General features: G+C 71.4%; 102 protein-coding genes (1 of these 102 running past the window's edge). 50 read left to right on the top strand and 52 right to left on the bottom strand.

What is annotated here, in order from left to right; translation table 11 throughout:
• Nucleotides 1–216, top strand: the 3' portion of a protein-coding gene (locus ABCS02_RS01045) for a thiamine pyrophosphate-requiring protein (protein WP_345833755.1). The gene continues 1,623 nt to the left of window position 1, outside the view; 216 of the gene's 1,839 nt are visible here — the last part of the coding sequence; its start codon lies beyond the left edge, outside the window; the stop codon is at nt 214–216.
• Nucleotides 206–1,330: an enolase C-terminal domain-like protein gene (locus tag ABCS02_RS01040; protein ID WP_345833754.1), complete on the top strand. Its 1,125-nt coding sequence runs from the start codon at nt 206–208 to the stop codon at nt 1,328–1,330. The genes ABCS02_RS01045 and ABCS02_RS01040 overlap by 11 nt, the downstream gene beginning before the upstream one ends.
• A gap of 8 nt (nt 1,331–1,338) precedes the next feature.
• Here the strand turns inward: ABCS02_RS01040 and ABCS02_RS01035 are convergent, their stop codons facing one another.
• The 11 genes from ABCS02_RS01035 to ABCS02_RS00985 form a co-directional block, all read right to left on the bottom strand.
• A complete protein-coding gene (locus ABCS02_RS01035; protein ID WP_345833753.1) occupies nt 1,339–5,775 on the bottom strand; it encodes a hypothetical protein in 4,437 nt (1,478 codons plus the stop codon).
• A gap of 8 nt (nt 5,776–5,783) precedes the next feature.
• A complete protein-coding gene (locus tag ABCS02_RS01030) occupies nt 5,784–7,610 on the bottom strand; it encodes a hypothetical protein (protein ID WP_345833752.1) in 1,827 nt (608 codons plus the stop codon).
• 38 nt (nt 7,611–7,648) lie between these two features.
• Entirely contained in the window at nt 7,649–9,358 is a 1,710-nt protein-coding gene (gene sulP, locus ABCS02_RS01025; RefSeq protein ID WP_345833751.1) for a sulfate permease, read from the bottom strand.
• 68 nt (nt 9,359–9,426) lie between these two features.
• Nucleotides 9,427–9,789 (bottom strand): hypothetical protein, encoded by a 363-nt coding sequence (locus tag ABCS02_RS01020; RefSeq protein ID WP_345833750.1) that lies wholly within the window; start codon nt 9,787–9,789, stop codon nt 9,427–9,429.
• Between the two features lie 90 nt (nt 9,790–9,879).
• Entirely contained in the window at nt 9,880–10,821 is a 942-nt protein-coding gene (locus tag ABCS02_RS01015; protein WP_345833749.1) for an AraC family transcriptional regulator, read from the bottom strand.
• Nucleotides 10,822–10,887: 66 nt separating this feature from the next.
• Complete coding sequence (locus ABCS02_RS01010; protein WP_345833748.1) at nt 10,888–11,835, bottom strand: helix-turn-helix domain-containing protein; 948 nt, start codon at nt 11,833–11,835, stop codon at nt 10,888–10,890.
• A gap of 100 nt (nt 11,836–11,935) precedes the next feature.
• A complete protein-coding gene (locus ABCS02_RS01005; RefSeq protein WP_345833747.1) occupies nt 11,936–12,211 on the bottom strand; it encodes a hypothetical protein in 276 nt (91 codons plus the stop codon).
• Nucleotides 12,212–12,242: 31 nt separating this feature from the next.
• Nucleotides 12,243–12,377 carry a hypothetical protein gene (locus ABCS02_RS01000; protein WP_345833746.1) on the bottom strand — a complete coding sequence of 45 codons (135 nt, stop codon included), beginning with the start codon at nt 12,375–12,377 and terminating at the stop codon, nt 12,243–12,245.
• A 63-nt stretch (nt 12,378–12,440) separates the two neighbouring features.
• The gene (locus ABCS02_RS00995) at nt 12,441–13,055 is read right to left on the bottom strand and encodes a signal peptidase I (protein WP_345833745.1); all 615 of its coding nucleotides are present in this window, start codon (nt 13,053–13,055) and stop codon (nt 12,441–12,443) included.
• A complete protein-coding gene (locus ABCS02_RS00990) occupies nt 13,052–14,659 on the bottom strand; it encodes an Ig-like domain-containing protein (protein WP_345833744.1) in 1,608 nt (535 codons plus the stop codon). The genes ABCS02_RS00995 and ABCS02_RS00990 overlap by 4 nt, the downstream gene beginning before the upstream one ends.
• A gap of 48 nt (nt 14,660–14,707) precedes the next feature.
• A complete protein-coding gene (locus ABCS02_RS00985; protein ID WP_345833743.1) occupies nt 14,708–15,289 on the bottom strand; it encodes an alternate-type signal peptide domain-containing protein in 582 nt (193 codons plus the stop codon).
• A 308-nt stretch (nt 15,290–15,597) separates the two neighbouring features.
• Between ABCS02_RS00985 and ABCS02_RS00980 the strand changes: the two genes are divergently transcribed.
• Entirely contained in the window at nt 15,598–16,128 is a 531-nt protein-coding gene (locus tag ABCS02_RS00980) for a DUF2127 domain-containing protein (RefSeq protein WP_345833742.1), read from the top strand.
• Here the strand turns inward: ABCS02_RS00980 and ABCS02_RS00975 are convergent.
• The gene (locus ABCS02_RS00975; protein ID WP_345833741.1) at nt 16,094–16,615 is read right to left on the bottom strand and encodes a gluconokinase; all 522 of its coding nucleotides are present in this window, start codon (nt 16,613–16,615) and stop codon (nt 16,094–16,096) included. The two genes, ABCS02_RS00980 and ABCS02_RS00975, sit on opposite strands and share 35 nt — an antisense overlap.
• Nucleotide 16,616: 1 nt before the next feature.
• Nucleotides 16,617–18,053: a gluconate:H+ symporter gene (locus ABCS02_RS00970; protein ID WP_345833740.1), complete on the bottom strand. Its 1,437-nt coding sequence runs from the start codon at nt 18,051–18,053 to the stop codon at nt 16,617–16,619.
• A 143-nt stretch (nt 18,054–18,196) separates the two neighbouring features.
• Between ABCS02_RS00970 and ABCS02_RS00965 the strand changes: the two genes are divergently transcribed.
• Entirely contained in the window at nt 18,197–18,898 is a 702-nt protein-coding gene (locus ABCS02_RS00965) for a FadR/GntR family transcriptional regulator (RefSeq protein WP_345833739.1), read from the top strand.
• On the opposite strand, the gene ABCS02_RS00960 is transcribed toward ABCS02_RS00965, so the two are convergent.
• The 5 genes from ABCS02_RS00960 to ABCS02_RS00940 form a co-directional block, all read right to left on the bottom strand.
• Complete coding sequence (locus tag ABCS02_RS00960) at nt 18,899–19,414, bottom strand: hypothetical protein (RefSeq protein WP_345833738.1); 516 nt, start codon at nt 19,412–19,414, stop codon at nt 18,899–18,901. It lies immediately after the preceding gene.
• Complete coding sequence (locus tag ABCS02_RS00955; RefSeq protein WP_345833737.1) at nt 19,411–20,919, bottom strand: alpha/beta hydrolase; 1,509 nt, start codon at nt 20,917–20,919, stop codon at nt 19,411–19,413. Before ABCS02_RS00955 ends, ABCS02_RS00960 begins: the two co-directional genes overlap by 4 nt.
• Nucleotides 20,920–21,077: 158 nt before the next feature.
• Nucleotides 21,078–21,395: a hypothetical protein gene (locus ABCS02_RS00950; RefSeq protein WP_345833736.1), complete on the bottom strand. Its 318-nt coding sequence runs from the start codon at nt 21,393–21,395 to the stop codon at nt 21,078–21,080.
• 60 nt (nt 21,396–21,455) lie between these two features.
• On the bottom strand, nt 21,456–22,673 hold the full coding sequence (locus tag ABCS02_RS00945; RefSeq protein WP_345833735.1) for a serine/threonine-protein kinase: 1,218 nt from the start codon (nt 22,671–22,673) through the stop codon (nt 21,456–21,458).
• Nucleotides 22,670–23,086, bottom strand: a complete 417-nt coding sequence (locus ABCS02_RS00940; RefSeq protein ID WP_345833734.1) for a hypothetical protein — start codon at nt 23,084–23,086, stop codon at nt 22,670–22,672. The genes ABCS02_RS00945 and ABCS02_RS00940 overlap by 4 nt, the downstream gene beginning before the upstream one ends.
• Before the next feature lie 127 nt (nt 23,087–23,213).
• On the opposite strand from ABCS02_RS00940, the gene ABCS02_RS00935 reads away from it, so the two are divergent.
• A complete protein-coding gene (locus ABCS02_RS00935) occupies nt 23,214–23,882 on the top strand; it encodes a hypothetical protein (RefSeq protein WP_345833733.1) in 669 nt (222 codons plus the stop codon).
• 9 nt (nt 23,883–23,891) lie between these two features.
• Here ABCS02_RS00935 and ABCS02_RS00930 read toward each other — a convergent pair whose 3' ends face one another.
• Nucleotides 23,892–24,695, bottom strand: a complete 804-nt coding sequence (locus ABCS02_RS00930; protein ID WP_345833732.1) for an alpha/beta hydrolase — start codon at nt 24,693–24,695, stop codon at nt 23,892–23,894.
• Nucleotides 24,696–24,721: 26 nt separating this feature from the next.
• Entirely contained in the window at nt 24,722–26,116 is a 1,395-nt protein-coding gene (locus ABCS02_RS00925) for an FAD-linked oxidase C-terminal domain-containing protein (RefSeq protein WP_345833731.1), read from the bottom strand.
• 75 nt (nt 26,117–26,191) lie between these two features.
• Here ABCS02_RS00925 and ABCS02_RS00920 point away from each other — a divergent pair, with 75 nt between their 5' ends.
• On the top strand, nt 26,192–26,350 hold the full coding sequence (locus ABCS02_RS00920) for a hypothetical protein (protein WP_185276142.1): 159 nt from the start codon (nt 26,192–26,194) through the stop codon (nt 26,348–26,350).
• 5 nt (nt 26,351–26,355) lie between these two features.
• Here ABCS02_RS00920 and ABCS02_RS00915 read toward each other — a convergent pair whose 3' ends face one another.
• A complete protein-coding gene (locus tag ABCS02_RS00915; protein ID WP_345833730.1) occupies nt 26,356–26,685 on the bottom strand; it encodes a hypothetical protein in 330 nt (109 codons plus the stop codon).
• Nucleotides 26,686–26,810: 125 nt separating this feature from the next.
• Here ABCS02_RS00915 and mgrA point away from each other — a divergent pair, with 125 nt between their 5' ends.
• From mgrA to ABCS02_RS00900, 3 genes are all read left to right on the top strand, one after another.
• Nucleotides 26,811–27,848, top strand: coding sequence for an L-glyceraldehyde 3-phosphate reductase (gene mgrA / locus ABCS02_RS00910; RefSeq protein WP_345833729.1), 1,038 nt, complete (start codon nt 26,811–26,813; stop codon nt 27,846–27,848).
• A gap of 285 nt (nt 27,849–28,133) precedes the next feature.
• On the top strand, nt 28,134–29,729 hold the full coding sequence (locus tag ABCS02_RS00905) for a hypothetical protein (RefSeq protein WP_345833728.1): 1,596 nt from the start codon (nt 28,134–28,136) through the stop codon (nt 29,727–29,729).
• A 43-nt stretch (nt 29,730–29,772) separates the two neighbouring features.
• A complete protein-coding gene (locus ABCS02_RS00900) occupies nt 29,773–30,894 on the top strand; it encodes a hypothetical protein (protein ID WP_345833727.1) in 1,122 nt (373 codons plus the stop codon).
• Here ABCS02_RS00900 and ABCS02_RS00895 read toward each other — a convergent pair.
• Nucleotides 30,872–31,585: an SOS response-associated peptidase gene (locus tag ABCS02_RS00895; RefSeq protein WP_345833726.1), complete on the bottom strand. Its 714-nt coding sequence runs from the start codon at nt 31,583–31,585 to the stop codon at nt 30,872–30,874. The genes ABCS02_RS00900 and ABCS02_RS00895 overlap by 23 nt on opposite strands.
• 423 nt (nt 31,586–32,008) lie before the next feature.
• Here ABCS02_RS00895 and ABCS02_RS00890 point away from each other — a divergent pair, with 423 nt between their 5' ends.
• The 3 genes from ABCS02_RS00890 (at nt 32,009) to ABCS02_RS00880 (ending at nt 37,480) form a co-directional block, all read left to right on the top strand.
• The gene (locus ABCS02_RS00890) at nt 32,009–33,532 is read left to right on the top strand and encodes a sugar transferase (protein ID WP_345833725.1); all 1,524 of its coding nucleotides are present in this window, start codon (nt 32,009–32,011) and stop codon (nt 33,530–33,532) included.
• Nucleotides 33,532–34,737 (top strand): DUF1972 domain-containing protein, encoded by a 1,206-nt coding sequence (locus ABCS02_RS00885; RefSeq protein ID WP_345833724.1) that lies wholly within the window; start codon nt 33,532–33,534, stop codon nt 34,735–34,737. Before ABCS02_RS00890 ends, ABCS02_RS00885 begins: the two co-directional genes overlap by 1 nt.
• A gap of 247 nt (nt 34,738–34,984) precedes the next feature.
• Nucleotides 34,985–37,480, top strand: a complete 2,496-nt coding sequence (locus tag ABCS02_RS00880) for a right-handed parallel beta-helix repeat-containing protein (protein WP_345833723.1) — start codon at nt 34,985–34,987, stop codon at nt 37,478–37,480.
• 73 nt (nt 37,481–37,553) lie between these two features.
• Here the strand turns inward: ABCS02_RS00880 and ABCS02_RS00875 are convergent, their stop codons facing one another.
• Nucleotides 37,554–38,180, bottom strand: a complete 627-nt coding sequence (locus ABCS02_RS00875) for a hypothetical protein (protein ID WP_345833722.1) — start codon at nt 38,178–38,180, stop codon at nt 37,554–37,556.
• Between the two features lie 115 nt (nt 38,181–38,295).
• Between ABCS02_RS00875 and ABCS02_RS00870 the strand changes: the two genes are divergently transcribed.
• The 6 genes from ABCS02_RS00870 (at nt 38,296) to ABCS02_RS00845 (ending at nt 45,982) form a co-directional block, all read left to right on the top strand.
• Complete coding sequence (locus ABCS02_RS00870; protein ID WP_345833721.1) at nt 38,296–39,462, top strand: glycosyltransferase family 4 protein; 1,167 nt, start codon at nt 38,296–38,298, stop codon at nt 39,460–39,462.
• A gap of 62 nt (nt 39,463–39,524) precedes the next feature.
• On the top strand, nt 39,525–41,120 hold the full coding sequence (locus ABCS02_RS00865; RefSeq protein WP_345833720.1) for a polysaccharide biosynthesis tyrosine autokinase: 1,596 nt from the start codon (nt 39,525–39,527) through the stop codon (nt 41,118–41,120).
• Between the two features lie 2 nt (nt 41,121–41,122).
• Nucleotides 41,123–42,208 carry a glycosyltransferase family 4 protein gene (locus tag ABCS02_RS00860; protein WP_345833719.1) on the top strand — a complete coding sequence of 362 codons (1,086 nt, stop codon included), beginning with the start codon at nt 41,123–41,125 and terminating at the stop codon, nt 42,206–42,208.
• A complete protein-coding gene (locus ABCS02_RS00855; RefSeq protein WP_345833718.1) occupies nt 42,205–43,575 on the top strand; it encodes an oligosaccharide flippase family protein in 1,371 nt (456 codons plus the stop codon). Before ABCS02_RS00860 ends, ABCS02_RS00855 begins: the two co-directional genes overlap by 4 nt.
• A 56-nt stretch (nt 43,576–43,631) precedes the next feature.
• Nucleotides 43,632–44,930, top strand: a complete 1,299-nt coding sequence (locus ABCS02_RS00850; RefSeq protein WP_345833717.1) for a hypothetical protein — start codon at nt 43,632–43,634, stop codon at nt 44,928–44,930.
• Nucleotides 44,927–45,982 (top strand): glycosyl transferase, encoded by a 1,056-nt coding sequence (locus tag ABCS02_RS00845; RefSeq protein ID WP_345833716.1) that lies wholly within the window; start codon nt 44,927–44,929, stop codon nt 45,980–45,982. Before ABCS02_RS00850 ends, ABCS02_RS00845 begins: the two co-directional genes overlap by 4 nt.
• Here ABCS02_RS00845 and ABCS02_RS00840 read toward each other — a convergent pair.
• A complete protein-coding gene (locus tag ABCS02_RS00840; RefSeq protein WP_345833715.1) occupies nt 45,958–46,902 on the bottom strand; it encodes a glycosyltransferase family 2 protein in 945 nt (314 codons plus the stop codon). The genes ABCS02_RS00845 and ABCS02_RS00840 overlap by 25 nt on opposite strands.
• A 1-nt stretch (nt 46,903) precedes the next feature.
• Here ABCS02_RS00840 and ABCS02_RS00835 point away from each other — a divergent pair, with 1 nt between their 5' ends.
• Entirely contained in the window at nt 46,904–47,872 is a 969-nt protein-coding gene (locus tag ABCS02_RS00835; protein ID WP_345833714.1) for a glycosyltransferase family 2 protein, read from the top strand.
• On the opposite strand, the gene ABCS02_RS00830 is transcribed toward ABCS02_RS00835, so the two are convergent.
• From ABCS02_RS00830 to ABCS02_RS00820, 3 genes are all read right to left on the bottom strand, one after another.
• Nucleotides 47,850–52,604: a PKD domain-containing protein gene (locus ABCS02_RS00830; RefSeq protein WP_345833713.1), complete on the bottom strand. Its 4,755-nt coding sequence runs from the start codon at nt 52,602–52,604 to the stop codon at nt 47,850–47,852. The genes ABCS02_RS00835 and ABCS02_RS00830 overlap by 23 nt on opposite strands.
• Before the next feature lie 146 nt (nt 52,605–52,750).
• Entirely contained in the window at nt 52,751–53,479 is a 729-nt protein-coding gene (locus ABCS02_RS00825) for a hypothetical protein (RefSeq protein ID WP_345833712.1), read from the bottom strand.
• On the bottom strand, nt 53,476–54,222 hold the full coding sequence (locus tag ABCS02_RS00820) for a CDP-alcohol phosphatidyltransferase family protein (RefSeq protein ID WP_345833711.1): 747 nt from the start codon (nt 54,220–54,222) through the stop codon (nt 53,476–53,478). The genes ABCS02_RS00825 and ABCS02_RS00820 overlap by 4 nt, the downstream gene beginning before the upstream one ends.
• A 244-nt stretch (nt 54,223–54,466) precedes the next feature.
• On the opposite strand from ABCS02_RS00820, the gene ABCS02_RS00815 reads away from it, so the two are divergent.
• Nucleotides 54,467–54,889 (top strand): adenylyltransferase/cytidyltransferase family protein, encoded by a 423-nt coding sequence (locus tag ABCS02_RS00815; RefSeq protein WP_345833710.1) that lies wholly within the window; start codon nt 54,467–54,469, stop codon nt 54,887–54,889.
• A 7-nt stretch (nt 54,890–54,896) separates the two neighbouring features.
• On the opposite strand, the gene pip is transcribed toward ABCS02_RS00815, so the two are convergent.
• The gene (pip, locus tag ABCS02_RS00810; protein WP_345833709.1) at nt 54,897–55,937 is read right to left on the bottom strand and encodes a prolyl aminopeptidase; all 1,041 of its coding nucleotides are present in this window, start codon (nt 55,935–55,937) and stop codon (nt 54,897–54,899) included.
• 182 nt (nt 55,938–56,119) lie between these two features.
• Here pip and ABCS02_RS00805 point away from each other — a divergent pair, with 182 nt between their 5' ends.
• Nucleotides 56,120–57,100: a malate dehydrogenase gene (locus ABCS02_RS00805; RefSeq protein WP_345833708.1), complete on the top strand. Its 981-nt coding sequence runs from the start codon at nt 56,120–56,122 to the stop codon at nt 57,098–57,100.
• 68 nt (nt 57,101–57,168) lie between these two features.
• On the opposite strand, the gene ABCS02_RS00800 is transcribed toward ABCS02_RS00805, so the two are convergent.
• The 3 genes from ABCS02_RS00800 to ABCS02_RS00790 form a co-directional block, all read right to left on the bottom strand.
• Nucleotides 57,169–59,292 carry an acyl-CoA dehydrogenase gene (locus tag ABCS02_RS00800; RefSeq protein ID WP_345833707.1) on the bottom strand — a complete coding sequence of 708 codons (2,124 nt, stop codon included), beginning with the start codon at nt 59,290–59,292 and terminating at the stop codon, nt 57,169–57,171.
• Nucleotides 59,293–59,474: 182 nt separating this feature from the next.
• A complete protein-coding gene (locus tag ABCS02_RS00795) occupies nt 59,475–59,927 on the bottom strand; it encodes a DapH/DapD/GlmU-related protein (protein ID WP_345833706.1) in 453 nt (150 codons plus the stop codon).
• 160 nt (nt 59,928–60,087) lie between these two features.
• Nucleotides 60,088–61,893 carry a glycoside hydrolase family 3 N-terminal domain-containing protein gene (locus tag ABCS02_RS00790; protein WP_345833705.1) on the bottom strand — a complete coding sequence of 602 codons (1,806 nt, stop codon included), beginning with the start codon at nt 61,891–61,893 and terminating at the stop codon, nt 60,088–60,090.
• 144 nt (nt 61,894–62,037) lie between these two features.
• Here ABCS02_RS00790 and ABCS02_RS00785 point away from each other — a divergent pair, with 144 nt between their 5' ends.
• On the top strand, nt 62,038–62,613 hold the full coding sequence (locus ABCS02_RS00785; protein ID WP_345833704.1) for a dihydrofolate reductase family protein: 576 nt from the start codon (nt 62,038–62,040) through the stop codon (nt 62,611–62,613).
• Between the two features lie 56 nt (nt 62,614–62,669).
• Nucleotides 62,670–63,215: a hypothetical protein gene (locus ABCS02_RS00780; protein ID WP_345833703.1), complete on the top strand. Its 546-nt coding sequence runs from the start codon at nt 62,670–62,672 to the stop codon at nt 63,213–63,215.
• Between the two features lie 39 nt (nt 63,216–63,254).
• Here ABCS02_RS00780 and ABCS02_RS00775 read toward each other — a convergent pair whose 3' ends face one another.
• Nucleotides 63,255–63,785, bottom strand: coding sequence for a hypothetical protein (locus ABCS02_RS00775; RefSeq protein ID WP_345833702.1), 531 nt, complete (start codon nt 63,783–63,785; stop codon nt 63,255–63,257).
• A gap of 171 nt (nt 63,786–63,956) precedes the next feature.
• Complete coding sequence (recQ, locus tag ABCS02_RS00770; protein ID WP_345833701.1) at nt 63,957–65,972, bottom strand: DNA helicase RecQ; 2,016 nt, start codon at nt 65,970–65,972, stop codon at nt 63,957–63,959.
• A 185-nt stretch (nt 65,973–66,157) separates the two neighbouring features.
• On the opposite strand from recQ, the gene ABCS02_RS00765 reads away from it, so the two are divergent.
• Nucleotides 66,158–67,003, top strand: coding sequence for an EamA family transporter (locus ABCS02_RS00765; protein WP_345833700.1), 846 nt, complete (start codon nt 66,158–66,160; stop codon nt 67,001–67,003).
• 136 nt (nt 67,004–67,139) lie between these two features.
• Entirely contained in the window at nt 67,140–68,693 is a 1,554-nt protein-coding gene (locus ABCS02_RS00760; RefSeq protein ID WP_345833699.1) for an amino acid permease, read from the top strand.
• 113 nt (nt 68,694–68,806) lie between these two features.
• On the opposite strand, the gene ABCS02_RS00755 is transcribed toward ABCS02_RS00760, so the two are convergent.
• Complete coding sequence (locus tag ABCS02_RS00755; RefSeq protein WP_345833698.1) at nt 68,807–69,265, bottom strand: MarR family transcriptional regulator; 459 nt, start codon at nt 69,263–69,265, stop codon at nt 68,807–68,809.
• On the bottom strand, nt 69,249–70,991 hold the full coding sequence (locus tag ABCS02_RS00750; protein WP_345833697.1) for an MFS transporter: 1,743 nt from the start codon (nt 70,989–70,991) through the stop codon (nt 69,249–69,251). Before ABCS02_RS00750 ends, ABCS02_RS00755 begins: the two co-directional genes overlap by 17 nt.
• Nucleotides 70,992–71,331: 340 nt before the next feature.
• On the opposite strand from ABCS02_RS00750, the gene ABCS02_RS00745 reads away from it, so the two are divergent.
• Both ABCS02_RS00745 and ABCS02_RS00740 read left to right on the top strand, forming a co-directional pair.
• Entirely contained in the window at nt 71,332–71,955 is a 624-nt protein-coding gene (locus tag ABCS02_RS00745; protein ID WP_345833696.1) for a hypothetical protein, read from the top strand.
• Complete coding sequence (locus ABCS02_RS00740) at nt 71,952–72,707, top strand: PspA/IM30 family protein (protein WP_345833695.1); 756 nt, start codon at nt 71,952–71,954, stop codon at nt 72,705–72,707. Before ABCS02_RS00745 ends, ABCS02_RS00740 begins: the two co-directional genes overlap by 4 nt.
• Here the strand turns inward: ABCS02_RS00740 and ABCS02_RS00735 are convergent.
• Nucleotides 72,704–73,318, bottom strand: a complete 615-nt coding sequence (locus ABCS02_RS00735; protein ID WP_345833694.1) for a hypothetical protein — start codon at nt 73,316–73,318, stop codon at nt 72,704–72,706. The two genes, ABCS02_RS00740 and ABCS02_RS00735, sit on opposite strands and share 4 nt — an antisense overlap.
• A 5-nt stretch (nt 73,319–73,323) precedes the next feature.
• Nucleotides 73,324–73,902, bottom strand: a complete 579-nt coding sequence (locus tag ABCS02_RS00730) for a helix-turn-helix domain-containing protein (protein WP_345833693.1) — start codon at nt 73,900–73,902, stop codon at nt 73,324–73,326.
• Nucleotides 73,903–74,050: 148 nt separating this feature from the next.
• On the opposite strand from ABCS02_RS00730, the gene speB reads away from it, so the two are divergent.
• Genes speB through ABCS02_RS00695 form a run of 7 tightly spaced genes read left to right on the top strand, consistent with a single transcriptional unit; the run spans nt 74,051 to nt 81,436 of the window.
• Nucleotides 74,051–75,019, top strand: a complete 969-nt coding sequence (speB, locus tag ABCS02_RS00725) for an agmatinase (RefSeq protein ID WP_345833692.1) — start codon at nt 74,051–74,053, stop codon at nt 75,017–75,019.
• A complete protein-coding gene (locus ABCS02_RS00720; protein WP_345833691.1) occupies nt 75,016–76,647 on the top strand; it encodes a thiamine pyrophosphate-binding protein in 1,632 nt (543 codons plus the stop codon). Before speB ends, ABCS02_RS00720 begins: the two co-directional genes overlap by 4 nt.
• A 34-nt stretch (nt 76,648–76,681) precedes the next feature.
• Complete coding sequence (locus tag ABCS02_RS00715; RefSeq protein ID WP_345833690.1) at nt 76,682–78,187, top strand: sodium:solute symporter; 1,506 nt, start codon at nt 76,682–76,684, stop codon at nt 78,185–78,187.
• A gap of 29 nt (nt 78,188–78,216) precedes the next feature.
• Nucleotides 78,217–79,812, top strand: coding sequence for a cytosine permease (locus ABCS02_RS00710; RefSeq protein WP_345833689.1), 1,596 nt, complete (start codon nt 78,217–78,219; stop codon nt 79,810–79,812).
• The gene (locus tag ABCS02_RS00705) at nt 79,809–80,195 is read left to right on the top strand and encodes a nuclear transport factor 2 family protein (protein ID WP_345833688.1); all 387 of its coding nucleotides are present in this window, start codon (nt 79,809–79,811) and stop codon (nt 80,193–80,195) included. The genes ABCS02_RS00710 and ABCS02_RS00705 overlap by 4 nt, the downstream gene beginning before the upstream one ends.
• 6 nt (nt 80,196–80,201) lie before the next feature.
• Nucleotides 80,202–80,846 carry a cyclase family protein gene (locus tag ABCS02_RS00700; protein ID WP_345833687.1) on the top strand — a complete coding sequence of 215 codons (645 nt, stop codon included), beginning with the start codon at nt 80,202–80,204 and terminating at the stop codon, nt 80,844–80,846.
• 29 nt (nt 80,847–80,875) lie between these two features.
• The gene (locus tag ABCS02_RS00695) at nt 80,876–81,436 is read left to right on the top strand and encodes a Chromate resistance protein ChrB (RefSeq protein ID WP_345833686.1); all 561 of its coding nucleotides are present in this window, start codon (nt 80,876–80,878) and stop codon (nt 81,434–81,436) included.
• A 24-nt stretch (nt 81,437–81,460) separates the two neighbouring features.
• Here the strand turns inward: ABCS02_RS00695 and ABCS02_RS00690 are convergent, their stop codons facing one another.
• From ABCS02_RS00690 to ABCS02_RS00670, 5 genes are all read right to left on the bottom strand, one after another.
• The gene (locus ABCS02_RS00690; RefSeq protein ID WP_345835155.1) at nt 81,461–82,561 is read right to left on the bottom strand and encodes a hypothetical protein; all 1,101 of its coding nucleotides are present in this window, start codon (nt 82,559–82,561) and stop codon (nt 81,461–81,463) included.
• 65 nt (nt 82,562–82,626) lie between these two features.
• The gene (locus tag ABCS02_RS00685; RefSeq protein ID WP_345833685.1) at nt 82,627–83,295 is read right to left on the bottom strand and encodes a phosphatase PAP2 family protein; all 669 of its coding nucleotides are present in this window, start codon (nt 83,293–83,295) and stop codon (nt 82,627–82,629) included.
• A gap of 91 nt (nt 83,296–83,386) precedes the next feature.
• A complete protein-coding gene (locus ABCS02_RS00680; protein ID WP_345833684.1) occupies nt 83,387–83,875 on the bottom strand; it encodes a hypothetical protein in 489 nt (162 codons plus the stop codon).
• Between the two features lie 103 nt (nt 83,876–83,978).
• The gene (locus ABCS02_RS00675; RefSeq protein ID WP_345833683.1) at nt 83,979–84,452 is read right to left on the bottom strand and encodes a hypothetical protein; all 474 of its coding nucleotides are present in this window, start codon (nt 84,450–84,452) and stop codon (nt 83,979–83,981) included.
• Between the two features lie 162 nt (nt 84,453–84,614).
• Nucleotides 84,615–85,592, bottom strand: a complete 978-nt coding sequence (locus tag ABCS02_RS00670; protein ID WP_345833682.1) for a zinc-binding dehydrogenase — start codon at nt 85,590–85,592, stop codon at nt 84,615–84,617.
• A gap of 115 nt (nt 85,593–85,707) precedes the next feature.
• Between ABCS02_RS00670 and ABCS02_RS00665 the strand changes: the two genes are divergently transcribed.
• On the top strand, nt 85,708–86,448 hold the full coding sequence (locus tag ABCS02_RS00665; RefSeq protein WP_345833681.1) for an MgtC/SapB family protein: 741 nt from the start codon (nt 85,708–85,710) through the stop codon (nt 86,446–86,448).
• 5 nt (nt 86,449–86,453) lie between these two features.
• On the opposite strand, the gene ABCS02_RS00660 is transcribed toward ABCS02_RS00665, so the two are convergent.
• Together ABCS02_RS00660 and ABCS02_RS00655 are read right to left on the bottom strand one after the other, a co-directional pair.
• The gene (locus ABCS02_RS00660; RefSeq protein ID WP_345833680.1) at nt 86,454–87,461 is read right to left on the bottom strand and encodes a LacI family DNA-binding transcriptional regulator; all 1,008 of its coding nucleotides are present in this window, start codon (nt 87,459–87,461) and stop codon (nt 86,454–86,456) included.
• 43 nt (nt 87,462–87,504) lie between these two features.
• Nucleotides 87,505–88,581, bottom strand: coding sequence for a glycerophosphodiester phosphodiesterase family protein (locus ABCS02_RS00655; RefSeq protein ID WP_345833679.1), 1,077 nt, complete (start codon nt 88,579–88,581; stop codon nt 87,505–87,507).
• A gap of 193 nt (nt 88,582–88,774) precedes the next feature.
• On the opposite strand from ABCS02_RS00655, the gene ABCS02_RS00650 reads away from it, so the two are divergent.
• The 3 genes from ABCS02_RS00650 to ABCS02_RS00640 are packed head-to-tail and all read left to right on the top strand — an operon-like array spanning nt 88,775 to nt 91,990.
• On the top strand, nt 88,775–89,683 hold the full coding sequence (locus ABCS02_RS00650; RefSeq protein ID WP_345833678.1) for a sugar ABC transporter permease: 909 nt from the start codon (nt 88,775–88,777) through the stop codon (nt 89,681–89,683).
• Nucleotides 89,680–90,573 (top strand): carbohydrate ABC transporter permease, encoded by an 894-nt coding sequence (locus ABCS02_RS00645; protein ID WP_345833677.1) that lies wholly within the window; start codon nt 89,680–89,682, stop codon nt 90,571–90,573. Before ABCS02_RS00650 ends, ABCS02_RS00645 begins: the two co-directional genes overlap by 4 nt.
• A gap of 37 nt (nt 90,574–90,610) precedes the next feature.
• Entirely contained in the window at nt 90,611–91,990 is a 1,380-nt protein-coding gene (locus ABCS02_RS00640; RefSeq protein ID WP_345833676.1) for an ABC transporter substrate-binding protein, read from the top strand.
• A gap of 54 nt (nt 91,991–92,044) precedes the next feature.
• Here ABCS02_RS00640 and ABCS02_RS00635 read toward each other — a convergent pair whose 3' ends face one another.
• Entirely contained in the window at nt 92,045–92,431 is a 387-nt protein-coding gene (locus ABCS02_RS00635; RefSeq protein ID WP_345833675.1) for a MarR family transcriptional regulator, read from the bottom strand.
• An 89-nt stretch (nt 92,432–92,520) separates the two neighbouring features.
• Between ABCS02_RS00635 and ABCS02_RS00630 the strand changes: the two genes are divergently transcribed.
• Complete coding sequence (locus ABCS02_RS00630; protein WP_345833674.1) at nt 92,521–93,981, top strand: MFS transporter; 1,461 nt, start codon at nt 92,521–92,523, stop codon at nt 93,979–93,981.
• A gap of 100 nt (nt 93,982–94,081) precedes the next feature.
• Here the strand turns inward: ABCS02_RS00630 and ABCS02_RS00625 are convergent, their stop codons facing one another.
• Both ABCS02_RS00625 and ABCS02_RS00620 read right to left on the bottom strand, forming a co-directional pair.
• The gene (locus tag ABCS02_RS00625; RefSeq protein WP_345833673.1) at nt 94,082–95,473 is read right to left on the bottom strand and encodes an APC family permease; all 1,392 of its coding nucleotides are present in this window, start codon (nt 95,471–95,473) and stop codon (nt 94,082–94,084) included.
• 56 nt (nt 95,474–95,529) lie between these two features.
• Entirely contained in the window at nt 95,530–97,215 is a 1,686-nt protein-coding gene (locus tag ABCS02_RS00620) for an amidohydrolase (RefSeq protein WP_345833672.1), read from the bottom strand.
• Between the two features lie 123 nt (nt 97,216–97,338).
• Between ABCS02_RS00620 and ABCS02_RS00615 the strand changes: the two genes are divergently transcribed.
• Nucleotides 97,339–97,959 carry a TetR family transcriptional regulator gene (locus ABCS02_RS00615; RefSeq protein ID WP_345833671.1) on the top strand — a complete coding sequence of 207 codons (621 nt, stop codon included), beginning with the start codon at nt 97,339–97,341 and terminating at the stop codon, nt 97,957–97,959.
• 6 nt (nt 97,960–97,965) lie between these two features.
• Here the strand turns inward: ABCS02_RS00615 and ABCS02_RS00610 are convergent, their stop codons facing one another.
• Together ABCS02_RS00610 and ABCS02_RS00605 are read right to left on the bottom strand one after the other, a co-directional pair.
• Entirely contained in the window at nt 97,966–98,874 is a 909-nt protein-coding gene (locus ABCS02_RS00610; protein WP_345833670.1) for a hypothetical protein, read from the bottom strand.
• A gap of 125 nt (nt 98,875–98,999) precedes the next feature.
• Nucleotides 99,000–99,998, bottom strand: coding sequence for a LacI family DNA-binding transcriptional regulator (locus ABCS02_RS00605; RefSeq protein WP_345833669.1), 999 nt, complete (start codon nt 99,996–99,998; stop codon nt 99,000–99,002).
• Between the two features lie 235 nt (nt 99,999–100,233).
• Here ABCS02_RS00605 and ABCS02_RS00600 point away from each other — a divergent pair, with 235 nt between their 5' ends.
• The 8 genes from ABCS02_RS00600 (at nt 100,234) to ABCS02_RS00565 (ending at nt 109,197) form a co-directional block, all read left to right on the top strand.
• Entirely contained in the window at nt 100,234–101,526 is a 1,293-nt protein-coding gene (locus tag ABCS02_RS00600) for an extracellular solute-binding protein (protein WP_345833668.1), read from the top strand.
• Nucleotides 101,527–101,537: 11 nt separating this feature from the next.
• Nucleotides 101,538–102,608 (top strand): sugar ABC transporter permease, encoded by a 1,071-nt coding sequence (locus tag ABCS02_RS00595; protein ID WP_345833667.1) that lies wholly within the window; start codon nt 101,538–101,540, stop codon nt 102,606–102,608.
• Nucleotides 102,608–103,477 (top strand): carbohydrate ABC transporter permease, encoded by an 870-nt coding sequence (locus tag ABCS02_RS00590; RefSeq protein WP_345833666.1) that lies wholly within the window; start codon nt 102,608–102,610, stop codon nt 103,475–103,477. The genes ABCS02_RS00595 and ABCS02_RS00590 overlap by 1 nt, the downstream gene beginning before the upstream one ends.
• 44 nt (nt 103,478–103,521) lie before the next feature.
• Nucleotides 103,522–105,837, top strand: coding sequence for a glycoside hydrolase family 3 N-terminal domain-containing protein (locus tag ABCS02_RS00585; RefSeq protein WP_345833665.1), 2,316 nt, complete (start codon nt 103,522–103,524; stop codon nt 105,835–105,837).
• Between the two features lie 120 nt (nt 105,838–105,957).
• A complete protein-coding gene (locus tag ABCS02_RS00580; protein ID WP_345833664.1) occupies nt 105,958–106,395 on the top strand; it encodes a VOC family protein in 438 nt (145 codons plus the stop codon).
• Nucleotides 106,396–106,481: 86 nt separating this feature from the next.
• Nucleotides 106,482–107,228 (top strand): 3-hydroxybutyrate dehydrogenase, encoded by a 747-nt coding sequence (locus ABCS02_RS00575; RefSeq protein ID WP_345833663.1) that lies wholly within the window; start codon nt 106,482–106,484, stop codon nt 107,226–107,228.
• On the top strand, nt 107,225–108,136 hold the full coding sequence (locus ABCS02_RS00570; protein ID WP_345833662.1) for an alpha/beta fold hydrolase: 912 nt from the start codon (nt 107,225–107,227) through the stop codon (nt 108,134–108,136). The genes ABCS02_RS00575 and ABCS02_RS00570 overlap by 4 nt, the downstream gene beginning before the upstream one ends.
• Nucleotides 108,133–109,197 carry an alpha/beta hydrolase gene (locus ABCS02_RS00565; protein ID WP_345833661.1) on the top strand — a complete coding sequence of 355 codons (1,065 nt, stop codon included), beginning with the start codon at nt 108,133–108,135 and terminating at the stop codon, nt 109,195–109,197. Before ABCS02_RS00570 ends, ABCS02_RS00565 begins: the two co-directional genes overlap by 4 nt.
• On the opposite strand, the gene ABCS02_RS00560 is transcribed toward ABCS02_RS00565, so the two are convergent.
• From ABCS02_RS00560 to ABCS02_RS00550, 3 genes are read right to left on the bottom strand one after another with little or no spacing between them, the layout of a single operon-like run.
• The gene (locus ABCS02_RS00560; protein WP_345833660.1) at nt 109,190–109,702 is read right to left on the bottom strand and encodes a GNAT family N-acetyltransferase; all 513 of its coding nucleotides are present in this window, start codon (nt 109,700–109,702) and stop codon (nt 109,190–109,192) included. The two genes, ABCS02_RS00565 and ABCS02_RS00560, sit on opposite strands and share 8 nt — an antisense overlap.
• Before the next feature lie 6 nt (nt 109,703–109,708).
• Nucleotides 109,709–109,978, bottom strand: a complete 270-nt coding sequence (locus ABCS02_RS00555; protein ID WP_345833659.1) for a DUF1778 domain-containing protein — start codon at nt 109,976–109,978, stop codon at nt 109,709–109,711.
• Between the two features lie 38 nt (nt 109,979–110,016).
• Nucleotides 110,017–110,625: a TetR family transcriptional regulator C-terminal domain-containing protein gene (locus ABCS02_RS00550; RefSeq protein WP_345833658.1), complete on the bottom strand. Its 609-nt coding sequence runs from the start codon at nt 110,623–110,625 to the stop codon at nt 110,017–110,019.
• A 58-nt stretch (nt 110,626–110,683) separates the two neighbouring features.
• Between ABCS02_RS00550 and ABCS02_RS00545 the strand changes: the two genes are divergently transcribed.
• Both ABCS02_RS00545 and ABCS02_RS00540 read left to right on the top strand, forming a co-directional pair.
• Entirely contained in the window at nt 110,684–111,733 is a 1,050-nt protein-coding gene (locus ABCS02_RS00545; RefSeq protein ID WP_345833657.1) for an agmatine deiminase family protein, read from the top strand.
• The gene (locus ABCS02_RS00540) at nt 111,730–113,433 is read left to right on the top strand and encodes an amidase (RefSeq protein ID WP_345833656.1); all 1,704 of its coding nucleotides are present in this window, start codon (nt 111,730–111,732) and stop codon (nt 113,431–113,433) included. Before ABCS02_RS00545 ends, ABCS02_RS00540 begins: the two co-directional genes overlap by 4 nt.
• Nucleotides 113,434–113,500 lie beyond the last annotated feature (67 nt).

Genomic DNA, 113,500 nt, shown 5'->3' with positions numbered 1-113,500 from the left:
ACGCTCATCGACGCGCACACCAGCAAGAACGTGCCGCCGCTGCCGCCGCACATCACGCTGGAGTTCGCGAAGAACACCGGCCTCGCGCTGCTGAAGGGCGACCCGGACGGGCTCGCAGCGATCAAGGACTCGGCGACCTCGCTCCTCACGGAGGGTGTGGCGCGGGTCAAGGGCGCGCTGCACCGCGACAACGACAGCGACGGCGATGCCCGCTAGCGTACGGTCGCTCCACGCCGACGCGTACACGGTGCCGACGGCGACCGAGGACCGCGAACGGCCCGAGAGAGACGGGACGATCCGCTGGGACAGCACCGGCATCCTGGTGGTGACGGTGGAGGCGGGCGGCGCCACCGGGCTCGGCTACGCGTACACGGCGCCCGCGAGCTGCCGGATCGTCCAGGACGTGCTCTGGGCGGTCATCGACGGCGCCGACCCGTTCGACACCGAGCGCCTGTACTGGGAGATGGCCGCGGCCACCCGCAACATCGGCTGGCCCGGGGTGAGCGCCGGCGCCATCGCCGCGGTGGACATCGCGCTCCACGACCTGAAGGCCCGTCTGAGCGGCATGTCGTTGACGCAGCTGGTGGGTGGCGCGCACGAGGGCGTCGCGGCGTACGGGAGCGGAGGATTCACCGACTACACCGACGACGAGCTGGCGACCCAGCTGGGCTCGTGGACCTCCCGCGGCTTCCGCGCGGTGAAGATGAAGGTCGGCTCCCACCCGGACGACGACCTCCGTCGCGTGGCGCTGGCCCGCGAGGCGATCGGGTCGGAGGTCGAGCTCTTCGTCGACGCCAACGGAGCCTACGAACGCAAGCAGGCCCTCCGGCTGGCCGAGTCGTTCACGGAGCAGGGCGTGACGTGGTTCGAGGAGCCGGTGTCCAGCCAGGACCGGCACGGGCTCCGGTTGCTGCGCGACCGGATGCCGGCGCCGATCCGCGTCGCAGCGGGCGAGTACGGGTACACGCCCGCGGACTTCCGCGACCTGCTCGCCGACGGGTGCGTCGACGTCCTCCAGGCCGACGCCACCCGCTGCGGCATCACGGGCTTCGGGATCGCGGCCTCGCTGGCGACGGCCCACGGCGTGCCGCTCTCCGCGCACACGGCCCCCGCACTGCACGCCTCCGTCGCGGCCGCGCACCGGCCGGCGATCAACGTCGAGTACTTCCACGACCACGCCCGCATCGAGGAGCAATTCTTCGACGGGCTGCCCGCGGTGCGCGACGGCCGGCTCGTCCCGGACCGCTCCGCGCCCGGCCACGGGCTGACGCTGCGCGCACCGGACATCGAGGCGCACCGCGTGCAGAGCTTCGCGGCGCAGTCGGAGTAGCCGGCCCGTCAGCGATCGTCGGAAGGACGTCCACGCCGCCGGCGGACTCCGAGAACCACCACCCCGGCGGCGCTCAGCGCGAGTGCGATCGCCAACGGGCCCAGGACGTCGCTGCCCGTGGAGGCGATCGCCCCCGCACCCGACTCCGGCGGAGAGGGGGCCGGCGGCGGCCCCGCGACGATGTCGACCTGCGCACCGGCCGTGTTGTTCGCCGTCACGGTGTCGGGCTCGCTCGGGGTGGCGCTGAAGGTGAACGGGAGGACGTCGCCCGGGGAGCCGGTCGCCGTCCCGACGATCTGGTAGACCACCTGCTGTCCCGGAGCGAGCGTGCCGACGGCGAACGTCAGCCCGCCCACGCTGGTGAACCCGGGAGGAGCGACCAGCGTGGCGACGACGCCGGTCGCCTGGCTCGGCCCGTTGTTGCGCACGGTCGCGGTGAGCTGGACCTGACCGCCGGACACGGTGGTCTGCGTCGGCGGCGAGAGCGTGACGGCGATGTCGACCGAGGCCGTCGCGTTGCCGCAGGCCGTCGCCTGGTTGTCCGAGACGTCCGGGTCGAGCGAGCCGGAGCCGACGAGGGCCGTGTTGCAGAGGTCCGCTCCGGCCGTGTCGGCGTTGACACCGAAGGTGACCAGGACGGAGGCGGACGCGCCGACCGCGAGCGTCCCGAGCGGGCACCGCACGATGGTGGCCGTGTCTCCCGCGGGGAGGTCGTTCGTCGTCGGCGGCGGGCAGTCGGCTCCGCCCTCGATCGTCGCCGACACATACGTCATCCCGGCCGGGACGTTGTCGGACGCGACGACGTTGTCGGCGATCGACGGGCCGGCGTTGTGCACCGTCAGCCTCCAGGTCGCGGGCTGCCCGGCGACCAGCGGGTTCGGTTCGACCAGCGTCTTCGTGATGCTCGTGTCGGAGACGCGCTGGACGAGCACTGTCTGCGAGGTCGTGTTGTCGGCGAGCGTCGTCTCCGGGGTGTCGTTGCGGACGACCGCGGTGGTCGTGTACGCCCCGGCGGGTGTGTCACCGGGGATGTGCATCACGACCACGTCGGTGGCCGACGAGCCAGGCGGGGAGATCGCGAACTGCGGGAGGACCGTGCAGGTGAGCACGTACTGAAAGTTCTGCCACGGCACGCTCGCAGGGTCGGCTGGCGGCGCCTGGTTCCAGGAGCAGCTGCTCTGCGGGACGTCGAAGCTCACCGGGACGAAGCCGGGCGGGAAGGTCGTCTCGCCGTTGACGTTGACGGCCGTCGACGGGCCGTTGTTGACGAGGTACCCGGTGTAGGTGACCTCCTGCCCGGCGGCCGGCGTGTTGGTGCTGACCGACGAGGAGATGGCCACGTTGGTGAGCCGCTGCACCGCGACCGTCGCCGTCGCCGTGTTGTTCGTGAGGTCGACGTCGTCGGCCAGGGAGCCGACGACCGCCGTGTTGGTGGCGTCGCCGGCGGCGAGGCCGGGGTCGGTGTCCGTGACGATGTGGATGGACACGGTCTGCCCGGCGCCGACCACGCCGACCCGGCAGGCGATCACGTCGGCGGCAGCCGGCAGCCGCGGCTGCACCAGGTTCTCATCGAAGTCGGCGCCGACGAGCGGCGGTGCGCAGTCCGACTGTGCGGTGTCCAGCGTGAAGCCGGCGGGGAGCCGATCGGTCACGACGGCGTGGGCGACCCCCGAGGGACCGGCGTTGACGACCGTCAGCGTGTAGCCGATCGAGCCTCCGGCGTTCACGGTGGCCGCGTCGGGCGTCTTGAAGAGCTTGAGGTCCGCCACGGTGACGATGTCGACCTTCGCTGTCCCGCTGACCGAGGTCTGGCCGCCGGTCAGCGGTGTCGAGGTCGTCGCCGTCGCGGTGTTCGGCACCTGCTCGGCGAACTGGTCGCCGCCGTTGATCGTCGCGGCGTCGTCCGAGAGGACTCCGTTGATCGTGACGATGACCGCGGGAGGGGCCATCGTCCCCTGCCATCCGGGGACCGTGCCGAGCTCGCACTCCACGGCGCTCACCACTCCGACGCCGATCCGGATCTCCGGCGTGATCGTGCACAGCCCGCTCCCGGTGGAGGAGACGGCCGTCGCCGTGAAGCCCGGCGGAAGCACATCGCTGAGGATCGTGTTCTCGGCGTCGGAGAACCCGGTCGACGGCACGCTCACGGCGAGCTGGTAGCTGAAGGTGCTGCCGGCCACGAAGGACGGGTGCGGCAGCGTCGGATCGGCGGGGCTCGGCGCTTCGCTCGGGTTCGGGATGGTGCCGAGCGGCGTCTTCGTCACCGTCAGGGCCGTCACCGCAGGCCCGACCACGATCGGCCGGACGAGCTGGTTGTTGGCGAGGGTGGTCTCCGGGGTCGTCGTCGCGACCTGGACGGTGTCCGGATACGATCCGGGCGCAGCGCTCGGGGAGACCTGGATGTCGTAGTCGATGGTCACGCTCTGACCGGGCGGCAGGCTGGAGCCGAACGCGCCGTTCTCGATCGTGCAGGAGGCCTCCCGGCCGGTGTTGACGCAGTTCGACGGCTGGGTCCCGGTGTTCGTGACGAAGGCGTCGACGGTGCGGGTGGCGAGGTAGGTGACGTCCGTCGCGGTCGACGGGCCGTTGTTGGTCAGCACGACGTGGACGTGCCGCAGGGTGCCGGGCCCGGTCGCGGCGGGGTCGACGGGATCGACCGTGAAGTCGGTCACGGCGACGTCGGCGAGCGGCTGGACGACGCTGGTGGCGGTCGAGGTGTTGTTCGAGGGGTTGTTGTCCGGGTTGGTGACGGGGTCGCCGCTCTGGACCGTGGCCGTGTTCGTCAGGCTCGATCCCGCAGCGAGGCCCGGATCGAGCGAGACGAGGACCTGGACGGTGACCGACTGACCCGCGTCGAGGTTCGGCGAGACGGCGCCGGCTCCGGTGAGCTGGCAGCGCAACTCCTGGCCCGCCGTGGTGCAGCCGACGCCCTGGCCCTGGCCCGCGGTCACGCTCGCGCTGACGAAGGTCGCACCCGCCGGGAGCGTGTCGAGGATCACCGGGGCGATCGCAGCCAGGTTCTCGGCGACGTTCGCCGGGTCGTTGTTGTTCGTGATGACGAAGGTGTACGGCACAGGCGGGACGGGTGCGCCCGCCGGGACGCCGGTCCCGGCGCCGGGGGTCACCGTGGCCGGCGCGCTCTTCGCGAGGGAGAGGTCGACGAACGGGAGCCCGCTGAGCGTCCAGCTCGCGGTGTTGTCGCCGGGGTCGGTGTCGCCCGCCGCGCTGATGGTCACCGTCTCCACCACATCCGGACCCCCGGCGAGCACCTGCTGCGCCGTCATGCTCACCGTGATCACCGCGGTGCCGCCGGGCAGGATCGGGCCGGGGACGATGCAGCTGAACCCGGTCGCCGTCGTGGTCGCCGCGCATCCTGCGATCGAGTCGAGCGTGAGCTGGGGCGGCAGCGCGTCGTCGACGGCGATGTCGGTCGCGGCCGACGGCCCGGCGTTGCTGATCGTGATGGTGTAGATCACGGGCCGCGGCGCCTGACCGGGCAGGGTCGTGCGGTTCGCGGTCTTGGCGACCGAGAGGTCGTAGGAGGCGGTGACCGTCGTGGAGGCGGTCGACGTGTTGTTGGACGCGTCGGGGTCGGGCGTCGAGCCGTCCGCCGTGGCGGTGTTCGCCAGTGTGCCGGTGGTCAGCGCCGACACGGTGCCGGTCAGCGTGATCGTCGCTCCGGCCCCGGCCTGCAGGGAGCCGTCGTCGGCGACTCCGGCGGAGAGGAGCGTGCCGAGGTCGCAACTCAGGCTCGACGCGGTCACGGTGCAGGTGCCGCGGGTCGTGGAGGCCGAGGTCAGGGTGACGCCGGCCGGCGCGGTGTCCGCGACCGTGACCGCCGCCGCGTCGGACGGACCCCAATTGGTGGCGTTCAGCGTCCAGGTGATGGTCTGGCCTGCGACGACCTGCGCCGGCGCCGTCTTCGCCATCCGGACGTCGGCCGCCGGCGCGCTCGTGGTGACCGTCGCGTGGACGGTGTTGTTCGAGGTCACCGGGTCCGGCGTGCTGGAGGCGACGGTGGCGGTGTTGCCGACGACGGTCCCCTGGGCGAGCCCGGTGGCCAGCACGGTGTCGAGCGGGATCGTGACGGTGGCCCCGGCCGCCAGCGTGGGGATCGTGCAGCGTGCGGAGCCGCTGAGCTGCACGACGCAGCTCGTCCCGCCCTCCGCGCCGGTGATCGTCGCCTGCGTCGGGTCGTCGAGGACGTCGTCGACGGTGACGTTCTGCGCGTCGGACGGTCCCTGGTTCGTGACCGACAGCGTCCAGACCACCCGCGTGCCCGGCACGGCCGGCGACGGGCTGGGCGACTTCGTGATGGCGAGGTCGGCCTGGCGCGCGAGCGAGACCGTGTCGCCCGACACGTTGTTCCCCGGGACGGGGTCGAAGGAGGTCGTGCTCACCGAGGCGACATTGCTGAGGCTCGTCGCCGTCGACGCCGAGTCCACCGTTCCGGTCAGGGTGATCGCAGGACCGTCCCGTTCGGGAGGTCGCCGAGCGAGCAGGTGACGGTCACGCCCGCGGTGGCACACGACCCCTGCGGGGTGGTCGCCGTGACCCCGTTCCAGCCGGCGGGGATCGGATCGGTCACCGTGACCGCGGCAGCGGTGTTCGGGCCGTTGTTGCGGACCGTCAGCGTCGCCGTCACGGTCGAGCCGGCGAGGGCGGGATCCGGCGACAGCGTCTTCGTGATCCCGACGTCGGCCTGCTGGAGGACGGCGATGCTCGCGACGTTGGAGGTGTAGGTCGCCGCCGTGCCGGTGGTCTCGGTGCGGTAGTCGAGGGTGGCGAGGTTCGTCACCGTCGTGCCTCCCGCCGCGCCGTCGAGGGTGACCTGGAAGGTGTACGACTGCCGGGAGGTGCCGTCGTCGGTGCATCCCGTGCCCGAGCACGCCATCCTCCCGCCGGTGGTCGCGTTCGCGCCGGCGCCGAGGCGCACCGTGACCGTGCGCCCGGCCAGCTCGCCGCGGTCGTCGCCCGGGGAGTCCGTGAGCGGTGTCGTCGCGCCCGTGACCGGGTTCACCAGGGCCAGCGACCCCGGCACATACGTGGTGTTCGCCGGGAGGGTGTCGTGCGAGACCGCGCCGAGGGCCGCATCCTGGCCGGTGTTGGCGTAGTTGACCGTGTACTGGAGCGTGTCGCCCGGGCGCGCGGGATTGTTGCCGTCGACGTCCACGACGGATTTGGCCGATGCGGTGAAGTCGGGCGCGTACAGGTTGATGGCGAGCCCGACGACGCCCGGATAGTAGACGTCGCCGTTGGACGAGAAGGTGAAGGTCGCACTCGTGGCGCTGTTCGGGATCGCACCGGAGGCCCCGAGGTTCTTGATGTCGTACCCGAGCATGTTCTGATACGCGGGGGTCCGGGTGGTGACGGACGAGCCGTTGAGGTCGTTGGTGGAGTTGAAGAAGTTGGAGCCGGGCGAGAGCGGCGTCGCGAGCTGGGTGCTGTTGAGCAGCGTGTAGTCGCCGGTCAGCGACAGGTCGCCCTCGTACGCCACCATCGTGAGCTGGGCGTCCACCGTCCCCGACTTCGGCGCGAGGAACCCGGACACCGTCACGGACTGCGGATTGCCCTGCCCGACCACGTTGAACCCGTCGAACACCGTCAGGTTGCGCAGCGGCAGTCCCGGCGCGGAGTAGACGACCGTCAGCGCCCACCCGGCGTACCGGTCCTGACCCGTCGCCGCGGTGACGTTCGCCCCCCAGTACACGCCGTTGCCCGTCGACCGCACGATCGACGTCACGTCCGCGAAGCGCTGGTAGGCGTTGTAACTCGAGCTGTTCGGGCCGAACTGGTCACGTGCCGACGTGGAGGCCGTCACCGTGCGGTAGGCGGCGTCGCCGGGGGCGCGGAACGACATCGTGCCGATGTTCGCCGCATTTCCCGCGCTCCCGTTCGTACCGGCATCGAGGCGCGCACCCCAGTAGAGCCCCGCCCACAGCACGCTCGCCCCGGCCGGCAGCGCGAGTTGCGAGGACGAGGAGTTGACTGTGCCCGCGACGTTGTCCGCATCGAGGTTGACCATGCTGAAGTTGTTGTTGTCCTGCGCGGCCCCGTTCTGCGCGCTGGTGCACGCACTCGACGCGGGACAGGTGAGCAGTCCGTTGCCGATCGAGATCATCGCCCCGTTGGCGTTGACCGAGAACTTCGACGTGAACGGGACCGTGGCGGCGGCCTGCGCCGGCCCGTCGGGGAGCACGGCGACCACCGCGAGGGCGGTGGTCGCGAGCACGATGGCGCACAGCGAAGCAACCCATCGCCGGCGGGATCCGTGTCGCATGTCTCCCCCTTGTACGGGGGCATGCTAGGCCTGGGGGGCTAGTGGCGGGAACCACCGGCGTCGTTGCGCTCCGCTTCCACCGCCCGATGGATGTTGCCGTGGATGTGGTCCGCCCCGATGAGCTCGATCACCCCTTCGCGCTCGAGCACGGCGCGGGGACCCGGCTTCAGCCGGGTGAGGCGGAGGCGGACGCCCGCGTCCGCGGCGAGGGTCACGACGTCCGCCAGCGTCGCGGCGCCCTGGGCGTCGATGAAGTTGATCCCGCCGCAGTCGAGGACGATCCCGGTCAGCTCCGGGTTGGCCTGGATGACGCTGCGCAGGTGGTCCTCCAGCGCGTCCGCCGTCGCGAAGAACAGGCCGCCGTCGAACCGCACCACCGCGACGTCGGGCAGGACCTCGTCGCCCGGGTTCGTGTCCACCTCGCGGAAGACCTGGGTGCCCCGTTCGCGGCCGAGCGTCGGCATCTCCGGCTGGGTCGCCACGGCCACCAGCCACACCAGGGAGAGCCCGATGCCGATGATCACCCCGGCGAGCACGCCGAAGACCAGGGTCGCGAGGAGTGCGACGACGGCGATCCAGAAGTCCACCTTCTTCACTCGGAACAGCCGCCGCATCTCGGGGACGTCCATCATGCCGCTGACGACGGCCTCGATGATCAGCGCTCCGAGGACCGCCTTGGGGAGGATGGAGAACAGCGGCGCGAGGACGAGGAGCGTCAGCAGCACCGTGACGCCGGAGGTGAGCGAGGCCAGGCCGGTCCTCGCCCCCGAGCGGTCGTTCAGCGAGCTCGCCGACAGGCTCGTCGAGACCGGCATCCCCTGGAACAGGCCGGCGCCGATGTTCGCCGCGGACTGGGCGACCGACTCCTGGTTGATGTCGATCTGATAGCGATGCCTGGCCGCGAACGTGCGCGCGTCGCCGGCGGTCTGGGAGAAGCCGATCATGACCAGCGCCACGGCGGCGAGGGCGACCGTGCCCGCGTGGTCCCACAGCTGCTGACCGTTCGGGAGCTGCGGCACGGGCAGGCCGCGCGGCACATCCCCCACCAACGCAACGCCCTTGGCTCCGAGGCCGAGCAGCGCCGAGGCCAGCAGCCCGCCCACGACGAGCACCAGGGCGCCGGGAACCCGCGGAGCGACGGCGCGGAGTCCGAAGACGACGACGAGGGAGACGATCCCGACGAGCACGGTCGTCCCGTGCGCGTCGTTCAGCGTCCCGAACCACGACCACAGCTCCTGGATCGGGTTGGCGCCGCTGGTCTCGGTCCCGGTGAGCTTCGGGAGCTCCCCGATCACGACGTCGATCGCCGCGCCGAAGAGGAAGCCGGTGACCACGGCCCGGGAGAGGAACTGGGCGATCCAGCCCATCCGGAAGACGGCGAGCAGGAGGAACAGGATGCCGGACGCGAGCGTGATGCCGGCGACGAACGAGGCGACGTCCTGCTCGCCGGTGATGTCCGCCGCGAGCACGGCGCTGGCGGCCACCGCCGCGAGACCGGAGCTCGGTCCCATCGAGATCTGCCGGCTCGTCCCGAAGACCGCGTAGAGGATCGCGCCGGCCGCGGCCGCGTAGAGGCCGTTCTGCAAGGGGATGCCGGCGATGCCTGCGTACCCCAGATTCTTGGGGACGATGAGGGCGGCGACGGTGACCCCGGCGATCACGTCGCCGCGCAGCCACGCGCGTCGATAGGAGCGGAGCTGGCCGACGATCGGGACCAGGTCCCGGCGCTGTCCGCGTGTCCTGGGCATGCGCTCGTCTTACCGCCGAGTCCCCCTGCGCGACAAGGGTGGACGGCGGCCGGCGTTCACCCCCGCGATCAGTTTCCCCCGCGCGAGAGCACCGGATCGGAGGAAGCCTGCCCCTCCTCGTCCTCCTCGTCGTCCTCCTCCTCGTCGGCGGCGATCGGCGGCGCGTCGCTGATGAGCAAGTGCTCGACCGCCGCGTCGAGCGTCTGCACGATGATCATCGGCCCCGGCCTGGCCCATCCCGAGACGATGAACCCGAGTCCCGACCGGATGATCGAGCCGACGCACACCGCGCCGCCGGGGTGCTCCCGGAACAGCAGCCAGCGCTCCCCTTCGTAGAGGCTGTACCGTCTGCCGTCCACCTCGAACCGCTCCGCTAGAGCGAGCACCATCCCGATCACCCCGTCCCCACCTGGCCGAAGGCGCGCATACAACAGCCACATGGTAATCAGACCGCGCCCGCTCGCGAAACGTTCGATCGCGAAACTCCGCGCAGAGGGGATCACCGCCGCGCGATCCGGCTCTCAGCCGCGAAGCGTCTCCCCCGGGTTCTCGCCGAACGCCTCCCGGTAGGCCGCCGCGAAGCGCGGGACGTGGGCGAAGCCCCAGCGGTGCGCGATCGTCGCGACCGAGTCGTCGGGCCTCGCCGCGCGGAGGTCGGTGCGGGCCGCCTCCAGCCGGAGGCCGCGCAGGTAGCGGGTGGGGCTGGTCCCGAGGATGCGGACGAACGCGTCCTGCAGCCCGCGCGGGGACAGCCGGGCCGCCCGGGCGATGTCCTCCAGCCGGAGCGGTTCGCTGAGGTTCTCCTCCATGAAGGCGATCGCGCGGCGGACGGCGGCAGGCGTCGCGCGCATGCCGTCGCGGCCGGGCGTGAGGTCGAGCGTGTTGTTGGGGAAGGTGACGAGCAGGCAGGAGATCAGGACCTCGAAGGCGCGGTCGCGGATCAGGCGGTTGCTGAGCAGTTCGTCCTCCGCGACGACGCTGTCGCGCACGAACGCGGTGGTCGCCTCCCACGATCGCTGAAGCGACAGCGAGACGGGAGCGCTACCCGTGAACGCGACGCGGAGGCCGGGGGTGGCGAAGTGCTCGGCGGCGAAGGCGTCGATCTCGCGCGCGTCGAGCTGCGTGCCGTTGACGGTGAAGGAGTCCTGCCACGAGGCCAGCGCCGGCCCGGGCGGGAACAGGCTCGGCCGGGAGGTGTCGACCGGTGTGCGGCCGATGCTGCAGTCCCAGGCGCCGTCCGTCACCTCGACCACGATGACGATCGGCTGCGGCTCCATCTGGAAGCGGCCGCTCGACGTCCACTCCTCGTGGAGGATGGCGAAGCGGTCGTCGCCCACGGCGGAGAGGTCGAGGGCGAACTTCTCCGGGTGCGGGTCCATCTCCACGCCGGAGTACATGTCGTTGAGGAAAGCCATCGCGTAGTCGGAGTCCGTGGTCGAGACAGCTGTCCGGAACGTGCCCATCTGAGCCTCCTCACGACGAGGGCGAGTTCCTTCCAGTGTCCGCTCTCCCCGTGCTCGCGGCTAGCGTCAGTCCTCGCGGTTGAGGATCCATTCCGGGTTCACGCCGTACCTGTCGAGGAAGAGCGACGCGAACTGCCGCGCTGAGCCGAACCCCCAGCGATGGGCGACCTGCGCGACGGTCATGCCGGTCGCCGGGTCACCGGCCCGGAGGTCCGCGAACGCCGCGCCGAGCCGCACGCCCCGCAGATAGGCGGTCGGGGAGCTCTGATCGGGGTGCAGCGCGTGGAACGCCTCCACCAGCTCGGTCACGGAGGCGCCCGCGGCCTCGGCAGCATCCTCGATCGTGATCGGCAGCGAGGCGTATTCGCGGAAGAACTCGACCGCGGAACGGTAGATCCGCTGCCGGCGCTCCGCCGACGCGCGCAGCGCCGCACGGTCCCCGTCGAGGCGGAAGACCTCCAGCGCCGAGACCGACAGCAGCCGGAACGCGCTCGACCGGATCAGCTCGTTGGCCAGCGCGCCCGTGTCCCGGTACGCCAGAACGAGGCCGAGGACCCGCAGCCAGGTGGCGCCCGCCCGCGGTGTCGCGGGGTGCGGGCCGTCGAAGACCACCGCCAGGTCGTCGCGCCCGTACAGCAGGCGGGCCGTCCGCTCCAGGGCGGCGACCTCCAGGTTGACCGATCGTCGTTCGGTGTTCACGGTGTAGGACGTGAACGGCGCGCCCGGGCGGAACAGCACCGGCTGCACGCACATGTCCCCGCAGTCGCGGCCCTCCTCCCAGCCGCTGCGGGAGGTGGCGGTGGCCACCACGAAAGCGTCCGTCTCCGCGGCGGCCGTGTGCTCCCCGTCGAAGCGCACCGACGCGAGCTGGAACCGCTCATCGCCGACGAGCCGCATGCCGATGCGGTCGAGCCTGCCCTTCAGCGCGACCTTTCCGTAGCGCTCCGAGAGGAACTGCTCGGTCTCCCCCGCGTCGGCGGAGGTGTACTCGAACTGGTAGAACGACGATCCCATCAGGCGCCACGCCTCCCTGAGTCCGCGCCGGAGGACTACTGATCCAAGCATCCGCGCAGACCGGGTCGCCGTCAACGGCGTCAGTCGACCCACACCGCGTTCACGAACAGCGCCGTGTTGAGCGCGAGGAGCGCCAGCCCCGCCGCCAGCACGGTGCGGAGGATCCAGCGCCGGAGGGCGCGGCGCACGGCGGGACGACGATCGACTCGACGGTGTCCCGCAGGGCGATCCACGGCAGCGTGAACGCGCGGTGCCAGCCCGTGTGCTGCGCCGTGAACCACGCGGCCGGGTCGCCCGTCCACGCCCAGAGCGCGACGCGGGTCGCCGCGGTCAGGCGGGGGAGGCCCTCCGGCGGGTGCTGGAGGTCGCCGTCCATGACGACGACCCGGCGGTGGACGGCTCGACGATCAGGATCTCCCGCTCACCTCTGCGTCGGGCACCGCCGCGAGCCTTCGCACGAGCTCCGCGACGCTGCCCGACTCGGTGAAGGTCGGTACGACGACCGAGACGCCCTCCGCCGACATCTCGCTGTGCTTCTCCATCTCCGACCTCGCTCTCCCTTCTATTCCACGCCATCGCCTCCAAGGTTCGGCACAGAATTCCGCTCAGCGGCGGCCGGATCGGGCGAGAGGACGCACAGAGTGCGGGGCTTCCTCGCCGTCCGCGGCGCGCGAGGTCCGCCGCCGCACCGACGACGCCGTGCCGCGCAGGAACATCCATGCCGCGTAGAGGATCAGCAGCACACCCACCGCCGGCAGCACCCACGAGCGCTGACTCTGGTCGAGCGCGCTGTTGACGTAGCCGATCAGCGGGACGCTGTACCAGACCACGCCCCGCACCTGCGCGGGCACCACCGGAGGGTCGGCCTCCGCGTTGTTGTCGCCCTTCGTCGTGAAGGTCATGCCGTTCGTGGTGGAGGTCGTGATCGCGATCACCCGGTGCGAGATGACGGCCGGGTCGCCCGACCGGATCTGGTAGGTCATCACGTCGCCGACACGGATGTCGTGGACGGCCTTCGGCTTCACCACGACGAGCGTCCCTGGCGGGAGGGTCGGCTCCATCGAGGAGGTCAGCACGGTCACCGGGGTCGCGCCCGCGGCCCGCGGGATGACGATGACCACCGCCGCGACGAACAGCACCAGGCCGAGCAGGCCGACGCTGAGCCCGGTGGCGAGGTACTGCAGCAGCGACTTCGCCGGTCGCGGTTCGGATTCGCTCATGGTGTCACCTGCCTGAGGAAGAAGGACTGGGTCGACGCGCCCGCCGTGCACGTGGTCGTCGTGAGCTGGCCGCCGCCGGCCGCCGCCGCGGTGGCGCACAGGGTCGTCGTGTTGCCGAAGCCGTTGCCGTTCCCGTTGCCGTTGTCGCCGGTGATGGTGTTGGCGATGCTGAAGGACCCGTCGGCCTGCACCGTGAACGTCCAGAGCGTCGACCCGTTGGTGGCGGTCCGCGAGGAGGTCACGCTCACGGGCGCCGTCCGGGAGCCGGCCCACAGATACTGGCCGCTCACCAGCGACGGGAGGGCGGAGGTGACGGTCGCCGTGGTCCCCGACGAGGTCGTGAGCAGCCACTCCTGGCCGCCGCTCGCCGGGCTGGCGCACGCCGACTGGGTCAGCACGCTCCCGTTCGCGATCGCCGAGGGGACGGTCACGCACTGGCCACTGGCCACGTTCACGAGCTGATACCAGGAGCCCGAGCTGTAGGAGCCGGTGGCCGAGACCGGCGCGGAGGGCCCGGAGACGTTCCCGGCCGCGTCGGAGGCCGTCACGGTGTAGCGGTGCACTCCCGTGGTCAGTCCGGTGTCGGTGTAGGTCGTGGTCGCGCCGCCCACGGTGGCGATCGCCGTGCCGTCCCGGTAGACGGTGTACGCGCTCACGCCGACGTCGTCGGTCGCCGAGAAGGACAGCGTGGCGGTCGATCCCGTCGTGCCGGTCAGGCTCAGCGTCGGCGTGCCGGGCGCGGTCCGGTCGGCGAGCACGGTCGCGGCCGGGGAGGTGAGCCCGACGGCGTCGCGCGCGACGACGGAGTACGTGTAGGAGGTGTTCGCCGCGGCTCCTGTGTCGGTGAAGGACGTGGAGGCGGTCGAGCCGATCGGCGCGGTGGTCCCCGAGCGATAGACGTCGTAGGCGACGACGCCGACGTTGTCGGTCGCCGCCGTCCAGGAGAGCGCGACGGAGGCGGAAGTCCCGGAGCGGACGGTCAGCCCGGTCGGAGCGGACGGCGCGATGTCGTCGACGAAGGTCTGCGCGAGGTCGGCGGAGGCGGTGCTCGTCCACACCGTCCCTGCGGTCACCGTGGCGGTGAAGAGGGGGTTCACGACCGACCCGCTGGCGATGCCGTGCGCCGAGGTCACGTCCATCGCCTCCCGGACGCAGAAGACGTAGGAGGCGCCGGCGGCGAGCGTCCCGGTGGTCGGCGCGGCGGCCGCGAGCGTCGCGAGCGTCCCGGTGGCGGCCCCTGCGGGGACCGAGGCGGCGGCGGTGCACGCGGAGGCCGCGGTGACCGGCCAGACGCTCACCGGGACGGCGGCGGCCAGCGCGGGCGACGTCCCGGCCGCCAGCCCGAGCGACGAGCGGAAGGCGGTGTCGACGTTGCCGGTGTTGGTGACCACCACGCCTCCGGTCGTGGAGGTGTGTCCGGTCCTGAAGACGGTGTCGAACGGCTGCGGGATGGTCACGCCCACCGAGACGGTGGCGGCGGTGATCGCCCCCGCCTTCGCGGCGGCGACGCCGTTCCACAGCGCGTAGGTGCCGGCTCCCGGCATCAGGAGGAAGGTGGCCAGCGCGGTGCCGGCGGCGGCCAGGGGGAGGGCGAAGCGCTTCATGTCTCTCCGCACCTCCCCCGGATCCGCTCGTCCGCCGGCCCGCGTGGGTTACTGCTGGGCCAGCTTGAACCCGAGCGCGCTCAGGTCCACGGTGCCGCCCTGCGCGACCGTGCCGGTCGTCGTGGAGTCGAACGGCAGCGTCACGGAGACGGTCAGCACCTTGGTGCCGGTGGTCCCGCTGACGGTGTAGGTGTTGGCGGCGGACCCCGCGGTGACGCCGGTCGGCAGCGGCGCACCGACAGTGACGGTCATCCCGCTCGTGAGCGCGGTGACGAGCGCGGCGCTGGCCGGCGAGCTGTCACCGGCCTTGATCGACGTGGGGTCGATGCTGAGGATGGCGGAGAGGTTGTCGCCGGTGGCGGTGACGTCCACCTTCTGCGTGAAGGTCAGGACGTCGCCGGGGACGGCGCGGAAGCTCGCGATGCTCGGGATCGCGGTGGCCGGGCCGGAGCCGTGGGTGACGCTCCACGTGCCGGCGGCGGCGTCGGCCGCGATGGTCATCGTTCCGGACTGGACGGAGCCGGCCGCGGCGCTGGCCGAGCCGTTCCACAGCGCGAAGGTGCCCGCGCCGCTGAGGAGAAGGAGGATACCGGCTGCGCCGGCGATCGCGCCCTTGGCGAACCTGTTCATGGGGACGTGCTCACAATCTGTTCGGGACGTCGTCCCGCGCGCAGGGGTGAGCACACGTGCGACGACGCACGTGTGTTGCGGCCCCGACGTCGCTAGGTCGACGTTCGAGCTGAAGCCCCGCCGGTCTCCCGGAGGGTGGTGCACGAGGGGAGGGTCGGGTTCCACTCGGTGGGCCACCCGCGAACAGATTTTCGGGTAGGTCGCGTCGGCCCACTTCGGACAATAGTGGTCCTCATATTGGAGGACAAGAATGTCCGCGCACCCAGATCAGGGGTCACGCCCGGTAGCATGCGGCGCGGGAGGTCGCGATGCGGGAACGGGTGCTCGACCTGGTGTTCCTCGTCGGCGTGCTGTTCAAGGGGCTCGACGGCCTGGTGGAGCTGGCGGGCGGCGTCCTGCTGTTGTTCGCCACGCCGGCCGCGCTGCTCAGCGCCGCGAACCGGGTGACGGCGGAGGAGCTGTCGGAGGACCCGCACGACCTCATCGCCAACCTGATCGTCCACGGCGCGGCGCACGTCCACGCCGGCGGCGTGCTGTTCGTCGCCGCCTACCTGCTGCTGCACGGCGTGGTGAAGGTGGCGATTGTGGTCGCGCTGCTGGTCGGGTCGCGCCGGGTCTACCCGTGGGCGATGGCGGCGCTGGGCGTGTTCCTGATCTTCCAGCTCTACGAACTGGTGACGAAGCCCTCCGTCGGGGTGGCGGTCCTGACCGTCTTCGACGCCGTCATCATCTGGCTGACCTGGCGGGAGTGGCGGCGCGGGCGCGAGTTGCGGACGACGTGGCGCGGGACGGTCGACTGGGTGTTCAGGCGGCGGCCGCCACCATACCCAGCTCGCTGAGGATCCCGGCGACGATCGCCTCCGGCTCCGCGGCGACGTCCACCGTCACGGCCGCCTCGTCCGGCTGCGGCGGTTCGAGCGTGCGGAGCTGGGAGTCCAGCATCCCCGGCTTCATGAAGTGGCCGCTGCGCGCGGCGATGCGGCTCTCGAGCAGTTCGCGCGTGCCGGCCAGGTGGGCGAAGACCACGCCCTTCCCGCGGAGGACGTCGCGGTAGCGCCGGGCGAGCGCGGAGCAGGCGACCACCAGCGGCCTCCCGGCCGCGGCGCCGTCGCGGACGCGGTCCGCGATCGCCGCGAGCCAGGGAGCACGGTCGGCGTCGTCGAGCGGGACGCCGGCGCTCATGCGCTCGACGTTGCGGGCGGGGTGGAGGCTGTCGCCCTCCAGCAGCTCCCAGCCCAGCCGGTCGGCGAGGAGGGCGGCGACAGTCGACTTGCCGCAGCCCGCCACACCCATGACGACGATCGTGCTCACCTGACTCGCGGTCATGTCAGCCTCCGATGACCAGGGCGATCACCAGCGTCCCGGCGAGGCCGACGACCGAGGCGATGCACTCCAGGACGGTCCAGCTCCGCAGCGTCTGCGGGACGCTGAGGCCCAGGTACTCCTTGACCAGCCAGAACCCGGCGTCGTTGACGTGCGACAGGAACAGCGAGCCGGAGCCGATGGCCAGCACCAGCAGCGACACCATCGGGGTCGACAGGTGCGCGGCGAGCGGAACCATGATGCCGGCCGCGGTGACCGTGGCGACCGTCGCCGAGCCGGTGGCGACGCGGATGAGCGCCGCGATGAACCAGGCGAGCAGCAGGATGCCGATGCCGGTGCTGCCGTGCGCGAAGGACGCGATGACCTGGCCGATGCCGGTGTCGATGAGCACCTGCTTGAAGCCGCCGCCTGCGCCGACGATGAGCAGGATGCCGGCGATCGGAGGCAGGGACGAGGTGAGGCTGTCCTGCAGCGACTTGCGGTTCATTCCGGCCGGGAGGCCGAGCAGGAAGAAGCCGGCGAGCACGGCGATCGTCAGCGCGATGGCGGGCGTTCCGAGGAAGTCGAGGATCATCTTCCACTCGGCGGTGGACTTCGAGGCGGTGATGTCGGCGAGCGCCTTGCCGAGCATGAGCACGACGGGCAGCAGGATGCTGATGAGGGCGAGCGCGAACGACGGGCGCTTGCGCTCGGCGGCTGCGGCGGTGTCGCCCTCGTCGCCCTCGGTGCCGAGGAACAGGCCGGGGACGTCCACGGGCACCCACTTGGCGGCGAAGCGGCTGAACACCGGGCCGGCGAGGATGATGACCGGGATGGCGACGAGCACGCCGAAGGCGAGGGTGACGCCGAGGTTCGCGCCGAGCGCCCCGATGGCCACGAGCGGGCCCGGGTGCGGCGGGACGAGGCCGTGCATGGCCGAGAGGCCGGCGATGGCCGGGAGCGCGACGCGCATCAGCGGCAGCTTCGACCGGCGCGTGACCAGGATGATGACCGGCATGAGCAGCACGAGGCCGATCTCGAAGAACATCGGGAGGCCGATGATCGCGCCGACGAGGCCCATGACCCAGGGCAGGGCGCGGACGCTCGTGCGGGACACAAGCGTGTCGACGATGCGGTCGGCGCCGCCGGAGTCGGCGAGCAGCTTGCCGTACATCGCGCCGAGCGCGATCAGGATGCCGACGCTGCCCGAGGTCGCGCCGAAGCCGTTGATGAAGCTCGTGGTCGCGGCGTCGGCGGGCATCCCGGCGACCAGGCCCGTGACGAGCGAGCCGAGGAGCAGCGAGAGGAACGGGTGGATCCGCAGCCACGTGATGAGGACCACGATGACGGCGACGCCGACGACGGCGGCGAGGATCAGCTGCGGCTCGGAGGAGGCCGGGTGAGGAGGCGGCGGTGCGGCGGCGGTGGCGACGCGGAGCGCGCTGGACAGGAAGGTGATCATGAGCATCCTTGGTCAGTGATGGAAGTGTGCGCGGCCACTTTACAGATAAATCAGATAAATAAGAAGTTGCCATCGTTTTCGTACGCATTAATTCGATGATTTTCAGGTTTGATCGCACGTAAGGAATCCTCGATAATGAGGGGATGTCTCCCTCGGACTCCCTCCACGAGCTGGCCATCGAGTCCGTCGGCAGCCGCATCGTCACGGGCGAGATCGCGCCCGGCTCGCTCCTCACGCCCGAGAACCTCGGCATCTCGCGCACCGTCCTCCGCGAGTGCATCCGGGTGCTGGAGGCGCTCGGCCTCGTGCAGGCCAGGCGCCGCCGCGGAACGGTCGTCCAGCCCGAGACCGAGTGGCGCGTGCTCGACCCGCGCGTGATCGCCTGGCGCCTCGCCGGGCCCGACCGCCTCGCCGCCCTCGGCAATCTGAGCGAGCTGCGCCTGGCGATCGAGCCCGTCGCCGCCCGCCTCGCCAGCACGCGGGCGACCCCGGAGCAGTGCGGCGCCCTGACCGAGGCCATCGTCGGCATGGCCTCCACCCAGCGCGCGGCCGACCACGGCGAGTACCTCGCCTACGACCAGGCCTTCCACCGCATCCTGCTGGAGGCCTCCGGCAACCCGGGCTTCCGCGCGCTCAGCAAGGCCGTGGTCGAGGCGCTGTCCGGGCGGACGGCGCACGCGCTGATGCCGCACACGGCCAACCCGGAGGCGATCCGGCTGCACGAGGAGGTCGCGGGAGCGGTGCGCGCGGGGGACGGGGCGCGCGCGGAGGCGGCGATGCGGGCGATCGTGGAGGAGGCGGACGCTGCGGTGCAGGGGATGGCGCGGGACGGGGCCGGCGGGTAGTCAGTCCATGAGGGCGTGGGTCAGCTCGTCGGCGTCGCCGGGGATGCAGCCGCCGGACATGTGGATCGTCGCGGAGAAGTCCGTGACACTGACGTGCAGGTACAGCCGCTTGGCATCCATCGGATAAGTGACGTTGTAACCGACGCCATCGGGATAAAGCTCGACCGTCACTCCCGCGTGCCCGCGGGATTCCCACAACTCCGCGATCTGCTTCGACACCGTCACGGAGTCGATCGTCGCCGCGAGAAGACCATCCTGGCGAGTGAAATTGGCCCCTGCGCTGCCATCGGGCAGAGTGCAGGTTCCATACCCATCGCCGTCGATCTCCCAGTCGGTTCCACCGATCAACTCCCGCGTGGCCTCGAACAACTCCAGAGTGCTCGCTCGTGATTCGTCCGGGGTCGAATACGGAGATGTCATCGAAGGAACTTCCTTTCCAGTTGGGGGAGCCGCGCAGGCGCTGAGCGCCATGGCAGCCGAAACGAGGACGATCCTCGCCTGCATGCTCTTGCTCATTTCGCCACCCCCTCCGGGTGGCCCATCGTGTGGGCGGCCATGTTGTGGAGCGAGGTCGTGCCCTCGTCGTAGTACCCGTATTTGGCGGGGTCGCTGGCATGGACCGTCGCCGCGTGGTCGGTGGTCCCCGCGGTCGTCTTCCCGTCAGGCCTCCGGGCATTGTCGGTGCTGAACGGCACGGCTCCGTGTTGTGAGGGATCGGACCGCCCACTCGAAAACCTTCCCAGCGTTGCGACGGAGTCGCTGCTGGCTTGCCCCGAGGCGACCCGACCGTCGGGAACGTTCAGCGGAGCTCGATACGGAGTCCGTCCGGCCACATCCGTCGGGATGCCCGCAGACCCGACCGATACGAATGCCCCGGCCGACGCCCGCTTCAATGCCTCACCTGCAACGGCCGACCCGTAGGAGAACCCGACGACGGAGACGTGATCTGACTGCGCCGGCCATCCCTGTGCGGCGAGGATCCCTTCCAACGCCCCCGCCAACGCTTTTCCGCCCGACCGAGCCGCCGAACTGTTGTTCACCTCGAAGAAGTCCTGCGGGGCGTCATAACCGATCCACGCAACCACCGCGACACGCTCAGACGCCCCGTGCTTTCGGGCAAGTTTCTGCTGCTCGTAGAACAGGTTCGTACTCGCGTTGGTCCACCCACCGATATCCTTCGCAACCGTCGTCCCCATCCCCGGCACATTGAACGTCACATGGTCCGCCGTATCGAGATCCCCCACCGCGATCGCCGCCTTCGGGTTCGCCCCCGACAGATCGAGCAGCAGCAACTGCAGCGGTGGCTTCAGCTTCTCGGGGTTTTTGCCGAGCTTCTTCCGGATCGCCTCGATCGCCCGCAGTTTCACCTGCGCAGCCTCATATCCGGGGTCGCCTTTCCCCACCTTCCTCACCTCCGCCCGCACCCGTTCGAGCTCCGCCCGGTTCGCCGCCGAGCGCGACGCCGCGTCCACCCCGTCGAGGCCTCCGATCACCCCGGGGAGCCTCTCCAGGTACGTGCGCCGCTCGGCCGGCGACAGCGACGCCCACCACGCCGCCACCTGCGCGGGAGTCATCGCCGTCAGCTTCGCCGCCGACAGGGTCGAGGTCGAGGTGGAGGCGGAGGCCGTCACCACCGCCGCGCGCTGAGCGCTCCGCTCCCGCGCGGTCACGTGGAGCGCCCGGAGGGAGCGCTCGAACTCGGCTGCGAACTCCTCGGCAGCCCGGTTGAACGCGGCGACCTCCCTGCGCGCGCTCTCCTCGCGGTCGAGCGCCGCCGGGACCTCGTCGACCTCCGGGTAGCGCAGCGCCCCCGTCGCGGCCATCCACTCCTCCAGGAGGGGCGGGATCTCCCACGCGTACATCCGCTGCACAGCGTCGAGCAGGTCGTCCCGCCGGCGGACCAGCTCGCGATGCGCGTGGTACGCGGCCTCGGTCACGTGGCAGAGGTCCACCGTGGTGGCGTGGACCTGCTCCAGCGCCGCGCGGTCCGGAGCCACGAACCGGGCGACGGTGTCCGGCATCCTCCGCGACCGGAAGCTCTCGGCGAATCGGCTCTGCGCGAGCTCCGCCTCGCGCGCGTTCCCGACCAGGCGAGCGGCCGTGTCCCGATAGAACACCGCGGCCTCCGCGGCGCGGGTGGGGTCTACTTCCGCCAGGTCGAGCAGGTCGCTCTCGCGGATCACGTGGCCACCCCCTGCGCCGGGATGGCGGTGAACATCCGCGCGCCGTCGAGGTCCACAGCGACCTTGCCGTCCACGGCGTCGGCGCCGGTGCGGGCCAGCGTGCGGAACCGGTCGGCCACCTCGCCGGGGACCGGTGCCAGACCCTGCACCAGCTCGGTCAGCGCCCACCGGATGGGGGCGTGCGGCACGGAGGAGGCCAGCTCCTCGCCGGTCGACCGGAAGACGGCCGCGTCGTGGTCCATCGCCTCCGCGACCGCCGCGAGCTTCGCCGTCGCAGCACGCGCGTCATCGGGTCGTACTTCGATCTCCGCCATAGCGGAGGAATATCACACGAAACCGGCTAGGCGTCAGGCGTCACGCCCGGCCCCTCAGAGTCACGGCCCGGAGTTCGAGACGTCGTGCTCCAGCTGCTTCAGATGGTCGCCGAGCGTGCCCCCGACCGCCGGGTACGACTTCACCGGGTCCGGCGCGGGCTGCCCTCCCCCGATCATGGCGCCGAGGGCGATCCCGATGACTACGACGATGAGGGCGGCGCTGGCGAGGACGATGCCGACGATCCCGCGACGGACGCCGCGCAGCGGGCGGGGCATCCGGGAGGTCGCGGCGGTCGTCCGCGGCGCGGCCGGCTCCGGGCGGGTGCCGGGGAGGACGGAGGTCGCGGCGGTGGGCTCGTGCGCTTCAGGCGACTCCGCGGGCGACGGCAGCAGCAGCGTGCGTTCCAGCCCCTCGCCGGCCGTCGCCGGCGTCGCGTCGCGCGCGAGCAGCCCGGCCAGCTCCTCCGCCACCGTCGCCGCGGTCGGCCGGTGGTCCGGCTCGCGGGCCACCATCGAGCGGATCACTCGGCGCCACTCGGGGTCGAGCGTGTCCGGCACGTCCGGGTCGCGGGACAGGCGCGCGACGGCCGCCTCCACCCCGCTGCCCGGGAACGCCCGCGCGCCGGTCAGGCACTCCAGCAGCACGAGGCCCAGCGAGTACACGTCGCTCGGCGGGCCCACCGGCCGGCCGGCCGCCTGCTCGGGGCTGAGGTAGCTCGCCGTGCCGATCACGAAGCCGGTGGAGGTGATGCGCGCGTCGTCGATGAGGCGGGCGATGCCGAGGTCGGTGAGCTTCGCGTGGACGCCGGAGGACGTCGCGCTGGGGAGCAGGATGTTGGCCGGCGCGATGTCGCGGTGGACCACTCCCTTGCCATGGATGTAGGCGAGCGCCCGGGCGACATCCACGGCGAGTGCGGCCACGGCGGGGGCGGGCAGCGGCCCCTCCTTCAGGCGCGCGCCCGCGTCGGTGCCGTCGACGAACTCCAGCACCAGGACGCCGCGGCCCTCGTCGTCCGACGTCGTGTCGAACAGGGTGACCAGTGCGGGGTGCGACAGGTTCGCGAGGAGCCGGACCTCGCCCTTCTGCCGGCGCAGGTCGTCGGCGGACGCGAACTCCCGGCGGAAGACCTTGAGGGCCACGTCGCGGCCGAGGAGCTCGTCGTGGGCGCGGAAGACCTCCGCCATGCCGCCGGAGCCGATGCGCTGCAGGAGCCGGTAGCGGTCGGCGATCCGGCCGGCGTCGGGCGCCGCGGCCGGTGTGCGCCCGGTCGCGCTCATCCGCCGTCACCCCCATCGCCGCCGCCCTTCTTGTCCTTGCCCTTGTTGTCCTGCTGCTTCTGCTGTTGTTGTTGCTGCTGGAGCTGTTGGAGCTGCTGCTGCAACTGCGCGCGGTCGGCGGCGTCCTTGAGCTGGGTGAGGTCGGCTTTGACGGCCGCGAGGGACGCCGCGATGGCGTCGTGCCGGTCGGGGGCGATGGCGCCGGACTTGAGGGCGGCGTCGTTGCGCTGCTGGAGGGCGGCCAGCTGCGTCAGCGCACCGGCGTAGTCCTTCCCGCTCGCGGCGGTGGCCACGCTCAGCACGCCGTGCTGCAGGGTGCTCGCCGTGTCCGCCGAGTACGTCCCGCCCCCGGCGCAGCCGGTCAGGCCGAGCGCGAGGGCGACGCCGGCGGCCGCGATGGGTAGTCGTCTCATAGCCCAGAGCACAGTAGCCGCTGAACCGCCGGATGTCGACCCGGGCGGCGTCGCACCGGGTGAACTGCGGGTGGTTTCCCTGGAATCCGGTATCCCCGATACGTCCGCCAGGAGCACACTCGCGGTCATGCGCACTCGAACCCTCGTCCCCGCCGTCCTGGGCCTCACCGCACTCGCGGCGGTCGCCCTCGGCACCGGGCCTGCCTACCGCGCCCTCAACGACGGCGCGGACTTCGTGATCGGCGCCGAGGCAGCAGATTCCACCGCCATCGGCGCCCTGGACCTGGTCACCATCGACCCGCGCGGCGTCGTCTCGACGGGAGTCGCGAGCGCGCCCGACTTCGTCCCGATCCCCGGCGACGGCGAGGCCCCCGGGCACACGGTCCGGCTGGACGTCGGCGTCGCGGACAACGATCCGGACACAGCCGCGGGCGTGGCGGTGGCCGTGCTGCCGCTCGGGGACGACGGCACTGGACGGGTCGGCACGGCTCCGAATCTCACGCCGCTGCTCCGGGTGACCGTCGTGGACACCACGACCGGGCGCCTCCTGATCGGCGGCAGCGCCACGGACCCGAGCCGCGGCGTCCCGGTCGCGGACGCGTCCGCGATGCTCGACCGCCTGGCGCCCCGCGAGGCCGACCCGCTCCCCGACGGCGCGGACTGGACGCCGGGCGCGGCGGGCAGCCGTCACGACCTCGCCGTCGAGGTGTACTGCCCGGACACGCCCGCGGTCCGGGCGCTCAGCGGGCCGGAGTCCGACCTCTCGCTGATGCTCTCCGGGGCCGCCGTGCCCTGACCTGCCGGGTCAGCGCGCGGCGAGCCACGCCAGGACGGCCCGGTTGAACGCCTTCGGCTGCTCCATGTTCGCGGCGTGGCCGTCGTCGTCGAGCACGACCGCCGTCCCGTCCGCGGCGAGCGCCGCCGACGCCGCCGCGTGCCCGCTGGGCCAGTACTCGCTCTCCGCCCCCGCGACGAACAGCAGCGGGATGCCGGCCGCGACGATCGCGGGACGCCAGTCGGCGACGGCGTGGTCGTGCAGCAGCGCGAGCTCGCCGGACGTGAACTCGCGGTTCATTCCCTTCATCGCCGTCATCAGGCGCACCAGCCGCAGGCCGCGCTTGGCCATCGGCGTGCCGTGGCCGGTCTCCGGGATGCCGGTCGCGAAGTAGGTGTCGCGGTTGGCGGCGTCGTAGCCGTAGAAGCCGAACGGCCAGCCGTCGTCGTTGAGCATCTTCGGCGTCTGGTCGATGGAGACCGCCGCGGCCACGCGGTCGGCGCCGGACTGCGCGAGGAAGGACCAGATCGTGTTCGCGCCCATCGAGCCGCCGACCAGCACGGCGTCCCGGAGGTCGAGCCCCTCCAGCACGGCGGCGACGTCCCGGCCGCGTCGGGCCATGTCCACCCCGTCCTCCGGGTGCTCGCTGGTCCCGTGGCCGCGCAGGTCGACGGCGAGGACGCGGTGGCCGGCGTCGGCGAACGCGGGCACCTGGTAGCGCCAGGTGGTCGCCGGGGCCTTGAAGCCGGCGATCAGGACGACGGGACGGCCGGCCGGGTCGCCGTACTCGGTGTAGTCGAGGCGGACTCCGTCGTCGGCGGTGAGGGAGGGCAAGGGGCGCCTTTCGGATCGGTGTGCGGTCAGGATGCGGCGGCCGGGGCCGGGAACGCCTTCCCCGGGTTGAGGATGCCCTGCGGGTCCAGCGCGTGCTTCACCGCCGCGTGCATCCGCAGCACGACCGGGCTCAGCTCCGCCGCGGCCCCCGGCAGCTTGAGGAGGCCGACGCCGTGCTCGCCCGTCACGGTGCCGCCGAGCTCGCGGCACGACGCCACGATCAGGTCGAACGCCGCCTTCGCACGTTCCTTGGCGGCGTCGTCGCCCTCCGGCGCGATGATCAGCGGGTGCAGGTTGCCGTCGCCGGCGTGCGCGATGTTGGCGATCACCACGTCGGCGTCCGCCGCGATCCGCTCGATGCGGGCCAGCATCTCCGGCACCGCCGAGCGCGGCACGCAGACGTCCTCGGTGAGCACGGGGCCGAGTCGCTCCAGCGACGGGTAGGCCAGCCGCCTGGCGAGGAACAGCCGGGCGACCTCCTCCGGGTCGGTCGCTCGCTCCACGTCCGCGCCGCCCGCGGCGAGGAACAGCTCGGCGACGCGGCCGGCGAGCTCCTCCCCCGACGCGCCGACCTCGTCGACCGAGGCGAGCAGGAGGGCGTTCGCGTGCTCCGGGAGCTGCCAGCCCTGCCACTCGGCGACGGTGTGCAGGCACATCCGGTCGATGAGCTCGAGCGCGGAGGGCACGATCCCCGCGGCGGAGACGGCGGCGACCGCGCGGCCGGCGTCGGTGAGCGAGCGGAAGTAGCCGATGACGGCGCGCTCCTCCCGCCCGCCGATGGGCCGGAGCTTGACGGTCACGTCCACCACGATGCCGAGGGTGCCCTCCGAGCCGACCATGAGCGCGGTCAGGTCGTAGCCGGTGACGCCCTTGGCGGTCGTGCGGCCGAGCCGGGCGATGGAGCCGTCGGCGAGCACCACGGTCATCCCGAGCACATAGTCGCGGGTGACGCCGTATTTCACGCAGCAGATGCCGCCCGCGTTGGTGGCGACGTTGCCGCCGATCGTGCTGATGGCCTGGCTGGCGGGGTCCGGCGGGTACCAGAGACCGTAGGCGGCGACGTGGCGGCGGAGGTCGTCGTTGATGACGCCGGCCTCCACGACGGCGTACCGCTCCTCGACGTTCACCTCGCGCACCGCGGTCATCCGCTCCAGCGACACGACGACGCAGCCCGCGACCGCGTTCGCCCCGCCGGACAGTCCGGTCCCTGCACCGCGCGGCACGACGGGGACGCCCCGCTCGGAGGCGACCCGCACGGCCGCGGCGACCTCCTCGGCGGAGGCTGCGAGAACCACCGCGGCGGGGGTGGCGGAGTCCGCCCACTCGGCGTCGTCGCGCCGGTAGCGCTCCAATTCGGCGGGGTCGGTGAGCAGCGAAGCGGGAGGGAGCACCGCGCTCAGAGCGGCGACGACATCGTGCATACCGGGGATGCTATCCCCACGGGCCCGGTGTCAAGCCCGTTGACGAACTCGCGCCCAGGGAGTTCGGTGTGGGGCATGATCGCACTGATTATCGTCCTGCTCGTCATCTGGCTCGTCCTCGCCATCCTCGGCTTCGCCATCAAGGGGCTGATCTGGCTCGCGATCCTCGGGATCGTCTTCTTCGTCATCACCGCGATCGTCGGCTGGATGCGGCGCGGGGCGTCGAGGAGCTAGCCGCCTCAGCCGATCGCGGCGACCGCCGCGAGCACCACTCCGACGAGCGCGACGGCGGCCATCGCGCAGAACAGCAGTCCCAGAGCTGTCAACCGCACCCGTCCGGAGGGGATCGCCGCGAGGGCGACGCCCATCCCGAACAGGAACAGCAGCACCAGCCCGGCGGCGCCGAGCGCGACACCCGCCTGCATCCCGCTCAGCGGGACGAGGACGGCGAGCGAGACGGCGGCGAGCAGAGCGCCGAGCCCCAGCCACTCCCGGCCGTGAGCGTGCTGGACGTCGTCGCGTAGGGGGTCGGGACGACGGATGCTGCTGTGAATTTGCTCCACCTGCATGCCACGATTGTCCGCGGCCGGGAATCATCCACGGACCCCTTGACAACCGATTCATCCGTGCGGGGGAACAATCGCATCGCCGTCCCGTGTTGGACGAACCCGCTCCTGTCGACAAGGCTGGTGACATGACCTACGCACCGAACCCGTCCCGCTACGACCGGATGCTGTACCGCCGCACCGGTCGCAGCGGTCTCGACCTGCCCGCGCTTTCCCTCGGCCTCTGGCACAACTTCGGCGACGACCGCCCGTTCGAGACACAGCGCGCGATCGTCCGCCGCGCGTTCGACCTCGGGATCACGCACTTCGACCTGGCCAACAACTACGGCCCGCCGTACGGCGCCGCCGAGCTCAACTTCGGCCGCATCGTGCGCGAGGACCTGCGCCCGTACCGCGACGAGCTCATCGTCTCGTCCAAGGCCGGGTGGGATATGTGGCCCGGCCCGTACGGCCAGGGCGGCGGCAGCCGCAAGTACGTGCTGGCCAGCCTGGACCAGTCGCTGTCCCGGCTCGGCCTCGACTACGTCGACATCTTCTACTCGCACCGGCCCGACCCGAGCACGCCGCTGGAGGAGACCATGCAGGCGCTCGACGCCGCCGTCCGCAGCGGCAAGGCGCTCTACGTCGGCATCTCCTCCTACGGCGAGGAGGACACCCGGCGCGCCGCGGAGATCCTCCGCGAGCTCGGCACGCCGCTGCTCATCCACCAGCCCAGCTACTCCATGCTGAACCGCTGGATCGAGACGGAGGGACTGCTCGACGCCGCCGGCGAGCTGGGCGTCGGCGTCATCGGGTTCACCGCGCTGGCCCAGGGGATGCTGACCGGCAAGTACCTGGACGGCGTCCCGGAGGGCTCCCGCGCCGCCGCCGGCACCTCGTTCGACGCGGACTGGCTCACCGACGAGGCCGTCGAGCGCCTGCGCGGCCTCAATGCGATCGCCGAGCGCCGCGGGCAGTCGCTCGCCCAGCTCGCCCTGGCCTGGGCGCTGCGCGACCCGCGCGTCACCTCGCTCGTCATCGGCGCCAGCAGCGTCGCCCAGCTCGAGCAGAACGTCGGAGCGCTCGACACCCTGGAGTTCACGGCGGAGGAGCTCGCCGCGATCGACGACCTCGCCGTCGACGCGGGCGTCGACCTCTGGGCCGGCGCGCGGCGCGGGGAGCTGTAGCCCCTACCACCACCGGGGCGCGGCGTTAATCCCCTGCCCCGGATGCGCGCGGCCACGTACTGTTCCCTTCAGCACGCTGGATGCGGCGGAGCGTGGATCACGGACACCCCGTCTTCCCGGCGTGTGTGGGGCGGATCCCGGGGGGCAGGGCGAGTGCGCCCGCCACCCGGGATCCAGCATTCCGCCCCGGGTGAAATATGTGTTTCCGCAGCGGACCCTCAGGGTCTCCCCGGGCAGGTCTGGTTGGCTGGTCGGGGTACGTGCGTGGAGAGAGGCGGGGGTGGGATGAGCGCGCTGACAGCGACAGAGCGCGAGGCCGCCGCACCGCCGCTGCACGCCGTCCGGCCGTGGGTCATCGCCGTGGCGTTCGGCCTCGTCGCCACCGTGATCTGCGCGGCCGGGAGCTGGATCCCGTCGCTCTGGGGCGACGAGGCGGCCACACTGCTGTCGGCGCGACGACCGGTGTCCACGCTCATCCCGATGCTGTTCCACGTCGACGCGGTGCACGGGCTCTACTACCTCGGCATGCACGGCTGGATCCGGCTCGCGGGCGAGAGCCCGTTCGCTCTGCGCCTGCCGAGCGCCGTGGCCATCGGCTTCGCGGTCGCGGCGGTCACGCTGCTGGCCGGACGCCGGGGCGGCCCGACGGCGGCGATCGTCGCCGGGCTCGTGGCCTGCGTCCTCCCCCGCATGACGTACGCGGGCGAGGAGGCGCGGTCGTTCGCGTTCACGGCCGCCGCCGCGGCCTGGCTGACCCTGCTGCTGGTGTGGCTGATCGACGGCGGCGGACGCTCGGCGCCCGCGTCGGTGCGCCGCGCCTGCTGGGCGGTCTACGCGGCCGGAATGGCCCTCACCTCGTACCTCTTCCTCTACACGGCGTCGCTGCTGCTCGCCCACCTCGGCATCCTGCTCCTGTCCCGGGCGTCCCGGCCGACGCTGCGGGCCTGGCTGATCGCCGCCGGCTGCGTGCTGGTGGCGCTCGCGCCGCTCGGCCTGCTCGCCTACTTCGAGCGCAGCCAGATCGGCTACCTCGCCGACCAGCCCCAGGACCCGGCGAGCCTGGTGTGGCAGCCGTGGTTCGACAACGGCTGGCTGGCGCTCGTGGCCTGGGCGCTCATCCTGCTCGCGATCGGCACGTGGGTGCGCAGCCGCTGGGGACGGGAGGCGCGGGCTTCGCGGCCGGTCGGCCCCGCACCCGACGGCTCCGCACCCATCAGCGCCACGCTCGTCGGCGCCACGTGGCTCATCCTGCCGACCGGGGCGATGCTGCTGATAAACCTCGTCTTCCCGATGTATACCGGGCGCTACTCCACCTTCGCCGCCCCGGCCGCCGCGCTGCTCATCGCCGAGGGCCTGCTCGTCCTCGGCCGGTTCGTCGGGCGACGCGGCGCGATCCCGGCCGTCGCGGCGACCGGCGCCGGCGCGCTGCTGTTCATCGCGATCAGCACGCCGGCGTACCTGGGACAGCGCGGCCCGTACTCCAAGAACGACTCGGACTGGTCGGAGGTCAGCAGCGCGATGGCGTCGGTGCGGCAGCCGGGCGACGCCGTCGTGTTCGACGAGTCGACCCGACCGTCGCAGCGGCCGCGGCTCGCCATGCGCACCTACCCCGCCGGCTTCACGGGGGTCGGCGACCCGACGCTGCGGACCGCCTACATGCACAACATCGGCTGGGCCGACAGGGTCTGGACCGTCCCCCAGGCCGCCGAGCGGGGCCGCTTCGACGGCATCACCCGGGTGTGGCTGATCGAGAACGACGTGGACGGCCGCCTGCACAGCTACAGCCTGGCCGACCTGGAGACGCTCGGCTTCCACCCGACCGGGCGCACCGTCCCGACCCACCGGAGCATGCTCATCGAGCTGACCCGCTCCTCGCGCTGAGTACCCCCTCACCACGCGGGTGGCCGCCGCCTAAGCTCAGACCATGAGGGAAGCCGTCTCGGAACACGGCGTCGGCGAGCACGGCGCAGCGGATCGACTCTCCCGCCGGCTGCACGCGGCCTCCGTGGAGTCGCTGGCGCTGGGCGCGGGAGGTCTCGCGTTCGTGGCCGTCTGCCTGATCGCCTTCTTCGTCTTCGCCGGCCACAACCTCTCCATCTCGGGCGCGGGCTCGGTCGGCCAGTTCGCGGCGATCGCGTGCTGCGCCGTGACCCTGGTCGTGTACGGCGGCGGACGGGTCGCGACCTGGAGCATCCCCTGGTACCGCCGCCCCAAGGAGCACCGCTCCCGGATCGGCGCCGCGATCGAGGTCTTCGACTCACTCGCCATCGCGGTCGCGCACGCCGTCGTGGTGCTGCTGCTCTGGACCGTGCTGAGCGACGTGCTCTCCCGCAGCTTCCAGGACGCCCAGGTCTTCGCCATCCCGGCCACGCTGCTGGTCGGCACGGCGGCCGCGGTCACCGGCTACTACGTGTTCCTCGCGGCGGCGAACATGAACCCGCTGCTGCTGTCGGCGGTGCTGGCGGTGTTCCTCGTCGTCGGGGCGCTGACGAGCATGCTCACGGCGTCCAACCCGCACTGGTGGAAGCAGAACCTCAGCGTGCTGGGCATCACGGACGACTGGTCGTCGGCGACCTTCAACATCACGGTGATCGTGGGCGGCATCCTCGTCACGGCCATCGCCCGCTACGCCACCGACAGCGGGACCGACCGGCGCCCGTCGCGCGGCGAGCTCCAGGTCCGCACGGCCCTGGTGATCGTGGGCGCGATGCTCGCCTGCGTCGGGCTCTTCCCGGTCAACCACTTCTTCCTGCTGCACAACACGGCGGCGACCGGGATGGCCGTCGTGTTCTGCGTGCTCGCGGTCGGCATCCGCTGGGCGATGCCGCACCTCCCCCGCACCTTCTACGTGCTCGGCTGGGTGTTCATCGGCGTGATCGCACTGGTCACGCTGTTCTTCGCGGTGGGGTATTACAACCTGACGGCGGTGGAGCTGGTGGCGGCGGTGCTGATCTTCAGCTGGATCATCGTGTTCCTGCGGGTGAGTGTGGCGGCGGGGAGTGATGTGCGGAGGGAGGAACCCGTTATCCCTCCTCGACCGGCCTGATCAGCTCCGGCCCGTCCCCCACGACCGGCCCGACCCGGTCGAACACCAGCGCGTCCGCCACGGGCAGCGCGGCACGAACAGCCTCGTCCACCAGAGCCTGGTCGCCGACGACCGTCGGGTCGATCCAGTGGTCCCAGAGCTCGCGCGGCAGCGGCACCGGGTTGCGGTCGTGGATGTCCGACAGGGTCTGCACGGCGTCCGAGGTGAGGATGGTCGCCGTGAGGTGCCAGCGCTCGGGGTCGTCGCGCGAAAGAGCCGGGTCGGCCCACCACGCATACAGCCCGGCGAAGCCGAGCAGCTCGCCGTCGGCGGAGTGGATGAAGTACGGCGTCTTCTTCTTGGTCGCCGGGTCGGTCTGCCACTCGTAGTAGCCGCGGGCCGGGATGATCGCGCGGCGGGAGGCCACGGAGGCCTTGAACATCGGCTTCTCCGCCGCGGTCTCGGCGCGGGCGTTGAACGTCGGAACCTTGGTCTTGAGCTCCTTGGACCAGGACGGCACCAGCGACCAGCGGGCGAGCTCCAAGCGGCGGACGCTGGGCTCCTCGCCGCGCTTGCTCTCCAGGAACACCGGGATGGGGTCCGTCGGCGCGATGTTCCAGCTCGGACGCCAGTCGCGGAAGTCGCCGCCCTCGGCGACGAACTCCTGGATCATGTCGTCGGTCTCTTTGTCCAACGCGAAGCGCCCGCACATGCTGCCAGCTTAGGCGCGACCCCCGACAAGAGAGGGGGAGTCGCACCCCCCGAACGCGGGTCCCCGCGCCCCCTAAAAACGATGTATTCTCACCTTTGTGAATTGGTGAGGAACAATCACTTTACGTTGGGGGAACAACCCGAACCCCAGCGCGAATGGTCTCCACCGGTCCACCTCAACCCGAAAACGCACCATCCGAACCCAGGGACGACCCGTGAACCCGACACGATCGCACCGAGCGCCTCACGCACTCGACCCCATGAGGGGCGCGCGGAGCACGTGGAGCACCGGGAGCACAGGTCGTCCCTCGCGGAGCGGAGCCGGCGGCGGTGAATCCGTTCGAGACCACGGTTTCCCCCAAGCCGCCGTCGGCTCTTCCACGGGCGCCCGCGCGGCGCACCCCGCGGAGACGGAGGCGGCACAGTGACCGTCCTCCGCCCCCGCCTCGGCACGCTCACCCACGCGCACGCCAACGCCCGCCCGCTCAGCTCCGAGCAGAGCTGGGCCCGGCAGTACCGCTACCGGTTGCTCGCGACCGACACCGCCCTCATCCTGCTGAGCACGATCGGCGCCATCTTCGTGCGCTTCGGCTTCGAGGAAACCCCGACCACCACCGGCGACGGCTTCCGCGTCGACTACCTCACCGTCTCGCTGCTCATCGCGGCCACGTGGATGTTCGCCCTCACCGCCTATCACACGCGCGACCCGCGCGTCGTGGGCGTGGGAGTCACCGAGTATCGCCGCGTCGTGGCGGCCACGGCCATCACGTTCGGGCTGCTCGCCATTTTCTTCCTCGTGGGCAAGGTCGACATCGCCCGCGGCTACTTCGTGCTCGCCCTCCCGCTCGGGATGGGCTGCGTCCTGGTCTCGCGCTGGCTGTGGCGGCACTGGCTGATCCGGCAGCGCACGTTCGACCACTACCTCTCCCGTGCGCTGGTCGTCGGCCGGTTCGACGACGTCGACACGGTCGTGCGCCAGATCCACGCGAACTCGGGAGCGGCATACAACGTCGTAGGCGCCGCTCTCGACACCGGTAAGCGGAAAGGCGCCAAGAAGGATGCGGAGCTGAGTCGCCGCATCGCCTCCCCGGAGCGGGAGGTGCCCGTCGTCTCCGACCTGTCGGGGGTCGCAGAGGCGGCCGCCCGGCTCGGCGCCGACACCGTGATCGTCGCCGGCCGGGCGCTCAGCGGCGGGGAGTTCGTCCGCCGCCTGGCGTGGAAGCTGGAGGGCACGGCGACCGAGCTGGTGCTGGCGGCGCCGCTCACCGACATCGCCGGCCCGCGCATCCACTTCCGCCCGGTCGAGGGCCTCCCGCTCATCCAGGTCGAGATCCCGCAGTTCGAGGGCGGCAAGCACGTGCTCAAGCGCGCCTTCGACTTCTTCGCGTCCGGGCTTGCGCTCATCCTGCTCTCCCCGGTCTTCCTCGCCGTCGCGATCGCGATCAAGCTGGACGACGGCGGCCCGGTCATCTTCTCCCAGGAGCGCGTCGGCCGCGGCGGCGAGAAGTTCCGCATGCTCAAGTTCCGGTCGATGTGCGTCGACGCGGAGGCCAGGCTCGCCGAGCTCCAGGCCAGGAACGAAGGCAACGGCCTCCTGTTCAAGCTGCACGACGACCCGCGGGTGACGCGCGTCGGCCGGGTGCTGCGCAAGTACTCGCTGGACGAGCTGCCGCAGATCCTCAACGTCTTCCTCGGCGAGATGAGCCTCGTCGGGCCCCGGCCGCCCCTCCCCGCGGAGGTCGCCGGCTACGAGAACCATGTGCACAGACGCCTCTACATCAAGCCGGGACTGACCGGGATGTGGCAGGTCAACGGACGATCGGACCTCTCCTGGCAGGAGAGCGTCCGCCTGGATCTCTACTACGTGGAGAACTGGTCGCTCACCGGCGACCTCGTCATCATGTGGCGCACCCTCAAGGTGCTGACACATCCCGTGGGGGCGTACTGATGCGGCCCGAAGGAGGCCGCCCGCTCCGGGTGGCGATGATCGGCACCCGCGGGGTGCCGGCGGCCTATGGGGGCTTCGAGACGGCGGTCGAGGAGATCGGCAGGCGGATGGCCGCGGACGGCGCCGAGATCACGGTCTACTGCCGCACGAAGAAGGGCGCCGACCGCCCGTCCTCGTACGAAGGGATGCGGCTGGTCCATCTCCCGGCCCTGCGGTCGAAGACGCTGGAGACGCTCAGCCACACCGGGCTGTCCGTGCTGCACGCCGTGCTGCGCCGCCGCTACGACGCCGCGTTCGTGTTCAACGCCGCCAACTCGCCCTTCGTGCCCCTGCTGCGGCTGGCCAGGGTCCCGGTCGCCGTCCACGTCGACGGGCTCGAGTGGAAGCGCGGCAAATGGGGGCGGGTCGGCCGGCGGTACTACCGCGTGGCCGAGTCGCTTGCCGTGCGCTGGGCGGACGCGCTCATCGCGGACGCCCAGGGGATCGCCGACTACTACGACCGCGAGTTCGGGGTGGACACGACGCTGCTGACCTACGGGTCGAAGGCGATCGACGCCGCCCCGGACCAGCGCCTCCTCGACCTCGGCCTCCAGCCCGGCGCGTATCACCTCGTCGTCGCACGGTTCGAGCCGGAGAACCACGTCGACCTCATCGTGGACGGCTACCGCCGCAGCTCCGCACGCCTGCCGCTCGTGGTCGTCGGCTCCGCACCGTACGCGGCCGAGCACTCACGCCGGATCGCCGCGCTCGCGAACGGCGACGAGCGCATCCGCATGGTCGGCGGGGTGTGGGACCAGGAGCTCCTGGATCAGCTCTACGCCAACGCGCTGACCTACCTCCACGGGCACTCGGTCGGCGGCACGAATCCGTCCCTCCTGCGGGCGATGGGAGCCGCCACGGCGGTCATCGCGTACGACGTCGATTTCAACCGCGAGGTGGCCGGTCCGGACGCCCGGTACTTCGGGGACCCGGGCGGGGTCGGCGAATCCGTCGAGGCGGCGGAGATCAACCCCGAATCCACAAAGTCTGCTGGGAGTAGGCTTCAAGAAAGGGCCCTGCAGCGCTACGATTGGGGCCTTGTGGCGAGGGGGTATACAGACCTGGCAGTGCACCTCCAAGAGGGGCACAGTTCCGCGGGAGCCCGGTCGAGAAAGCGCTCTTCCCCAGTGGTTCAGGAGGTGTTCTCGGAGACGACGTCAGCCTGAGCGACACCATTCGGGCGGTTCGACATCCGCGTGCTGGTGGTGAATACTCCCATACCAGCACGCCGCTCTCGGAAACCCCCCATTGCCACGTCCGGCTGCCATCCCTAACCGAGACGGCGGGAAACACAACCCGCTTATGACGCGCAACAACCGCGAATTCCCCCACGGTCGGCACGCTGCCACCAGCCACACATCCGAAAACAAGAACACACGACCACGCGCCAGGACGGCGGCGATCGCCGCCGCCGTGGCCGCTGCGATCGCCGTCCCCGCGGGGCTCGGCGTCGCTGCCGCCGTCGCCGCGCCCACCCCCCTCGTCTCCGACTCGTTCACCCGGACCGTGGGCGCGGGCTGGGGCACCGCCAACGCCGGTGGCGCGTACTCGCTGACCAACGCGCCCGCGAGCTCCGTCTCCGCCGGTGCGGGCGTCTTCACCTTCGCCAAGCCCGGCACCAGCGCGAGCTCCGTGCTGCGCTCGGTCTCGGCCTCCGACGTGACGTCCTCCGTGAAGTTCACCGCCCCTGTGCTCCCCACGAAGGGATCCGGCATCTCCGCCGCCCTCCAGGAGCGCGTCTCGGGCTCGAGCCGCTATGAGGCCGTGCTCCGCTTCACCGCCTCGAAGACGATCACTCTGCAGATCCGCCGGATCGACGGCTCGGCCGCCACGCAGATCGTCTCGGAGCGCCAGGTCGCCTCGAACGTGACCGCCGGCACCGCGTATACGCTCGACTTCGCCGCCACCGGCTCGTCGCCGGTCTCACTGAAGGCCCGCGTCACGCCCGCCGGTGCCACTCCCGGCGCCTGGCAGGCCTCCGGCACCGACTCGAGCGCGAAGCGCCTCAGCAGCGGAGCCCTCGGGGTCTGGTCGTACCTGTCCAAGAGCTCGACGGCGGCCAAGGTCGTCGTGGACGACCTGACGGCGACCTCCGGCGCCCCGTCCGCACCGGCGACGAGCACCCCCGCTCCGAGCACGCCGGCCACGACGCCCACGGCCACCCCGACCCCGTCGGCCACGCCGACCGCCACGCCGACCACCCCGGCCGCCCCCACGGCGCCGTCGACCCCGTCGACGCCGTCCGCTCCGTCCGGCCCCTCGAACGGTGTCTCGACGACCGGCGCCCGCCACGCGGTCGGCTCGGCCGCCATCGGCTCGACGAACTACGCCATCCCCTCGGGTGCGGTCTTCGCCTCGGCGACCGCCGGCTCCGGCGGCGACGGCAGCCAGTCCCGCCCGTTCGCCACGGCCCAGGCCGCGGTCAACGCGGCGCCGAGCGGCGCGACCGTCGTCCTGCGCGGCGGCTCGTACCACGAGACCGTGGCCGTGCCCTCGGGCAAGAAGCTGACCATCCAGAACTACCCCGGTGAGGCCGTCTGGTTCGACGGCAGCCAGAGCTGGGGCGGCTGGAGCGCGTCCGGGTCGACCTGGGTCTCCGGCGGCTACGGATACGCCTTCGACACCAGCCCGTCCTTCAGCGGCGGCCTGAGCGACGCGTCGCGCTACCTCTCCCCGTCGTACCCGATGGCGGCGACCCCCGACCAGGTGTTCATCGACGGCGTCTCGCAGCGCCAGGTCTCCTCGCGCTCTGCGGTGACGGCCGGCACGTTCTACGCCGACAAGACGGCCAAGCAGCTCGTGCTGGGCACCAACCCGAACGGGCACTCCGTGCGGGTCAGCACCCTCCAGCAGGCGATGACCATCCAGGGCGCCGGGACGACCGTTCGCGGCATCGGCTTCGAGCGCTACGCCGTCTCGGCGAAGCAGATGGGCGCCGTCACGGCCCAGGTCGACGGCATCACGCTGGAGAACCTGACGATCGTGGACAACGCGACCATCGGCCTCTACACCTGGGGCACGAACAACACCCTGCGCAACCTGACGATCGCTCGCAACGGGATGCTCGGCGCGGGGGCGAACGGCGCCTACGGCCTCCAGGCCAGCGAACTGCTCGTGGCGGACAACAACAGCGAGCACTTCAAGCAGGAGCCCGTCTCCGGCGGCTTCAAGATCACCCGCAGCCGCACCGTCTCGGTGACGAACAGCGCGTTCCTGCGCAACACGACGACCGGGCTGTGGCTCGACGAGTCGGTGTACGCCGCGACGATCGCCGGCAACGACTTCGTCTCCAACGGAGGCGACGGCATGGAGGCGGAGCTCTCAGCGCACGTCACCGTGGCGAACAACGTCGCCAGCGACAACACCGGCAACGGGATCCGGCTGTTCGACACCTCGGACAGCGCGATCTGGAACAACACCGCCGCGCGCAACAACCGGAACATCGCGCTGATGCAGGATTCCCGCCGCGAGACCGACCTTTCGGTGCCCGGCCACGACCCGAAGCGGCCGCAGCCGGACCCGACGTTCACGTGGGTGCTCGGCAACATCAGCATCTCGAACAATGTGCTGGCCGACGCGAAGGGCATCGCCCAGTTCACCGTGGAGGACCAGGCGCACGTCCTGTCCGCCGGCTCGATGAACCTGACGGTCAACGGCAACCTCTACCATCGGACGACGGCGGGCTCCCCCTCCGTGGACATCGACTGGCAGCTGACGCCGACCGCCATGAAGGGCTACGCGACCGCTGCCACGTTCGCCGCCGCGACCGGTCAGGACTCCGCGTCCCAGTCGGTCACCGGCACGAGCCCGCTGACCACGCAGACGCCCTCGGTGGCACGGCCGCTGCCGTCGTCCATCGCGAGCGTCCTCGGCCAGCCGACCGGCTCCGTGCACCTCGGCTCGTGGTGAGCCCACGGACCGACGGCTGAACCGAAACGCCTGATCCGAAGCCCCGTCTCCTCAGGGAGGCGGGGCTTCGTCGTCAGACGGGGACGCGCGAGTCCTCCCGCAGCAGCCGGGAGAGCTCCTCGGCCGCGAACGAGACGGCGTGAAGGACGTCGGCGTGCGACTTCGGCCCCTTGAGGTGGCCGTCGACGATGTCGAGCGGGTGGCCGTGCCGCCCGGAGCCGCCGAACCCTCTGCCCCGTCCGCTGCCCGGAGTGACGATCGTCGCGCGGAGGGTGTTGAGCCGCTCGACGGACGCGGGGAAGTCGAGAGGATCCGGTTCGCTCGCGCGCAGCCGCGCGGCGCCCTCCAGCAGGTAGGTCGCCTCCCGCAGCGTGAAGGTGCGCGGGCGGGCCGCGCTGGAGAGCTGGGCGACGATCGCGCGCTGGGCCGTGTCGGCGGTGAGGATGAGGTCCGCCGTGTCCACCAGCCCGGCGTCGAGCTGTCCCGCGCGCGAACGCTCGGCCACGTAGGACGGAATCCGCCGGACCGCGAGCTGCCGGACGGTGGACGCGCAGAGCTCGTGCTCGTCGCGCACCGCCGTCCCCGCGCTCAGCACTGTGAGCGTTCCAGGAAAGGATGACCGCAATCCCGCGTCGAGGATCGCCGCGGCCAGAGGCGAGCGGCACACGTTCGCGGTACAGACCACGACGATCACGGGCATGAGCACTCCTTTTTTGAAGATTGCTCAGTATTGTAGATCAACGTTACCCCCGAAGCACGCATGACGATAGAGTCGTCGGATTCCGCGTGTCCCTCCAGTGATCGCAGGAGACGAGATGGCCACCACCCGGCGACGATCGGTGCTCGTCGCGCACCCCAGCGCGGAGCTCTACGGATCCGACCGGGTGATGCTGGAGACGGTGTCAGCGCTCACTGCCCGCGGCGAGCGCGTGGTCGTGGTGACGCCGACCGATGGGCCGCTGCTGGCGGAGGCCCGCCGGCGCGGAGCCACCGCCGAGATCGTCGGGTTCCCTGTGCTCCGCAAGCGGCTGCTCTCCGCGTCGGGGCTGGCCCGACTCGCCGTCGCGCTGCCCACGGCGATCGTGCGCGCGATCCGGATGATCCGCCTGCACAGGGTCGACGCGGTCTACGTCAGCACGCTGACCATCCCGGTCTGGCTGGTCGCGGCCCGGCTGAGCGGCCGCGTGGCGGTGTGCCACGTCCACGAGGCCGAGGCGGCCGCACGTCCGATCATGAAGCGCGCCCTCTCGACCCCCCTGCTGCTCGCCCAGGCGATCGCCACGAACAGCGAGTTCAGCGCGGGGGTGCTCGCCGAGCCGTATCCTGCGCTCGGGGCGCGCACCACCGTGGTGCTCAACGCCGTCGACGGGCCCCCTGCCCCGACGCCGCCCCGCGGGACCCTGAGCGGTTCGGTCCGGCTCGCGTACGTCGGCCGGCTGTCGGAGCGCAAGGGCGTCGACCTCTGCGTGGCGGCCGTGAAGCTTCTCGCCGACCGCGGACGGGACGCCACGCTGGACATCGTCGGCGACGTCTTCGACGGCTACGAGTGGTTCGCCGTACAACTCCGGCAGTACGTCGCCGACAACGGGCTGGAGGAGCGCGTGCGCTTCCTCGGCTTCCGGCCGAGTGTGTGGGAAGAGCTCGACGCGGCGGACATCGCCCTGGTGCCCTCCCGGCTCGACGAGCCGTTCGGCAACACGGCCGTCGAGGCGGTGCTCGCCCGCAGGCCCGTCGTCGTCTCGGAGACCTCGGGACTGCGGGAGGCGGCGGCCGGCTATCCGTCGGCCGTCTTCGTCCGTCCCGGCGACGCCGAGGCCATCGCCGACGCGGTGGAGCGGATCGCGGACGACTGGGACACCTTCCGGCGCGACGCGGAGACCGCGCGCGACGACGCGGCCGAACGCCACTCCCGAGCACGCTACGACGACGCGATCCTGGCGGTGATCGATCGGGCCGACCCCCACGACGGGGGTCATTTTTGAGCTTTACTCAACAAGGCGGCGAGGCCTACGGTTAACGCACCCGACTGAGAGGACCACCTATCGTGGACCTGCATCAATACTTCACAGCGATCCGCAAGCGCTGGATAACGATCCTCGCTCTGACGCTCATCGGAGGCGCGCTCGGGTTCGCCATCTCCTCGCAGATCACGCCCGTGTACCGCTCGACCTCCAGCGTGTTCATCTCCGCCCGCCAGGGCGACAACACCTCCGAGCTGCTCCAGGGGTCGACTTTCGCCCAGAACGTCGTGCAGTCCTACGCCGCGCTCGCGACCACCGACAGCGTCCTCCGGCCCGCGATGGACGCCGTCGGCTTCACCGGGCCCACCGGCGCGTTCGCCTCGAAGATCAGCGCGGACACCCCGATCAACACGGTGATCATCAACATCTCCGCCGACGACCCCGACCCGGCGATGGCCCAGAAGATGGCCGGAGCGGTGACCAGCTCGCTCGCACAGGCCATCAGCGCGATCGCCCCGGTGACGACCAACCATCAGCCCGCGATCACGACGTCCGTCATCGCGCCGGCGACGCTGCCGAAGGTGCCCATCTCACCGAACAGGACGCTCGCGATAGTCCTCGGCGCCGGAGCCGGCCTCGCCCTCGGGCTGATCTACGCCGTCACCCGCCAGCTGCTCGACACGCGTGTGCGCACGAGCCAGGACATCCAGAACATCGCCGAACTGCCGGTGCTTGGCCGCATCCCGCGCGGCCGGCGCCGCACCGACCCACTGGCCGTCCTCGCGTCACCGGGGTCCGCGGAGGCGGAGTCCTACCGCGGGCTGGTCTCCAATCTGGAGTTCGCGGATCTCGACCGGTCGATCCGGGTCGTGGTCGTCTCCTCCCCCTCCGTCGACGACGGCAAGAGCACCGTGTCGATCAACCTCGCGCTCGCGATGGCGGAGCGCGTGGGGCGCGTGCTGCTGGTGGACGCCGACCTCCGCCGGCCCTCCGTGGCCGCCCTCTGCCAGATCGAGGGCTCGGTCGGGCTCACCTCTGTGCTCGTCGGACGTGCCTCGCTCTCCGAGGCCGTGCAGCAGTGGGGCGCCCCGAACCTCGACGTGCTGGCCGCCGGAACGATCCCGTCCAACCCGAGCCAGCTCCTGAGCTCCGCCGCCTTTTCGGACCTGGTGCGGACGATGGCGGCCGAGTACGACTTCGTGGTCTTCGACTCCGTGCCGCTGCTCACGGTGACGGACACGCTGCCGCTGTCCCGCCTGACGGACGGCGCCCTCGTCACCGTCCGCTACAACGGGACGACGCGGCACGACCTCCAGCTCGCCCTGGAGTCGCTGGAGCGGGTCAACGCCCCTGTGCTCGGCGTCGTGCTCAACTTCGTCCCCGCTGCCCCGCGGAGCCCCTACAACGCCTACGTCACACCCGCTGCGAACGTCTCCCGGTCGACATCCGCGGCCCGGCGGGCGGCCAACTCGGTGCGCACCGATCGCGCGGTGGGCTGGCGCGCGCAGGACGCGCCGCCTCCCGTCGCGGAGAGCATGCGCCCCACCGAGGCGCGCTCTGCCGCCCGGGAGCCGGAGCCGCCGTCCGACCGACGACGCGACACCGTCCCGGACGACGAGCCCACGGCGGACGACAACGTCGTGCCGGCGGAGAACGCGGTGCGATCCGGGCGTGATTGACCATGACCGCCAACCGGACCGCACATCGCGACGTGCGGCTGTATGAAGTGGTCCGATCGGCGCACCTCGAGCGCGCGCACGACTTCGAGCCGGCGACGATCATCTATCGCGACCGACGCTACGACTACGACGCGTCGCTCGAGCCCGGCCTCGACCTGACCCAGGCGGGCGACCTGACGGCGGCGCGCATCATCGCCCGCTCGCACGTCGCGACCCTGGAGGTCAACGAACCGCTGATGCTCTCCGCGGCACGGCGCACCGCGCTCTCGGTGGCCGCCGTTCGGACGGTCGACCTGCTGCGCGGAGGCCACACCTCGATCGTGAGCTACGCCATCGAGAACCTCGAGCCGCCGCAGCCGGCCGGATCGCGCGGGCGCCTCGGCCGCTGGGGCCGGATGCGGCTCGCCCGCTACGTCCACCGCAACATCGACAGGCTCGCGTTCGGCACCGACGCGTCGTGGGACCTCTACCACGACACGTTCGCGCCCGGCCGGCGCCAATCGACGCGCATCATCCCCGCCCTCCCCTCGCCGGCCGACGGCGCCCCCACCGAGCCGCGCGAGCCCGTCGTCGGCTTCCTCGGCGCGTTCGACGAGCGCAAGGGGCTCATGGAGTTGCTCGCGGCCTGGCCCCTGGTTCGTGCCGCGCGCCCGTCGGCCCGTCTCGTGCTTCTGGGGAAGGGCCCCCTGCAGGACCTCGCGGAGGAGGCCGCCGCAGGCGACCCGTCGATCACGCTGACGATCGACCCGCCGCGGTCGGCCATCCCCGAGGCGCTCCGGTCGATCAAGGCGCTCGCGCTGCCGTCGCAGCCCCGCGCACGCTGGCGCGAGCAGGTCGGCCTCCCGATCGTCGAGGGCCTCGCCAATGGCTGCGTGATCGTCACGACCCGCGAGAGCGGCCTCAGCTCGTGGCTGGTGACGGAGGGCCATCACGTGGTCGCGTCGGACGCCGGCGTCGAGACGCTCGCCGCCGCACTGATCGCGGCGCTCGACGACCCCCGCACACCGGAGGACGTCCTCCGATCGCTTCCCCCCGTGGACGGCCGACGGGCGGCCGACCAGTGGCTGTTCGAGCGCGCCACCGCATGAGGCGCGGGCTCGGCGTCTCCCGCGCGGTGTCCTCCACGGCGCTGACGAAGGTGCTTGTGATGGGCGCCTCCGGGCTCATCGGCATCTTCACGAGCCGCCTGATCATCACGCACTTCGGCACGGACGCCTACGCGCAGTACGGCCTCCTCTCGACGCTCTCGACACTGCTCCCCTTCGCCGACCTCGGCATGGCCGCCGTCGTGATCAACGCCATCGCCGGATCGTCGGAGCCGCGGACGGACCCGATGGTGCGGCGGTCGATCACCACCGCCCTGCGCATCCTCATCGTCGCGGGCGGGATCATCGCGCTCGTCGCCCTCGCGATCACGCTGCTGGGCTGGTGGCCGGCCATCCTCGGCTCCGGGCTCACGCCGGGCTCCGGGAGCATCGCGGCGTTCCTCTGCCTGGCGGTGTTCGGGATCACCCTGCCCCTGACCGTCGGCCAGCGCATCCTGGTCGGGCTCGACAAGACCACCCTTCAGACCGCGACCCAGTTCGTGGTCGCGCCGTTCATGTTCCTCTCCATCGCCGTGCTGATCGTGCTGGCCGTCCCCGCGGACAGCTTCCTCGCCGTACTCTCGTACATCGCAGGGGGCCTGGTCTCGGTGATCTGCCTGGTCCTGGCCGCGCGCTCGCTGCACCCGCAGGTCGGCGCCGCGTTCCGCGCCGTCCCGCGGGTCCGGCGCGAGCCCAACGTGGCCGCCTTCGGGCTCGCCTGGCCGATGCTGGCGCAGATGCTCGCCCTCCCGATCGCGATGCAGACCGACCGGCTGCTGCTCAGCCACCTCACGCACGGCACCGAGCTGGCGCAGTACAACCTGGCGACGCAGCTCTACGGGATGATCCTGCAGACGATCGCCGCGGCCGGGGTCGCGTTCTGGCCCCTCTACGCTCGCGCACGCTCGGCCGCGCGTGTGGAGTCCCCCTTCCGGCCGACCCTGGTCTTCACCGCGGGCGGCCTGGTCGTGGCGCTGCTCCTCACCGCGGTGCTGCCCTGGGTCACCCAGTTCGTCTCGAGCGGCAAGCTCACGCTCGACGGCTGGCTGGTCGGCGGGTACATCGCCTTCGTCGCCGTCCAGGCCGCGAAGTACCCGATCGGGATGTACATGACCGATCGACGCGGACTGACCTTCCAGGTGCTGCCGATCCTCATCATGGTGCCGATCAACCTCGGGATCTCGTGGTGGCTGACCCTCGCGATCGGCGCAGGCGGCCCGATCATCGGCTCGGCCGTCGCCGTGCTGCTCTGCCAGGTGATCCCGAACCTCTGGTACGTCCGGCGCGACCTCGCCCGGAGGCGGGCGGAGGCCGACGCCGTGCCGGAGGAGCCCGCCGCAGACGACGCCCTGCCCAGGATGGGGGACTAGGACCCGCTCCCACTTGATGAGATAATCTCACAATATAGGTCGAAAGGACTCGCCCGATGGCCTTCGCGAACCCGTCTCCGCTGCGCCTCACCGCGCCCGCGAGCGCACGCGCGGCGCGGAAGGGCGGCGCGACGGGCACGCACGACACCGCGACGGCCATCGGCCGCGCGGTCGCCGCCATCGCCCTGGTCATCATCGGGGCCCGCATCCAGCTCCCCCAGGGCCTGACCGCCGGCTACCTCGTGGCCACTCTGCTCATCCCGGTGTGGGCGCCTGTCCTGCGGCGATTCCACGGCGGCGTCCTGCTGACGGTCCTCGGCCTCGCTGCCGCGGTGAACGGGATGCTCCTGACCGACCTCGCGAACGGAACCGCCCACACGGGCAACGGCCTCATGCTCCAGAACACGTTCGTGCTCGTCGGCACGATGCTCACGATCGGCGTCGTGCTCTGGGCACGCACGCTGATGCCCATCTGGGCCGTCGGCCTGCTCTTCGGCATCGGGCTCGTCCTGGGGATCGACCCGCACGGCATCCTCGCCGGCGGCAACCCGTGGAAGTTCGTCTTCGCCGTCCCGGTGACCATCGTCGCGCTGAGCCTCGCCACCATCCGGCGCAGCCGGCCCCTCGAACTCGTGATGCTCGTCGCACTCTCGGGGCTGTCGATGGTCAGCGACGCCCGGAGCGGCTTCGCGATCCTCCTGCTCACCGCGGTGCTCGTCGTCTGGCAGATGCGGCCGGCGGCGACGACCAGACGCGCGTCGACGGCGCGCGTGATCCTCGGCCTGCTTGTGATCTCGGCGATCGCGTACAACGTCGGCCAGTCGCTCATCGTGGACGGAGCGCTCGGCCAGGCGACCCAGCAACGGACGATCACCCAGATCGACACCTCCGGGTCGCTGATCCTGGGCGGCCGCCCCGAGCTCGCCGCCACCACCGCCCTCATGCAGCACTATCCCTTCGGATTCGGATCAGGCGTGTACGCGGACTCGACGCAGATCCTGGTCGCGAAGCAGGGCATGTACTCGATCAACTACGCCCCCAACAACGGCTACGTCGACAACTTCATGTTCGGGACCGGCTTCGAGCTGCACTCCATGATCGGGGACCTCTGGGCCGGCTACGGCGTCGCGGGCCTCGCCCTCGCGGTCGCGCTGCTCTGGTACACGCTGCGCGGGCTCGGCCACACCATCGCGCAGCGCACCGCCAGCGCGCTCCTCATCTACCTCGCCGTGCGCACGCTGTGGTCGCTGTTCTTCGGGCCGTGGTATTCGTCGGTCACCCTGCTCACCCTCCTGATCGGGATCGCGCTGATCCCACGCGCGTCCGCGGACGAGCAGAGGGGCGTTCTGCCATGACCGCCCGGCCCTTGGTCGTGCTGCAGTCGTTCCCGGACCCGCGGCCCACCACCAACCCCTACATCGTCATGCTCGCGGAGGCCATCCGGCGCCAACCGGACGTCGTGCTCCGGACCTTCTCCTGGCGAAACGCCCTGCTGACCCGGTACGACGTCATCCATCTGCACTGGCCGGAGATCCTGCTCGAGGGCCGTACGCCCTTGCGCGCCCTCGTGCGGCAGCTCCTCGCGGCCGTCCTGCTGCTGCGGATCGCCCTCCTGCGCACGCCCGTCGTGCGTACGGTGCACAACCTGGAGCTTCCGGACGGGATCGGTCGCCTGCAGCGCTTCCTGCTCGCCCGGTTCGACCGGGCGACGACGCTGCGGATCGTGCTCAACGAGCAGACCCCCGTGCCGCCGGGGACGGAGACCGTGACAATCCTGCATGGCCACTACCGCGACTGGTTCCGCGATGTGCCGCGACGACAGCAGGTCGACGGGCGGCTGGCGTACTTCGGCCTCATCCGCCGCTACAAGAACGTCCAGGCCCTGGTCAGCGCCTTCTCGGGCATGCCTCCGGACGCCAGCCTGCAGGTCGGCGGACGGCCGTCGACACCCGAGCTCGCCGCGGAGATCGCGGGGCTCGCGGGCGACGACGAGCGGATCGGCCTCACGCTGGAGTTCCTCAGCGACGAGCAGCTCGTCGGGATCGCCTCGGCGGCCCAGCTCGTCGTCCTCCCGTACCGCGAGATGCACAACTCGGGAGGGACGCTCGCGGCCCTCTCCCTCGACCGGCCCGTGCTGGTCCCCGACAACGAGGTCAACCGGGCGCTCGCCCGCGAGGTCGGCGACCGGTGGGTGCGACGCTACGCCGGCGCACTGACGACCGAGACGCTCGACCAGACGCTCGCCGACCTGCGCGCGGAGCCCCCGCCACGCCGCCCCGACCTCTCGGCCCGGGAGTGGTCGACGGTGGGCGCGGCCCACGTCGACGCCTACCGCCGCGCGCTGGAGCCCGCGTCCGCGCGCTCCGCGGCCGCCTCGGCGCCTCAGCCGCGCCGGTACTCCTGGTAGCCGTAGCCGAAGGCGCCGGAGACCATCCCGAGGCCGCGCGCGATCGTGCGCGCCCCTCTGGCCCGGTGGCGTAGCGACCGCAGGACGATGCCGGCCGCCACCCGCAGGCAGCCCAGTGCGACGCGCGCCGTACCGGAGGCCGTGGACGAGCAGAACGCGATCAGCCGCTCGGCGGGCGTGCGCGCGAGCTTGGCGGACGTCGCCGACCAGCTGTTGCCGCTGCTGAACGCGCGCAGCATCACCCAGCGGTGCGTGACGCGCGCGGCGGGCACGACGTCGACCACCATCGCCTCGGCGCACCAGACGATGCGCCCTCCCGCCCTGACCAGCTCGCGCGTGAACATGGTGTCGTCGCCGCCGGTGATGCCGAAGTCGAGGTCGAAGCGGAGGCCGTGCTCCCGGACGAAGTCGAGCCGGAGGAGGAGGTTGTTCGTCGCGGCGACCGCGACCTCCGTGCCGGTCGCCAGGCGACGGCGGACGAAGAAGCCGCCGGCCTCCGTCCATGCGTCGGGGACGACCTCGAAGGTCGAGGTCACCGGGCCGACGACGGCCTCCGCACCGGTGGTCCGCCAGGTCTCCAGGAGCGCCGTGAGCCAGCCGGGCTCCGGACGCTCGTCGTCGTCGATGAAGATCAGCACGTCGTCGTCGGCCGCGGCCGCGAGCGCGCGATTGCGCGCGGCGGAGATCCCCGGCGTCCGCTCGACGACGTAGTCGACGCGCACGTCGAGCTGCCGGGCGAGCTCCCCGACGGCCGCCTCGGCGCTGCCGTCGGGGTCGTTGTCGACCACCTGGACGCGCACCTCGACCCCCGTGTCCGCGACCTCGGCCGCCTCCCGCGCGAGCACGGGCAAGATCGCCCGGATGTCGGTGGGCCGGCGGAAGGTGAGCACAGCGAGGACGATGTGGTGCACGATTGTCATCATGGCAGCCTCAGGCCTTCCCAGCGAGCTCGACGGGCTCGCCATCGTCGTCGTGAACTACGGGTCGTCCACTCTCCTCGCCCGTACGCTGGGCACCGTCGCGGCCGCGCTCCCCGAGGCCGTCGTCGTGGTCGTGGACAACTTCTCTACGCGCGACGAACTCGCGGCCCTGCGCTCGCTGGCCGCCGCGCACAGTTGGGACGTGGTCGCGTTCGCCCAGAACGTCGGCTTCGGCACCGGGATGAACGCGGGCGTCGCGCGTGCCCGGGAGCTCGGCGCGCGCCGCTTCCTGCTGATCAATCCGGACGCCACCATCGATCGCGCGAGCGTCGAGGCACTGGCCGCGCGCTCCGCCGCCGAGCCGCTCGCACTGCTCTCGCCCGTGGTCCGGCGCTCGGACGGCTCGCCCTGGTCGGTCGGCGCCGACGTCTACCTGAAGGACGGTCGCATCCGCTCCGCCGCTCGCCGCGGCACCGTGGAGGGCGACCGGCTGCCGTGGCTGAGCGGCGCATGCCTGTTCGTCACCGCGGAGCTCTGGGACGCCGTCGGCGGGTTCGCCGACGAGTACTTCCTCTACTGGGAGGACGTCGACCTGTCGCTCCGCGTCACCCGCGCCGGCGGCACGCTGTCGCTGGTCGAGGAGGCCACGGCCGTCCACGACGAGGGCGGCACCCAGGGCACGGACGGGTCCCGCTCCGGCGCCCGCAAGTCGGCGACGTATTACTACTACAACATCCGGAACCGGCTGCTGTTCGCGGCCAGGAACCTGCCGCCGGAGACCGTCCGCGCGTGGCGGCGCGCCACCCTCCCCGTCGCGTGGGAGGTGCTGCTGCAGGGCGGCCGCCGGCAGTTCCTGACCTCGACCGAGGCCGTACGCGCCGGATGGCGGGGAGCCCGGGACGGCCTTCGCCTGTCCCGCACTCCCCGCCATCCTGACCGTCCGAGGACTACTGAGCCGACTTCGCGCTGAAGTTGTCCACGGTGATGTTGGTCGTCGGATCCGTCGCCGAGGCGGAGACGTAGGCGACGACGCCGACGCTTCCGGCCGGCTGCATGGCGGCCGTGGTGCTGGTGGCCGTCACCTGCCAGGTCGCCGGCTCGGCCTGCGACGCGTCCCAGACCTTGGCGTTCATCGTCGTGGTGGTCCCGTCGCCGACCGTCGTCATCCGGACGTTGAGCACCATGCCCGGCGTCCAGGTGAGCCCGGCGACGTTGAGCGCCTTCAGCGTGGTCCCGCCCTCCAGGATCTGGATCTGGACGGCGCCGCCGGCCTTGACCCAGGCCCGGCCGTAGAACGCCGTGCTGCCGACCTGCCGGCCGATGAGCCCGACGTACTGGCCGCCGCCGGTCGCCGCCCTGTCGACGGTGAAGGACGCCTGAACGTCCGACGCCGCCGAGGAGACCGCGCCCAGTCGCTCGGTGCGCGTCATGCCCACCGGTACCGCGATGGACCCGACGCCGTTGCCGACGGAGAAGTTCGCCGCCGTCCCGGTCGCGGTCCAGGCGCCGCCGGTGTCCGCCGTGCCCCAGCCGTTCGCCACGGTCCTGCCGAAGGCGTCCGCGGCGAGCACGGCGCCCGTGGTGGCGGTGACGACGACCTGCTTGGCCGTCGTGCCCGTCGCCGACTGGTTGTCGGTGACCACCAGGGTGATCGTGTACGTCCCGGCCGCCGCGTAGGTGTGCGACGCCGTCGCCCCTGCCGCGGTCGCCCCGTCGCCGAAGTCCCACGCGTACGAGGCGATGGTGCCGTCCGGGTCGCTGGAGGTCGAACCGTCCACGCTCACCGCGAGCCCGGTGGCGGACGACGTGAACGCCGCCGTCGGGGCCACGTTGGCCTTGGCCACCGTCACCTGCTGGCTCGTGGTGCCCGTCGCCGACTGGTTGTCGGTGACCACCAGCGTGACCGTGTACGTCCCGGCCGCCGCGTAGGTGTGCGACGCCGTCGCCCCTGTCGCGGTCGCTCCGTCGCCGAAGTTCCACGCGTAGGAGGCGATCGTGCCGTCCGGGTCGCTCGAGGTCGAACCGTCCACGCTCAGCGCGAGGCCGTTGGCGGACGTCGTGAACGCCGCAGTCGGAGGCTGGTTCGGCGGTGTCACCGTCACCTGCTTCGTCGAGCCGGTGCTCGCGTTGCTGTTGTCCGTCGTCGTCAGCGTGATCGTGTAGGTCCCGCCCGCCGCGTAGGTGTGCGACGCGGTGACGCCGGTTCCGGTGGAGCCGTCACCCCAGTCCCACGCGTAGCCGATGATCGTGCCGTCCGGGTCGGTCGACGCCGAGGCGTCGGTGCTGACCGAGAGGTTCGTCGGCGTCACCGTGAAGGACGATGTCGGCGGCTGGTTCGGGATGGGCGCCACCGTCACCGACTGGGACGACGTGCCCGTCGCTCCGCCGTTGTCGGTGACCGTGAGCGTGACCGCGTAAGTCCCGGCCGTGGCGTAGGTGTGGCTGGACGTGACACCGGTCGAGGTCGCGCCGTCTCCCCAGTTCCACGAGTACGAGGCGATCGTGCCGTCCGCGTCGGTCGATGCGGACGCGTCCACCGAAGCGATCAGCCCCGACGAGGTCGCCGTGAAGGAGGCCGTCGGCGGTTGGTTCACCGTGTTGCCGGTCGTGCCGAGCGAGTAGTGGTTCGCCACCGCGCCCGCCGAGAGCTCCGTCGAGTAGACGGCGACCTCGTCGAGCGTGCCCTTGAAGTACGGGCTGTTGGATCCCCACGTGTTGTCGCCGCCGATCCGCCAGTAGCCGCTGTAGCTCTGCGCCTGCGTCTGCGGGTTGGTCCCGACCGCGACTCCGTCGACGTACAGCACCATGCCGTCCGACGCCTGGGTGGCCACCACGTAGTGCCACTTGTTGTCGTTCAGCGGGTTCGGCGAGGTGATGGTGTTCGCCTGCCCTGTCCACGTGCCGAAGACGAGCCTGCCGTCGTTCTGCATGTAGACGTGCCGGTCGTAGTTGCTCGACAGCCCGGTCTGCGCGTCACCGAATCCGATCAGCTTGCCGCCGTTGGTCGTGTTCGTCTTGAACCACGCCTCGAGCGAGTAGGTCGTCGGGTTGGAGACCTGCTGGTTGCTGACCGCGATGCCGGTGTTCCCGTTGAAGGCCGTGGCCGCGTTGGAGACACCGAACAGCGCACCCGTCTGGTTGTGGGTGTAACCGCCCCGGTAGGTTCCCGTCTGGCCGTAGGCGCCCGAGTCCGCCGCAGTCGACCCGGTGTCGGCGAGACGCCAGTACAGGTCGGGGTCGCTCTGGCGCACTGAGGCTCCATACGCGTCAGCGGGGACCGGCGGGATGTTGAGCGTGTAGCCGGCCGCCTGGTAGCTCGCGGAGACCTGCGACTTGCTCAGCACCGACTGGTAGATGGCGACTTGCGAGATGGTGCCGGCGAAGTAGTTGCTCGACGGCTGGCTGTTCCAGCCGTTGAGGTTGTCTCCGCCGACCCGCCAGTAGCCGTTGTACGCCTGACCGGTCGTGACATCCGTCCGGGACGCCACCCGCAGCCCGTCGACGTAGAGGACCATGCCTCCGCTGCCGAGGGTCGCGGTGATCTGGTGCCACTGCCCGTCGTTCAGCGACGTCGGGGTGCTCAGCGTCTGCACGCTGCCCGGGTACACACCGAAGTACACCCGGCCGTTGTTGGCCATGTAGATGTGCCGGTCGTAGCTGGACGAGTTGCCGGTCGACTGGTTGCCGAAGCCGAGGATCTTGCCGCCCTGGGTGGTGGTGGTCTTGATCCAGGCCTGCGCGGTGAACGTGTTCGGTCCGTCCTCGTTGGAGGGTGCCGGGAAGAACCCGTCGGACTGGCCGTCGAAGACCGCAGCGGTCGTGCTGTCCGGGTTCAGCGGGCCGGTGCCGGAGCGGGTGACACCCGTGTTCAGCGTCGCGTCGTTGCCGTTCGCCCAGTCGTAGGCGTTCGTGCCCGAGCCCTCGTTGAGCGGCCAGTAGTACTCCGGGCTGTTGCCCAGCGTGTTGGACGCGTACGGGGTCATCGACCCGGAGCTCGCGATCGTCACCGACACCGACGGGCCCATCACCGAGTTGCCGTTGGGATCCGTCGCCCTGATCCGGTAGGTCTGCGTCGTTCCCGGCGTCTGCCCGGTATCGGTGAAGACGATGGATTTGGGTTGCCAGAACGGCGTCGTCACCTGGGTCGTGTAGATCGGGTGACCTGTCGCCTGCCCGCGGATCACGTCGTACGTCAGGGTCTCGTTGTCCGGGTCCCAATTCGTCTTGAAGGCGATGCGCGCCGTGCCCGCCGTGAGGGAGATCACGTTCGGGGTGTAGGAGGCCGCGGGGATCTGCGGGCCGATCTTCAGCGGAGCCACGGACGGCATGGCGAACCGCACCAGACCCTGCTGCTGTTTGCCCTGCACCTGGGTGAACTCGCCGCCGAGGATGAGGTAGTTGCCGGACGACTCGTTGCTCCACGGCCCCTGGCTCTGACCGGTGTACGAGCCGACGTTGACGTCGGGGTACCAGTTCAGGAGGTCGGGCCGCGGGTTGCCCGCGTAGTTGTAGTACCCGTACGGGTCGGCCGTGATCGTGCCGCGGACGTCCGTGGTGAAGGCCAATGCGCGGTGGAAGGTCCACGTCGGGCTGGTCTGCGGGAAGCCGCCGATGTTGCCGCAGTAGTGCGGGTGGCCGACGGCGTACTCCACGCCTTGGAGGACGGTCACGTCGTAGGTGTCGCCGTGGCAGTCCTCGACCCAGACCAGGTCGCCGTTCGTCCAGTCGGCCCGGAAGGAGCCTTCCAGGTTGCCGCCCTGGCCGAAGACGTAGCCGGAGCCGTAGAGCCCGGACGCGTCGGCGTGCAGGCTCTCGATGGCCGCCTGCGTGCCGCCGTTGCGGATGAGGCCGTTGACGTTCCAGGGCAGCATGGTCGCGGTGTCCGGCGTGAGTGCGGCGAGGCCGTACCCGGGGTTGGACGATCCGTTGACCGAGGTGAAGTCGCCGCCGATGACGACCTTCGAGCCGTCCGGCGACATCACGATGTGCTGGGCCGTGCCGCCGGCGACCGTCGGCGCCCAGGGCAGGATCGCGCCGTTGGTCGCCGAGAACGCGGCGGCGTAGGTGCGTGCCTGGTTGCCCGCGGAGCTGAACGCGCCGACCGCGTAGACGGTGCTGTTCGTGGCGACGATGCCGTTGACGGTCGCGTTGATCACCGGGACGAAGCTGGTGATGAGCGCGCCCGTCGCCGTGTTGAACGCCGCGAGCCGGTACCTGGTCGCCCCGCCGATGGTCGTGAACGAGCCGCCGACGTAGAGGCGGGTGCCGTCGGGCGAGACGGCGAGCGCCTTGACCTGCGCGTTCGGCCCGGGGTTGAACGAGGTGTTCAGCGCGCCCGTGGTCAGGTCGAAGGCGAGCATGTTTGCGCGCGGGGTCAGGTTGGTCCCCGACGCGGAGCCGGCCGGCCGCGCGTTCGCGAACTGGCCGCCGACGTAGACGGTGTTGCCCACGACCTGCTCCACCCAGGCCACGCCGTCCATCTGGACGGTGGGGAGGGGATCGGCACTCACGGTCTGGGGGACGCCGGGCGGTGGCGCGGTGTCGGCCAGCGCAGGCTGGGTGACGACGAGGGAGGCCATGATCGTCGCGACTGCGGCGATGAGGCCGACCGCCGCGGCGCGGAGCGCTCTGCTCCGGCGCGGTCGATCCACCGGCTCCGGTGAGGTCCCGCTCCTGGCGGGAGGTTCGTGCGATGCAGTCACGATTTCATCCTGTGTTCGGGTTGTGAGGAGAAACGTCGCTGAGGGTTCTCGGGGGATTTCTCGACAATTTCTCAGTTTCTTGGCGCTGAGCTTAGCTCAGCATCGAGTGGAGTGGAGTGCTCGCCCCCCGTATTGGGGGCGGCCCGTCACTTCGGGGCGGCGCCTTGGAAGGCGATGGCGGGAGCACCCGCCTGATAGTCCACCGTGACGATGACGGACCCACGCTGGTCCTCCGGCACGGTGAAGATGTAGGTGGCGGACGCCGTGGAGCCCGCGGCGACGCTGGCCGCGAGGGTCGTCCCGCCCGGCTTGCTCAGCGGCAGGGCAGGCGTGTTGTCCTTGCCGTAGTAGACGTTCACGACGACGCCCTGCGTCGGGTAGGCGGCGGCGCCGGCGTTCGAGAAGGCCAGCGTGAACCGGATGGCGGGCCCGGCGATCTCGCCGACGCCCTCGGCTTCTCCCTTCACCGACTCCAGCTTCGTCATTGCGACCGTCACACCCTTGACGACGGACGTCGTCGACTCCATCGCGACCGGTTGACGCTGCGGAAGGGCGGCCCCCGCAGCTCCCGGGACGGTGCTCGGTGCGGGAGTGGAGCCGGTGGCCGGAGCGCCGGTGGCCGGGGCGCCGGAGGCCGGGGCGCCGGAGGCCGATGGGCTGGGCGCCGAGGACGCGCCGGGAGCCGACGAGGCGGTCGGCGTGCGAGCGGAGTCGGCGGCGACCGGCGAGGACGCCGGCCCGTTCGTCACGCCCCACCAGATCCCCGCGGCCGCCAGCCCGAGCACGACCACGGCGCCGGCGGCGATCAGGGCGACGTTCCGCGGCTTCATCCGGGCGGCGCCCTCCGCGGGCTTCTTCTCGTCGTGCGAGGTCATCGGACTTCCTTTCCGAGTTGCTTCATCTGCGCGAACCAGCGCGGAAGCGCGAAGGCGAGAGCTCCGAGGTTCGCGATGAAGAAGAGTCCGTAGGCGATGGTGAAGAGCATCGGCCAGCCGAGCAGCAGGAACACGAGGCAGAGGATGCCGTAGTCGGTGGGCAGGATCAGGATCGTGTGCGCGAGCGACCGGCGCCCGGCCTCCCTGGTGCGCTGACCGCCGCGGGCATCGCGCAGCAGATCGTTGAGGATCATGCCGAAGAACGTGACCGCGGAGACGATCGCATAGAGAAGAGGGAGCAGCAGCCACGCAGGCGGCAGCGCGAACCAGCGGAACATCGCGATCGCGACGGCGATGTGCAGACTGGACAGCTTGGCGCAGTCCACGACGTGGTCGAGCCATTCGCCCGCGGGCGACCCGCCGCCGCGCAACCGCGCGACCTGACCGTCGGCGGAGTCGAACGCGTAGCCCAGCGCCAGCAGCAGCCAGACCAGCAGGCCGCTCCACGCCGCGGGCGGGATGAGGGCGATGCACAGGATGCCGGCGAAGGTCAGCGCGGCGGAGATCGCCGTCACCGCGTTCGGCGTCAGGCCGGCTCGGTAGGCCCACGCGGCGATCAGGCGCCCGGCCTTCCGGTTCACGTAGATGGAGTAGGGGGGCGAGCCGGGGAGCGACACCTTCTGCGCTCCGGCGAGCCGGCGCACGATGTCGCCGTACGACGCGGTGCTGTCGCTGGTGCTCATCCCTCCCCCTTCCTGACGCCGTCGGCCGCGGACAGCGTGGAACCAGGTTCGGGTTCGGGTTCCCTGCGGCGGTCGGGCCGTGCCCAGGAGTCTAGTTGAGAAACCCTCAACTAACACCCCTCGGTTCGCACCCCGTTCGGGTGACACGACGAGCGCGCGACCCCCAGTGGCTGAATTCCTAGTGACAAGTTCTCACTTTTTGTGCAAAATAGGTGAGGATACCTCACCCGAAGGGGGAATCGAAGTGAGCATGCGCGTCGGTTATGCCGCAGGAGCGTTCGACCTGTTCCACATCGGACACCTCAACATCCTCAAGCACGCCAGGAGCGAGTGCGACTATCTGATCGCGGGCGTGGTCTCCGATGAGATGCTGCGGCTCACCAAGGGCGTCGACCCGGTCATCCCCCTCGCGGAGCGGATCGAGATCGTGCGCCACATCGCGTACGTGGACGAGGCGGTCGCCGAGACCGTCCCGGACAAGCTCGACATGTGGCGAGAGTTGCGCTTCGACGTGTTCTTCAAGGGCGACGACTGGCGCGGCACCGAGAAGGGCCTCCGGCTGGAGCGGGAGTTCGCCGCGGTGGGCGTGGAGGTCGTGTACTTCCCGTACACGATGACGACCTCGTCCACCCAGCTCAGGAAGGCGCTCGCGGCTCTCGCCGGCTGAGCGGGGGCTACTTCTCGTCCGCGTCCTCGTCGTCCGAGTCCTCGTCGTCCGCGGGTTCTTCTGCCTCGTCCTCGTCGTCCACATCCTCCGCATCGCCGGCGAACCGGTCGGTCGCCTCGATCAGCGCGTCCAGGATGCCCGGCTCGTCGTACGCGTGCCCGGCGTCCGCCACGATGTTCAGCTCGGCCTCCGGCCACGCCCGGTGCAGGTCCCACGCGGTCATCGCCGGCGTGCAGACGTCGTAGCGGCCCTGCACGATGACGCCGGGGATGCCCTCCAGCTTGTACGCGTCGCGGATGAGCTGGTCCTCCTCGAACCAGCCGCCGTTCATGAAGTAGTGGTTCTCGATGCGCGCGAACGCCACCGCGTACTTCTCCTCGGTGAAGGTCTCGACGACCTCCGGCCGCGGCAGCAGCGTGATCGTGGAGGACTCCCAGCGCGACCAGGCGATGGCGGCCGGCCCGTGCACCGCCGGGTCCTCGTCCGCGAGCAGCCGGCTGTACGCCCGGATCAGGTGGCCGCGCTCCGCCGGCGGCACCGGCTCCACGAAGCCCTCCCACAGGTCGGGGAACAGCGCCGCCGCGCCGCCCTCGTAGAACCAGTCCAGCTCGGCCGGGCGCAGCGTGAAGATGCCGCGCACGATCAGCTCGGTCACCCGCTCGGGATGCGTCTCGGCGTAGGCGAGGGCCAGCGCGCTGCCCCACGAGCCGCCGAACACCTGCCAGCGCTCGATCTCCAGGTGTTCGCGCAGCCTCTCCAGGTCGGAGACGAGATTCCAGGTGGTGTTCGCCGACAGGTCCGCGCCCGGGTCGCTCGCGTGCGGCAGGCTGCGACCGCAGTTGCGCTGGTCGAGCAGGACGATCCGGTACCGCTCGGGGTCGAACAGCCGCCGGTGGGAGGGCGTGCTGCCGCCGCCGGGACCGCCGTGCAGGAACACGACCGGCTTGCCGTCCGGGTTCCCGCTGGTCTCCCAGTACACCTGCTGGCCATCGCCGACGTCCAGCATCCCGCTGTCGTACGGCTCGATCTCCGGGTAGAGAGTGCGCATGGTGCGACTGTAGCGGCGCACCCCCCGCTCCCCCACGCGCCGCGCCCACCCCTCCCACCCCGCGCACACGCGCACAACGGAGGACATCCGCCCCGATTCCGCCCGCATCTCCTCCGTTAGCTGCCATCCGGGCCTGGCCGACGACGGATGTCCTCCGTTGCCGACAGCGCTAGGCTCGCCGCATGAGCACCCCCGTGACCGTCGCCGTCACCGGCGCCGGTGGACAGATCGGCTACGCCCTCCTCTTCCGCATCGCCTCCGGGCAGCTGCTCGGGCACGACGTGCCGGTGCGGCTGCGGCTGCTGGAGATCCCGGCCGGGCTCGGCGCCGCCGAGGGCACCGCGCTGGAGCTGGAGGACGGCGCCTTCCCGCTGCTGCACGGAGTCGACGTGACCGACGACCCGCGCGCGGCCTTCGACGGCGCGAGCGTCGCCCTCCTTGTCGGCGCCCGTCCACGCAGCGCCGGGATGGAGCGCGCCGACCTCCTGGAGGCCAACGGCGGCATCTTCGGCCCGCAGGGCGCCGCGCTCAACGACGTCGCCGCCGACGACGTGCGCGTGCTCGTCGTGGGCAACCCGGCGAACACGAACGCGCTGATCGCCAGCGCGCACGCGCCGGACATCCCGGCCGAGCGCTTCACCGCGATGACCCGGCTCGACCACAACCGCGCCGTCGCGCAGCTCGCGGCGAGGCTCGGCGTCCCGGTGCGCGCGATCGAGGGCGTCATCGTGTGGGGCAACCACTCGGCGAGCCAGTACCCCGACCTCAGCCACGCCACCGTGAACGGCCGGCCCGCGACCGAGCTCGTAGAGGAGGGCTGGCTCGCGGAGGAGTACATCCCGCGGGTGTCGAAGCGCGGCGCCGAGATCATCGCGGTCCGCGGCTCGTCGTCCGCCGCCTCCGCAGCGAGCGCCGCCATCGACCACGTGCGCGACTGGGTGGACGGCACCGGCGAGCGCTGGACCTCCGCCGCGATCGTCTCGGACGGCTCCTACGGCGTGCCGGAGGGCCTGATCTCGTCGTTCCCGGTGCGCAGCGTCGACGGCCGCTGGGAGATCGTCCAGGGCCTCGCGATCGACGCCTTCTCGCGCGAGCGCATCGACGCGTCGGTCGCCGAGCTCGTGGCCGAGCGCGACGCCGTCCGCGATCTCGGCCTGCTCTGACCCCACCTATCTGACAGGACACGCCGCCTCGCGGTCTCGCGAGGCGGCGTGTCCTGTCAGTTCGTTGGTCAGCGGTGCTTGGTCGGCGCCTTCTCCGGCGTCGGGAGGGTGCCGTCGGCGCGGCGAGCCGCGTAGTACGCGCGCGCCTCCGCCTGGCGCTCGGCCTCCGCGCCGCTCGCGATCTTCGCGCGGACCAGCTCGGGGCCGTAGCCGAAGGCGTCCACCAGGTCGACCGCGTGCGGGCGGATACGGGTCAGCAGCCGGTCGATGTACGCCGACACGGCCTGCGCGCGCTGCGGCGAGAGGCGGCCATGGATGAGATACCAGGCCAGGTGCTTCTCGATCAGCCCGAAACCGAACAGGTCGCGCAGCCAGGTCAGCACCTGCTTGGTGCCGGCGTCGGGAGCCTGCTCCAGGGCCTCCGTGAAGGCCTCCCACTGGAGGAGCTCGCCGTGGGCGCGGGCGGCCTCGATGAGCTCGTTCTGCTGCGAGTTGAACAGGTCGGCCGCGGCCTTCTTGCCGAGCTTGGAGGCCGGACGGAGCCGTCCGCCGATCTCCGAGATCATCGTCTCGACGCGGTCGGTGAGCAGCTCCCGCTGGGTCGCGGACTCCTGCAGCCAGTTGACCGCGCGTGCCGTGGAGCCGAAGTCGCGCACGGTCTGGCCGACGCTCCGCAGGCCCGAGCCGTGGTACGCCCGGCCCGCCGCCTGCACGACGACGTACCGCGCAAGCGCGCCGGCGTCGGCCTTGGCGAACTTGCGGCTGAAGTCGGTCAGGAGTCGCTTGGCGACGAGCTGCAGGAGGACGTTGTTGTCGCCCTCGAAGGTCACCCAGATGTCGAGGTCCTGGCGCAGCGAGGTGATCCGGTTCTCGGTCAGGAAGCCCGCGCCGCCGCAGGCCTCGCGCGCCTCCTGGAGGGTCTCCAGCGCGTGCCAGGTGCTGAGCGGCTTAAGCGCCGCCGCGATGGTCTCCAGGTCCTGGCGGTCGGCGTCCGTGTCGGTCTTGCCGCTGAACACGTCGTCGAACTTGTGCAGGAACATCTCGTGCGCGAAGCTCTCCGCGTACGTGGTGGCCAGCAGCGGGAGCAGCCGGCGCTGGTGGCGCTGGTAGTCGAGCACGACCTCCTCGTCGGTGTCGCTGCCTGCGGTGAACTGGCGGCGCTGGTCGCCGTAGGTCAGCGCGATCTTCAGGCCGATCTTCGCCGCGATGGTCGCGGAGCCGTCGAGCGAGACGCGGCCCTGGACGAGCGTGCCGAGCATCGTGAAGAAGCGCCGGCCCGGGCTCGCGATCGGGGAGCTGTAAGTGCCGTCCTCCGCGACGTCGCCGTAGCGGTTGAGGAGGTCGGTGCGCGGGATGCGGACGCCGGTGAAGTGCAGGCGGCCGTTGTCGATGCCGTTGAGGCCGCCCTTCTGGCCGTCGTCCTCGCCGCCGATGCCGGGCAGGAAGTCGCCGTTCGCGTCGCGGATCGGCACGTAGAAGGCGTGGACGCCGTGGTTGACGCCCTTCGTGACGAGCTGCGCGAAGACCACGGCGGCCGTGGCGTCGACCGCCGCGTTGCCGAGGTAGTCCTTCCACGCCCCGCGGAACGGGGTGTCGAGGACGAAGTCCTTCGTGTCCGGGTCGTACGTCGCGGTGGTCGCGATGGCGGCGACGTCCGAGCCGTGGCCGGTCTCCGTCATGGCGAAGGCGCCGGGCACGTCGAGCGACATGATCGCCGGCAGATAGGTCGTGTGGTGGTACTCCGTGCCGAGGTGCAGCACGGCCGCGCCGAACAGCCCCCACTGGACGCCGGACTTGATCTGGAGGGACGGGTCCGCCGCGACGAGCTCCTCGAACGCGGCGATGTTGCCGCCGTGGTCCTCCAGGCCGCCGACCGACTTCGGGAAGGCGCGGTGCACCTGACCGTGGTCGACCAGCAGCTTGAGCTGCCCGAAGACCCGCTTACGGTGGTCGGCGACGGAGAGGCCCTCCACCTTCTGCAGCTCGGGTTGCGCGGAGAGCGCGCGGGAGGCCAGGCGGACCTCCGCCCAGGTGCCCAGGAGCTGGCGGCCCAGCGCCTCGACGTCGACGCGCGGCGCGGCGCCGGCCGGAGCCGTCGCGGCGGCAGCGGCGGCCGCTTCGTTCTCGGCGGCGTCGACGACGGGGGTGGAGGTGCGGGGCTTCTCGGGTGCGCGCTCTGCGGTGTCAACCATGAGGTTCCTCTTCGATGTCTCGGGGTCATCGTCACGCTACGACTGGGCGACGACGAGGCGAAACCGTCGGTGCGGAGGCGACAAAAACGGCCCGCGAGGTCCGCGGGCCGTTTGTGGGAAGCTCCAAATCGCCGTCCCGAACGTCATCGGGTATGGACAAGAGCGCCTGTGGTCGGTACGGCTCAGGCCGCCCGGCGGGTCGCGCGCGCCTCGCGGGGCAGGGCGGCGAGGGCGGCGCGCGCCGCGGTGGCCCCGCGCAGCTCGATGACCATGCCCGGCGCGATCTGCTCGTCGCGGTCGACGCGGGCGCCGTTGCCGATCATGGCGTTGTCGCCCACCTTCACATTGCTGCCGATGCGCGCTCCGCTGCCGATGACGCAGCCCTTGCCGATGTGGACGTTGGCGCCGACGAACGTGCGGTCGCCGATCGTCGCACCGGAGTCGATCCAGCTCCCGGCGCCGATGTAGGCGTCCAGTCCCACGCGGGCGTCGGCCTCCACGTAGGCGGTCGGCTCGATGCGGGCCGAGTCGGCCACACGGGCCGAGGGGGAGACGAGTCCCTTGCCGTTCGCGTGCCGCCTGTACTTGATGATTGCGCCGGTCTCGTCCTCGAGCTCTTCTATCCTCCGTGCCATTTCATCCCTCCTTCGAGATCGTCGCGAGATTATGCCACCTGACATAACCGTGAACGGGGGTGAAAGATTCCCTGATCGCCCCACGGAACGGGCACTGTACGCCTGCGATCCGGGGGCGACCAGGGGGGATGCTCGGAAGGTGCCGAGTACGGGTCCCGCGCTAGTAGCTCAGGCCGTGGCCGAACCGGTAGAGCGGGTCGGCCGTGTCGAAGGGCACGTCCGGGCGGTTCTCCAGCACGGCAGCCATCGAGGACGGCAGGTCCATCGGGAGGCGGCCCTGGGGCACGGCCTCCCCGAACAGCACGTCGAGCAGCGCCGCCGAGCTCGCGCCGAAGTCGGCCGCGAGGGCACGGACCTCCCCCGCGAACGGCGTCAGGATGGCCGGGCGGTCGAGGAACACCTCCAGCACGGTCGGCACCGCGCGGGCGATGGCGAGGACCTCGTCCACCGTCTCCTGCGGGAAGTCGAGCGAGCCGGCGTGGAAGAAGTTCTCGAACATCGTGGAGCGCTGCTCGTACGGCGCGTGCAGGCGCACCAGCGCGACGTCCGCCTCCTCCGGGCTGGCGACGACCGTCGCGTAGCCGGCCACGACCTCCGGGTCGAAGCCGTGGACGAAGACCTTCGCTCCGCGCGCGAGCGGGAGGACGCCCTCGTTCTTCAGCAGCGTCACCGAGGCGCGCTGGGCGGCCTCCCCCGCCGCCACGAACGCCGGGCTGCCGACCACCGCGGCCGCGCGGGCCGGGTCGACCGTCGGCGCGTCGAACAGGCCGAGCCGGAACTTCTCGCGCAGCAGGCGGCGCGCGGAGACGTCGAGGCGCTCCTCCGCCAGCTCGCCGCTGCGCACGAGGTCGACGAGCATATCTGGGATGGCCTCCCCGCCGAACTGGTCGGCCCCGGCGTCCAGGATCTTCGTCATCCGCTCGCGCGTCGACAGGTGCTCGACGCCCCACGCGCGGGCCGGGAACGGCTGGCCGCCGATCTCGGCGTCGGTGAGCAGCCCCCAGTCGGTGCAGACGATGCCGTCGAAGCCGTAGCGGTCGCGCAGCAGGCCGGTGACGACGGACTTGTTGAAGCCGAAGCCGACCTCCTCGTACTCGGTACCGACCGGCATCCCGTAGTACGGCATGATCTGGCTGGTGCCGGCCTCGAACGCCGCCTCGAACGGCTTGAGGTGCGTCTCGAACTCCCCGCCCGGGTAGACCTGCTCGCGCCCGTAGGGGAAGTGCGGGTCCTCGCCGTCCTTCTGCGGGCCGCCGCCCGGGAAGTGCTTGGTCATCGTCGCGACCGAGTCCGGGCCGAGCTCGGCGCCCTGGAAGCCGCGGATGTACGCGGCGCCGAGCCGCGAGGTGAGGTCGACGTCCTCGCCGAACGTGGCGACCTGGCGCGCCCAGCGCGGCTCGGTCGCGAGGTCGATCTGCGGGTGCAGGGCGACGCGGATGCCGACCGCCGTGTACTCCTGACGCGCGATGTCGGCGAAGCGCTCCACGAGCTCCTCGTCGCCGATCGCCGCGAGGCCGAGCGTCTCCGGCCACTGCGAGAACGGGCCGGCCATGATCGCGGCGCCCGGGTTGTCGCTGAACGAGTGCCGCGGGTCGGTGGAGAGGGTGACCGGGATGCCGAGCCGGGTGCCGGCCGCGACCTCCTGGACGCGGTTGTGCCACTCGGCCATCTCGGCGGCCGAGCTGGCGGCGCCGAAGACGTTGAAGTGCGACATGTGCCGGTCGCGGATCATCTCGGCGCTGTCCGCGATCCCGAACAGCGGGTTCGGGCCGGCGACCGTGCCGCCCTCGCCGATGGTGATCATGGTCTGGAAGAACAGGCCGGCCTTCTCCTCCAGGGTCATCTGGCCGAGCAGGTTCTCGACGCGCTCGTCGAGCGGGAGGCTGGCGTCGCGGTAGCGGGGGTCGACGGGGAGGTCGGCGGTGCTCTCGTGGTCGGTGGTCTCGGTGGCGGTCGTGTCGGTCATTCGCACTCCTTCGGGCGTCACGGGTTGACGGTTCCGATCATAAACCGACTAGTGCTTGGTTTTTGCCGTGAGTCGTACCCGGCGGGAACGCCTTGACCGTGCCGTTTCGCCGGTCCTAGGGTGGCGGCGTCGAAGGGGGACGGGATGGCGCGGCTCATCGTGGAGCAGATCGTGTCGGCGGACGGGACGGCGGAGGACGCGGAGGGCGGCATGAGCTTCCTGACGCCGGAGTCCACCGGCGGCGAGGCCGACCAGGAGCAGCTCCGGCGGCTCGCGGGCCTCTCCGCGATCGTGCTCGGCGCGAACACATACCGCCTGTTCGCGTCGTACTGGCCGACGGCCTCCGAGGAGGAGGACCCGATCGCCGGGCTGATCAACCGCGTCCCGAAGCATGTGCTCAGCAACAGCCTCGACGCGGCGCCGTGGGGCGACCATCCGGCGGCGACGGTCGAGCGCGGGGACGTCGTGGAGTCGCTGCGGCGCCTGAAGGCGGCGTACCCGGGCGAGATCATCCTCTGGGGCAGCCTGCGGCTGGCGGACGCGGCGTTCCTGGCGGACGAGGTCGACGTGCTGCGGCTGCGCATCCTGCCGAGCATCCTCGGCGGCGGGCGCGGCATCGTGCCCGAGTCCCTGCCGGTCACGGTGCTGAGGCTCGTGTCGTCGAGCATCCACCCGGGTGGGCAGGTGGCGTTGGAGTACGAGGTTGGGGCGCCGGATTAGGCGCTGGCCGTCACGGCTCACATCAGATATATGATGATGGGCGGTAGGAGGCGCCAGTGCGGTACGCAGACAACAACGAAGCGCTCGGCTGGCCGGCCGAGATGGAGCTGAAGGTCGTCGCCCATCCCGAAACACTGCTGGAGCTTCTCTGGATCCGGCATCACGCGATCGGGGGCGCGTGCCCCGAGCTGCCTCCAGCAGAGCTGCCGGGCGACGCGGTACGAGCTGAAGAAGACACGTTCCGGGCGAGCGGGTGGGCGACCCACTGGCACCGCGCCGTCGCCCGCGCCTGCGGACAACCAGACCTCGCGGACAGCGACACGCAGTCGTTCGTGACGGAGGTTGCACACCAACACTGCATCGAGATTCGCGGCCCGGTCGACGACTGGGCTCGAGGGCTCGTGAACAACATCGGCGCAGAGGTCGCCCTCGCCCCAGACGTGAAGAAAGCGTGGGAGCGGGGGCTGCGTTGCGTGATCGACGTCCCGCTGCGCGGGGAGTTCGCGGAGCGGATCGGTGACGGCACACTGCTGGTCTCGACCGCGACACGCTCGAATCCGTCTGCATACTGGCGAGCTCTGGCGAAGTTCTCCCACGCGTGACGGTGGGCAAGGCCGCGTCTCGCCCACCGTCATCGACCATCACGAATGGAAGTTCTCGCCCGGACTCCCCGACACGCAGACCGCACCGTTGCTCATGACGACGTTCGACCCGGGAAGAACGTTGGCGAAATCCCCGCCGCCGTTGTACGACCAACTGCTGAACCAGGTCGCCCCGGATGCCCCGCCCCAGTGATAGCTCGGTAGACCGCTCCAGCCCCAGACCTGCACCGTCCAGTTCTTCGCGATGACAGGGTGGGTGACCGTGTACCCAGTGGTGATGACTTTGCGCTGCCCGGATGACTGCGCGTTGATCCACGACGAGCCGCACGGCCCGTCCACGAACTTTGTCCGGGAGAGGAGAGCACGTTCGAGTTGCCGTTCGTAGGCGAGCGCGTCAGCAGAAACCGGCACGCTCCGGGTGACGCCCGCTTCGTCGGTCACGATGGAGTAGCCGTTCGCCTCCGCTACCGCAGCGTCGTACCCCGTGAACTCCATTGGCAGATCGACCTGCGAATCCGTGCCGGTCGAGTTCGTCGCCGTGGCCGGGATGGCCCCGGACAGTGCGGCCAAAAGCACACCTGCCGCTACCGCTGACGCGACTGTGCGTAACTTTCGATTCATTCTGTTACCTCCTCGGCTGGGCACCGTCGCCCGCTTGTGAAGACGCTTCGTCGCGCCCGATCACATCCTAAGGAGATGTATAACCTCAGACGATAGATTTCACCTACGATTCCCCCGCGCCTACCGCTCCCCCGCCACCACCTCCAGCAGCGCCTCCCCGTATGTCTCCTTCTTCTTCGCGCCGATGCCGCTGATGCCGTCGAGGTCGGCGAGCGTTGCGGGGCGGGCGGACGCGACCGCGCGGAGGGTCGCGTCGCCGAACACGATGTAGGCGGGGACCCCCTGCGTCTTCGCCTCGCTCGCGCGCCAGGCGCGCAAGGCCTCGAACAGGCCGGCGTCGGCCGGGGCCAGGTCCGAGGGCGCCGCGGACCTGCCGCCGCGGGAGGAGCGGACCGGGCGCTCGGGCTCGCGGCGGAGGACGACCTCCCGGCCGCCCGACAGCACCTCGGCGCTCGCGGGGGTGAGCGCGAGGACGCCGTACTCGCCCTCGGGCTTCAGCAGCTCCTGGGCGATGAGCTGGCGCACCACGCCGCGCCACTGGCTCTCGCCGAGGTCGTCGCCGATTCCCCAGGTGGACAGGCGGTCGTGGCCGTACTGGTCGACGCGCGGGGTGCGCTTGGCGCGCAGGATGTCGATGAGGTGGCCGGCGCCGAAGCGCTGGTTGCGCTCGCGCTGCAGGCGGACCACCGTCGAGAGCAGCTTCTGGGCCGGGACGGTGCCGTCCCAGGTCTCGGGCGGGGTGAGGCAGGTGTCGCAGTTGCCGCAGGGCGTCGCGCGCTGACCGAAGTAGTTCAGCAGGTTCACGCGGCGGCACTGCACCGTCTCGCAGAGCGCGAGCATCGCGTCCAGGTGCTGCGTGAGGCGGCGGCGGTGCGCGAGGTCGCCCGGGGAGTCGTCGATCATGCGGCGCTGCTGCACCACGTCCTGCAGCCCGTACGCGAGCCAGGTCGTCGACGGGAGGCCGTCGCGGCCCGCGCGGCCGGTCTCCTGGTAGTAGCCCTCGACCGACTTGGGGAGGTCGATGTGCGCGACGAACCGCACGTCCGGCTTGTCGATGCCCATGCCGAACGCGATCGTCGCGACGACGATCACGCCGTCCTCGCGGAGGAACCGCGACTGGGTGCGCGCCCGCGTCTGGGCGTCGAGGCCGGCGTGGTACGGCAGCGCGGTGAGGCCACGACTCGCCAGGAACTCGGCCGTGCGCTCCACGGAGTTGCGGGACAGCGCGTAGACGATGCCCGCCTCGCCCGGGTGCTCGCCGGTGATGAAATCGAGGAGCTGCTTGCGCACCTCCACCTTGGGGACGATGCGGTACTGGATGTTCGGCCGGTCGAAGTCGGAGACGAAGTGCTCCGCGCCGTCGAGCCGCAGGCGTTCGGTGAGCTCGCGGTGGGTCGCCTCGGTCGCGGTCGCGGTGAGGGCGATGCGCGGGACGCCGGGCCAGCGATCGGCCAGCTCGGAGAGGGCCAGGTAGTCCGGCCGGAAGTCGTGACCCCACTGGGAGACGCAGTGCGCCTCGTCGATGGCGAACAGCGCGACGCGGCCGCGCTCCAGGAAACGCTTGGTCGCCTCGCTGGAGAGCCGCTCCGGAGCGACGTAGAGGATGTCCAGCTCGCCGGCGAGATAGGCGCGCTCGACCGCCGCGCGCTGGCCGGAGTCCTGGGTCGAGTTGAGGAACGCCGCGCGGACGCCGACAGCGGTCAGCGCGTCCACCTGGTCCTGCATGAGCGCGATGAGCGGCGACACGACGACGCCCGTCCCCTCGCGCACCAGCGACGGGATCTGGTAGCAGAGCGACTTGCCGCCGCCGGTCGGCATGAGCACGACAGCGTCGCCTCCCGCCACCACCCGGTCGATGATCTCGGCCTGCTGCCCGCGGAAGGAGTCGTAGCCGAACACGGTGCGCAACGCCTCGGCGGGCGAGGCGAAGCGGGCGGGCGTCGCCTGCGGGGTTCGCGGCGCGGCGGCGGAGGCGCCCGCCGACGGAGCCGGCGCATCGGAGAACGGCGCATCCGAGAACGGCACGTCCCCGTACGGGTCGTCGCCGAAGTCGGGCAGCGGGGGCTCGGCGTCGAACGGCGGCTCGTCGAAGGGCGGCGCCTCCCGGTCGTCGGGCTCCCACGTGTTCCAGCTCATCCCTCGATCGTAACGACCGCCGCCGACCGCGAGCCCCGCTCGGCGAATCTGCGGAGAACTCACGCAGACGGCGCGGTTGTGGAGGACGAACCGGCGCGCGATGACGCCCTCCGCTACGATCGGCCCATGCGGACGCATCCCCAGCCCGGCACCGCGTCCCTCCCCCACCCGGCGACGGCGGCGTGATGCCGTCCGCGATCCTCGGCCTGCTCAGCGCGCTCGTCTACGGCTCGGCCGACTTCGTCGGGGGCCTCGCCGCGCGCGCGATCGGCCCCCTGCGCACCACCGCCCTCGGCGCGGTCGGCGGCCTCGCGCTCCTCCTCGTCGCGCTGCCGTTCGTCGGCGGAGTCTGGTCCGCGGCCGCCCTCGGCTGGGGTGCGGCCTCCGGCGTCGTCGGCGCCGCCGCGGTCGCCCTGCTCTACGCCTGCCTCGCGATCGGACCGATGAGCATCCTGTCGCCGCTGACCGCGCTGGTGTCCGCGGTCGTCCCGATGGTGTGGGGCCTCGCGGGCGGCGACCGGTTCGCCCCGATCGGCTACGTCGCGCTCGGCCTCGCGCTGGTCGCGGTCGTGCTGGTCGGCTTCGTCCCGGAGCGCGGCGCCGTACGGCCCAGCGGCCGTGCGCTCGGGATGGCGGTCGCCGCGGGCGCGCTGATCGGCGTGTTCCTCATCATGCTGAACCAGACCCCGGCCGACTCCGGGCTCGTCCCGCTGGTCGCCAACCGCACGGTCAACGCGGCGATCATGTGGACGATCGTCGGCGTCCTGGCCGCGCGCGGCTCCACCCGGCGGCTCACCCGCCGCGGCGTGCTACTCGCGCTCGGGTCCGGGCTGCTGGACGCCTCCGCCAACGTGCTCATCCTGCTCGGGCTGCGAGAGGGCGACCTGACCACGATGTCCGTGCTCGTGGCGCTCTACCCGGCCGGCACGATCGTGCTGGCGGCGCTGGTGCTGCGCGAGCGGATCGCGCCCGTGCAGTGGGTCGGGCTGGTCCTCGCCGTCACCGCCGCCGGCATGCTCGCCGTCGCCTGACCACCCGATCCACCCCGCCGAGGGGCACGTAGATGCCCCTAAAACCGCCTCTTACGGGCGTTTACGTGCCCCTCGGCGATTCTGGCCGGGCGGCGATCCCCAGGTACTGTGGGTCGCCGGACCACGGGAGGCCCCGATGACGCAGAACACACCGCACGACCCTGCAGACGACCTGGAGAACCGCCGCGAGCACCTGGGCGACGTGTCCCAGGCGGTGCAGGACTTCTCCAGCGAGCAGGAGGGCTACCACAAGGCGCTGTCGTCGCGGCAGCTCCAGATGATCGCGATCGGCGGGGCGATCGGCACCGGCCTCTTCCTCGGCGCGGGAGGCCGCCTCCAGCAGGGCGGCCCGCTGCTCGTCCTCGTGTACGCGGTCTGCGGGTTCTTCGCCTTCCTGGTGCTGCGCGCGCTCGGCGAGCTGGTGCTGCACCGGCCGTCGTCCGGCTCCTTCGTCTCCTACGCGCGCGAGTTCTACGGCGAGAAGATGGCGTACGTCGCGGGCTGGATGTACTTCCTCAACTGGGCCATGACGGCGATCGTGGACTCCACCGCGGTCGCGCTCTACGTCAAGTACTGGCAGCTGTTCACCGCGGTGCCGCAGTGGCTGCTCGCGCTGATCGCGCTGGTCGTCGTCGTGAGCCTCAATCTCATCTCGGTGAAGGTGTTCGGCGAGATGGAGTTCTGGTTCGCGATCATCAAGGTGGGCGCGCTCGTCGCCTTCCTCGTCGTCGGCATCGTCGTGCTCGCCGCCGGCTGGCCGACCGACCAGGGACCGACCGGGCTCGCGATGCTCGCGCAGAACGGCTGGCTGCTCCCGCACGGCGTCGCCACGATCGGGATGGCGATCGTGCTCGTGCAGGGCGTCGTCTTCGCCTACGCGGGGGTGGAACTGGTGGGCATCGCGGCCGGCGAGACCGAGAACCCGGAGAAGATCATGCCGCGCGCGATCAACAGCGTGGTCTTCCGCATCGCGGTGTTCTACTGCGGGTCGGTGCTGCTGCTCGCGCTGCTGCTCCCGGCGAGCGTCTACAGCGGCAGCGAGAGCCCCTTCGTCACGTTCTTCAGTCACCTCGGCGGCCCGCAGCTCAGCGCGATCGTCGGCTCGGTGATGAACTTCGTGGTGCTCACGGCGGCGCTGTCGAGCCTGAACGCCGGGATGTACTCCACCGGCCGCATCCTCCACTCGATGGCGCAGACCGGTGCGGCGCCCGCCTTCACCGCCCGGATGAACGCGCGCGGCGTGCCGTACGGCGGCATCCTGCTGACCGCGTCGATCGGTGTGCTCGGCGTCTTCCTCAACCTGATCGTGCCCGCGGAGGCCTTCAACATCGTGCTGAACGTGGCCGCCCTCGGCATCGTCACGAGCTGGGCCATGATCATCCTCTGCCAGATGCAGCTGCGCCGCTGGTCGTTGCAGGGCAAGCTCGCGCGGCCGTCGTTCCGGCTGTTCGGGGCGCCGTTCACCGCGTACCTGACGCTGGCGTTCCTGGCCGCGGTGATCGTGCTGATGGCGTTCGACTACCCCACCGGCACCTACACCGTCGCGTCGCTCGTGGTCATCATCCCCCTGCTGATCCTCGGCTGGTACGCCCAGCGCGGGCGCATCCTCGCCATCGCCCAGGCCCGCGAGGGCTACACCGGCGCCCACCCCGTCATCGCCGCCCGCCGCCCCCGCCGCCAGCGCCCCTGACACCACCCCTCCCACCCACGCCGAAGGGCACGTTGTTGTCACTTCTGGGCGCAAAAAGTGACAACAACGTGCCCCTCGGCAAAGGGGGAAGCGGGTGGGGTGACGCGCTCGCGTCAGGTGGGGCGGGTCTGGGCGGCCTGTTCGAGGGCGGGGAGGGCAGCGCGGAGGGCGGCGACGTCCTCCGCGGAGAGCTCGGCGAGGATCGCGGCGACGGCCTGTGCGCGGTCGGAGCGGGCGGCGAGCAGGAGGTCGTTCCCGGCCTGCGTGCCCGACACGAAGAACGACCGGCCGTCCGCCGGGTCGGGCGTGCGCTCGACGAGTCCGCGCGCCTCCAGGTCGGAGACCACGCGCGTGATGGTGGGGGCGGCGACGATCTCGATAGCCGCGATCTCGCTCGGCCGCAGCGGCCCGCGGCGCACGATCGTGGAGAGCGCCGAGAGCTGCCCGTGACTGAGGCCTCCCGTGGCCGACCGGATGCGGCGGTTCAGCCGCCCGACAGCCAGGGCCAGGCGGCCGGGGACATCGTCGTCACCGGTCGCCGGCCGCTCGGAATGCTCACGCTCGTCCTGCACCGACTTCCTCGCCTTCCACAGCGACCGGCCGCGCGGTTGCGACGGCCTCCTCATGAACATACTTGGATCCGCCGAGGAACGAGGCGACAGCGCCGATGATCGACATCACCGCGGCGGCGATGAACACCACCACGAGGCCGTCGTGGAAGGGCCCGGAGATGAGCTGCGGGAAGAACTCCTTGCCCGTCAGCGTCGCCGCGTCGACGTGGGGGGACTGCAGGAGGCCGGTCGGCCCGAGCAGGCTCGCGATCGGGTTGTAACCGAGGAACGCCGCGAACAGGCTGCCGACCGGAGGGGTCGCGCCGATCTGCGCCGCCACGTTCTGCGGCACCCCGTGCGACGTCAGCCCGGTGGTCAGCGCGGTCGGGAGCGCGACCGACAGCCCCGCGATCATCAGCGAGAAGAAGATGCCGATGGAGAGCGAGCTTCCGGCGTTGAGGGCGACGCCCGCCATCCCGGAGGCCGCTCCGCGCTCGTTCGGCGGCACGCTGTTCATGATCGCCGTGCGGTTCGGCGACGAGAACAGGCCGGAGCCGATGCCGTTCAGGCCGGTCAGCACCGCGAACTGCCAGTACTCGAAGTTCACCGGGATGAGCAGGAGGCCGATGAAGGTGAGCGCCACGAGCACGAGCCCGACGGTCGCGAACGCCCGGGAGCCGAACCGGTCGGAGAGCGCTCCGGAGATCGGGCCGGCGATGAGGAAGCCGATCGTGATCGGCAGCATGTAGATGCCCGCCCAGAGCGGCGTCGACTCGTAGCTGTAGCCGTGCAGCGGCAGCCAGATCCCCTGCAGCCAGATGATCAGCATGAACTGGAGTCCGCCTCGACCGATCGCGGCGAGGAAGCCCGAGAAGATCCCCGACGAGAACGCGCGGATCTTGAACAGCCGCATGTCGAACATCGGCGACGGCACCTTCAGCTCCACGAACACGAACGCGATCAGCAGCAGGATGCCGCCGATGATCGAGCCGATCACCCACGGGTTGCCCCAGCCCTGCGACGAACCGCCGTAGGGCTGGATGCCGTAGGTGATGCCGGTGAGGAGCGCGATCAGGCCGATGCCGAAGGTGACGTTGCCGAGCCAGTCGATGCGCCCGGGGTTCTTCTGGCCGACCTCGTGCAGCGACTTGTACGACCAGATGGTGCCGATGATCCCGAACGGGACCGAGACGAAGAACACCGCGCGCCAGTCGATCTCGGCGAGCACTCCGCCGAGGATGAGGCCGATGAAGGAGCCGGCGATCGCGGCGACCTGGTTGAGGCCGAGCGCGAAGCCGCGCTTGTTGGCCGGGAACGCGTCGGTGAGGATCGCGGTCGAGTTGGCGAACAGCATGGCGCCGCCGACGCCCTGGACGAACCGCCAGGCGATCAGCCACATGGCGCCGGGCCCGCCGGTGAACGGGTCCAGGCAGAGCGCGATCGCAGCGATCGTGAAGATCACGAAGCCGAGGTTGTAGATGCGCACGCGCCCGTACTGGTCGCCCATCCGGCCGAACATGACGACGAGCACGGCGGTGACGAGCATGTAGCCCATCAGCATCCAGAGCAGGTACGAGACGTTGCCCGGCTCCAGCGGGTTCAGCTTGACGCCGGTGAAGATGGCGGGCAGCGAGATGATGACGATCGAGGAGTTGATCGTCGCCATGAGCATGCCGAGCGTGGTGTTGGAGAGCGCCACCCAGCGGTAGTGCGGGTGATCCTTGGTGAAGATGCCGGTGCGGGCCAAGAGAGTCCTTCGTGCGTTTCGTGTCGTGTGTCGTGGGTCGCCGGCCCAGGCAGAGAGGCGCGCCCGAGCGGGAGGCGCGTCGGCGCGCTGATGATTTATATGCGTTAACTATATATCCGGGTGGGATGTTCCCGGAACCCGGGCGGTCCCGATCGGCGGCCTGAGTCCCACAGCGCCGAACCTGAACCTTCTCTGGATGCACTTCCGCCGCAATCGGCGTAGCGTGTCGCAAACGCGATACATCGCGTTTGGAACCACCACCCACCGACGAAGGCGGACAGATGGCCGTGAACACGAAACACAGTCTCCGAGTCCAGATTCACCCGGCAGCGACGAGGGGGTGGCGACGGTCATGGGAGTGATCGCCGGCATCCTTCTCGGCTTCCTGCTGATCGCCGCGGCGGGCATCGTGACCGGGGTGCTCATCGTCCGGGCGCTCTACCGGAGCATCTGGCGCAATCGCACCGTCAGGGGGGTCGCCCTCCGGACGCGCGCGGCGGTCACCTACGGCCCGCAGCACCAGGTGCTGAGGCTGCGGCTCCGGCTCGCTGACAGCCTGGAGAGCGGCAGGGCCGCCATCCAGCTCGCGCAGCACGGCGCAGGCCCGCACGGGGAGGTCGCCCGGCTGTTCCGGAGCATCCAGGCGGAGGCCGCGACCGTCGAGTCCCAGCTCCGCCTGCTCCAGAGCGAGACCGATGCGACGGTCCTCGCGACGGAGATCCCCGTCGTCCGCGACCGCGTCGAGCAGGTCGAGGGCCTCGTCCGCAGTCTCCGGTCGGCCGTGGCCTTCGGGCTCGGCGGGCCGAGCGACGACACCCTCGCCGCGCTCCGGGCGGACGTCGACCGCGAGGTCGCCGCCCTCCATGCCGGAGTGCAGGAGCTCCACACCCTGCACTCCTTCGACGCGGGTCAGGCGCCGCGCCGCCAGAACACCACCCATCTCACCAGGGGGAACGAATCATGAGCGACAACACCGCGCGCATGCGCAACATCTTCCGCATCAAGACCTCGCGCGCACTCGACCGGATGGAGGACCCGCGCGAGGCCCTCGACGACAGTTACGACCAACAGGTCCGGATGCTCCAGCAGGTGCGCAGGGGCCTCGCCGAGGTGGCGACGGCGCGCAAGCGCATCGAGCTGCAGGGCCAGGAGCTGGGCGCACGCTATCAGCGGCTCACCCAGCACGCCCAGGAGGCCCTGAACCAGGGGCGCGAGGACCTCGCCCGCACCGCGCTGGAGCGCCGCGCGCTGCTGGAGAACCGGGTGACGACCCTGCGCGACCAGCACGCCGCCCTGCAGAAGCAGCAGACGCAGCTGGAGGACAACGAACGTCGCCTCGCGGAGCGGATCGAGAGCTTCCGCGTCGAGAAGGAGACGATGAAGGCGACCTACACGGCCTCGCAGGCGCAGGTCCGCGCCAACGAGGTCGCGGCAGGCATCAGCACGCAGCTGAACGACTCCGCGGCCGGCCTCAACCGGGCGAAGGACAAGATCGCCCAGATGCAGGCCCGCGCGGCGGCCACCGAGGAGCTGATCGCCACCGGCGCCCTCCACGACCAGTCGGCGCCGGCGGACTCCGACCTCGAACGCCAGCTCTCGGCCGGCATGACCCGGGCGGACATCGAGCGGCAGCTGAAGTCGATGAAGGAGGCGGACGGGACCGCGCACGACTCGGTGGCCCGGGACGAGGACGCCTGGCTCAGCATCGGCAGCTAGAGCGCCCCCGCGTCCACCTGCACCGGATACCCGGCCCGCAGCACCGCGAGCGTCGACGGCGGCGTCAGCACCGTCGCCGTCCCGCGCCGCGGCCGCACCAGCCGCTCCCCGTACCCCGCACTCCCCCACACGCTGAGGTGGTCGCCGAGCACCACCGCCGGCCGCCCCTCCACGACCGCGAACGCGCCGTCCGGCAGTGACGACCAGGCCGCCTCGTGGAGGCGCCGCCGGTGGGTGCGCGGGTAGAGGCGTTCGGCGTGCAGCGCGCGGTTCATCTCCCCCGCGGAGGGCTGAGCGGCGCCGGCCTCCGACGCCCACGCCGTCTGGTACTGCTTGTACGCGGCCCAGCGGCACTCCGCGCAGGGCCGGTGACCGGCGGCGAACGCGACCGCCTCGTCATGGAAGAACAGGAACGTGTACCGCCCCGGCCGCCACAGTTCGTGGTGGCGGCCGCGGAACTCCAGGGCGCACGTGATCCAGAGGTTGCCGCCGTGGAACCGGACGACCTCCTCGCCCTCGTGCAGGCGGCCGCGGTTGCCCGTCCACGCCCCCCGCAGCGGGATCGCGACGATCTCGCCGGTGGGGGTGACCCGGTTCCGGTACGGGGACACGGCCGTCAGGCGCTCCAGAGCGCCGGGACGAGCACCCAGACCACCTCGGCGCCGTCGTCGGTGAGCACGCGCCAGCTGTGCGGCTCGTGGCCGCTGAACGTCAGGCTGTCGCCGGGGCCGAGCTGCCACTCGCGGTCGGAGAAGCGGACCTCGATCTCGCCCCGGAGGACGTGCAGCACGTCGACATCCGCGGCCACCGCGTAGAGCTCCTCGCCGCCGTGGCCTCCGGTCTGGATGACGGAGCGGATGACCTGGACGCGCGACTCCGTGCGCGGCGAGAGCAGCCGCTCCTCCGTGTCCACGCCGCCGAGGTTGACCTTGGCGCCGGTGCCCGCCGGGACGAGCTGGACGTCCGGCTCCTCGAACAGCGAGCCGACCGGGATGGAGAGCACGTCGCAGAGGCTGATCAGCGACGAGACGCTCGGGGAGGTCATGTCGCGTTCGACCCGGGAGAGGAAGCCCTTGGTCAGCCCGGTGATCTGCGCGACCTCGTCGATCGTCAGCTGCTGCGCCCGCCGCGCCGCGCGCAGCCGCGGGCCGATGGCCACGCGGCGGTCGGCGGGTTCGAGGGGCATCGGGCGCATGGGACAACGGTAACCGGTCGGCGCGACTCCGCCGCCGAATCGGGTGAGCGCGTTGACGTCGGCGTGATCGCGTTGTAGCCTCTCATGCAACAAAGGTTCCGTAACAGGCAACCCGCACCACAGCAACGCACAGCACCAAGGAGGCTGCATGCCGCACAACGTCGGCCCCATCGACTCGTCGCGCACGCCCCGCTACGCCGGCCGCGACGGCTTCGCCCGGCTGCCCCGGCTCGACCAGGTGAACCGCGCCGACATCGTCGTGGCGGGCGTCCCGTTCGACACCGGCGTCTCCTACCGCCCGGGCGCGCGCTTCGGGCCGAACCACATCCGGGAGGCCTCCCGCCTGCTCCGCCCGTACAACCCGGCGCTGGACGTCTCGCCGTTCGAGCTGACGCAGGTCGCCGACGCGGGCGACATCGCGGTCAACCCGTTCGACATCGCGGAGGCGATCGAGACCATCCAGTCGGCGGCCTACGACTTCACCGCCGACGGGACGCGCCTGGTCACGCTCGGTGGGGACCACACCATCTCCCTCCCGCTGCTGCGCGCCGCGGCCGAGCGTCACGGCCCGGTCGCCCTCCTGCACTTCGACGCGCACCTCGACACCTGGGACACCTACTTCGGCGCCGAGTTCACGCACGGCACGCCGTTCCGCCGGGCGTTCGAGGAGGGCATCCTCGACACCGAGGCGCTCAGCCACGTCGGCACCCGCGGCCCGCTCTACGGCAAGAAGGACCTCGACGACGACCACCGCTTCGGCTTCGGCATCGTCACGAGCGCCGACGTCTACCGGCAGGGCGTGGACGAGGTCGTCGCGAAGCTCCGCGACCGCATCGGCGACCGCCCGCTCTACCTCTCCATCGACATCGACGTGCTCGACCCCGCACACGCGCCGGGCACCGGCACCCCGGAGGCCGGCGGCGTCACCAGCCGCGAACTGCTGGAGATCATCCGCGGCTTCGTCGGCCTCAACCTGATCGGCGCGGACGTCGTGGAGGTCGCCCCGGCCTACGACCACGCCGAGCTCACCGGGGTGGCGGCCTCCCACCTCGCCTACGACCTGGTGTCGCTGCTCGCGCTGCGGCACAGCGACCAGCAGCGGGACGCGGCGTCGTGACCGCCCGCACCGGAGGCGACGTGGTCGTCGAGACGCTGACGGCGCTGGGCGCGACCCACGTGTTCGGCATCCCGGGGCAGCACGCCCTCGGGCTCTTCGACGCCCTCCGCCGCAGCCCGCTGACCTTCGTCAGCTCGCGCGTTGAGAACAACTCGGCCTTCGGCGCCGACGGCTTCGCGCGGGTCACCGGCCAGGTCGCCGTGCTCTTCCTCTCCACCGGGCCCGGAGCCCTGACCTCCCTCGGCGCGCTGCAGGAGGCCTACGCGACCGGTGTCCCGATCGTGGTCGTGGCGAGTCAGGTCCCGCGGCGCGGCCTCGGCGGCACCCGCAACGGGCTGCTGCACCAGCTGGACGACCAGCAGGAGAGCGCGCGCAACGTGACCAAGTCGACGGCCGTGGTCCGGGAGGCCGCCCACATCCCGGCGGCGCTTGCCGACGCCTGGGCGCTCGCGCAGACAGCGCCCGCGGGGCCGACCTGGGTGGAGGTGCCGGAGGACGTCCTCCTCGGGGCCGCCGACACCCCGCCGGTCGTGACGGCTCCGGCCGTCGCATCCGTTTCCCGCGGCCCGCGCCCGGAGGCGGTGGCCGAGGCCGTCGCCCTCCTCGCCGCCGCGCGACGCCCGGTCATCCTCGCGGGCGGCGGGGTCCGTCGCTCTCCTGGCGGCCCCGAGGCGCTGCGCCGGGTCGCCGAGGCGCTCGACGCGCCCGTCGTCTCCACCGTCGGCGGCAAGGGCGCGATCCCGTTCGGCCACCCGCTCTCGGCGGCCTCCTGGATCGAGGACCGGCACACGACCGACCTGCTGGAGGACGCGGATGTGCTGCTCGCCGTCGGCACGGCCATCGGCGAGGTCACCAGCAACTACTTCACGTTCGCCCCGCGCGGCCGGCTGATCCAGGTCGACGCCGAGCCGCGCGTACTCGGCTCGAACCACCCGGCCTTCGGCATCGCCGCCGACGCCGGACTCGCCCTCGACGCCCTCGCGGACGCCCTCGCCGGGCACGACCCGGCCGACGTGGTCGAGCGGCCGGGCGCGCAGGTCGCCGCCGAGCTGCGCGCCCGGGTGGAGGCCCGCCTGGCGGCGCAGGATCGCGGACCGGAGCGGAGGCTCCTGGCCGACCTCCGGGAGGCCGTCCCCACCGACGCGCACACCTTCTGGGACATGACCATCGCCGGCTACTGGGCCTGGTCCGCCTGGGACCCGCAGACCGGCGGCTTCCACTCCGCCCAGGGCTCCGGCGGCCTCGGCTTCGCCTTCCCCGCCGCCCTCGCCGCCGCGGCCGGCGCCGGGCGTCGCACGCTCGCCGTCAGCGGCGACGGCGGCGCGCTCTACTCGATCGCCGAGCTCGCCGCCGCGCGGCAGCACGACGCGGACGTGACCTGGCTGATCGTCGACGACGGCGGCTACGGCATCCTCCGCGAGTACATGACCGGCGCGTTCGGCGAGGCGACCGCCACCGAGCTCGCCCGCCCGGACTTCGTCGCGCTCGCCCGCTCGTTCGGCATCCCCGCCGAGCGGGTCGGCCTGGACACCGTCGGCGCCGCCGTCGCGGACAGCTTCACGCGGTCCGGCCCCGTCGTGCTCGTGCTGCCCGCCGTGCTGCGCATGTTCGACGCCACCCATCTCTGAGACCTGCCTGCCCACCGACGCGAAGGAGCGCCCCATGGACATCGCCATCATCGTCATCTACCTCGCCGCCATGCTCGGCTTCGGCTTCTGGGGTCGCACCCGGGTGAAGAACTCCGCCGACTTCCTCGTCGCCGGCCGCCGCCTCGGCCCGACGCTCTACACCGGCACGATGGCCGCCGTCGTCCTCGGCGGCGCCTCCACGGTCGGCGGCGTCGGGCTCGGCTACAAGTTCGGCATCTCCGGGATGTGGCTGGTCGTCGCGATCGCGGTCGGCCTGCTGCTGCTCAGCCTGCTGTTCGCCGGGCGCATCCAGAAGCTGAAGGTCTACACCGTCGCCCAGATGCTGCACCTGCGCTACGGCGTGGACGCGACCAGCGCCTCCGGCATCGTCATGCTCGCATACACACTGATGCTCTCCGTCACCTCGACCATCGCGTACGCGACGATCTTCAACGTCCTGTTCGGCACCGACCAGACCGTCTCGGTCATCATCGGCGGCGCGATCGTGCTGCTCTACTCGGCGATCGGCGGGATGTGGTCGATCACGATCACCGACATGGTGCAGTTCGTCCTGAAGACCATCGGCGTGTTCTTCCTGATGCTGCCGTTCGCCTGGGCGCACGCGGGCGGCTACGAGGGCATCGTCAAGCGGCTCGGCACGTCCCATTTCGACCTCGGCGCGATCGGCACGGGGACCATCGTGACGTTCTTCGTCGTCTACTCGTTCGGGATGCTGATCGGCCAGGACATCTGGCAGCGAGTCTTCACCGCGCGCACCCCGCGCGTCGCCAAGTGGGGCGGGACCGCCGCAGCGGTGTACTGCCTCCTCTACGGCGTCGCCGGTGCGCTGATCGGCACCGCGGCCGCGGCGTTCCTGCCCGAGCTCGCGAACAAGAACGACGTGTACGCGGCTGTTGCGGAGGCCATCCTCCCGGTCGGCGTCGCCGGCCTCGTCCTCGCGGCTGCGGTCGCCGCCATGATGTCCACCGCCTCCGGCGCCCTCCTCGCCGCCGCGACCGTCGCCCGCGCCGACGTCATGCCGCTGCTGCGCCGTCTCACCGGCCGCCGCCCGGCCGCGCCGGAGGGGAACCCGGAGCACGACGTGCGCGCGAACCGCTGGTGGGTCGCCGCGCTCGGCCTCATCGTGGTCGTCATCGCCGCGCTGCTCAACGACGTGGTCAGCGCACTCACCGTCGCGTACGACATCCTCGTCGGCGGCCTGCTCGTCCCCATCCTCGGCGGCTTCGTCTGGCGGCGCGCCACCGGCACGGGCGCGCTCTGGGCGATGGGCGCCGGCACGGTCGCGACCCTCGGCACGATGGCCGCCCTCGGCGACGTGCTCGCCAACGAGCCGATCTACGTCGGACTCGGCGCGAGCCTCATCGCCTACATCGTCGCCAGCCTGCTCAGCCCGCGCACCCCGGCCGCCGTCATGGCGGTGTGGGACGCGCGGCAGAAGGGCACGCCGGAGCCCGCCACGGCCTCCGGAACGCCCGAGGACGAGCGGGCAGGCGAAGCGTCACCCTCCCCCACCCGATAACGCCCCACCTGCCCCGAAGGGAACCCGCAATGTCCGACGACGACGTCACCGCTGCACTGAACCCGCGCCCCAAGATCACGGAGGTGGAGGCCCACGGGATCGACACCATCCCGGACGCCGACCGCACCTCGAACTGGCTCGACCTGGCCCGCATCCAGTTCGGCGGCGTGAACACGTTCGCCACCATCCTGCTCGGCACGTTCCCCATCGCGCTCGGGCTGTCGTTCTGGCAGGCCGTGGCCGCCACCGTGCTCGGCGTCGCCGTCGGCATCGCGTTCCTGGCGCCGATGGCGCTGTTCGGGCCGAAGACGGGGACGAACAACGCCGTCTCCTCGGGCGCGCTGTTCGGCGTCCGCGGCCGGATCGTCGGCTCGTTCCTGTCGCTGCTGACCGCGATCGCGTTCTACTCGATCTCGGTGTGGGTGTCCGGCGACGCCATCGTCGGCGCGCTGACCCGGCTCGCCGGCGTGCCCGACTCGATCGGGCTGCGGCTCGGGATCTACGCGATCATCGGCCTGATCGTGATCGTCGTGGTGATCTACGGCTACCAGTTCATGCTGCTGGTCAACAAGGTCGCCGTCTTCGCGAACACTGCGCTCATCCTGCTCGCCATGGTCGCCTACTCCGGGGTGTTCGACGCCGGCTACGACCCGGGCACGAAGGCGCTGGCGATCGGAGGCGCGTTCTGGCCGACCTTCATCGCCGCCGCGCTCATCGTCATGGCCAACCCCATCTCGTTCGGCGCGTTCCTCGGCGACTGGTCGCGCTACATCCCGCGGGCGACCAAGCCGCGCAAGCTGATCGGCGCGACCATCCTCGGCCAGGGCCTCGGGCTCATCCCGCTGCTGTTCGGCGTCGCCACCGCCACGCTCGTGGTCGGCAAGGCGGACTACGTGGTCTCGCTCATCCACGTCTCGCCGCTCTGGTACGCGCTGCTGCTGCTCGTGGTCGCGTTCATCGGCGGCCTGTCGACCGGCACCACCTCCCTCTACGGCACCGGCCTGGACTTCTCGTCCGTCGTCCCGCGGTTCAGCCGGGTGCAGGCCACGATCTTCATCGGCACCATCGCGTTCCTCTTCATCCTGGTCGGGCGGCTCGTGTTCGACCTGCTCGGGACCGTGAACGCATTCGTGGGCGCCATCGTCGTCACGACGACCCCGTGGATGGTCATCATGACCATCGGCTACGTCGTGCGCCGCGGGTTCTACGACCCGTCCGACCTGCAGGTGTTCAACCGGGGCGAGACCGGCGGCCGGTACTGGTTCGCGGCCGGCGTGAACTGGCGCGGGATGACGGCGTGGATCGTCGCCGCCGTCGTCGGCCTGCTGTTCGCCGACTACCCTCCGATCATCGTCGGGCCGTTCAGCGGCCTCGCCGGCGGCATCGACCTGAGCCTGCTGTCGAGCGTGGTCGTGGCCGGCGTCCTGTACGGTGCGCTGCTCGCGATCTTCCCGGAGCCGCGCTACGTGTTCGGCCCCGACGGCCCCCGCGGCGTGCGCTCGGCCGACGCGGTCGTGCCGCCCATCCACCTGGACGAGCGGTCGGCGGCGGCCCGTGCGCACGCGCGCCGGGCGAAGGGCCGGACGCTGGACGGGAACACGTTCGAGCAGGAGGTCGGCGCGTGAGCGAGCAGGAGGTCCTCGCCGCGGTCGACCGGATCGTCGCCGACTTCGGCGGCCACCGCCGCGACGCGTACTTCTCGGGCTTCGCCGACGACGCCAGCTTCGTCCTGCACACCCACCCCGTCCGGCTGGAGTCGCGCGCCGAGTACGAGGCGGCCTGGGACGCCTGGGAGCGCGACGGCTTCCGGGTGCTCGGCTGCCGCTCGACGGGACGGCGCGTGCAGTTCGCGGGCGAGGACGTCGCGATCTTCACGCACGACGTGGAGACCGAACTCGCCGACGGCGACGGTCGCACGACCGTGCGGGAGCGCGAGACCATCGTCATGCAGCGCCGCGACGGCGCGTGGACGTGCGTCCACGAGCACCTGTCACCCCGGGAGGCCTAGTTGCCCGTGATCGACCTGAGCCATCCGATCCGCACCGGGATGACGGTCTTCCCCGGCGACCCGGACGTGCGCGTGGAACCGGCCGTGACCATCGCCGAGGCCGGAGTCAGCGTCCTGAGCCTGGAGCTCGGCAGCCACACCGGCACGCACATCGACGCGCCCTCCCACACGGTCGAGGGCGGCGCGACGATCGACGCCGTCGACCTCGGCCGGCTGATCGGGACGGCGCGCGTGGTCGACGTGAGCGGCCTCCCGCCGCGAACGCGGATCGGCGTGGACGACGTGCGCGACGCGCTCCGGGAGGTCGAGCCGGGCGAGATCGTGATGTTCCGCACGGGCTGGTCGGCGCGGTTCGACGAGCCGGACTACGTCGACCACCCGTTCCTGGACGCCGGGATCGCCTCCGCCCTGCTCGACGCGGGCGTGACCGTGGTCGGCGTCGACGCGCTCAACCCGGACGAGACCGTGGCGGACGACCCGGCCCCAGCCCTGCCGTTCCACGACGTGTTCCTCGGCGCAAGCGGCCTCATCATCGAGAACCTGACCGGGCTCGACCGGGTCACGGCGCGCGCGCCGCGGTTCGTGGGGCTGCCGCTGCCGATCGCGGGAGGCGACGGAGCGCCGCTGCGGGCGGTCGTGGTCGAGGAGTAGCCGGCGGTCGGGACTCCTAGGATTGGTGGATGACCGACGACGCCGAGTCCGCCGAACGCACCGCGACGTGGATCGTGCTCGTCTACCGGGTGCCGTCCGAGCCGACCCGCCTGCGGGCCACGGTGTGGCGCCGGCTGAAGGCGCTGGGCGCGATCTACCTCCAGAACTCGGTCGCCGCGCTCCCCGACGACGTCGCGAGCGAGCGGGCGCTGCGCAAGCTGCGGCACGAGATCCTGGAGCTCGGCGGCACGGCCGCGCTGCTGCGCTCGGAGGTCCTCGCGGGCGAGGCCGGCATCGTCTCGGCGTTCCAGGACGCCCGCACCGACGAGTACGAGGAGATCATCGACCGCTGCCAGGGCTTCCTCCGCGAGCTGGAGAAGGAGTACACGGAGTCGCACTTCAGCTACGCCGAACTGGAGGAGAACGAGGTCGACCACACCAAGCTGGTCAACTGGCTGGAGAAGGTGCAGACCCGCGACCGCTTCGGAGCGCCGAAGCGTGCGGAGGCGGAGGAGGCCGTCGCGTCGTGCGCCGCTGCGCTGGAGGAGTACGCCGCGCGCGTGTACGCGGAGGAGCCGGAGGGGCACTGACCCCCCCCGTGCAGCGCCCCGGACTCAGCGCAGCGCCCGCCGGATGCCGTACGGGATCAGGATCAGCACCGCGAGCGGCATGACCACCCAGGCGCCCGCCCAGCCGCTGACCGCGAACGTGATCGCGAGCGCCACGGCCGTGCCCGCGGCGATCTGCCAGTCGTCGCCGACGATGAAGTCCCACCAGAACATCCCGAACGAGCGCAGTCCGCGGACGACCGCGTTCTGCCGCTGCGGCTGAGCGGCGGGAGAGGGAGCGGGCGCGGCTTCGGCCTCCACCTCGTGCCCGTGACCGTCGACGGCCGTCGTGACCAGGACCGGCGCGAGCTCGTCGCGACGGAGCTGCGCTGCCTTGCGGCGGCGGAGGACGGCGACGAGCAGCAGCGCGAACACCGCGACGGCGGGGATGATCACCAGCAGCGCGAGGTCGGAGCCCGGCCAGACCGCGCCGGCGCCCTCCGCGCCCCAGAACATCCCGAACGAGGTCAGCATCGCGCCGACCACGAACTTGAGGGTGTTCTCCGGGACGCGCGACAGCGGCGCGCGCACCGCCACGCCGATGAGGACCACCACGACGATGGCCGCGGCGGCGGCGAGGGAGGCCAGCCCGATCTGCTTCTGGTTCGCGCCGAAGGTGAGGACGATGAAGACGACCTCCAGCCCCTCCAGCAGCACGGCCTTGAACGACAGCGTGAAGGCGAACCAGTCGCTCACGCCGAGGCGGCTCTCCTTCCGAGCGGCGCGCGCCTCCGCCACCTCCCGCCGGTAGATGAGGTTCTCGTCGTGGAGGGGCTTGTACCCGCTCGCGCGCAGGACGGCCTTGCGGATCCACTGCATGCCGAAGACCAGCAGCAGACCGCCGACGACCAGCCGAAGGAAGCCGAGCGGGATGAGCGTGATCGCCGGGCCGACGACGGCCACGATGACGGCGAGCACGAGCACGCCGACCACCGTCCCGGTCAGCGCCGAACGCCAGTTGCGGGTGGCTCCGGCGGCGAGCACGATCGTGGTCGCCTCGACGGCTTCGACCAGGCACGCCAGGAAGACGGCGATGAACAGCGCGAGTGAGTTCACGGTGGTCCTTCCGAGGGGATACCTGGAAGTGTAACGGCTGTTAGATCGAATTTGTGACGAAATAACGACGAAGCCCCGCGGCGATCGGCCGCGGGGCTTCGGTGGACGTGTCGGCGCTAGGCCGCGACGCGGCGCCCGCTGCCGGCGAACACGCGCGCGGCGACGAGGTTCCAGAGCCCCGCGAACAGCAGCACTCCGGCGACGCCGTTGAGCACGCCGCCGATGACGTCGGTCCCGTAGTGGACGCCGACGTACAGGCGCGACCACATCACGACGGCGACGAAGATGGCGCCGACCGCGATGACGATCGTGCGGGCGAGCGCTCCGCGGCACACCATCGCGAGCGCGGTCACGAGGGCGGCGGCGAACACCACGTGCCCGCTCGGGTAGCTGAGAGTCGCCGGGTTCACGTGCAGCAGGTGGGTCAGCCCGGCGGTCGTCGGGCGCGGCTGGGCGACGACGGTCTTCACGACCAGCGTGGTCAGCCAGCCGAGGCCGGTGACGAGCACGGCGCCGAGGGCGAGCCGCCAGCCCTTGACGAACAGCAGGATCACGAACGTGATCACGAGGATGACCGCGACGATCGTCGGCCTGTCGAGCTGGTCCAGGAGCAGCGCGAGCTTGTCGAGGAGCGGCGAGTTCACCTTGTTGACCGCGGCGTCGAGCGCGTCGAAGCGCAGGGCCACGATCCACTTGGCGGCGAAGCCGAGCGCGAAGGTCAGGACGAACAGGACGACGGTCCAGACGATCCAGTGTCGGGGGATGCGGAGCTGGGCGGGCTTCACGAGACGGGGTCTCCTTTCGGGCGGACGTCTCAGTCAAGCACTGTTCGGCTCAGCAAGCTCTAAGAGAGTACGGAGAAACGTTGCGCGTCTCTCAGGCCGCGTTCCTGGCGACGCTCGCCGGGCGCGTGTTGACGACCTCCACACGGGAGTCGACGAACGTGTGCGCGCTCTCGCTGATGTGGTACTGCGTGTGCGACAGGCGCGCGTCGTGCGACCGCACCAGGTCGCGCGCGGCGGCCCGGCGGGAGCGGACGCCCGCCAGCGCGACCACCGCGCAGAGCAGCACGGCCACCGCGACCGCGGTCGCCACCGCGTCCGCGAGCAGCAGCCAGCCGGCCGGGAGGCGCGCCCCCGTCGCGAAGGCGGTGGCGACGGCGACCGCCACCAGCAGGGAACCCGAGACCAGGACGGTGCGGCGGGCGAGCGCCCACGGGGTCGAGGCGAGCAGCGCGGAGGCCGCGGCGATCTCCTTCTCCTGCTGGCGGCGGCGCTCCTTGGCCCAGTGCAGGTCGCGTTCGTGGCGGCGTGCGAGCCGTTGCGCGTCGTCGTGGGCGCGGTCGTACGAGGTGTGCTGGTTCACAGACGTGTCCTTCGGGTAGACGTGACTGTCCCGGGTGGGAGTGCGCGCGGGCGCGCGGCGCGGAGGCGCCGTGGGACGCGGAGGGCGTCGGGGCGCCCCGGGCTCAGTGGGTCGGCGTGCTGACGACGGTCGGCGTGCCGGAGGTCGCCGGGAAGGACGACACCGAGCCGAGCGTCGGCGCCGGCCCGAACGCGGGGGCGGAGACGACGGGCGCCGGAACGGGCGCGGGCGGCGGCGTCAGCGCGACGACGGGGGCGAGCGCGGGCGTGGAGGGCGTGGCTGGCGCTGCCGGGGAGGCGGGCGCGGCGTCAGCGTCGGCGGCGCGGCGTCCGCTCGGGGTGGGCAGCGACTCGGGAGCGCGGAGGCCGATGTCGGCGAGGGTGCTCTCGGTCCAGCCGGCCCGCTGCGCGAGCTGCCAGCCGGCGAGGTACTCGGCGATGGCCGTGTCCAGGTCGTTCAGCCGCTTGGCGAGGTCGCGGACCGCGTCGAGGCGGGCGGTGATCTCGGACTCGAGGAGCACGTGTGCGCGCTCCGCGGCCTTTTCGGGGTCGACAGTGGTACCGGATGTCGGGTTCATGGTACGTCCTTCAGCTTGCGTCGGGTCGGTGCGAAAGGCTGTAACTGTGACGCTTCGGTGCGTCATCGCCGAGCATAGCCAGAAAGACCGTTCTGTGGGTCATTTGGAGGACACGAATCTGTCCCCCAAATCGGGCGACACGGAGACGGCGTGTCGCGCGGCTCAGGGGCGCAGCAGGACCTTGCCGACGCGCCCGGAACGGGTGGCGACGTCCACGGCCTCCCGCACCTGGTCGAACCCGAAGACGGCCTCCACCGGCAGCGTGATCGCGCCCGTCGCGGCCGCGCGGATCAGCTCGCCGAAGAGCTCCGCGCGCTTGCCGGGCTCCATCGAGGAGCTCACCTTGCTGCCCCAGAAACCCTTGACCTGGATCTGCCGGAAGATCAGGTCGCCGGACGCCAGCCGCAGCGGCTCGCCCGCGGTGGAGCCGAACGACACGAGCGTGCCGCCGTCGGAGACGAGGCCGAGCAAGTCGCCGCTCGCCTCGCCGCCGACGGAGTCGACCGCGACCGCGATCGGCGCTCCGTCCGCGAGGGCGCGGACCCGGTCGCGCCAGCCGTCGGCGCCGGTCACGACCAGGTCCGGGATGCCCTGCGCCGCCAGCGCGTCGGCGTCGTGCTGCCGGCGCACCAGCCCGATGACCGTCTCGTCGCGGGTCGCCGCGAACTGCGCGAGCAGCCGCCCGACCGCGCCGTTCGCCGCGTTCTGCAGGATGACCTCCCCCGGCTTCACGTCGAGGTAGTCGAGCAGGCTGAGCGCGCTGAACGGCATGGCGACGAGCTGGGAGGCGTCCTCGTCGCTCAGCCCGTCCGGCACCGGGACGAGCGCCCCGGCCTGCGCGACGAAGGCCTCCGCCCAGACGCCGAAGGTGCCGCCGGTGACGACGCGCTGCCCGACGGTGAGCGCCGGGACGCCCTCGCCGACCGCGTCCACGACGCCGACCGCCTCCGTCCCGGAGCCGGCGGGGAGCGCGGGCTTGAAACCGTAGGTGCCGCGGATGGTCCACAGGTCGTGGTTGTGGATGGGCGAGAGGATGGTGCGCACGCGCACCTGCCCCGCCCCCGGTTCGGGGAGCGGCCGCTCCTCCACCTTCAGGACCCGTGCCGGGTCGCCGAACTCGTCCTGGACGATCGCGCGCATGGGCTCCATGCTAGGCGGCTCGCGGTCCGCCCCGCCAGGAGCGATCCGGTCGGGCTATACTTGCCGGGAACGTTCCCGGCACTGCTTCGGAACGTCGTCTACCGAAGGAGCCGACATGGACGATCCCGCGCTGATCCTCGGGCTCGCCGTCCGCGTCGTGGTCGCGATCGCGCTCGGCGCGGCCATCGGGCTGGAGCGGCAGTGGCGGCTCCGGACGGCCGGGATCCGCACCAACGCCCTCGTCGCCGCGGGCGCCGCGCTGTTCGTCATCGTCGGCTCCGTGGGCCTGACCGGCCCGGACGCCGACCCGACCCGGGTGGCGGCGCAGGTGGTCTCGGGCATCGGCTTCCTCGGGGCCGGGGTGATCCTCCGCGACGGCTTCAACATCCGCGGGCTGACCACGGCCGCGACGCTCTGGTGCGCCGCCGCGGTCGGCTCGCTCGCCGGCGCGGGCAGCCTGCTCATGGCCGTGGTCGGCGCGGCCGGCATCGTGGGGACGAACATCCTGCTGCGACCGATCAGCTCCCTCGTCAACCGCCGCACCCGGCGCTGGGCCGAGGATCCGGGGGACACCGAGGACGCCGAGCAGCTCGGCGATTTCACGCTGGAGGCCGAGACGACGGAGAAGAGCGAGTCCCGCGTCCGGGCGCTCGTCCTCCACGCCGTCGACCGGCCCGACCTGGTCCTGCACTCGGTGGACAGCACCCCCGGCCCGCACTCGCACGTGACGGTCGTCGCCCGGGTCAGCTCGGCCGATCCCGGGGTGCCCGGCGTCCTCGAACGCGCCGTGCAGCGGCTCAGCCTCGATCCGAAGGTGGTCGGCAGCCGCTGGTGGCCGACCGAGTCGGAGGACTAGAGCGCTCAGCGCACGGCGGCGACCGTCCCGCCCGGCACGAGCTCCCCGCGCATCAGGATCTGGCCTGGCTCGCCCGCGCCCTCCTCGATCGCGTCGATCATCAGCTCCACCGCGGCCCGGCCGATGTCCTCGATGGGCTGGCGGAACGTCGTCAGCTCCAGCAGGGAGGTCGTGAGCGGGCCGATCCCGTCGAACCCGGTCACCGAGAGCCGGGCCGGCACGTCGACACCCGCCGCCCGGCAGTACTCCATGACGGCGACCTGCGTGCGGTCGTTCGGGCACATGATCGCGGTGAGGTCCGGGAGGCCGACGAGGTCCGGCAGCACGTCCCGCACGTCCGCGTTGGTGGCGACCTCCCGCACGATCACGGTCGCGCCCGCGTCGCGGAGCCGGGCGATCATGGCCACGCCGCGCAGGTGCTGGCTGTACGAGTAAGCGCCGTCCACGAGGATCACCGCGACCGTGCGGTGCCCGAGCCCCAGGAGGTGGTCGGCGAGGCGCTCGCCGCCGTCGCGGTCGTCCACGCAGACACTGGAGAGCGCGGTCTCGCGGCGCCCGGCCGCGACCACCGGGAGGCGGTCCACGAACGGCAGCACCTGCTCGGACGGGAACCGCGCGGAGCAGACCAGGAGGCCGTCGACCTGCAGCGAGATCAGCGTCCGCAGCGCCGTGAGCGCGTTGTCGAGGGTCAGGTCGCCCGGGTTGGTCGCGGTGACGACGGCGTAGCCGAGCTCGGTCGCGCGCGTCTGCATCGCGACGTGCAGGTAGCCCGCGAACGGGTCGGTCACATCGTGCAGGACGACACCGAGGGTCCTGGTGCGCTCGGAGACGAGGCCGCGCGCCATCGCGTTGGCGACGTAGCCCAGCTGGTCGGCCGCCTCGATGACGCGCTGCCGCACGCCCTCGCTCACCTCGCCCTGGCCGAGCAGTGCACGGGAGACCGCGGACTTGGAGACGCCCGCCGCCTTCGCCACGTCGATGATCGTGGGTGGTCTGGTGCGCTCGCGTGGCACGTGGGCTCCCTGGGCGGCGAGGAGGGACGGGATAGGCGCCAGCCTATTCGCCGAGCGCCGCCTCCCGCACGCTCGCCGCGAGGTCGGGATGGTCGGCGAAGACCGCGGCGACCCCGCTGCGCATCACCGGCTCGAACAGGCGCCGCCAGTCGCCGGGTGCCCCGGGCGCCGAGCCGAGACGCGCGGAGGACGGCAGGAACTCGTTCTCGGGGCGCAGCGTCCAGCAGTACGTCTGCAGCCCCGCCGCCGCGGCCCGGTCCGCGATGTCGGTCGTGGCCGGCGCGCCCTCCCCGGTCGTCCGGAGCATCCGGGACAGGTCGACGCTGACCCCGGTGAGCCCGGCGGCGGCCAGCTGGACGAGGCCCGCGTCGGTCACGTCCTCGTCGTAGGTGCGTGCCTCCGACCCGGATCGGGCGACCCGGTCGGCCGGAGCGCCGTGCGCCTCCACGAGGTAGACCAGGTCGGCCTCGAGCCCGTGCGCGGCGAGCGAGAGCAGGACGTCCTGCTCGAAGCTCTCGACGGCCAGCGGCGCGCCCCGATCCCAGCCGGCCGCGGTCAGCTCGGCCAGGAACAGCTCGTCCAGCGGCAGCCCGAGCGACTCGAAGTAGGTCGCGTGCTTGAGCTCTGCGACGATCCCGAGCGCGCGGCCGTGCCGTTCGGAGGCGGCGGAGACGAGCGAGAGCAGGTCGCTCAGGCGCAGGATGCCGTGGCGTCCGTCGAACGTGGCGCTGAGCGGGCGGAGCACGTCCAGCCGTTCGACGCAGCGCAGCGTGGCGAGCTGCCGCCACGTGAAGTCCTCGGTGAACCACCCGTCGAGCACCGTGCCGTCGATCTCCTTCGTCGTGCGCAGCGCGGCGAACTCCGGCCGGGAGGCGACGTCGGTGGTGGTCGAGATCTCGGCGTCGTGGCGGAGGACCAGGACGCCGTCGCGGGTGGCGACGATGTCCGGCTCCACGGCGTCCGCGCCGAGCGCGAACGCCAGGTCGTAGGCGGCGGTCGTGTGCTCGGGCCGGTAGCCGCTGGCGCCGCGGTGGCCGATGATCGCCGGGGACGGGCCGCCGGGCGGCGCGATGCGGGGACGCGCGATCGACGCCGGAGTTCCACTCGCCTCGGCCTGCATCCACACACTCCCTGATCGCACGATCTGTTCACCCAGGCGTTACCCTGCGTCACCGGGAACGTTCCCGAATGCTCTGTAGGTTAGCAAACACCACCAGGGTCGCGCCGACGGCCTCCGCGTTGCGGAGCATCGTCCGCTCTGGTACTTTCCATCGAACCGGGAACGTTCCCGTAATGATGCGGGCAGGAGTGAGATGACACAGACGACAGCACCGGGGCGCCGCGCCCACAGCGGCATCCGGGCCGGCATCGGCCCGTGGATGCTGCTCCCCGCGGCGGTGCTCATCGCCGTCTTCCTCTACGGCCCGCTGGTCACCGGCGTGCGGCTCAGCCTGTTCGGCACCGACCTGTTCGGCGACCCGACCCGCTTCGTCGGGCTCCAGAACTACGCGCGGCTCCTCGGGCAGCCGTCGTTCTGGCAGGTCGTCGGCACCACGATCCTGATCGCCGGCCTGTCGATGACCATGTCCGTCGGCGTCGCGCTCTCGGCGGTCATCCTGTTGCGCAAGTGGATCCCGGGCCGCGGCGTCTTCCGCGTGGTCTTCTCGCTCCCGTTCGCGTTCTCCGCCGCGTCCGCGTCGGCGATCTTCTCCGGGATGTTCGCCCCGGCGGCCGGCGTGGTCAACCAGATCCTCGCGCACGTCGGGATCGGCGCCCTCCCCTGGTTGCAGCAACCGGGCTGGGCGATCTTCACCATCGCGCTGACCACGGCCTGGTACGAGCTCGGCTTCGCCTTCCTGGTCCTCGCCGCCGCGATGCGCACCCTCCCGCCGGAGGTCATCGAGGCCGCGGAGCTCGACGGCGCCTCCGGGATGCGGTTCGTGCGCTCGATGCTCATCCCGCTGCTCAGCCCGAGCCTGTTCTTCCTGCTCGTCACCCAGACCATCTCCGGACTGCAGACGTTCACCCAGGTGCGCATCCTCACCGGAGGCGGCCCGGCGGGGAGCACCACGACGCTGGTCTACCAGCTCTACATGTACGCGTTCGGGCAGGGCACGCCCGACTACGGCCGGGCCTCCGTGGTGGCCGTCATCCTCGTGCTGATCGTCGCGCTGATCACCTGGCTCCAGTTCCGCTTCATCAACAGGAGGGTCACCGCATGAGCGCCACCGGCTCCGTCCCCCGCACCGCGCGTCCGCACCTGCGCACCGCCGACCTCCCGCGTCCGCGCCGCCCGCGTCTGCGCGCCGCCGACCTCCCGCGCCTGCTCGTCCTGCTCGTGCTCGCCGTGCTGATCGCGTTCCCGGTCTACCTCACCTTCGTGAGCGGCTTCTTCCGCACCGGCTCGTTCGTCCGCAGCGGGCTCTTCCCGCCGCTCAGCGACTTCACTCTGGACAACTTCGCCGCGGCCCTCACCGCCATCCCGCTCGGGCAGCAGTACCTGACCAGCATCGTCGTGATGGTGCTTCAGACGCTGGGGCAGCTCGTCACCTCAGCCCTCGCGGCCTACGCGCTGGTGTTCCCGAAGTGGCGGGGACGCGGGATCGCCTTCGCGCTCGTGATCGCGACGCTCGCCATCCCCGGCGAGAGCCTGGTGGTGCCGAACTACCAGCTCGTCAGCAGCCTGGGGCTGCGGGACACCGTGTTCGGCATCATCATCCCGTACCTCGCGTTCGGCTACCCGATCTTCCTGCTCCGCCAGGCGTTTGCCTCACTGCCGCGGGAGATCTGGGAGGCGAGCAGGCTGGACGGCTGCGGCGACCTCCGCACGCTGCTCCTGGTCGTGCTGCCCGCCTGCCGCAGCCAGGTCACCACCGCGATCATGTGGAGCGCGCTGTTCGCCTGGAACGGCTTCTTCTGGCCGCTGATCATCACCGACAGCCCGGTGAACCGCACCGTGCAGGTCGGGCTCTCCCAGCTCGTGTCCTCGGAGTCCACGGCTCCGGCGGCCGTCTTCGCCGGCACGGCGCTCGTGCTCCTGCCGACCGTCATCCTCGTCATCGTCAGCCAGAGGTTCCTGCTCTCCGGCATGTCGCGTGGCGTCCTCCGCTGAACCCCCACCACCACCCAGAGAAAGTGAAGGCACCGCAATGAAGAGATCCGTCACCCTGGGAGCCGCCGCGCTCCTCCTGCTCTCGCTGGCCGGCTGCAGCGCCGGCGCCGACACGCACTCCACGCCGTCCGCGTCGGGCGCTCCCGGTCCGTCCGCTCTGGCGAACGCCAAGGGCGTCACCGAGATCAGCTTCTGGCACGGCCTCGGCGGCATCAACGCCCAGGCCCTCCAGTCGCTCATCGACGAGTTCAACACCGAGAACGCCGGGAAGATCAAGGTCGACACCAGCGCGCAGGGCTCCTACGCCGACCTCCTGGCCAAGTACACGGCGTCCCTGCGCGACAAGTCGACCCCGACCGTCACCCTCAGCAACGACATCTCCTCCGGCTTCCTCTACGACGTGAAGCGCAGCGTGTCCCCCGAGGCGATGGCCGCGGCCAACCCGGGCGACCTGAAGCTCGATCAGCTCGCGCCCGCCGGCAAGCGCTACTACAGCGTCGACGACAAGCTGGTCGCCGTCCCGATGAACATGTCCACGCCGCTGCTGTTCGTCAACACCGGGCTGCTTGAGAAGGCGGGCGTGGAGACCTCCTCGCTGAAGACGCTCGACGGCCTCGCCGCCGCCGCGACGAAGATCAAGGACGCGACCGGCGTCCCCGGCATCGCGGAGGCGTTCGACGACTGGTGGTTCGAGCAGCTCACCGCCACCAGCGGCAACCTGTACTGCACGCCCGAGAACGGCCGCGGCACGAAGAGCGCCGACAAGGTCAGCTTCCAGAAGCCGTCGCAGGTGAAGGCGTTCAGCACGATGGCCGGCATCTACAAGGCGGGCGCCGGACTCGACGTCGGCACAGACAACAACAACGCCGTCACCGCGTTCGCGGCCGGCAAGACCGCGATGATGTTCAACTCGTCCGCCGTCGCCGCCTCGGTCGCGAACAGCACCACGTTCCCGTACGTCGCCCTGCCGTTCCCGCTGTCCGCGCCCACCTCGAAGGCGGGCACCGTCGTCGGCGGCTCGGCCATGTGGCTGAGCAACCAGGCAACCCCGGCGCAGCAGGTCGCCGGCTGGAAGCTGATCTCCTTCCTCGCCTCCCCGGCCTCCCAAGCCAAGTTCAGCGAGGCGACCGGCTACGTCCCCGCCAACACCGCGCTGGAGAACTCCACCGCCCGCAAGGACTACCTGGCCTCCCACCCGGTCGCCCAAGTCGCGATCGACGAGGTCAAGAACGTCTCCGACGTCCCGGCCAGCCACGGCTGCTTCACCGGAGCCTTCAGCGCCATCCGGGCGGCGATGATCCCGCAGATGCAGGCCGCGTTCTCCGGCTCGAAGAGCATGGAGCAGGCGCTCGCCGACGCGACGACGGCGGCGAATCAGGCGATCTCCGACTACAAGACGCAGCTCGCGGGGGATTGACGGCGAGCGCGTGCACGGGAGGCGGGGTCCGGATGGGCTCCACCTCTCGTCGTCTCAGGCGCCGGCCGCCCCCGCGAACGCCCGCTCCAGCAGCCCGTCGTACTCCCGCTTCGCGGCGTCGTGCACGCGCGAGCCGTCCGCGGTGATGCCGACGAACAGCGCACGCCGGTCGTAGTCGCAGGTGCTGCGTTCGACCAGTCCGGCCTTGACCAGGCGGTCCACGATCCGGGAGAGCGCGCTCTGGGTCATCGGCGTGAGGTCGACCAGGTTGCGCATGGTGCACGACTCGTTCGCGTAGCCGGCGACGAGGTCGAGCACCTCGTACTCGCTGAGGCCGAGCTGGTGGCTCTGCTGGAGGGTGCGCTCCAGCTCCGCGGCGGTGTTCAGGTAGAGGCCCTGCAGCTCGCGCCAGCGGGCCGAGACGTCGACCGGTTCGTTCACGGAGGCAATGATACGCTCGGTTTCTTGCGAACTACATGAATGTGCATACTTTGCTGACACAATCTATTCCGTGTCATAGACTTGCGCTCGTGCTGAACTCCGACACCGCCTCCCGCCCCGCCGTCCGGCCCGCGCCGCCCTCGGGGTCCGCCGCCTCGTTCCGCTGGAGCCGGGCCCGCTGGCTGCTGCTCTTCGCCACCTGCATCGTCATCGCCCTCGACGGCCTGGACGTCTCGATGGTCGGCGTCGCCCTCCCCTCGATCGGCAAGGAACTCGGCCTCCAGCCGGGCGCGCTGCAGTGGATCGTGTCGGGCTACGTGCTCGGCTACGGCAGCCTCCTGCTGCTCGGCGGGCGCCTGGCCGACCTCCTCGGCCGCCGCACGGTGCTCCTCGTCGCGCTGAGCGTCTTCACCGTCGCCTCCCTCGCCGGCGGCCTCTCCATGGACGCCGGCCTCCTCATCGCCAGCCGGTTCGTCAAGGGCGTCGCGGCCGCCTTCACCGCGCCCGCCGCGTTCTCGCTGATCACGACCAACTTCGAGGAGGGGCCGCAGCGCAACAAGGCCATCTCCATCTTCACGACGTTCGCGGCGAGCGGCTTCTCGCTCGGGCTGATCATGAGCGGCCTGATGACGTCGCTGAGCTGGCGCTGGACATTCCTGTTCTCCGTCCCGCTCGCCGTCCTCGCGCTGGTGCTCGGCTTCCTCTTCGTCCCCAAGGACGCCCGCGAGAAGGGCGCCGGTCACGACGTGGTCGGCGCGATCCTGCTGGCGGCCGGGATGCTGCTCCTCGTCTACACGGTGGTCTCCGCGCCCGGCGCCGGCTGGGGGTCGCTCCCGACCGTGCTCGGCTTCGTCATCGCCGGGGCGCTGCTCGCCGCCTTCGTGATCCTGGAGCTGCGGGTGCGGCATCCGCTCATCCGGTTCGGGATCTTCCGGGTCGCCTCCGTGCTGCGGGCGAACCTCACCGCCATCACCCTGTTCGGCTCGTACGTGTCGTTCCAGTTCGTGCTCACGCTCTACCTGCAGGACGTCCTCGGCTGGTCGCCCCTCGGCATGGCGCTCGCGCTGCTGCCGACCGGCCTGGTGGTCGTCGCGAGCGCGCCGTTCACCGACCGCCTGATCGACCGCTTCGGGCCGACCGTGCTGATCATCGTCGGCCTGGGCTCGCTCTCCGCCGGCTACCTGCTTTTCCTCCGGCTCGGCACCGCTCCGGTCTACTGGCTCGACGTGCTGCCGCCGGTGGTGCTGCTCGGCGTCGGCTTCGGGATCGGCTTCCCGTCGATCCAGGTGCAGGCGACGACGGGCGTCCACGACGACGAGCAGGGCCTCGCTGCCGGACTCGTGCAGACCAGCGCCCAGGTCGGCGGCGCGCTCGCGCTGGCGGTCACGACCGCGCTGATCGCGGGAGGCTCCGCGCCCGCGACGGGAGGCCAGGCCGGCCTGGCCGAGCAGCTGGCGCACTACCGGCCTGGGCTCTACCTGAGCGCGGGGCTCGCGCTCACCGGCCTCCTGATCGCCGCGCTCCCGCGGCGCCGCCGCCCCCAGCCCTGACCCCGAGAACTCCCACACGCACGAACTCCACACGCGCGAGGGGCACGTCGTTGTCACTTCCGAGCCTCCGAAACGACAACGACGTGCCCTTCGATGCTGGTCAGGGCTGGTCGACGGGACCCGACAGCGCGGGCGGCGCCTCCCGGAACAGCCGCGTCCGCCACAGCAGGTAGCCAAGCCCGAGCGCGACCCACACCCCGCCGACGACCATCGCGCTCGGCTCCAGGCTGAACCACAGCGCGACGTTGACCGCCACCCCGAGCGCGGGCAGCACCACGAATCCGAGCGCCTGCCGCCACCCGCGCCGCTTCACGAACCGCACGTACGTGAAGATCACCGACAGGTTGACGAAGATGAACGCCACGAACGCGCCGAAGTTGATGAGGGAGGCCGCGCGGCTGAGGTCGAGGAACACCGCCGAGCACGCGAGCGCCGCGATCAGCAGTACGTTGCCGGCCGGGACGCCCGCCCTGTTGAGCCGCCCGAAGAACCGTCGCGGCAGCGCGCCGTCGCGCCCCATCGCGAACAGGAGCCGCGCCGCGCTCATCTGCTGCGTGATCCCGCAGCCCAGCACCGCCACCATGTAGCCGCCGATGAAGAGCGCCTGGAACGCCGCGCCACCGATGTACTTCGCGATCTCCGGCGACGCGCCCACGATGTTGCCGACCGTCGACACGTCCGGGAACAGCACCTGCATCACGTAAGTGACGCTCACGAAGAACAGCCCGGCGACTCCCACGATGATCAGGATGGCGCGCGGGATGTCGCGCCGCGGGTGCTCGGCCTCCTCCGCCAGCGTGCTGACGGCGTCGAAGCCGAGGAACGACAGCGCCAGGATCGCCGCGCCCGACGCGATCGCGCCCGCGTCGATTCCCGGCGAGAAGAACGGCGCGACCGAGAAGTGCGCGCCGTTCGCGCCCTCCACGATGTTCTTGATCGTGAGCCCGACGAACGCGACGGCGACGACGACCTGGATGACGACCAGGATCACGTTGACCTTCGCCGCGATCCGCACGCCGATCAGGTTCAGCGCCGTGCAGACGACGATGGTGGAGAGGATCCACACCCACGACGGCACCTCCGGGAACGCCGCCGTCATGTAGATGGCGGAGAGCAGCGCGTTGATCATCGGCAGCAGCAGATAGTCGAGCGTCGCCGCCCAGCCGACGAGGAACCCGAGGTGCGGGTTGATCGCCTCGCGGGTGTACGTGTACGCCGATCCGGCGCGCGGGTAGAAGCGGACCATCTTGGCGTAGCTGAGCGCGGTGATGAGCACGGCGACGAGCACCAGGAGGTACGACAGCGGGACGTGCCCGTGCGTGAGGTCGGCGACGATCCCGAAGGTGTCGAAGACCGCGAGCGGCGCCATGTAGGCGAGGCCGAGGAAGACGATGTGGCGGAGGGTGAGGCTGCGACGGAGGCCGGCGGCCTGGAGGTCGTCGGCGGTCTCGGCGGAGCGGGCGGGGGAGATGGCGGGGTCGAGCTGGGACATCGGGTGGATCCTTTCGCTGCGATGGGAGAGGAACGGGATGGTGAAAGAGGCCCGGGCTAGTGCGCCGCCGAGCAGTGCGAGAGCGCCCCGAACTGCTCCGGCGCGGGCGCGTCCCGGTCGGCGTCGTGCACGACCTCGCCTCCGACCACCGTCAGCGCCGCCCGCTGGTCGAGCAGCGCCGCCGGATCGCCCTCGTGCTCGTAGAGGTCCGCCGACCACGCGACCACATCGGCGCGCGCCCCCACGCGCAGGATGCCGAGGTCGCCCTCCGCGTGCCACGCCCACGCCCCCTCGCGGGTGTAGCCGCGGATCGCGTCGTCCAGGCCGATCCGCTCGGCGGGCGTCCAGGCGTGGCGGCCGTCGAGCCCCGCGCGGGTGAGGGCCGAGTAGAAGCCGACGAGCGGATCCATCTCCCCCACCTGCCAGTCGCTGGACAGCGCCACGTGCGCGCCCGACTCCAGGAGCGAGCGCAGCCGCCAGGCGCGGTCCCAGCGCTGCTCGCCGACGTTCTCCATCCAGGTGCCCGCGACGAGGTCGGGCGAGCAGTGCCGCGGCTGCATCGCGGCCGTGACGCCGAGCGCGGCGAAGCGGGGGAGGTCGTCGGGGTGCAGGCATTCGACGTGCACGATCCCGTGCCGCCGGTCGCGGGTGCCGTTGGTCCGCGCGGCGGCCTCGATCGCGTCGAGGGCGAGGCGGATGCCGCCGTCCCCGGTCGCGTGCGTGTGGGTCTGGAAACCGAGCCGGTCGAGCTCGGTGACGATGCGGGTCAGCTCGCCGACCGGGGCGGACGGGTGGCCGCGGTGGCCGGGACGGTTCGCGTAGTCGTCGAGCATCCACGCGGTGTGCGGCTCGATCACGTCGTCGGCGTAGAGCTTCACCGGGCCGAAGCGCAGCCGCTCGTCGGTCGTCGCGCCGTCCACGGCCTCCCGCAGTTCGCGGCGGAACGCAGCGTCCGCGTCGATCGGGTGGAACAGCGCCGCGATCACCCGCGAGCTGAGCAGCCCGCGCTCGCGCGCCCGGTCGAGGAGGCCGACCTCCGCGAGCGGGACCTGCGGCTCGACCACGGTCGTGATCCCCGACGCGGTGGCGAGGGCGAGGCTGCCGAGCAGACGGCGGTAGCGGCGCTCGGGCGAGTACAGCGGGATGTCGCGCTGGAGGCCGGCGAGCCCCACCGTCGTCATGGCGCTCGTGTAGAAGTCGGTCACCCAGCCGGTCGGCCGCCCGTCGGCATCCCGCTCCGGACGGCCCCACGGGATGTCGCCGCCGCCCGCGATGCCGAGCGCGCGCAGGGCGGCGTCGTTGAGCCAGACCGAGTGCTGGTCGTAGGTGGTGACGAACACCGGCCGGTCGGTGAGCCCAGCGAGGTCGGCAGCGTTCGGACGGCGGCCCGGCACGATCGAGTAGACCGCGTTCTCGGCGCAGATCCAGTCGAGGTCGGGCCGGCGCCCGGCGAGGTCGCGGATGCGGCGGCGCACCTCGTCGAGCGTCTCGGCGCCCTCCAGGCTCACCGCGTCGGGGTCGAAGCCGAGCAGGAGGTGGTTGTGGCTGTCGATGATGCCGGGCGTCACGAGGCTACCGCCGAGGTGACGGGTCTCGCGCGCGGCGGGAGCCTCCGCGGCCGGGCCGACGTAGCTGATCCGGCCGTCCGTCACGCCCACGGCCTCGGCCCACGGCTGCGCGTCGTCGAAGGTCCTGACCCGGGCTCCGGTGAGGAGGAGGTCGGCGGTCTGAAGTGCGGTCACGGCGGTCCCATCGACGGTGAGGAGAATTCTTTGACACTTGCGTCAAAGAATTCCACGAGTGTGCCACGCCTCCGCGAAAGGTGTCAAGCGGGCCGGCCCGCCGCGCGCCGGTAGGGTCGACTCATGGCGAGGCCGAAGAAGCAGGATGAGCGCCGCGCCGACCTCATCGAGGCGGCGCTCAGCGCGGTCGGCGAGCGCGGCCTCCGCTCGCTCTCCCTGGCCGACGTGGCGGCGAAGGCGGGACTCACGCGCGGCGCGATCCTCTACTACTACGAGGACCTCGACCAGCTGCTGGTGGAGGCCCACCGCGCGGGCCTGGAACGGTTCTGCGACCACCGGGACGCCGTGGTCGCCGGCATCCCCGAGCCGCAGCTGCAGCTCGCCGCCGCCATCCGGGAGGGCCTGCCGAGCGGCCCGGACGACGCCCTGATGCGCCTGCTCTACGAGTTCGACGTGCTCGCCGGCACCTCCACGCTGCACGACGAGCTGGTCGAGCGGATGTACCTGCGCCAGCTCGCGACCTACACCGGCATCCTGGAGCGCGGGGCCGCGGCGGGCGTCTTCACGCCGATGCTCCCCGTCGAGACGCTGGCCATGAACCTGGTCGCCCTGGAGGACGCCTACGGCCTCCACATCGTCGCGGGCAACAGCCTGATCACGGTCGCGAGCGCCGAGGCCGCAATGCGCGCCGCGGCGTCGGCCTTCGGCGCCCCCACAACCCTCCACCCGCCGAGGGGCACGTAAACGCCCCTAAAACCGCGTTTTAGGGGCGTTTACGTGCCCCTCGATCAGCCTTCGGATGCGCTGGACCAGTTCCGTGGGCCTGTGGACGTCGTCCGCGGTGACGCGGATCATCCGCCAGCCGAGGTCCTCCACCCGTTCGCGTCGACGGATGTCCTTGCGCCAGGTCTGCCGGTCGACGCGGTGGATGTCGCCCTCGTACTCCAGAGCGATGCGCTCACGCGGATAGGCCAGATCGATCCGGGCGACGAACATGCCCGAGTCGTCCCGGAGCTCGTGATTGAGCAACGGGATCGGCAGCCCCGCATCCGCCAGGACCAGACGGAGCCGCGACTCACCCGGAGACTCCGAACCCGTCCGGATGGACTCGAGCGCCTCCTTGGCACGTGCGACGCCCCGGCGCCCGGGCGACGCCGCGATCGCCCGGGCCAGGGCGAGCCGGTCGGTGAGCGGTTCGTCACCGCCGACGAGGAAGTCACCGACCACGACCAGCGCATCCCGATGGAGCAGCTGCGCGAGGTCGAGCCAGGTCTGCTCCGGTGTGGTCACCGGGAGGTCGCCGATGGTCCACGTCTCCCATCGTGTGAGCTTGTGTCCGGCGAAGCCACCGATCGTCGGGGCACGGCCGGGGGCTCGCACACTCACATGGATGCGCTCGTCCACGCGCGGCAGTGGAGCCCCGTAGAGCGTCGCCGCGGTCGTATGGCTGAAGGCGAAGTCGAGTCCGCGGTGCAGAGCGTAGGCGCGACAGCGGGCGACGAGGCCGTCCGCCTGCGGCGTCAACCGTGTCCCGCGCAGCGGCGTGATCAGATCGGGCGCACGCAGGCGCTTGCGGCTCACCCCTCGCTCGGTCGCACGCGCGACGGTGAACGCGGAGTCCTGGAGCGCCGCAGGAAGTGCGGCCCGCTGTCGTGGCATGCCCGCCACCCTGCCAGAAGAAGCCCCCGCTCCCCCGACTTATCCACAGCCCGCCCCGTCGAGGGGCGCGTAAACGCCCCTAAAACCGTGTTTTAGGGGCGTTTACGTGCCCTTCGGCGGCAGGGTTACGCGGGTGGGGCGGTGCTCGCGCGGCGGATGAGGCGCGTCGGGAGGCGGATGTGCGTCGGGTCCGGCTCCTCCCCCGCCATCAGCGCCACCACCAGTTCGGCCGCCGCGGCCCCCAGCCGCCCCATCGGCTGCCGGATCGTCGTCAGCGGGGTGGAGAACCGGGACGCCTCCGGGATGTCGTCGAAGCCGACCACCGACAGGTCGCGCGGCACCTCCAGGCCGAGCTCGTGCGCCACCTCGATGACCACGATCGCGGACAGGTCGTTGGCGGCGAAGATCGCGCTGGGCCGCTCGGGCGCGGCGAGCAGGCGGCGGGCGGCCTCCCGCGCGCTCTCCTGCTCGTAGTTGCCGACGCCGACGATCGACGGGTCGAAGGGGATGCCGGCCTCCGTGAGGGCGCGCCGGTAGCCGGCGGCGCGGGCGGCCGACGAGCGCAGGTCCGGCCGGCCGGCGACGAAGCCAATTCGGCGGTGGCCGAGCCCGATCAGGAAGTCGACGGCGCTGCGGGCGCCGCCGAAGCTGTCCGACTCCACGGTCGGGAGGTCGGCGCGGCCGGTGTGCGGGTCGACGGCCACGATCGGGACGTCCGCGTTCGCGTTGACCACGGTCGGCGTCACCATGATGACGCCGTCGATGAGCGTCCCGCTCAGCCGGCTGAGCGAGCGCCGCTCCCAGCCCTCGGCGGCGACCTGTCGCGAGCCGCTGTAGGCCAGGAGGTCGTAGCGGGAGTCCGCGAGCGCCGCGCCGACGCCCTTCAGCACCTCCGCGCTGAACGGCTCGAAGTCGGCCACGAGCACGCCGATCACGCCGGTCTGGCGCGACCGCATGCTCGACGCGACGAGGCTCGACTCGTAGCCGAGCTCCTCCACGACCTGGAGGACGCGCTCGGCGGTGTGGGACGCGACGCCGTAGCGGCCGTTGACGGCTTTGGACACCGTCGCCGCAGACACTCCGGCGGCTTCTGCCACATCATTGATGGTTGGACGACGTCCCATGACCGAGCAGCATAGCAATCTCGAAAAGGATTTCGAAAAGGATTTCGAAAACGTTTGACACCTTCCGAAACGCCTTGCGACACTGACGTGGTCCGGTCAGCCTCCCGGACCCGACGAGTTCGTGATCCGGCCACAGGTGAGAGGCTTCGCCCCGGCCGACACCCCAGCGAACTCATGTCACGGGCATCGACGGAACCGTGGATGCCGCTCAACGAAGAGAACAGGTTGGAATCACATGAAAGCCAAGAAGCTCCTCATGGGAGCAGCTGTCCTGGCAGCCGGCACGATCGCCCTGAGCGCGTGCAGCGGGACCTCGGACAGCTCGAACAGCAGCAGCAAAGTCACAATGTCGCTGTGGCAGAACTCCACCACGGGCCCCGGCCAGCAGTACTGGAAGGACGCGATCGCGGCCTTCGAGAAGGCCAACCCGAACGTCACCATCAAGATGCAGTCGATCCAGAACGAGGACCTCGACGGCAAGCTGCAGACGGCGCTCAACTCCGGTGACGCGCCCGACATCTTCCTGCAGCGCGGCGGCGGCAAGATGGCCGCGATGGTGCAGGCGGGCCAGCTCATGGACCTCACCGACAAGGTCTCCTCCGACACCAAGAAGGTCATCTCCTCCGGCTCCTTCAAGGCCGAGACCTACCAGAACAAGGTCTACGCCATGCCGCTCTCGGTCCTCCCGGGCGGCCTGTTCTACAGCCAGGACCTCTTCAAGGCGGCAGGGATCACCGAGGCTCCCAAGACCATCGACGACCTCAGCGCCGACGTCCAGAAGCTGAAGGCCACCGGCGTCTCGCCGATCGCTCTCGGCGCCAAGGACGCCTGGCCCGCCGCGCACTGGTTCTACTGGTTCGCGCTCCGCGAGTGCTCCGGCTCCACGATGGAGAAGACGGCCGACTCGAAGAGCTTCAGCGACGGCTGCTGGCTGAAGGCCGCCGAGGACCTGCAGAACTTCGCGGGCCAGAAGCCGTTCAACGACGGCTTCCTGACCACCTCGGCCCAGCAGGGCGCGGGCTCGTCCGCCGGTCTGGTCGCGAACCACAAGGCCGCGATGGAGCTCATGGGCGCGTGGGACCCGGGCGTGATCGCCTCCCTCACCCCCGACCAGAAGCCCCTGGCCGACCTCGGCTTCTACCCGTTCCCCGAGCTCTCCAGCGCGGGCAAGGGTGAGCCCGGCTCGATCATGGGTGGCGTCGACGGCTACTCCTGCTCGGTGAAGGCACCGAAGCAGTGCGCCGACTTCCTCAACTTCATCGCGACGACCCCGCAGCAGATCGCCTACTACAAGGCGTTCAACTCGCCGCCGGTCAACACCGACGCGCAGAAGGAGGTCACCGAGCCCTACCTGAAGGACGTCCTCGCCGCCTACAACAAGGCCCCCTACGTCTCGCAGTGGCTGGACACGGTCCTCGGCCAGAACATCGGCAACGCGCTGAACGTGGCCGTGGTCGACATGCTCGCCGGCAAGACCGACGCCAAGGGCATGATCCAGGCCGCGAACGACGCCGCCAAGAAGGGCTGAGAGGCCTCACCGTGAGCAACACCCGCGAGTCAACCTCGACCGAGCACGTGTCGACGGCGGATCTCGCGCAGCACGACGGGAGCGGCGCCACCGCGTCGCTCCCGTCGCAGCCGCGCCGCCGCCGCGGCGCAGGCTGGGGCCTCCGCGCCGAGATCGCCCTCCTGGCCGGCCCCGCCGTCATCGTCTTCCTGGCCTTCGTGATCTTCCCGGTCGCGATGGCCGCCTATTACGGATTCTTCCGCTGGGCGGGCTACGGACCGCCCACCGACTTCGTCGGCCTCCAGAACTACGTCGTCATCCTGACCGACCCCGCGTTCCTGGCGGCCCTCGGGCACAACGCCTTCATCGTGGTGGCGTCCATCGTCATCCAGGGCCCGATCGCCATCCTGCTCGCCCTCCTCCTCAACAGGAAGATGAAGGGCCAGTCGATCATCCGCGTGCTGATCTTCGTGCCCTACGTGATCTCCGAGGTCGTGGTCGGCACCGGCTGGAGCCTGATGCTCGCCACCAACGGCGCGCTCAACGGCTTCCTGCACAACGTCGGCCTCGGCTCCTGGGCGCACGACTGGCTGTCCGACCCGAACATCGCCATCTGGACCCTGATGGCCATCCTGACCTGGAAGTACGTCGGCTTCGCCGTCATCCTCTTCCTCGCCGGCCTGCAGGGCATCCCGGAGGAGCTCTACGAGGCGGCCGCCCTCGACGGCGCGTCGTTCTGGCAGATCCAGCGCAGGATCACCCTGCCGCTGCTCGGCCCGACGCTGCGGATCTGGGCGTTCCTCTCGATCATCGGCGCCCTCCAGCTCTTCGACCTCGTCTACATCATCTGGGGCCAGTACGTGGCGTCCACCGCCGGCACCTCGACGATGGCGACGTACATGGTCGCCAACGGCCGCAACGCCGGCAACTACGGCTACGGCAACGCAGTCGCCGTCGTGATCTTCCTCATCTCCATGATCGTCGCCCTGATCTACCAGCGCTTCGTCCTCCGCCGCGACACCGCAGGCGCCGTGACCACCGCCAAGAAGTCGGGTCGCACGAAGGGCCGCCGTGGCGCGGCCGCGACAGAAAGGACGGCGTGATGACCGCCCTCACCGTCTCCTCCCGCGCCTCGCGCCGCGCCGCGCGGAAGAGCCTGCCCTGGGGCTCTCCCGCGGTCTACTTCATCGCGCTGATCGTGATCGCGCTGATGATCGTGCCGATCGCGTACATCATCATCGGCGGCTTCCGCACCAACTCCCAGATCACGGTCGACCCGGCGGGCTTCCCGAACCCGTGGAACCCCGCGAACTACCTGGAGGTGCTCACCGGCGGCGTCTTCTGGGGCCAGGTGCTCAACTCGACGATCACCGCCCTGGTGACGACGGTCGGCGCGGTCGGGCTCGGGCTCATGGCCAGCTACGTGCTCGCCCGCTACCCGTTCCGCGGTAGCGGCGCCCTCTACGCGCTGTTCGCCGCCGGCCTGATGTTCCCGATCACCGTCGCGATCACGCCGCTCTACATCGTGGTGCGCAACCTCGGCCTGATGAACTCGCTCGCGGGCGTCATCATCCCGCAGATCGCGTTCGCGCTGCCGACGACCGTCATCATCCTGGTGCCGTTCCTGCGCGCGATCCCCGACGAGATCCAGGAGGCCGCGTTCATCGACGGCTGCAGCCGGCTCGGCTTCTTCTTCCGGATGGTGCTGCGGCTCTCGCTGCCCGGCGTCATCACCGTCGGCATCCTGGCCTTCATCGGAAGCTGGAACAGCTACCTGCTGCCGCTGTTCATCCTCAACGACCAGGCGACGTTCACGCTGCCCCTCGGCGTCCAGGCGTTCTCGTCGCAGTACGCGACGGACACCTCCAAGGTGCTGGCCTTCACCTCCCTCTCGATGATCCCCGCCCTGATCTTCTTCAGCCTGTTCGAGCGCCGCATCGTCGGCGGTCTCACCGGCGCGGTCAAGGGCTGACCCGGGCGCCTGCCCACGAACCCACACGTCTGCAGGAAAGAAGCATGACTACACCTGACAACCTCCCCACCGTCTCCGAGCGCGTGCGCGACCTGCACGCCCGGATGACCCTCGACGAGAAGCTCGCGCAGATCGTCGGCTACTGGGTCGACAAGGGCGACGACAACGTCGCCCCGCTCGACGGGGAGATGACCACCGGACAGAGCTACGACGACGCCACCGCGCAGGGCATCGGCCACCTCACCCGCGTCTACGGCACGCGCCCCGTCGACCCCGTGGAGCGCGCCTCCTGGCTGTGGTCGGAGCAGCGCAGGCTGCGCGAGCAGACCCGCTTGGGCATCCCGGCGCTCGTGCACGAGGAGTGCCTGACCGGGCTGGCGGCGTGGAAGGCCGCGACCTTCCCGACCCCGCTCGCCTGGGGCGCGGCCTTCGACCCGGAGCTGGTGGAGGAGATGGGCGCCGCGATCGGCGCCTCGATGCGCGAGCTCGGCATCCACCAGGGCCTCGCGCCGGTGCTCGACGTCATCCGCGACCCGCGCTGGGGCCGAGTGGACGAGTGCATCGCGGAGGACCCGTACGTGGTCGGGACGATCGGCACCGCGTACGTCCGCGGCCTCCAGTCGTCGGGCGTGCACGCCACGCTCAAGCACTTCGTCGGCTACTCGGCGTCCCAGGCCGGGCGCAACCACGCGCCGGTGCACGCCGGGACGCGCGAGATCCGGGACGTGCTGCTGCCTCCGTTCGAGATGGCGGTCCGCGACGGCGGCGTGCGCTCGGTGATGAACTCCTACGCGGAGATCGACGGCGTACCCGTCGCCGCGAACCCGGAGTACCTCACCGGCGTGCTGCGCGACGAGTGGGGCTTCGACGGGACGGTCGTGGCCGACTACTTCGCCGTGGCGTTCCTGCACACCATGCACCGCGTCGCGGCCGACCGCGGCGAGGCGGCCGAGCTGGCCCTCGCCGCCGGCATCGACGTCGAGCTGCCCACGGGCGACGCGTTCCTCGCGCCGCTGGCCGAGCGCATCCGCGCCGGGCTCGCGGACGAGGCGCTGGTCGACCGCGCCGTGCTGCGCCTGCTCGCGCAGAAGGAGGAGCTCGGCCTGCTGGACGAGACCTTCGACACGCCGCCGGCCTCCGTCGACCTCGACTCCCCCGAGCACCGCGCGCTCGCGCTGCGGCTGGCCGAGGAGTCGCTGGTGCTGCTGACCAACGACGGAGCCCTCCCGCTGGAGGGCGACCGCGCCGCCGCCCGGATCGCCGTCGTCGGCCCCAACTCGGACGCCGCCGAGGCGCTGATGGGCTGCTACTCCTTCGCCAACCACGTGCTCGCCCACCACCCGGAGGTGCCGCTCGGCTTCGAGCTCCCGTCGGTGCTGGAGGCGCTGCGCGAGGAGTTCCCGTCCGCCGAGCTGGTCCACGCCCGCGGCTGCGACGTGGAGGGCGACGACCGCTCCGGCATCGTCACCGCGGTGAGCGCCGCGGCCGACGCGGATGTGGCCGTGGTCGTCGTCGGCGACCGCGCGGGCCTGTTCGGCCGCGGCACGGTCGGCGAGGGCAACGACGTCGAGAGCCTGGAGCTGCCCGGCGTGCAGCGCGAGCTCGTGGAGGCCGTCGTCCGCACCGGGACGCCGACCGTCGTCATCGTGCTCTCCGGCCGCCCGTACGCGATCGACTGGGCCATCTCCGGACCGGACGCCCCCGCCGCGGTGCTGCAGGCGTTCTTCCCCGGCGAGGAGGGCGGCCGCGCCATCGCCGCCGTGCTCTCCGGCCGCGTCGCCCCCACCGGCCACCTCCCGGTGTCGCTGCCGCGGTCGGCCGGCGCCCAGCCGTTCTCGTACCTGCACCCGCTGCTCGGCGGACCCTCGGACGTGACCAGCGCCGACAGCACGCCGATCCTCCCGTTCGGTCACGGTCTCAGCTACACGACCTTCGAGCGCACGGGCCTGGAGGCCGACACGGCCGTGGCCGCCGGCGGCGAGTTCGAGGTGCGCGTGACGGTCCGCAACAGCGGCGAGCGCGCAGGCGCCGACCTGGTGCAGCTCTACGCGCGCGACGTGTTCGCGAGCGTGACCCGCCCGGTCGCGCAGCTGCTCGGCTACGCGCGCGTGGCGCTGGAGCCGGGCGAGGAGGCCGAGGTCACCTTCCAGGTGCCGACCGCGCGCCTGGCGTTCACCGGCCTGGACGGCGTCCGCATCGTGGAGCCCGGCGACGTCGAGCTCTGGGTGGGTCCCGACTGCGCCACCCGCGAGACCGAGACGGGCATCGTCCTCACCGGTCCGACGCACGCGGTCACCCCGGCCGACGCCCGCCTCGTCCGCGCCACCGTCACCACCCCGGCCACCGCACCCCTCCCCTAACCCGGAAACCCCCACACCATCCATCGAGGGGCACGTCGTTGTCACTTCCGACCCCGGAAAGTGACAACGACGTGCCCCTCGGCGTGTGAGAGAACTATGCTCGGCGCCGGGAGGCCCACCATGTCCAATCTCGTCGTCCATTTCGAAATCCACGCCGTCGAGCCGCAGCGCCTGATGGACTACTACACCGGTCTGCTCGGCTGGTCCTTCACCCGGTTCGGCGAGATGCCGTACTGGGCGATCGACACCGGCGAGGGAGCGATAGCCATGGGGGCGGCCGGCAACGGGATCAACGGCGGCCTCACCCAGCGGATGGGCCCGGCGCCCGCGCTGGACGCACCGATCTCCGGCGCGAACATCGTGGTCGGCATCGACGGCAACGTGGACGAGCTCTACCAGCGCGGGCTCGACCTCGGCGGCACGGAGGCGCTGCCTCCCGACGACATGCCCTCGATCGGCCGGGTCGCGTACCTGCGCGACCCCGAGGGCAACGTGTTCGGGATGATCTCGCCGGTGCTCTCCGACGGCACCGACGTCACCTCCTTCATCGCGAGCTGACGCCCGCCTCCGACTCCTTCCGCCGGGCTGCGGGCCGCGGGTAGGGTGCCGGTGTGGGCGGGGCGCGCCCGGGGAAGGAAGCGACGATGGCGGACCTCTCGGGGCGCAGGGCGCTCATCACCGGAGGCGCGAGCGGCATCGGCCTGGCGTGCGCGGAGTCGTTCGCCGCGGCGGGTGCGCACGTCACCGTCGCGGACGTGAACGGCGACGCCGCGCGAGCGACGGCCGACCGGCTCGGCGGCGAGGCGTGGGAGGTCGACCTCTCGGACACCGCGGCGCTCGGCGACCTCCGGCTCGACACCGATATCCTCGTCAACAACGCCGGCCTCCAGCACGTCCGACCGATCCCCGAGTTCGAGCCGGAGAGCTTCGCACTCATCCTGCGGGTCATGCTGGAGGCGCCGTTCCTCCTCATCCGCGCCGCACTGCCCGGGATGTACGAGCGGGGCTTCGGCCGCGTCATCAACATCTCCAGCGTGCACGGCCTGCGCGCATCCGAGTTCAAGTCGGCCTACGTCGCCGCCAAGCACGGCCTGGAGGGCCTGTCTAAGGTGACCGCGCTGGAGGGCGCCGCGCACGGTGTGACCTCCAACTGCATCGAGCCGAGCTACGTCCGGACGCCGCTGGTCGAGAAGCAGATCGCCGACCAGGCGCGGCTGCACGGCATCCCCGAGGACGAGGTGGTGGAGAGGATCATGCTCACAGAGCCCGCGATCAAGAGCCTGGTGGAGCCCGAGGAGGTCGCCGGGCTCGCGCTCTGGCTGGCCGGGGAGGGGTCGCGGATGGTCACCGGCGCCAGTTACACGATCGACGGCGGCTGGAGCGCGAAATGACGGCGTTCACCCCGGCCACGCCGTTCCGCGTCCCGGTGGACGGCGGCGAGCTCGCGGGCGGTCAGTGGCACGCCGACGCCGGCGGGATGCCGCTGGTCGGCATCCACGGGATCACCGCCAACCACGTCTCGTGGGGCATGGTCGCCGCCGCGCTGCCCGGCGTGCGGCTGATCGCGCCCGACCTGCGCGGCCGCGGCGGCAGCGGAACCCTGCCCGGGCCGTACGGGATGGCCGGCCACGCCGACGACGTCGCCCGGATGCTCGACGGTCTCGGCGTCGAGCGCGCGGTGGTCGCCGGTCACTCGATGGGCGCGTTCGTCGCGGTGTGGCTGGCGGAGCGGCACCCCGACCGGGTCGAGCGGCTGGTGCTGATCGACGGCGGCCTCCCGGTGACCCGCACCGCCGACCTCGGCCCCGCCCGCGACCGGTTGCGGATGACGTTCGCGAGCCAGGACGACTACCTCGCGTTCTGGCGCCGGCACCCCGCGCTCGGACCGTGGTGGAACGACGTCGTCGAGGCGTACGCGCTCTACGACCTGGTCGGCACGCCGCCCGAGCTGCGGTCGAGCGTGTCCGAGGAGGCCATGTCGGTCAACGCGACCGAGATGGACGGCAGCAGCGGCTATGCGGAGGCCCTCGCCGGGCTGACGCTGCCGATCGCGTTCGTGCGTGCGCCGCGCGGCCTCCTGAACACCGACCCGCTCTACCTGCCGGAGGAGCCCGCCGAGTGGCGCGGCCGGCTGCCGTGGTTCGAGGCGTTCGAGGCCGACGACGTGAACCACTACACGATCGTGATGACGGAGGCCGGCGTGCGGCAGCTCACGCCGCACCTGCCAGGCGCGTACCCCGCTCACCCGCATTACCACTCCGACCCCTCACCCCACCCTCACCCGAAGGAGACACCGTGACCGGAACCCTGCTCCCGGGCATCGTCGCCCGCAGCATCCCGACCTCCCGCTACACCGCCAACGTCCTGGCGCGCACGACCGACCCCACCGTCGCCGCGGACGCCACCCGGACGATCGTGTTCGTGCACGGCAACGTCTCGTCGTCGCTGTTCTGGCAGCCGCTGATGCTGTCGCTCCCCGAGGGCACGCGCGCGCTCGCGATCGACCTCCGCGGCTTCGGGGACAGCGAGACGCTCCCCGTCGACGCGACGCGCGGGGTCGGCGACTTCTCAGAGGACGTCGCGGCGGTCCTCGACGCGCTCGACAGCGGGCCGGTGCACCTGGTCGGCTGGAGCATGGGCGGCGGCGTGGTTATGCAGCTGCTGCTCGACCGCCCCGACCTGGTGCGCAGCCTCACCCTGGTCTCCACGGTCTCCCCGTACGGCTTCGGCGGCACGGCGCTGGACGGCAGCCTCCTCAACGCCCACGCCTCCGGCACCGGCGGCGGCGGGGCGAACCCGGACTTCGTGGAGCGGCTCGCCGCCGGCGACACCGGCGAGGAGTCGCCGACCTCCCCGCGCGCCGTCTACCGCTCGGCCTATGTGGCACCGGGCTTCACCACCGAGTACGAGGACCTGTGGGTGCAGTCCATGCTCACGACGGCCACCGGCGTCGACAACTATCCGGGCGACGCGACGACCACCGACGAGTGGCCGGGCTTCGCCCCCGGCCCGAACGGCGTCCTCAACACGATGGCGCCGAACTACTTCGACACCACCGACATCATCGACCTCCCCATGAAGCCACCGATCCTCTGGATCCACGGCGCCCTCGACGCGATCGTCAACGACGCCTCCTTCTTCGACCTCAACCAGCTCGGCGCCGCGGGCGTCATCCCCGGCTGGCCCGGCGCGGAGGTCGCGCCGCCGCAGCCGATGCTGAAGCAGATCCGCGCGGTGCTGGAGAGCTACCAGGCGGAGGGCGGGGTGACCCGGGAGGTGGTGTTCGAGGACTGCGGCCACTCGCCGCACATCGAGAAGCCGGAGGAGTTCCTGGCCGAGCTGACGGCGTGGGTCAGCTGAGGCCGGCGGCGGTCTTCAGGGCGTCCGAGATCTTCAGATAGAGAATGCGCCGCGTGCCCGGGAACCGGCGGAAGCCGAACCGCTCGTAGAACGAGACGACCGCATCGTCGATGGCGTCCACCACGAGGGCGCGGATGCCCAGAGTCTCGGATGCCTGGATCGCACGCAGCACGGCGTCCTGCAGCAGGGACGCTCCGAGTCCGACGCCCGCGTGCCGGCGATCGACGGCCAGCCGGCCGAGGAGGGCGACCGGGATCGGATCGGGCATGTTCCGCGACAGCGCGCCCGGCGCCTCCGCTCGCGCGATCGAACTCGCGGAGAGGCAGTAGTAGCCCGCGACGTGGCTCGTATCGTCGGTGACGGAGACGTAGCTGCGCGCGCCGCCCGCCGCCTCGTTGTGACGCGCCCACGCCTTCAGCCAACGATCGAGGACATCGACGCCGCAGTCGAACTCAGAGGCGATGTCCCCCGCTTTGATGGGACGAGGCCGGTGGTACTGAGCCATGCCGCGTCAGTCGATGAACACCGAACGGCGACGGAACAGCTCGGCGAGCCCCTCGACGTTCTGGGCCGGTGCGTCGAGTGCCGCTGCGAACGCCGCGAAGGTCTCCTCCTCGACGCGCAGCTCGCGCTCGTGACGGATCACCTCTTCCGCACGCGTGGTGAGCGTGGTGGCGGTGAAGTCGGAGACGGTGCGCCCTTCGAGGATCGCCGCACGTTCGATCAGCTCGCGCTGCACGCTGGTCACGCGCACTTCGATTCGGCGGTCTTTGGTGGGCATGACGTCCAGTGTACGGCAAATCGCCGTACACGCAACCCCTACCCGACCAGCACCCCGCGCTCGACCCCGAGCATCCCCTCCACCGCGTGCGCGAGCAGCGACCCCCGGTCGGCCGCGCCTCCCCAGCGGACCAGCGCCTGCGCGTTGAGCCCGTCGAGCATGCCGAGCAACTGCCAGGCCACAGCGCGCGGGTCCTCCACCCGGAAGGAGCCCGCCGCGACGCCGTCCACGATCACGCCCTCGACGACGTCGCTCCAGGCGTCCATCTGGTCGCGCACCGCCGCGCCCAGCACGGCGTTCCGGCGGCCGAGCGCCCAAGCCTCCACCCACACCACCGTGACGTCGTCGCGCGTGCCGTCGAGGAGGGTGCGCAGCAGGGTCGCGAGCCCGGCGGCGGGCGACGGGGTGGCGGCGAGCAGCGCTCGCAGCTCCGCGATCTCCGCCCCGACGATGCTGGTGAACGTCTCGGCCACCAGGCCGTCCATCGACTCGTGGTAGTGCGCGACCAGCGCAGGGGTCACCCCGGCGCGGGCGGCGACGGCGCGCAGCGTGACCGCGGCGAGGCCCTCCTCCAACGCGAGGGCGCGGGCGGAGGCGGCCAGTTCTGCGCGGCGCTCTGCGGGCGGTTTGCGGGCTGCTCTTGACATCGTGGGTCCAGTATAGGTATCTATTGATCATCCGATCAATAGAGCCCGGAGGTTCACGATGACCTGGCGCATGCCCGCCGAGACCGCACCGCACGAGCGCACCTGGATGGCTTTCCCGCGCGCCGGCATCACCCTGGGCGACGACGCCGCCTCCGCCGAGGAGGCCTACGCCGCCTGGACCGCGGTCGCCCACGCCGTCGCCGAGTTCGAGCCGGTCACGATGGTGGTCGACCCGTCCGAGCGCGAGCGCGCCGCCCGGATGCTCGGCTCGCACGTCGAGCAGGTGGAGGCGCTGCTGGACGAGTTCTGGATGCGCGACTTCGGCCCGACCTTCGTGGTGGACGACGAGCGCCCCGGCGTGCTCGGCGCCGTCGACTGGACCTTCAACGGCTGGGGCGACCCCGCCTGGTCCGAGTGGCGCAAGTCCGCCGAGATCGCCCGCTTCGTCGCCGAGCGCACCGACGCAGAGCTCGTCAGCTCGGTGCTCGTGAACGAGGGCGGCGGCATCCACGTCGACGGCGACGGCACGGTGCTGCTCACCGAGACCGTCCAGCTCGACCCGCGCCGCAACAAGTACGCCGACAAGGCCAGGGTGGAGGCCGAGCTCGCCCGCACGATCGGCGCGACGCACGCCGTCTGGCTGCCCCGCGGCCTCACCCGCGACTACGACGACTTCGGCACGAACGGCCACGTCGACATCGTCGCGACCATCCCCTCCCCGGGCCGTCTGCTCCTGCACACGCAGCGCAACCCCGAGCACCCCGACTTCGAGGTCTCCCGCGAACTGCGCGCCTTCCTCTCCGGCACGACCGACGCCGCCGGCCGCGCGTGGGACATCGTGGACCTCCCGGCCCCCGCCACCCTCCGCGACGAGGAGGGCTTCGTGGACTGGAGCTACGTGAACCACCTCGTCGTCAACGACGGCGTGATCGCGTGCGGCTTCGGCGAGGAGGCGGCCGACGCGGAGGCGACCGAGATCCTGGAGGCCGCCTACCCCGGCCGCCGCGTCAGCATGGTGGACTCGCGCCCGATCTTCGCCCGCGGCGGCGGCATCCACTGCATCACGCAGCAGCAGCCGGCGGTGCCCGAGAAGGTGAACGCGGCATGACCCGCTTCGACGTCGTGGAGGCCTCCATCGCCGGCCTCCGCACGGCCCTGGAGTCCGGCGAGACGACCAGCGCCGAGCTGGTCGACGCCTACCTCGCCCGCATCGACGCCTACGACACCGCCGGCCCGCGACTCAACGCCGTCATCGTCCGCAACCCCGACGCCCGCGAGGAGGCCCGCGCGGCCGACGAGCGCCGCGCCCGCGGCGAGACCCTCGGCCCGCTCGACGGCATCCCGTACACCGCCAAGGACAGTTACCTCGCCCGCGGCCTCACCGCCGCGGCCGGCTCCCCGGCGTTCGAGCACCTGGTCGCCCAGCGCGACGCCTTCACGATCGAGCGGCTGCGTGCCGGCGGGGCGATCCTGCTCGGGCTCACCAACATGCCTCCGATGGCGAACGGCGGGATGCAGCGCGGCGTCTACGGCCGCGCGGAGAGCCCGTACAACGGCGACTTCCTCACCGCCGCGTTCGGCTCGGGCTCGTCCAACGGCTCCGGCACCGCCACCGCCGCGAGCTTCGGCGCGTTCGGGCTCGGGGAAGAGACCTGGTCGTCCGGCCGGGCCCCGGCCTCCAACAACGCGCTGTGCGCCTACACGCCGTCGCGCGGCGTCATCTCGGTGCGCGGCAACTGGCCGCTGGTGCCGACGATGGACGTCGTCGTGCCGCACACGCGCACGATGGCCGACCTCCTGGAGGTGCTGGACGTCATCGTCGCCGACGATGCCGAGACCCGCGGCGACTTCTGGCGCGCGCAGCCGTGGGTGCCGATCCCACCCGCCTCCGAGCTGCGGCCCGCGTCGTATCCCGCGCTGGCCGTCGAGGCGAGCCTGGCCGGCCGCCGCATCGCCGTCCCGCGCATGTACATAAACGCGGACGAGGAGGCCGGCACCGGTGAGCACGTCGGAATCGGCGGCCCGACCGGGCAGCGCATCAACACCCGCGAGTCGGTCATCGCCCTGTGGGAGGCCGCCCGCCGCGACCTGGAGGCCGCGGGCGCCGAGGTGGTCGAGACCGACTTCCCCGTGGTCTCGAACTACGAGGGCGACCGGCCGGGTGCGCCGACCATCGCCACCCGCGGCCTCGTCTCGCCCGCCTACCTTCGCCGCGAGATCATCGACCTCTCGGCCTGGGGCTGGGACGACTTCCTCGCCGCCAACGGCGACCCCGCGCTGAACACGCTGGCCGACGTCGACGGCGCCCGCATCTTCCCGCAGCCGGAGGGCGCGCTGCCCGACCGCTACACCGGCTTCGACGACGACATCGCCGAGTATCCGGGCTGGGTGCGCGAGCATCCCGGCACCACGCTGGAGGGCATCCCGGAGCTGGCGGACGGCCTCCGCGGCCTGGAGGAGACCCGCCGCGTCGACCTGGAGGAGTGGATGTCCGGCCTCGGCGTCGACGCCGTCGCCTTCCCCGCGGTCGCCGATGTCGCGCCCGCCGACATGGATGTGAACCCGGCCTCCGCCGGCCTCGGCTGGCGCAACGGCGTCTGGGTCGCCAACGGCAACCTCGTGCCGCGGCACCTCGGTATCCCGACGGTCACGGTCCCGATGGGGACGATGGAGGACACCGGGATGCCGGTCGGCCTGACCTTCGCGGGCCGCGCCTACGACGACGCGGCGCTGCTGGCCCTCGCGGCGGCGTTCGAGGCGACCGGCCACCGCCGCACGCGGCCCCCGCGCACGCCGCGGCTCTCCTGACCCCCCGATTCGTGGCGGAGGTGGCCGGTGGGGGGGCCCACCGCGGCCGGAGGCCCCAAAGAGGGGG

It is taken from the genome of Microbacterium sp. X-17, assembly GCF_039615055.1.
This window is presented reverse-complemented; position numbering and strand designations above follow the sequence as displayed.

Excerpts from the sequence above, each read along its gene's own strand:
- ABCS02_RS00605 (WP_345833669.1), bottom strand. The coding sequence starts at position 99,998 with ATGGGACGTCGTCCAACCATCAATGATGTGGCAGAAGCCGCCGGAGTG.
- ABCS02_RS01010 (WP_345833748.1), bottom strand. The coding sequence starts at position 11,835 with ATGGGATCGTCGTTCTACCAGTTCGAGTACACCTCCGCCGACGCGGGG.
- ABCS02_RS00540 (WP_345833656.1), top strand. The coding sequence starts at position 111,730 with ATGACCCGCTTCGACGTCGTGGAGGCCTCCATCGCCGGCCTCCGCACG.
- ABCS02_RS00560 (WP_345833660.1), bottom strand. The coding sequence starts at position 109,702 with ATGGCTCAGTACCACCGGCCTCGTCCCATCAAAGCGGGGGACATCGCC.
- ABCS02_RS00715 (WP_345833690.1), top strand. The coding sequence starts at position 76,682 with ATGGACATCGCCATCATCGTCATCTACCTCGCCGCCATGCTCGGCTTC.
- pip (WP_345833709.1), bottom strand. The coding sequence starts at position 55,937 with ATGCGCACTCTCTACCCGGAGATCGAGCCGTACGACAGCGGGATGCTG.
- ABCS02_RS00590 (WP_345833666.1), top strand. The coding sequence starts at position 102,608 with ATGACCGCCCTCACCGTCTCCTCCCGCGCCTCGCGCCGCGCCGCGCGG.
- ABCS02_RS00835 (WP_345833714.1), top strand. The coding sequence starts at position 46,904 with ATGGCAGCCTCAGGCCTTCCCAGCGAGCTCGACGGGCTCGCCATCGTC.
- ABCS02_RS00760 (WP_345833699.1), top strand. The coding sequence starts at position 67,140 with ATGACGCAGAACACACCGCACGACCCTGCAGACGACCTGGAGAACCGC.
- ABCS02_RS00765 (WP_345833700.1), top strand. The coding sequence starts at position 66,158 with ATGCCGTCCGCGATCCTCGGCCTGCTCAGCGCGCTCGTCTACGGCTCG.
- ABCS02_RS00895 (WP_345833726.1), bottom strand. The coding sequence starts at position 31,585 with ATGTGCGGGCGCTTCGCGTTGGACAAAGAGACCGACGACATGATCCAG.
- ABCS02_RS00670 (WP_345833682.1), bottom strand. The coding sequence starts at position 85,592 with ATGCGCGCGATCGTCCAGGACGAGTTCGGCGACCCGGCACGGGTCCTG.
- ABCS02_RS00965 (WP_345833739.1), top strand. The coding sequence starts at position 18,197 with ATGTCTCCCTCGGACTCCCTCCACGAGCTGGCCATCGAGTCCGTCGGC.
- ABCS02_RS00940 (WP_345833734.1), bottom strand. The coding sequence starts at position 23,086 with ATGAGACGACTACCCATCGCGGCCGCCGGCGTCGCCCTCGCGCTCGGC.
- ABCS02_RS00710 (WP_345833689.1), top strand. The coding sequence starts at position 78,217 with ATGTCCGACGACGACGTCACCGCTGCACTGAACCCGCGCCCCAAGATC.
- ABCS02_RS00575 (WP_345833663.1), top strand. The coding sequence starts at position 106,482 with ATGGCGGACCTCTCGGGGCGCAGGGCGCTCATCACCGGAGGCGCGAGC.
- ABCS02_RS00975 (WP_345833741.1), bottom strand. The coding sequence starts at position 16,615 with ATGACCGCGAGTCAGGTGAGCACGATCGTCGTCATGGGTGTGGCGGGC.
- ABCS02_RS00580 (WP_345833664.1), top strand. The coding sequence starts at position 105,958 with ATGTCCAATCTCGTCGTCCATTTCGAAATCCACGCCGTCGAGCCGCAG.
- ABCS02_RS00970 (WP_345833740.1), bottom strand. The coding sequence starts at position 18,053 with ATGATCACCTTCCTGTCCAGCGCGCTCCGCGTCGCCACCGCCGCCGCA.
- ABCS02_RS00960 (WP_345833738.1), bottom strand. The coding sequence starts at position 19,414 with ATGAGCAAGAGCATGCAGGCGAGGATCGTCCTCGTTTCGGCTGCCATG.
- ABCS02_RS00920 (WP_185276142.1), top strand. The coding sequence starts at position 26,192 with ATGATCGCACTGATTATCGTCCTGCTCGTCATCTGGCTCGTCCTCGCC.
- ABCS02_RS00995 (WP_345833745.1), bottom strand. The coding sequence starts at position 13,055 with ATGAGCGAATCCGAACCGCGACCGGCGAAGTCGCTGCTGCAGTACCTC.
- ABCS02_RS00650 (WP_345833678.1), top strand. The coding sequence starts at position 88,775 with ATGACACAGACGACAGCACCGGGGCGCCGCGCCCACAGCGGCATCCGG.
- ABCS02_RS00695 (WP_345833686.1), top strand. The coding sequence starts at position 80,876 with ATGACCGACGACGCCGAGTCCGCCGAACGCACCGCGACGTGGATCGTG.
- ABCS02_RS00585 (WP_345833665.1), top strand. The coding sequence starts at position 103,522 with ATGACTACACCTGACAACCTCCCCACCGTCTCCGAGCGCGTGCGCGAC.
- ABCS02_RS00955 (WP_345833737.1), bottom strand. The coding sequence starts at position 20,919 with ATGCCGGACACCGTCGCCCGGTTCGTGGCTCCGGACCGCGCGGCGCTG.
- ABCS02_RS00545 (WP_345833657.1), top strand. The coding sequence starts at position 110,684 with ATGACCTGGCGCATGCCCGCCGAGACCGCACCGCACGAGCGCACCTGG.
- recQ (WP_345833701.1), bottom strand. The coding sequence starts at position 65,972 with ATGAGCTGGAACACGTGGGAGCCCGACGACCGGGAGGCGCCGCCCTTC.
- ABCS02_RS01040 (WP_345833754.1), top strand. The coding sequence starts at position 206 with ATGCCCGCTAGCGTACGGTCGCTCCACGCCGACGCGTACACGGTGCCG.
- ABCS02_RS00625 (WP_345833673.1), bottom strand. The coding sequence starts at position 95,473 with ATGTCCCAGCTCGACCCCGCCATCTCCCCCGCCCGCTCCGCCGAGACC.
- ABCS02_RS00905 (WP_345833728.1), top strand. The coding sequence starts at position 28,134 with ATGAGCGCGCTGACAGCGACAGAGCGCGAGGCCGCCGCACCGCCGCTG.
- ABCS02_RS00555 (WP_345833659.1), bottom strand. The coding sequence starts at position 109,978 with ATGCCCACCAAAGACCGCCGAATCGAAGTGCGCGTGACCAGCGTGCAG.
- ABCS02_RS00800 (WP_345833707.1), bottom strand. The coding sequence starts at position 59,292 with ATGGTTGACACCGCAGAGCGCGCACCCGAGAAGCCCCGCACCTCCACC.
- ABCS02_RS00790 (WP_345833705.1), bottom strand. The coding sequence starts at position 61,893 with ATGACCGACACGACCGCCACCGAGACCACCGACCACGAGAGCACCGCC.
- ABCS02_RS00875 (WP_345833722.1), bottom strand. The coding sequence starts at position 38,180 with ATGCCCGTGATCGTCGTGGTCTGTACCGCGAACGTGTGCCGCTCGCCT.
- ABCS02_RS00785 (WP_345833704.1), top strand. The coding sequence starts at position 62,038 with ATGGCGCGGCTCATCGTGGAGCAGATCGTGTCGGCGGACGGGACGGCG.
- ABCS02_RS00915 (WP_345833730.1), bottom strand. The coding sequence starts at position 26,685 with ATGCAGGTGGAGCAAATTCACAGCAGCATCCGTCGTCCCGACCCCCTA.
- ABCS02_RS00570 (WP_345833662.1), top strand. The coding sequence starts at position 107,225 with ATGACGGCGTTCACCCCGGCCACGCCGTTCCGCGTCCCGGTGGACGGC.
- ABCS02_RS00820 (WP_345833711.1), bottom strand. The coding sequence starts at position 54,222 with ATGAGCACCAGCGACAGCACCGCGTCGTACGGCGACATCGTGCGCCGG.
- ABCS02_RS00990 (WP_345833744.1), bottom strand. The coding sequence starts at position 14,659 with ATGAAGCGCTTCGCCCTCCCCCTGGCCGCCGCCGGCACCGCGCTGGCC.
- ABCS02_RS00640 (WP_345833676.1), top strand. The coding sequence starts at position 90,611 with ATGAAGAGATCCGTCACCCTGGGAGCCGCCGCGCTCCTCCTGCTCTCG.
- ABCS02_RS00950 (WP_345833736.1), bottom strand. The coding sequence starts at position 21,395 with ATGGCGGAGATCGAAGTACGACCCGATGACGCGCGTGCTGCGACGGCG.
- ABCS02_RS00615 (WP_345833671.1), top strand. The coding sequence starts at position 97,339 with ATGGCGAGGCCGAAGAAGCAGGATGAGCGCCGCGCCGACCTCATCGAG.
- ABCS02_RS00550 (WP_345833658.1), bottom strand. The coding sequence starts at position 110,625 with ATGTCAAGAGCAGCCCGCAAACCGCCCGCAGAGCGCCGCGCAGAACTG.
- ABCS02_RS00870 (WP_345833721.1), top strand. The coding sequence starts at position 38,296 with ATGGCCACCACCCGGCGACGATCGGTGCTCGTCGCGCACCCCAGCGCG.
- ABCS02_RS01005 (WP_345833747.1), bottom strand. The coding sequence starts at position 12,211 with ATGGACGGCGACCTCCAGCACCCGCCGGAGGGCCTCCCCCGCCTGACC.
- ABCS02_RS00665 (WP_345833681.1), top strand. The coding sequence starts at position 85,708 with ATGGACGATCCCGCGCTGATCCTCGGGCTCGCCGTCCGCGTCGTGGTC.
- ABCS02_RS00925 (WP_345833731.1), bottom strand. The coding sequence starts at position 26,116 with ATGCACGATGTCGTCGCCGCTCTGAGCGCGGTGCTCCCTCCCGCTTCG.
- ABCS02_RS00655 (WP_345833679.1), bottom strand. The coding sequence starts at position 88,581 with ATGCAGGCCGAGGCGAGTGGAACTCCGGCGTCGATCGCGCGTCCCCGC.
- ABCS02_RS00860 (WP_345833719.1), top strand. The coding sequence starts at position 41,123 with ATGACCGCCAACCGGACCGCACATCGCGACGTGCGGCTGTATGAAGTG.
- sulP (WP_345833751.1), bottom strand. The coding sequence starts at position 9,358 with ATGCCCAGGACACGCGGACAGCGCCGGGACCTGGTCCCGATCGTCGGC.
- ABCS02_RS00675 (WP_345833683.1), bottom strand. The coding sequence starts at position 84,452 with ATGAACCCGACATCCGGTACCACTGTCGACCCCGAAAAGGCCGCGGAG.
- speB (WP_345833692.1), top strand. The coding sequence starts at position 74,051 with ATGCCGCACAACGTCGGCCCCATCGACTCGTCGCGCACGCCCCGCTAC.
- ABCS02_RS00855 (WP_345833718.1), top strand. The coding sequence starts at position 42,205 with ATGAGGCGCGGGCTCGGCGTCTCCCGCGCGGTGTCCTCCACGGCGCTG.
- ABCS02_RS00600 (WP_345833668.1), top strand. The coding sequence starts at position 100,234 with ATGAAAGCCAAGAAGCTCCTCATGGGAGCAGCTGTCCTGGCAGCCGGC.
- ABCS02_RS00885 (WP_345833724.1), top strand. The coding sequence starts at position 33,532 with ATGCGGCCCGAAGGAGGCCGCCCGCTCCGGGTGGCGATGATCGGCACC.
- ABCS02_RS00985 (WP_345833743.1), bottom strand. The coding sequence starts at position 15,289 with ATGAACAGGTTCGCCAAGGGCGCGATCGCCGGCGCAGCCGGTATCCTC.
- ABCS02_RS01030 (WP_345833752.1), bottom strand. The coding sequence starts at position 7,610 with ATGCGACACGGATCCCGCCGGCGATGGGTTGCTTCGCTGTGCGCCATC.
- ABCS02_RS00840 (WP_345833715.1), bottom strand. The coding sequence starts at position 46,902 with ATGACAATCGTGCACCACATCGTCCTCGCTGTGCTCACCTTCCGCCGG.
- ABCS02_RS00900 (WP_345833727.1), top strand. The coding sequence starts at position 29,773 with ATGAGGGAAGCCGTCTCGGAACACGGCGTCGGCGAGCACGGCGCAGCG.
- ABCS02_RS00740 (WP_345833695.1), top strand. The coding sequence starts at position 71,952 with ATGAGCGACAACACCGCGCGCATGCGCAACATCTTCCGCATCAAGACC.
- ABCS02_RS00645 (WP_345833677.1), top strand. The coding sequence starts at position 89,680 with ATGAGCGCCACCGGCTCCGTCCCCCGCACCGCGCGTCCGCACCTGCGC.
- mgrA (WP_345833729.1), top strand. The coding sequence starts at position 26,811 with ATGACCTACGCACCGAACCCGTCCCGCTACGACCGGATGCTGTACCGC.
- ABCS02_RS00980 (WP_345833742.1), top strand. The coding sequence starts at position 15,598 with ATGCGGGAACGGGTGCTCGACCTGGTGTTCCTCGTCGGCGTGCTGTTC.
- ABCS02_RS00945 (WP_345833735.1), bottom strand. The coding sequence starts at position 22,673 with ATGAGCGCGACCGGGCGCACACCGGCCGCGGCGCCCGACGCCGGCCGG.
- ABCS02_RS00845 (WP_345833716.1), top strand. The coding sequence starts at position 44,927 with ATGACCGCCCGGCCCTTGGTCGTGCTGCAGTCGTTCCCGGACCCGCGG.
- ABCS02_RS00610 (WP_345833670.1), bottom strand. The coding sequence starts at position 98,874 with ATGCCACGACAGCGGGCCGCACTTCCTGCGGCGCTCCAGGACTCCGCG.
- ABCS02_RS00730 (WP_345833693.1), bottom strand. The coding sequence starts at position 73,902 with ATGCGCCCGATGCCCCTCGAACCCGCCGACCGCCGCGTGGCCATCGGC.
- ABCS02_RS00935 (WP_345833733.1), top strand. The coding sequence starts at position 23,214 with ATGCGCACTCGAACCCTCGTCCCCGCCGTCCTGGGCCTCACCGCACTC.
- ABCS02_RS00850 (WP_345833717.1), top strand. The coding sequence starts at position 43,632 with ATGGCCTTCGCGAACCCGTCTCCGCTGCGCCTCACCGCGCCCGCGAGC.
- ABCS02_RS00825 (WP_345833712.1), bottom strand. The coding sequence starts at position 53,479 with ATGACCTCGCACGACGAGAAGAAGCCCGCGGAGGGCGCCGCCCGGATG.
- ABCS02_RS01015 (WP_345833749.1), bottom strand. The coding sequence starts at position 10,821 with ATGGGCACGTTCCGGACAGCTGTCTCGACCACGGACTCCGACTACGCG.
- ABCS02_RS00805 (WP_345833708.1), top strand. The coding sequence starts at position 56,120 with ATGAGCACCCCCGTGACCGTCGCCGTCACCGGCGCCGGTGGACAGATC.
- ABCS02_RS01000 (WP_345833746.1), bottom strand. The coding sequence starts at position 12,377 with ATGGAGAAGCACAGCGAGATGTCGGCGGAGGGCGTCTCGGTCGTCGTA.
- ABCS02_RS00795 (WP_345833706.1), bottom strand. The coding sequence starts at position 59,927 with ATGGCACGGAGGATAGAAGAGCTCGAGGACGAGACCGGCGCAATCATC.